The organism is Metabacillus hrfriensis (assembly GCF_030127205.1).
GTDB lineage: Bacteria > Bacillota > Bacilli > Bacillales > Bacillaceae > Bacillus_P > Bacillus_P dongyingensis.
In genome coordinates, this window is sequence record NZ_CP126116.1 from 4,880,869 (window position 1) to 4,996,211 (window position 115,343).

Consider the following 115,343-nt stretch of genomic DNA (forward strand, 5'->3'; position numbering starts at 1 on the left):
ATGTTTGACAGAACCGCATTTGCTTGTAAGGTTGCCGAAATAAATCACACTTTTCTTGTCAAGCAGACGGTCGTTTTCATCCAGCATCATTACAGATGCGTCACAATCCACATTGCTTCCGCCTCCGCCGCCGAATAAGCCGCCAAGCAGTCCGCCGCTTTTTTGCTGTACAGGGTCCCAGCCAAGGCCTACCATTAAATTCTTCAGGCCCGCATTGCCTTTTGTCAGATCAATCTTCTGACCCTTTTGTAATGTAATTGCCATTTCTTCACTCTCCCTCTTGGGTAATGTGGAAACTTGCAAGTCTGAAACCAAGACCAAAGTCACTCTTATAGAACAAATGGATCATTTGGTCTATCATCACGGTAACGTGACCACAAGTTTAATACTACCAATAAATTAACAAAATTTAAACTAAAAACCTTTTTAGCAGGTGTTAATCTTTCATACGATTTAATTTTAAAAAAGTTTCATATTAAATGCTTACAAAATGATTTCTTTTTCGAGGAATGTCGCTTTAATATCAAGCTTCATTTCTTGCTTATCCACTTTTTCCCCAAGAAGCAATTTGACAGCAAGATACGGGAAATTCACCCCGGATAAACAGCTGAAATAGAGTCCGCCTGACATTCTCGGATTAATTTCCAGTAATTTTGGCAAGCCGTGATTGAATTTCACTTGAATGTTAAAAATATAATCCAGCTTAAATTCCTTTGTGAAATCCTCGGCAAGTCTGATAAGCTCTTTGTTATTCTCTAAAATCCTGATTCTGCCCCCGCCTTTTTTCCGCGGAACCGCAGCAAGCAATTCCCCGTTAAAAGCCAGGCAGTCAATGCTGTATTCTTCGCCCTCTAAAAACTCCATCACCATCAGCTCAGGAAATTCCGGGACAGCTTTCAGGCCATCGTACACTCTTTGAAATGGAATGCGGTAGCTCGGCGCCATCACTTCTTTTAAAGGGTCGAGCCCATCATCAATAATCCGAAAACCATAGCCGCCTTCTCCTACAACCGGCTTATAGCAAACGCCAAGACCTTCGTTTTTCAGTTTTTCATAGGTTTCTTTAAATTCTTCAGCTGTGCTTGCCGTATAAAAAGAGGGGATTTCAAAGATGCCTTTTTCTTTGCATACATCATAAAATTCATCTTTATTTTCGATTGTTTCTAATAGATTTGCGTCTCTATTTACTAATACCTTTGTGCCGATTGCTTCAAACTCTTTTATAGCTTTGGCAATAGGCAGCATTTTATATCTTGGAACAAACAGTTCAATCCCATGTTTTTCACAAAAATTCAGACAATACCTGACGTACTCCCCGTCTGTTTCAAACTTTGGCTCTACTTCAGAATAATCGCAGTTGGCAAGCATAACGTGGTCAGGATCCGGGTGCGTACCGTACACTTCGAACTTTATGCCGTCTTCATTGGCCCGGATCATGTCGATGTAATGATAGGCAACTGAGAACCAGCGGTTAAACCATATTTTATATGTACTCATTTTTATGAAAACCCCTCTCTTCAGCGTGTGCCGAAGTTTTCTATGTTCTTTCATTTTATACTAAATATGGAATGAACTAAATGAAAAATTCAGGAAGGAGAATTGTTCTGTCATAAAGAGATTCAGATTAGTATTGGGCACCATTCTGATCCAAAGCATCCCGCTCGCAAAAACTGCACTTCTATTGCCAAAAATCCCCCTTCAACTCGTGAGAATCACAGCCCAACTCTCAGAATCTGGCGTCCAATTTGCAAGCCGGCATTTCCTATGGTAAAACCACTTTAAAATACCTATTTATAGCTGCCGTTGGCCATTTTATTGTTAATCCTGCTAAATTCAGGCTGGGTATTGAGAATCAACCTTGGATCTTTAACACTCAACTCTCATAAAACACCCTCCAATTAAAGAATTTCCCCCTCTAACTCACGGGAATTACTTCGCAGCACCCAGAAACGGGCATCCAACTTCCAAACCCCTTGTTCTGCGGAAATAAAAAACCCTCCCCGGAACTCCGGGGAGGCCATTCACTTACATATTGCGGCGATACTGCCCGCCTACTTCATATAATGCCTGCGTGATTTGACCTAAGCTTGCGAATTTTACCGTCTCCATCAATTCAGCGAAAATATTCTGATTGTGGATGGCCGCTTGCTTTAAGCGGTCAATTGCTTCGGCTGCGTATGCCTCATTGCGTTCCTGGAACGCTCTTAAGTTTTGGATCTGAGTTTCTTTTTCTTCTTTGGATGCGCGTGCGATTTCCATGTTATCGACTGATTCTTCTGACGGCTTATTTGGATTGATGTACGTATTTACACCTATGATCGGCAGCTGTCCTGAATGTTTTTGCATTTCATAATGCATGGACTCGTCTTGAATTTTTCCGCGCTGATACTGAGTTTCCATGGCACCCAGTACACCGCCGCGCTCATTGATGGAATCGAACTCCTTCAGAACCGCTTCCTCTACTAAATCTGTTAACTCTTCAATAATAAAGGATCCTTGAAGCGGATTTTCATTCTTCGTTAATCCGTGTTCTTTTGTAATAATCAGCTGAATGGCCATCGCTCTTCGGACGGATTCTTCCGTCGGTGTTGTGATTGCTTCATCATAAGCGTTCGTATGAAGCGAGTTGCAATTATCCTGCAAGGCCATTAATGCCTGCAGAGTGGTGCGGATATCGTTAAAGTCGATTTCCTGTGCATGCAGAGAGCGTCCTGATGTCTGCACATGATATTTCAGCTTTTGGCTTCGGTCGTTGGCGCCGTATTTTTCTCTCATAACCGTTGACCAGATGCGGCGTGCGACGCGTCCAATCACCGTATACTCCGGATCTAATCCATTGCTGAAGAAGAAAGAGAGATTCGGTGCGAAATCATCGATTTTCATGCCCCGGCTTAAATAATATTCAACGTAAGTGAAACCATTGGCAAGAGTAAAGGCCAGCTGGGAAATCGGATTAGCTCCGGCCTCAGCAATATGATAGCCCGAAATAGAAACAGAATAGTAGTTTCTCACTTTTTCATTGATAAAGTATTCCTGAATGTCACCCATCATTTTAAGTGCGAATTCAGTAGAGAAAATACACGTGTTTTGACCTTGATCTTCTTTTAATATATCTGCCTGAACCGTACCGCGGACTGTTTGCAGCGTTTTCTCCTTCACCGCTTTCAGCTCATCTGCAGTTAGTGCTCGGCCAAGCTCTTTTTCCTGTTTTTGAATCTGCTGTTCAATCGCTGTATTCATGAACATTGCAAGAATGATAGGTGCAGGACCGTTGATGGTCATTGAAACGGAAGTTGCAGGTGCACACAGATCAAATCCCGCATAAAGCTTTTTCATATCATCCAGTGTACAGATGCTTACACCGCTTTCCCCGATTTTCCCGTAAATATCAGGGCGGTAAGCAGGATCTTCCCCGTAAAGTGTAACAGAGTCAAATGCTGTGCTCAGGCGCTTCGCAGGATCGTCTTTGGACAAATAGTGAAAACGGCGATTCGTCCGTTCAGGTGTTCCTTCTCCGGCAAATTGGCGCTTCGGGTCTTCTTCTGCACGTTTGAATGGAAAAACGCCGGCCGTATATGGAAATGAACCCGGAACATTTTCTTTGTATACCCATTTCAAAATTTCACCGTAATCTTTGTATTTTGGCAAAGATACTTTAGGAATGGATAATCCTGAAAGAGAAACCGTTTTTAATTTTGTCACGATTTCTTTATCGCGGATTTTGGTCACAAATTGATCAGCTTCATATTTCTCTCTCAATTCCGCCCATGAATCTAAGATCCGTTTTGATTCTTGTGAAAGTTCTTCTTCTACACTCTTTTTAATAGCTTCCAATGATTCCAGCACTTCTGGTGCAGCGTCTCTTTCTTTCACACTTTCGATCGCGCCCTGCAGCTGAAATAACCTTCTCGCAATGTCAGCCTGATATTCAGCTTTTTGATGATAGGTGCGTACAGATTCGCTGATTTCTCTTAAATAGTAGCGGCGGTCTGTCGGGATAATGACGTTTTGCTTTTCTACATCCTTCACGACTGGAAGGGTTGAAGACCAGCTTTTGTCTGCCTTTTTATTAATTAGATCTAAAAGGGCCACAAACAGTGTATTTGTTCCTGGATCATTGAACTGGCTTGCAATTGTTCCATAAACCGGCAAGTCTTCGAATGGACTTTCAAACAGCAAGTGGCTGCGCTGATATTGCTTTTGCACCTGGCGCTTTGCATCCTGAGATCCTTTTCTTTCAAACTTGTTGATTACAATCAGATCTGCATAATCAATCATATCTATTTTTTCCAGCTGGGACGGGGCGCCGAATTCGCTTGTCATGACATATAAAGAGAGATCACAGATTTCAGTAATTGCTGCATCACCTTGGCCGATTCCGCTTGTTTCAACAATAATCAGGTCATAGCCTGCACCTTTGACAACGGCAATCGCATCATTGATCGCAAGAGACAATTCAGATCTAGATTGTCTTGTCGCAAGACTTCTCATGTAGACCCTTGGCGAAAAGATAGCGTTCATGCGGATACGGTCACCCAGGAGGGCGCCGCCTGTTTTTTGCTTTGTAGGATCGATGGAGATGACGGCAATTTTGATTTCAGGGACTTCATTTAAAAATCTGCGGATCAGTTCATCTGTAAGTGAACTTTTCCCGGCGCCGCCAGTACCTGTTATCCCAATAACAGGAGCGTCTGAAGTAAGCTGCTTCACTTCAGAAATCACCTTTTCGGCTGTTGCCGCTGCTTCGTTTTTGCTTCCGAGCTGTGATTCAGCAACCGTAATCAGCTTAGCAATCGCCCCAACATCACCCGTTTTCAGCTTTTCGATTTCGTCTTCAATTTTAGTAACTGTTTGAAAATCGCACTCTTTCATCATGAGCTCAATCATTCCCTGAAGACCAAGCTCCCTGCCGTCTTCAGGAGAAAAAATACGTGCAATGCCATATTCATGCAGTTCTTTTATTTCACGCGGAATGATGACACCGCCGCCTCCGCCGTACAGGCGGATATGCGAGGCTCCTCTTTCTTTTAAAAGGTCATACATGTATTTAAAAAATTCAACATGTCCGCCTTGATAAGAAGAGATTGCTATCCCCTGCGCATCCTCCTGAATAGCTGCATTTACGATTTCTTCAACCGAACGATTGTGTCCAAGATGAATGACCTCTGCTCCGCTGGCCTGCAGAATTCTCCGCATAATGTTAATCGAAGCATCGTGTCCGTCAAACAAACTTGAAGCCGTTACAAAACGAACGGCATATTTCGGTTTATAGGTCTCCTGTTTATGCATACGTCCCGCATCCCCTTTACTCTCGTTATTTCGTATGATTCCCGTTTTTTCCTACCCCTTGAAGAATCAGTTTTGTCTGAACTTCAATATACTCATCCAACGTGTAATTTCTTTGCAGAGCCCATCTTCTGAACCCCCACATTTGCCCCTGAACGAATATATTGTGCGCCAATAATTCCCGCTCCCTTAAGGAAAGCGAGATTTCTCCTTTATCCACGCAGCCTGCAATCACTTTTTCAAACATCCCGACCATTTCGATTTCTTTTTGCAGGACGTACGGGAGAGCATCACGCGACAGTGACTTTGCCTCCTGGTACATGACAAGCACCTCATCCTGCATTTCATCGACAACTTTGAAATAGTTTGCAATGGCAACCTTTAAGCTTTCAATTGTGCCCTGCTTAATATCAATGTCTTTCTCCAGTCTGTCGCGAACCTGGTCATAAATCGTGTCACAGACTAGATACAGCACATCTTCCTTTTGTCTGATGTATTCATACAGCGTGCCGATGCTGAATCCCGCAGCCTTTGCAATTTCTCTTGTGGTTGTGCGGTGGAATCCTTTTTGCTTAAAGAGATTTACCGCACCTTTAATCATTTGGTCACGGCGTTTTTGAACAAGCCGCTCATCTTTGACAGAAGCATGCACTTCACGTTTCGTCATCTTCCACCGCCTCCCTGTTTTAATTGTCCTCTTATTTTGTAATCATCCTAGAGATCACCAATCTTTGAATCTCCTGTGTTCCCTCATAGATTTGAGTGATTTTTGCATCCCTCATATACCGTTCTACTGGGTAATCTTTTGTATAGCCGTAGCCGCCGAAAACCTGAACAGCTTCTGTTGTCACCTTCATTGCCGTATCCCCTGCAAAAAGCTTTGACATGGCCGATTCTTTTCCATAAGGCAGCCCTTCTGATTCAAGCCATGCAGCCTGATAGGTTAAGAGACGGGATGCTTCAACCGTTGTAGCCATATCAGCCAATTTAAAGCCAATACCCTGCTGCATCGCAATCGGTTTTCCGAACTGCTGGCGTTCTTTCGCATAAGCAACAGAAGCATCAAGAGCGCCTTGGGCGATTCCGACAGCTTGAGCAGCAATTCCATTTCGACCGCCGTCAAGTGTCATCATGGCAATTTTAAAGCCTTCTCCTTCTTGACCAAGCAGGTTTTCTTTTGGCACGATGCAATCTTCAAAGATGATTTCTGTTGTCGGCGAGGAACGAATGCCAAGCTTGCTTTCTTTCTTGCCCACAGAGAAGCCCTTGAAGTCTTTTTCAACGATAAACGCGCTTGTGCCTTTATGCTTGCTTTCAGGATCTGTTACAGCAAACACGATATACGTATCGGCAATTCCTCCGTTTGTGATGAAGATCTTAGAACCATTAAGTACGTAATGGTCGCCGTTTAATTTAGCCGTCGTTCTCATGCCGCCTGCGTCAGAGCCTGAACCTGGCTCAGTTAATCCGTAAGCGCCGATCTTTTCGCCCTGTGCCATTGGCTTCAAATACTTCTGTTTTTGTTCTTCTGTTCCGAATTTGAAAACAGGCCAGCCCGCAAGTGATGTATGGGCAGATAAGGTAACTCCAATCGACGCGCACACTCGTGAAAGCTCTTCAATCGCAATGACATACGCTAAGTAGTCGCTGCCAATGCCGCCGTATTCTTCTGGCCAGGGAATGCCTGTTAAGCCAAGCTCCGCCATTTTGTCAAAAAGTGCACGGTCAAAACGCTCTTCCTCGTCGCGTTCTGCAGCTGTAGGCTCTACTTCATTTTTAGCGAAGTCTCTTACCATTTTGCGAATCATTTCATGCTCATCTGATAGTTTAAAAAACATCTATTTCATCCCCCGTATTGATTAATTTAAGATATGTTTACTGATGACGATTCTTTGAATCTCGCTGGTTCCTTCATAAATCTCGCACACTTTTGCGTCCCTGAAGTAACGTTCGACCGGATAATCTTTTGTATAGCCATAGCCGCCGTATACTTGAATCGCTTCTATGGCAACCTCCATCGCTGTTTTTGAGGCGAACAGCTTAGCCATTGACGCTTCTTTTCCGCAAGGAAGTCCGTTCTGCCTTAAGAAAGCGGCTCTGTATGTCAGAAGTTCAGAGGATTCAACACTTGTTGCCATGTCTGCAAGTTTAAAACCGATGCCTTGCTGAGCCGCGATCGGCTTGCCGAATTGAACACGCTCTTTTGCATAGTTGATGGAGTTCTCAAGCGCAGTCTGCGCGATGCCAAGTGATTGGGCAGCGATTCCGATTCTCCCCACATCCAGATTGGCCATGGCAATTTTAAACCCGTCTCCTTCTTCCCCAAGAAGGTTTTCAAACGGAACCTCAGCATCTTCGAAGGAAAGCTGGACAGTCCGTGACCCATAAAGCCCCATTTTGTGCTCATCTTTCCCAATCACAAGGCCCTTCGTATCCTTTTCAACAACAAATGCTGAAATCCCCTTTGTGCCCGCCGCGTGATTTGTTGACGCAAACACGATATACGTGTCTGCTTCTCCTCCATTTGTAATAAACACCTTAGATCCATTCAAAATGTATTTGTCGTCTTTTTTAACCGCTTTTGTTTTTAAACTGCCTGCGTCAGATCCTGATCCTGGCTCCGTTAAACAGAAAGCCCCTAAGTATTCGCCGCTTGCAAGCTTTGGAATATACTTCTTTTTCTGCTCTTCTGATCCAAAATAAAGAATCGGATTTGTGCCGACTGATGTATGAACGCTTAGAATGACCCCGACTGTCGCACTTACTTTTGATAGCTCGTGGATGGCAATAATGTAAGAGGTAAAATCCATACCTGCCCCGCCGTATTCCTCAGGTATTGGAATTCCCATTAGACCAAGTGAACCCATTTTACGGAGAATCTCTTTTGGAAATTCTCCCTGCTCCATTTTTTCAACAAACGGCTCGATTTCTGTTTGAGCAAAATCCCGAACCATCTTCCTCATCATTTCCTGCTCTTCTGTGAAGCGAATATTCATGTCCTGTCCCCCTGTGATGTCTGATTAACCCTCGTATGAATAAAAACCTCTGCCAGTTTTGCGGCCAAGCCATCCAGCTTTTACATATTTTCTAAGAAGCGGACATGGACGGTATTTATCATCGCCAAAGCCTTCGTGAAGTGTTTCCATAATATAAAGACATGTATCAAGACCGATAAAGTCAGCAAGTGTGAGCGGGCCCATCGGATGATTCATTCCGAGCTTCATCACTTCATCAATCGCTTCTTTCTCTGCAACCCCTTCGTACAGAGTGTAGATGGCTTCATTGATCATCGGCATCAGAATTCTGTTTGAGACGAAACCCGGAAAATCATTGACTTCAACCGGAACCTTTTTCAATGTTTTCGTCATATCTTCAATCGCCTGATAGACTTCTTCACTCGTTGCAAGACCGCGGATAATTTCAACCAGCTTCATCACAGGCACCGGATTCATAAAATGCATGCCGATTACTTTTTCAGGACGCTTTGTTGCGGCTGCGATCTCTGTAATTGGCAAAGAAGAAGTATTTGTCGCAAGAATGGTCTGCTCTGGTGTAATCTCATCAAGCTTCGCAAAAATATCTGATTTGATCTTCATATTTTCAACAGCTGCCTCAATCACTAAATCTGTTTGTGCTGCATCCTGAAGATCTATGGAAGCTGTCAATCTGCCTAAGATTTCGTGCTTTTGCTCCGCTGTCATTTTTTCTTTATCTACTTGTCTTTGAAGATTTTTATCAATCGCAGCAAATCCCTTTTGAACGAATTCTTCTTTTAAATCATTCAAGTAAACCTTGTATCCTGCCATTGCACAAACCTGCGCAATGCCTGCACCCATTTGACCTGCCCCGATAACCATTACATTTTGAATACTCATGTACATCCCCCTTGTTCGTTTTAACGCTTATACTTCTACCATAATTGCGTCGCCCTGGCCTCCGCCGCTGCAGATTGCCGCAATGCCGATTCCGCCGCCGCGTCTTTTCAGCTCATGAATTAATGTAATTATGATTCGTGCCCCGCTCGCTCCAATTGGATGCCCTAGAGCTACGGCTCCGCCGTTTACATTTACTTTTTCAGGATCGAGTCCCGCCAGCTGATTGCTTGCTAAAGCGACTGCTGAAAATGCCTCATTTATTTCAAACAAATCAATTTCTTCAAGCTTCTTGCCTGTTTTTTTCAGAAGCTCAAGAATGACAAGTCCTGGTGTTTTCGGAAAATCCTTCGCTTCAAGCGCAATGGATGTATGTCCGATAATCGCCGCAATCGGCTGCTTTCCTTCTTGCTTTGCACGTTCTTCGCTCATCAGTACAAGAGCTCCCGCGCCGTCATTGACTCCCGGTGCATTTCCTGCCGTAATGGTGCCGGCTTGATTAAAGACTGGTTTTAACTTAGACAATCTTTCAATCGATGTATCTTTTCTCGGAGCTTCATCGTGCTCTATTTTAAGGGGATCCCCTTTACGCTGCGGAATCTCTACACTCACGATTTCTTCGCCCAATTTCCCTGATTCGATCGCTGCAACTGTACGTTTGTGGCTTCTTAGTGCCCACTCATCCTGTGCTTCTCTTGAAATTTCCAAGTCTGATGCTGTTTCATTTCCGTACGTGCCCATGTGAACCCCAGTAAAGCTGCACGTAAGACCATCATGGACCATTAAATCCTGAACCTTGGCATCTCCCATACGCAGGCCCCATCTTGCTTTAGGCATGATGTACGGAGCATTGCTCATTGATTCCATTCCGCCTGCTACAATGACCTCTTCATCTCCTGCACGGATGATTTGATCAGCCAGCGTGACACTTCTCATTCCTGATGCACATACTTTGTTGATGGTTTCTGTTTTTACGTTCCAGGGAATGTCTGCATGTCTTGCAGCCTGACGGGAAGGAATTTGCCCCTGACCGCCTTGCAGAACAGATCCCATAATAACTTCATCCACCTCTTCCGCGTTTACATTTGCACGCTTCAAGGCTTCTTTAATGGCAATGCCTCCAAGCTCTGAGGCCGTAAGGGAACTGAGGCCTCCTCCAAATTTTCCAAATGGTGTTCTAACACCGCTTACGATCACTGTTCGATTCATCATTCTTCATCCCCTCAATTCTTTTATAAGAAAACGTTTACAAAATTCCGATTGAACGCTCGCTCAGCTTACCCCCAGGGAAGAAGGTGAAACGAAATCGCTCCACCTTCCTATATATCTATCTCTGTCATTCTCCATTTATGCTGAAATTCCTTTTAAGCAACGCTCTCTTTTTTCTCGCCGAGAACCGCTTTTTCAAGAAGTTCTGCTACATCATACGTGCTTACTGTTTCTTCAACTTCTTTTGCCTTCGTTCCGTCGCTCAGCATCGTTAAGCAATATGGACAGCCAGAGCTGATGACGGTCGGGTTCACTTCAAGCGCCTGATTTGTTCTTGCCACGTTTATACGTGAACCGGCATCCTCTTCCATCCACATAAGTCCGCCGCCTGCACCGCAGCACATTCCCGTTTCACGGTTTCGGGTCATTTCAACAAGCTTCACACCCGGTATGGACTTCAAAATTTCGCGAGGCGGCTCATATACTTCGTTGTAGCGTCCCAAATAGCAGGAATCATGGAAGGTAATCGTCTCATTCACTTCAAATTTAGGAACAAGTCTTCCTTCCTCTACAAGCTTGGCTAGAAGCTCTGTATGGTGGAACACTTCTGCCTCTAGTCCAAAATCAGGATACTCATTTTTGAAAATATTGTACGCATGCGGATCAATAGTGACAATTTTCCTGATCTCATTCTTCTGAAATTCATCAATATTTTTCGTCGCAAGCTCCTGGAATAAAAATTCGTTTCCAAGGCGGCGAGGCGTATCTCCCGAGTTCTTTTCCTTGTTTCCAAGAATCGCAAACTTCACTCCAGCTTCATTTAGAAGCTTCGCAAAAGATAATGCGATTTTCTGGCTGCGGTTATCGTAAGATCCCATGGATCCAACCCAAAACAGGTATTCAAACTCTTCGCCTGCTTTACTCATTTCTTTTACCGTTGGAACATGAACGTCGTCGCGCGCCTCGCGCCAATCTTCACGCTCTTTTCGGTTAAGGCCCCATGGATTGCCCTGACGTTCGATGTTTGTCATGGCGCGCTGAGCATCAGGATCCATTTTTCCTTCTGTCAAGACTAGATAACGGCGCATATCAATAATTTTGTCTACATGCTCATTCATAACAGGACACTGATCTTCACAGTTGCGGCATGTTGTACAAGCCCAGATTTCTTCTTCTGTGATGATTTCGCCAATGAGGCTTGGGTTATATTCAATCGTCGCTGCTGCTTCCTGAGAGCCCTGTCCTGATGCCATGGCTGCAAGCTGATTGCCCTTAGTGCCGGCAAAAGCATACGTTGGCACCCATGGTGACATTGACGTTACTGCTGCCCCTTTTTCCGTTAAATGATCACGCAGCCTTAAAATTAAATCCATCGGAGAAAGCATTTTGCCTGTTCCCGTTGCAGGACACATATTTGTACAGCGACCGCATTCGACACATGCATATAAATCAATCAGCTGTGTTTGTTTGAAATCTTCAATTTTCCCAACACCGAATGATTCCTGTGATTCATCCTCAAAATCAATCTTCTCAAGCTTTCCAGGGTTTGAAAGACGGCCGAAGTAAACATTCGCCGGACCCGCAAGCAAGTGAGCATGCTTTGATTGAGGCACATAAACTAAGAACGTTAAAAGAATCAGCAAATGCACCCACCATGAAATGTAGAAGATAACAGCAGCGCCTGTCTCGCCGACAAAGCTCAGCAAATAGGCAAAGCTTGAAGCAATTGGTTCTGTCCATGTTAATTCATGATTGTGCCAGATCAGGTTCATTCCGTTACCGAGCAGAACCGACAGCATTAAGCCGCCGATAAAGATTAAAACAAGACCTGCTTTAAAGTTTTTCTTTAACCGCACAAGCTTCTCAATGTACCTGCGGTAAAAAGCCCATACTACCGCAACCAGGATCATCAAAGTGACAAGTTCCTGAAAGAAAGTGAAGCCTGGATAAAGCGGTCCAAGGGGAAGGTGTTTGTCTGGCAATAAGCCTTTAATAATAAAGTCAAGCGCTCCAAACTGTACTAGAATAAACCCGTAAAAGAACATCACATGCATGATGCCGCTTTTTTTATCCTTGAGGAGCTTCTTTTGACCGAAAACATTGACCATAATGTTCTTCAGTCTTTCATTTAACTGCTGATCAAACTCTGTTTTCTTCCCGAGCTTGATGTATGCCATTCTTGAACGGATTAAGTAAATAAACAAACTCGCTCCGTAAGCGGTTACAAGTATGAATGCAGCAAAATTGATCCATAACAGTGCTTCCAATTTGTCTCCCCCGTTTCTGTGCTGAATACTCCCATTGCCCCATCATTCTAAAAACTTAAAATCCATGTAATTTTCTGAATCTTACCCTATATTTACATGATAATAATGAATGAGCATTCAGTCAATGATTTTATGCTGATAATTTTTCTGCAAGACGTAAAACATAATAGGTAGATGATAAAGCGATAAGGAGGGCTTACGTTGAACAGCATGTTACTAATAGGATTAATCGCATTGATATTTGTTGTTTGGCTGAGGCTCGACTATTACTTTGGAAGAAAAAAACATCTCCGCAGCTTAAATGAAATGAAGTATCCCCTGAGAAAAAGTGATATTGAATTATATATTGTGGGTGAACACTTTTATAAAAAATTGTTTGCGGACATCGAAAATAGCACACATTCGATCCATGTGTTATTTTATATTGTAAAAAATGACCCTGACAGCGACGACTTTCTTGCCCTTCTCATTAAAAAAGCAGAACAGGGCATCGAGGTCAGACTCCTTCTGGACTATGTTGGAAGCAAATCACTTAAAAAAGAGAAAATTGAAGAATTAAAAAAGAGCGGAATTTCATTTTCGTATACACATAACCCCGCTCCTCCTTACTTTTTTTATACTCTTCAGGCACGCAATCACCGTAAGATAACTGTTATTGACGGAAAAATCGGTTATTCTGGAGGATTCAATATTGGAAAAGAGTATTTAGGAAAGGATCCTAAGCTTGGTTTTTGGCGGGATTATCACCTGCGCGTAACAAGTGAAGGTGTGCAGGATCTCCAATCACAATTTTTACGTGATTGGCATGAAGCGACAGATGAAGATCTTAAGACTGTTCAAGCTTACTTTCCTCCCCTCTCACAAGGCACGCTTGAACATCAATTCCTTTCTACCTACGGTCAAAGTTTAGAAGGCCATTTTTTATCGTTCATCAAGCAGGCACAAAAAGAGCTTATGATTTGCACGCCTTATTTTATACCGGGCAAACAAATACAGGAAGAGCTGATAAAAGCAAGGAGGCGCGGAGTAGATATTAAAATACTTGTGCCAATGAGGGCGGACCATCCTTTTGTCAAAGAGGCCTCCTTTCCTTACTTTGGCCCCCTGATTCTTTCGGGCTGTGAGATTTATCAATATTATTATGGTTTTTATCACGCAAAAGTCATTGTTGTTGATGATAAGCTATGCGATATTGGAACAGCTAATTTTGATAAGCGCAGCCTTTATTTAAATGATGAGATGAACTGTCTTATTTATGACAAGGAATTTATTAAATATGTGAAGACTACGGTGAACGATGATATTAGAGGTTCTGTGCAGCTGACCTATGACAAATTTACTCAAAGACCTATTGCACAAAAAGGATTAGAAGCAGTTGCCACCATGATTTCTCATTTTTTATAGGCCATTTCATAAGGAAAGGGAGCAGTTATATGTTCATTCGATTCGGATATGTATCAAGTGCATTAAACTTGTGGGACTGCTCTCCTTCAAAATCACTGACGTTTGCCCGCTATTCCAAGCTTGATGAAGAGGCTGGGATAGAAGCGCTCCATTCGGTTACAAAGCAGAATTTGGAGCATACTCTGCGGATGATTCATTACAATATCGCACATCAAATCGAACTTTACCGTTTCTCATCATCCCTGGTTCCGCTTGCCACTCATCCAGATGTGAAATGGGATTTTCTCACCCCTTTTCGGGACATTTTAAAAGAAATCGGGGATCTTGTACGAAGAAACAGCCTGAGAACAAGTTTTCATCCGAATCAGTTTACATTATTCACAAGCGACAAGCCTCATATTACGGAGAATGCGGTTATCGATATGCAGTACCATTATGACCTGCTAAAAGGCATGGGACTTGAAAAAGAAGGTTATATCAATATTCACGTTGGCGGAGCCTATGGGGATAAAAAAACAGCAACAGAACGGTTTTACAGCAATATAAAGAAGCTTCCACAGGATATCAAGCAGCGGATGACTCTTGAAAATGACGACAAAACATATACTGCATCTGAAACGCTTGCCATTTGTGAAAATGAAGGAATTCCGCTTATGTTTGATTATCATCACTACTGCGCGAACAAATTAGATGAAGATGATTTGGAAGAGCTGCTGGTAAGATTTGAAAAAACGTGGAAAGGCAAAGGGGCCAAGCCAAAAATACATATATCCTCCCCTAAGACTGAAAAAGAATTCAGAAGCCACGCTGATTACGTAGATCTGGATTTTATCATGCCCCTTCTGAAAAAGCTGAAGGAGATGGAAATGGATTGTGATTTTATGATTGAGGCGAAGCAGAAGGACCGAGCTGTTTTGAAGCTTGTTGAAGAGATTTCAGCTATTCGCGGGGTAAAACGGCTAAGCGGCGGTTCAATCAATTGGTAACAGAATCACAGGGTTTTGCCCTGTGATTCTGTTTTTATGAAAAGCCAATACTTATTGTATTGGGTTTGAAACCCGGTCCTATAGAACCCAACTCGCAAAAAACGCCATTCTATTAGCAAAAACCCTTCTTCTACTCGCAGGAATCACGGTTCAACTCGCGAAAAAGATCATCCAACTCGCATACCTCAATTTCAAACGAAAAAACTACATAAAAATGCCTGTTTCTAGCTGCCGTTGGCTATTTTATCGTAGATGCAGCTGACTATATAAAGAAAAATTCAGCTGCATTGGGTTTTAGACCCGGTTCCAAAGCACTCAACTCGCAAAAAACGCCATTCTATTAGCAAAAACTCTTCTCCTACTCGCAGGAATCTCGGTTCAACTCGCGAAAAAGATCATCCAACTCGCAAACCTCGATTTCAAACGAAAAAACTACATAAAAATGCCTGTTTCTAGCTGCCGTTGGCCATTTTATCGTAGATGCAGCTGACTATATAAAGAAAAATTCAGCTGCATTGGGTCTCAGACCCGGTTCCAAAGCACTCAATTCGCAAAAAACGCCTTTCAATTAGCAAAAACCCTTCTCCAACTTGTAAGAATCACGGTTCAACTCGCGAAAAAGATCATCCAACCCGCAAACCTCGATTTCAAACGAAAAAACTACATAAAAATGCCTGTTTCTAGCTGCCGTTGGCTATTTTATCGTAGATGCAGATGACTATATAAAGAGAAATCCAGCTGCATTGGGTCTCAGACCCGGTTCCAAAGCACTCAACTCGCAAAAAACGCCTTTCAATTAGCAAAAACCCTTCTCCTACTCGCAGGAATCACGGTTCAACTCGCGAAAAATATCATCCAACTCGCAAACCTCGATTTCAAACGAAAAAACTACATAAAAATGCCTGTTTCTAGCTGCCGTTGGCCATTTTATCGTAGATGCAGCTGACTATATAAAGAGAAATTCAGCTGCATTGGGTTTCAGACCCGGTTCCAAAGCACTCAACTCGCAAAAAACGCCATTCTATTAGCAAAAACCCTTCTCCTACTCGCAAGAATCACGGTTCAACTCGCGAAAAAGATCATCCAACTCGCAAACCTCAATTTCAAACGAGAAAACTACATAAAAATGCCTATTTCTAGCTGCCGTTGGCCATTTTATCGTAGATGCAGCTGACTTTATAAAGAGAAATTCAGCTGCATTGGGTTTCAGACCCGGTTCAAAAGCACTCAACTCGCAAAAAACGCCATTCTATTAGCAAAAACCCTTCTCCTACTCGCAAGAATCACGGTTCAACTCGCGGAAACTTGCATCCAACTCACACAACCTAGAAAACAAAAAAAGAACGGCCAATGGCCGTTCCTACAAAATTACATCTTTTCTGGTGCAGAAACACCGATTAATGAAAGTGAATTTTTCAGCGTAATTTGCGTTGCTCTCATTAGAGCCAAGCGCGCTTTACTTTTCTCTTCATTTTCTGGATCCAGTACTTTTTCTGCATTATAGAAGCTGTGCAGAGCAGATGCCACATCATTCACGTAATTTGTGATGCGATGCGGAATGCGTTTTGTTGCTGCTTCTGCCACTGCCTGCGGGAATTCACCGAGTATTTTCAGCAGTTCAATTTCTTTTTCAGATGAAACATCTGTGAAATTCAAAACAGCGTCATAAGATAATCCTTGTTCTGCTCCTTGACGCAGCATGCTTTCAATCCGTGCATGTGCATACTGTGCATAGAAAACTGGATTTTCATTGGATTGTGATGCAGCAAGGTCCATATCAAAATCCATGTGTGTGTCTGCGCTTCTCATTGCGAAGAAATAACGAACAGCGTCAAGACCTACTTCTTCCATCAGGTCACGCATTGTAACAGCTTTGCCTGTACGTTTGCTCATTTTCATTTTCTCGCCGTTTTTGTAAAGGTGAACAAGCTGAATAATTTCAACCTCAAGAGTATCCTTTTCATAGCCAAGGGCTTCAATAGCAGCCTTCATGCGCGGGATGTAGCCATGATGATCTGCTCCCCAAATGTTGATCAGCTTAGTAAATCCACGGTCAAGCTTATCTTTGTGGTAAGCGATATCCGGGGTTAAATACGTGTAAGAGCCGTCATTTTTAATTAATACACGGTCTTTGTCGTCTCCGAACACAGTGGAACGGAACCATGTTGCGCCATCTTCTTCGAAAATGTGGCCTTTTTCACGGAGTACTTGAAGAGCCTGATCAATTTTTCCGTTATGGTAAAGGGAGGTTTCTGAATACCACACATCAAATGGCACACGGAATTCTTCCAGGTCCCTTTTCAATTTATCCATCTCGAATTTCAATCCGTATTCACGGAAAAATCCAAGACGCTCTTCTTTGCTTTCATTTGCAAAACGATCGCCGAATTCATCAGCAAGCTTTTTGCCGATTTCGATGATATCCTGACCATGATAGCCGTCCTCAGGCATTGCTGCATCCTGTCCGAGAGCCTGCAAATAACGGGCTTCAACTGAAAGCGCAAGGTTGTTAATCTGGTTTCCTGCATCATTGATGTAGTATTCACGTGAAACATCATAGCCCGCTTTTTCAAGGATATTGCAAAGAGAGTCGCCGACTGCTGCGCCGCGCGCATGTCCTAAATGCAAAGTTCCAGTCGGATTAGCAGATACAAATTCAACTTGAAGCTTCTCTTTATTGCCGATATTGACCTCTCCATAAGAGTCACCAGCTTCAAGAATGGATGGGATAAGATCTGTTAAGTATGAGTTGTTCATATAAAAATTGATAAATCCTGGTCCTGCGATTTCAATTTTTTCTATAGATGCTTTTCCTTTATCAAACGAAGCAACAATGTCTTCTGCAATTGCGCGAGGTGCTTTCTTAGCAACGCGTGCAAGCTGCATCGCCATATTTGTGGAATAGTCTCCATGGGCTTTATCCTTAGGCAGCTCAAGAATAGCATCCGGAATTTGACTTTCTTCTGCCAGGCCTGCCTTAAGCACTGACGCTTTAATTTCACCTTTTAACCGTTCTTTTACTTGATCAACGATGTTCATCCTTTTTCCTCCCTAAACATGATATGTAAAGTATGTAAATGCGAATCTTCTTCGCCAATCTGCAATTCATAATCAACTTTGATGATGCCGTTTGATTTCCCTTCCATCGTGCGGACGGAAATCGCTGCAGTAGTGGTTTCAAGCTGGAGCTGTCCGAATTGTGTCTGATAATTCGTGATCGTTTCGGATCCTACAATAAAGCGCTGCTTCATTGAGATGGATCCGGACCTCATAATAAAAACCTCGTCGTCTTTGAATTTAACGACGGTTTTTACTTTTCCGTACTCGTGTTCCTCGTGATAGCTTAAATAGGAGGCGTTATTTTTAACATAGTGTTCACCGTTCGTAAAAAGCTCCAGGTTCTCTGAATCATCACCCTGGCTGATCTCGGTTTTCACGATAATTTGAACTGGTTTACTGACCGTCATTTTGACACATCCTTTTAAAGTATCCGCTATTAACTTATCTAGTATAAAGATTTCATGGAAAAAGTTCAATAGGATGGCAGGTCGTATTCATGGTTGACGTTCTGACATTATTTATACGTTTCTAAGCAAATATTCCTATATAAGAAAAAAGCCCCAGTCACATCTGGAGCTTCTCCTCAAATTTAAGGACGCTTTTGCACCCAACCTAAAATCATTTCACGAATCAATTTGCTTGCCGTATTAGCCGTCTGCTCTGAGTTATCATAGATTGGAGCTACCTCTACAAGATCAGCGCCCACTACGTGAATATCCGAGTTTGCAATGGCATGGATGGATGCCAGCAATTCTCTTGATGTAATACCGCCAGCGTCTACCGTACCTGTACCGGGTGCGTGAGCCGGATCTAGTACATCAATATCAATTGTTACATAGACAGGGCGTCCTGCAAGCTTTGGCAGCACTTCTTTTAAAGGCTCAAGTACTTCAAACTTAGAGATGTGCATGCCGGCTTCCTTTGCCCATTGGAATTCTTCCCTCATGCCGGAACGAATACCAAATGAGTAAACGTTTGGTGGTCCAATCAGATTTGCGGCTTTGCGGATTGGCGTTGAATGAGAAAGAGGCTCTCCCTCATACTCTTCGCGCAAATCCGTATGTGCATCCATATGGATAATCGCAAGATCTGGGTATTTCTTGTACATCGCTTTGATAACAGGCCATGATACAAGATGCTCCCCGCCCATACCGAGCGGGAACTTGTCCTCTGCCAAAACTTTATCAATGAAATCTTCGATCATATCAAGGCTTCGCTGCGGATTTCCGAATGGAAGCGGAATATCCCCTGCATCAAAATACTTCACTTCTTCAAGCTCGCGGTCTAAATACGCGCTGTATTCCTCAAGACCGATTGAAACCTCGCGGATGCGGGTTGGACCGAATCTTGAACCCGGGCGATAGCTGACTGTCCAGTCCATCGGCATTCCATAAAGGACAGCTTCACTATCTTCAAATGTTGGATGACTTTTAATAAAAACATTGCCTGAATAGGCTTCATCAAAACGCATCGTATTTCCTCCCAATTATTTGATTAAGTCTGCTACAAATTTAGGCAGGACAAACGCTGCTTTATGAAGCTCTTTTGTATAATATTTTGTTTCAATTTCATGGAAACGCTCTTCGCTTACTTCTAATGGATCATATTTTTTTGAACCGATTGTAAATGTCCAAAGACCGCTTGGATATGTTGGGATGTTTGCTGTATATAAACGTGTAATCGGGAAAATTTCTCTTACATCACGCTGTACGTTTTGAATAAGCTCAGGCGTAAACCAAGGGTTATCCGATTGGGCAACAAAGATGCCATCTTCTTTTAACGCTTTTGAAATGCCTGCATAGAAGCCTTTTGAGAATAGGTTAACAGCAGGTCCAACTGGCTCTGTTGAGTCAACCATAATGACATCATACTCATTATCGCTCTTTGCAATATGCATGAACCCGTCGCCTACCTTCACTTCAACGCGCTCGTTTTCAAGCTCTCCTGCAATTTCAGGCAAGTACTTTTTAGAGTACTCGATTACTTTGCCGTCAATATCAACAAGTGTTGCTTTCTTAACGCTTGGGTGCTTCATAATTTCACGGATTACTCCGCCGTCTCCGCCTCCGACTACAAGTACGTTTTCAGGATTTGGATGTGTAAATAAAGGAACGTGCGCTACCATTTCATGATAAACAAATTCGTCTCTTTGTGAAGTCATAACCATGCCGTCTAAAAGCAGCATGTTGCCGAACTCCTCTGTTTCTACCATATCTAATTTTTGAAATTCAGTTTGCTCTGTATGTAAAGTGCGGTTAATTTTGATCGTGATGCCGAAATTCTCGGTTTGCTTTTCTGTAAACCAATGTCCTCCCATTTTAAAACTTCCTTTCTATATCAATTTTCTTAAAGCCCTAATTACGATTATACCCTAATCAACAAATACAATTCGCCAAAATTCGAGTTCAAAACCTCAGGAAAAAGTATAGATGAATCTAGCAAAATTGCAAGAAGAATTTTAATAGAGAAGGTTTAAAAAACCTTGGAAATCCTCATACTGGTAAGAAAAGCGAAAGCTCCTTGGCCAGCTCGTGAGGAAAATTGTCTTTTTCGCAGCTGGTTAGGCGCTCGAGCTGAACAAGAGTGCAGGACATGATCTACTGCACTTAAATTTTTAAAGAAACAGAACAGATGAGGAAACGAGGTGGAGAAATTGGAAATCATCACACCCAGACGATTGAAAATCACGATAAAAGCTGTGCGTGCGGCAATATTTATTGGCCTTATATTATTTTTCATAGCATCAATTGTCCTTGCGGCGATTCTGCTCACGGCGAAATGGCAGGGAGCTCCTTCCCTGTCTGTTCAGCAATCTTCTATTATGTATGCAAATGATGGATCTGAGATGGGAAAGACCCATCACGGCGGTAAAAGGTACTGGGTTGATCTAGATGAGATTTCTCCTTCCTTAATTGAAGCTACTGTTGCGATAGAAGACCGTCATTTTTATGATCACAACGGCTTTGACTACAAACGGATAGCAGGAGCTGCTCTTGCTGATTTAAAAGCAATGGCCAAGGTTCAGGGAGCGAGCACAATCAGCCAGCAATATGCGAGAAACCTGTTTTTGGTTCACGATAAAACATGGAAACGTAAGCTGACAGAAGCGTTCTACACTGTCAGACTTGAACTGAATTACAGCAAAGAGGAGATTCTAGAAGGCTATTTAAATACGATTTATTACGGTCATGGCGCTTACGGCGCAGAAGCTGCAGCCAATTATTATTTTGACAAATCCGCAAGTGAATTATCCATCAGTGAAGCAACTATGCTTGCAGGTATTCCAAAAGCGCCAAGCCTTTATTCGCCCTTTGAAAATGAAGAGCGGGCAAAAAGCAGGCAGGGTCTTATTTTGAAAACGATGGTGAATCAAAAAATAATCAGCCAAAAAGAAGCTGATCAGACGTATAATGAAGCGCTCAGCTACCGTTCTGTGAAAGATGTGAAAACAGCAGACATTGCTCCTTATTTTCAGGATGCGGTTATGAATGAGCTGTCAAAAAAGCTGAATCTAGATCAGACAACGATTGAAACGCGGGGTTTAAGAATTTTCACTACCTTAGATCCAGATATGCAGAAAATAGCTGAAGAAAAGATTGCAGATGTCATTAATGATGCATCTGACATCCAGGTCGGGTTCATGGCAATGGATCCAAAAACAGGCAGCGTGAAGGCTCTTGTTGGCGGCCGTGATTATGCAGAAAGTACGTTTAATCGCGCAACACAGGCAAAAAGACAGCCTGGTTCAACGATGAAACCGTTTCTGTATTATGCTGCCGTAAATAAAGGATTCACCCCTTCTACCCTTTTAAGGAGCGAACCTTACACATTTAAGTTTGAAGACGGCAAATCAAGCTATAAACCTGGCAATTACAACGGGTATTATGCAAACGGGGACATTACATTGGCTCAGGCAATAGCACTTTCGGATAATATATTCGCCGTTAAGACTCACCTTTATCTTGGAATGGATGAGCTGATTCAGACCTCTAAAAGCTTCGGAGTGACAAGCAAATTATCACATGTGCCATCCCTTGCTCTTGGAACCTCGCCAGTGCGATTGTCTGAAATGGTGAACGGTTATGGAATGCTCGCAAATGGCGGCAAGAGGATTGAACCTTCTTTTATTAAAAAGGTTGAGGATGCAGAAGGAAACGTGATTTATCAGAATGAAAAAGAGCAGGAACAAATCTTAAATAAAGAGGCGGCGTTCGTTACCTCGCATTTGATGACAGGCATGTTTGATGAACAATTGAATGATTATACGTCCGTAACAGGCCACACCATTATTCCGAAGCTCTCCCGCGAGTATGCAGGGAAATCCGGAACGACAAAAGCTGACAGCTGGATGATCGGCTTTGCTCCGCAGCTGGTGGCGGGCATCTGGACGGGCTATGATAAAGACAAAACGATTGATCTTGTTGCTGAAAGAGGGTACGCCAAACAAATATGGGCCGATTTTATGGAAGAAGCACTGGAAGATCAATCAGTTAAAGCATTTAATCCCCCTAAAGGCGTGATTGGCGTTTATATCAATCCTAAAACAGGCAAGCTTGCATCAGACGATTGTCCGGTTAAGCGATTTGCTTATTTTGTAAGGGGTACTGAGCCGACAGAGTACTGCACTGAGCATCTGGAGCATGGAAAACAGAGCGAGCCTCCTGCAAAAGCTCCTAAAAATCAGGATAAAACATGGTATAAGAAAGTCTTGAGATGGTGGGATTAACATTTATTTGCGAATATAAGTGATTTATTTTCGACATTCTGTCAATTTCTCGTCAGCCACATGAAAAACCCCGGACCTCATACGGTCCGGGGTTTTTCGTGTCCTAGCTTTATAAGCTATGTTCAGTTTACTAATAAGCGATTTAAAGCTCAAGAATTTGACAATTTGTTCACATAAACGTCACAGAATTGTCACGCTTCTCCGAGCCCTGCTTTTAGCTCCTGACTGGAATTTTTCCACATATCTGCATTATGGTTTTTCAGGAAGTTCACTAATATACCTTTTGACGCATCATCCATATGCTCAACCATAATGTGGCGCTTTAAGGATTTATCCATTTTGTTTACATGCTCAGGAAGTGATTTATACCCTCTTCTGATTTCACGGTCTACTGTCATTTCACATGCAGTAACACCTGCATAATAAGGTCCCTCAGGCTTGCGGTCGATGGTCACCCATACGAGCCAGAACGGCTTTCCGTTTGGTACCTCTTCTTTGTTCGGAAGAAACTTGATTCCTTTTTCAACAACACTTCTGGCATGCATCGCACCGATGTCCACAAACGCTTCCCCTTCGGTTACATCAACGAAAACCGGTGAAATGTTATCGAGGCTGAGTGCGCCGACTCCGTATCCGCCGTGACCGTCCGTCGGATCGCTTTTAATGATATTAAAACCAATCTTTTTTTTCTTTTTATCTTGTTCCAAAGAAATGACCTCCTAGAAAAACGGGTTAAGTATTGATTCAAAAACAGTCATAACAATATCAGTCCCATAAGAGAAAGCTGGCTGTATTGTGTATTTATCCAAAGGTGTTAACACTAAAATTAAAAAGACAACCATGCCGTAGCTTTCAAACTGCGTCATTTTTGCCCGAATTCCTGACGGGGCCAAATCTTCAATAATCCGGTATCCATCAAGCGGCGGAAACGGAAAAAGATTAAAAATGAACAGCGTGATATTCAGGAAAATTAAAATGTTGAAAAACTGATGCAGGCCTTCCGCCATCCCTGAAGACAAGGAAGATAAAGCACCTGTACTTAAAAGTATATACCAAACAGCAAGCCCAATAAAAGCGATGACCAAATTGCTTAATGGTCCTGCTACAGAGACGAGAACACCCGCAAGGCGCGGATTCTTGAAATAAAACCGGTTCACAGGCACTGGCTTCGCCCAGCCAAAACCGGCAATGAAGATCAGCAGTGTACCAATCGGATCAAGATGGGCAAACGGTGACAGGGTCAGTCTCCCCTGATTCTTCGCAGTCGGATCTCCAAATTTATATGCTACATATGCATGTGCAAATTCATGAACCGTAAACGCAAGCGCCAAAACAATCACCACATACGGAATAAGCTCTAAATCAAACGCCAAAAACTCCACCAATCATTCTCCTTTGCAAGCGGCTTCGCTAAACATTCTATCCTCCATCAAGTATACTATAGAAGAATCCAACTACGATAGAAAAAGGAGAGATCAACATGCCATACGTAACGGTAAAAATGCTTGAAGGCCGTACAGAGGAACAAAAAAAAGCTCTAGTCGAAAAAGTAACCGCTGCTGTATCTGAAACAACAGGTGCTCCTGCAGAAAAGATTGCGATTTTCATTGAGGAAATGAGCAAAAATCATTATGCTGTGAACGGTAAGCGTTTGAGTGACGAGGATTAAGTACATATAAGGAAGACCGGCCTCTTTGGAGAGGGCCGGTTTTTTATTTCTAAAGAGCAGAGAAATTCCATATTAAAAATTTTTGATTTGCTTCAGCAATTAAACTTTGTTTTCAGCCAGAAAGGGGCAAATATAGATACAAAACTTCAGTATTAGCGACATTCACAAATATGAATTCATCTGCTTGGCTAATTGATTCCGGATTTTAGCTAAATAATATAAGATTTACGCTATTAATCTTGGGAAATCAGCTAATAAAATGTCATTTTAGGCTATAAATAAGGAACAGGACTATTCAAATCTGCTCAGGTTCCAATTCGTTATCTCAACTGCAGCATCTTCTTCCAGCCGCTAACCCTCCCTGGGCATAATAAAAATCCCGGAGCCAAATATGACCGCGGGAACTCTTTTATTGAACAACCTTCGTGCGAATGGACTCTATGTACGCATACGCCTGTTCAATTTCTTCTTCTGTGTATTTTTGCTTGCTCTTCAGGGTAAATACCTTCTCTTTCACTTCTTCTTTTTCAAGAGTGTCAAAGAAAAGGACCGTAGATACGAGCTCCAGGAATCTTGCTGACTGGCTGTTTAAGTCCTCCATACATTCTTTAAGAGGAGGCATCTCGAGCTCATAATGAGTTAAAAATTCCTCGCCTGCTTCTGTCAGGGAGTAGCGGTATTGAAAATAGCCGCCTTTTTTCTCATGCATTTCGTTCAGAAAGCCCAAATTGCACAGCTCTTCAATTCTGAGAGTAAGCTCCTCCGAATAAGGTCCGTAAAAATGAAAGTCATACTTTTCATAAAAAGGAAGATTGATTTTTTTTGCGATATAGATCATTTTCTGAAGCTTTTTCCGTCCGGTGATTTCTCCTGATGAAGAGAACACCTTCATCAGTTTTGCGTGTTCGTTAAGCAAACCCCAACACTCCTAACCTTGTATTTTCACACTATCTCTCTTTTTTTATAAGTTTAACAATTCCAAAATCCGTTTCTTGGCCGTTCGTTTTGCTGACATATCTTGAATGAGATCTAATGGAAAATACAGCTTATGGTCTGTTCTGCGTTTTCCGGATATCGCGTCTACTATTTCAGACTGACGGGAAAGCTCACGCAGGTCCCCATTCGGCAGCTGCAAATGAATCGGCAGCCTCTCCTCTTCCTCTCCCGGGCGATAGAAGTCATACGGAAGATCTGAAGATGAATCAACAACTAAATAATAGTCAGGATCAATGCCTGCCTTTTTAAAGAGAGCCGTAAGCTCCATTAGCTTTTTCATTTCCATTGTGGCTGCCGGATTAAACTCGGCATATTGAAACAAATTCCGGTTCATAAATCTTGTGCAAAGATCTCTCAATATAGGATCTGTCTCTTCCTGCCACTGCTGAAAATAGTACAGAACAACTGATTCATCCAATTTCAGATAATCCTGAGTTGTCACTTCATCTTCAAAAATGGAGTAAAAGTGAATGGGATCCTGCTTAAATGAGTAATAGTCTTTGTGCAGCTGTTTTGCACGATGAAGGATTTTCGTCAAAATTACTTCTGCACTGCGGGTTACCGGGTGGAAGTACACCTGCCAATACATCTGGTAACGGCTCATAATGTAATCCTCGACTGCATGCATGCCGCTTTGCTTAATCACGACCTGATCCTCGCGAGGCCTCATGACCCTGAGAATCCTCTCCATATCAAAATGACCATAGCTGACGCCTGTAAAATAGGCATCCCGCTGCAGGTAATCCATGCGGTCAGCATCAATCTGGCTTGAAATAAGGCTTACAACCTGTTTATTTTCATACGTTTTGGCAATGACTTCCGATACCTTCTTCGGAAAATCATCTCCCATGCGGCTTAGCACCTCATTCACTTCTGTCTCTCCAACAAGAATGTCACGCGTGAACTTTTCATGATCCAAATGAAACACTTTTTCAAAAGAATGCGAGAACGGACCATGTCCGAGATCATGCAGCAGTGCTGCACAAAGCGAAAGCAGACGGTCATCCTCATTCCATTCAGGACGCCCTTTAAACACATCGTCTACAATTCTCCGTACAATTTCATAGACTCCTAAAGAATGATTAAAGCGGCTGTGCTCTGCTCCGTGAAAGACTAAATAGGTCGTCCCTAATTGACGGATCCTGCGGAGTCTTTGAAATTCTTTCGTTCCGATTAAATCCCAGATCAGCTTGTCCCGTACATGAATGTATCTGTGAACAGGATCTTTAAATACTTTTTCCTCAGATAACTTCCCGCTCCGATAGGCCATCGCTTTCCCTCTTCCATCTTGACTTGTTTCCATTATATCGATTCTTTTTTGATGCAAACAACCATTTTTTAAAGGAATCAGCCGGATAAAAAAATCACCACTGCATGATAAGCCAATGGTGATATTATTTACTGATTTTTGTTTCGATCTTAACCATTAATTCGTCCTCGTTTGGTGCTGAGAGCGGACGATTATTTACAAATGCAAACGATTTTTTTCTTCCCGGACCGCAGTAAGATTGGCACCCGATATCAATTTTCGCTTCGGGATCAACCTTTTTCAGGCGGGGGAGCAACGTCTTAATATTGGTTGCCTGGCAATCGTCGCATATTCTGAATTCATTTGCCACCTTATTTACAACCCTTTCCTTCTATTGAATCACGTTCAAACACTATTTGGTATTTTACCGTTAATCGACCCTCATTGCAAGCCGGGGGAAATAACTTCTCATTATAGACAAATGTAAAAATAAAGAAAATCTAGTATCCTTGTAAAGTTTTTGTATAAAGCCCAGAGTTTCTGGTCAAAATGATAACAAGAAAATACACAACTATCTATCTAAGAAAAGCGCAAGCGCAAAGCCCCGCTCCGGCAGGCAGATAAAGGTCCGGCAGAAAAGTCCGGGTTTGACTTTTTTGGCAGAGCCGTTCCGGCCAAGGACTTGAAGGCGCTGAAGCTAGACATCAAAACGCAATATTTTATAGTTTCTAAAACTTAAAAAAGGGAGTTGAGACCATGAAGCAAAGACAAGATGCCTGGTCAGAAGAAGATGATTTATTATTGGCTGAAACCGTGCTCCGCCACGTTCGCGAAGGAAGCACACAGCTAAACGCATTTGAAGAAGTTGGAGACAAACTCAATCGCACATCAGCTGCCTGCGGTTTCCGCTGGAATGCAGTAGTCAGACATAACTATGAAAAAGCGCTTCAGCTTGCAAAAAAACAGCGCAAACAAAAGATGAGAGCAACCGGCAAGGGTCAGCCTGCCAAAAAACAATTGCTTTATTCTCCGCAGGAATCAGAAGCAGCACCGGAAATGACAGAAGCTGAATCTTTTGAGATTGATAATGAGGAACTGCCTGCAGTGACTCATCCTGTCTACAAAGAAGAGGTTTATAAAGAAGAATCTTATGAAATTCCATATACAGCTCGGAGAACACCTGCCGCATCTGCAGATCTTACAATGAACCAGGTTGTCGCATTTTTAGAATCTTATTCTTCAAACAATGAACATGTAAATGCCTTAAAACTTGAGAATGAGAGATTGAAACGTGAAAACTATGAGCTATCCAGACGCAATCAGGATCTGGCTGTAAAGGTTTCTCAGCTTGAACAGGATACTGTTATGGTTCAAGAAGATTATGAAACATTAATGAAGATTATGAATCGTGCAAGAAAACTAGTTTTATTTGAGGAAGAAGAGCGTCCGGCTACGAAGTTTAAAATGGACCGCAACGGCAATCTTGAAAAGCTTGCCGAATAGTACGAAAAATGGAAGCAGCAAGTCAGCTTCGACAGACAGAACAAAATCCCCCGAAAAAGTCCGATTCGACTTTTTGGGGGATTTTGTTCTGGCCTAGGAGTTAGGTGATGGAGCTAGACATAGAAGCGCAAAACTTTATACTGCTAAGCTCATAAGAAAACACATCAGAAACAAACCTGATGCGTTCGTTTTTCTATTGCACAGTTCCAAACACTTTTTCATTCCGGTCATACATGCGAAGCAGATTTTTTTCAAACAGCACCTGTTCATCGACAGACAGTGCAGCAGCGTAAATTCTGCCGCTCAGGTCCTTTAAGGTTTTCAGAAACGACAGCATAAGAGTTTGAACAGTAATTTCATCATGAAGCAGTTCGCTTAAGGATGCCATTGTTTCAGGAACAATTTGAGGATATACAAATTTCGTCGGTTCACCTTTTTTCGCAAGCTCATAAAATCTGCGTATCAATTCCGCCCTCCAAGCTCCGCTGCCGTTGGCACAAAGATAAATTTGAACAGCGATGCCCCCGCGCAGTCTTCGCTGTGAAATTCCGGCGAATTTTTTCCCGCCTATGCTTAAGTCATAGCTGCCTGGGCAATAAGATCCCGTTATTTCTCTTGCTTCTATCTCAGTACCATAGTCCGCAAGCATCCGCTTAATCAGGTCCCACATCGTGTCATAGCCGCGATTGATATCGATCCCCTTTTCAGTTTCAGGGAAAATCAGTGATATATTAAGAACCCCTTCATCTAAAACAACAGCAAGGCCGCCTGAATTTCGTACGATCACGCGATACCCCTGTTCTTTTAAATAAGAGATTCCATCCTGTAAATAAGGAAGCTTTGTATCTTGAATGCCAAGCACAATCGTTTTGTGGTGAACCCATGTCCGGGCCGTTGCAGGTGAAGTGCCGTTCCCGACCGCTGCACATAACGTATCATCCATCGCAAAGGACTGTCTCGCATCAAAATGAGGTCCGAGACTGGACTGATCGACAATCTTCCATTCATTTTGTTTTAATAAGGTTTCAAATGACATGTTGATGAAATCCTCCCGAGTTTATAAGCATGTATATTATAGCATGAACAATCGGAAATATTGATGCATAAAAAGAGACAGCCTGCTCTCAGGCTGTCTCTCATTTCTCACTATTAAACCGCTTGTCCAGCAGTAATCAGTGCAAGCTTATAAACATCTTCTGCATTACATCCGCGTGAAAGATCGTTCACAGGTGCATTCAAGCCTTGCAGAATCGGTCCGACTGCTTCAAAGTTTCCTAAGCGCTGTGCAATTTTGTATCCGATGTTCCCTGCTTCTAGGCTTGGGAAAACAAATACGTTTGCATCGCCTTTGATGACAGAGTCCGGTGCCTTTGATTTTGCTACAGAAGGTACAAATGCAGCGTCAAATTGGAACTCACCGTCTAACACAAGGTTAGGCTCCATTTCTTTTGCTATTTTTACCGCTTCAGCAACGCGCTCTGTTTCAGGTGATTTTGCAGATCCTTTTGTTGAGAAGCTGAGCATAGCAACTCTAGGTTCGATATCAAACATATCGGCTGTTTTTGCACTTTCGATTGCAATCTCAGCAAGATCTTGGCTATTAGGCGAAATGTTGATTGCACAGTCAGCAAATACATATTTCTCGTCGCCGCGAACCATGATGAAGACACCTGATGTTTTCTTGACTCCCTCTTTTGTTTTAATGATTTGAAGCGCCGGGCGAACTGTGTCTGCCGTTGAATGAGCAGCACCGCTTACTAAGCCGTGAGCTTGTCCAGTGTACACAAGCATTGTTCCAAAGTAGTTTTCATCAAGCAGGATTTTTTGCGCCTGCTCTTCTGTAGCTTTGCCTTTTCGGCGTTCTACGAAAGATTGAACAAGCTCGTTCATGCCTTCAAATGTATTAGGGTCATAAATTTCGACACCATCTAACGTAAGATTCAGTTCATCTGCTTTTTTCGTAATCTCCTCATTGCTGCCGACAAGAATCGGTTTTAGAATTCCTTCTCCAGCCAAACGGTTTGCAGCAGTAAGAATACGCTCATCCATTCCTTCAGGAAAAACGATTTTAAGCTCTTTTCCAGTTACTTTTTCTTTTAAAAGAGTAAATAAATCAGACATTACAAAACCTCCTAATTAGTATAAATCCATTGATCCAAGATTAAGGATACTCCACTTACAGACAAATTCAAACAGCCGCGGGCAAATAGAGCGCTTACACCTTAAATTCTTTATTTTCACAATTAACTAACATTTAAACTTATGTACTTCCTTTATAATATGGACAATGAAGGCTGTTTCCATTATGGAATGGACAAACTATGGTATAGTTAATAGGTAATTAAGAATGATGAAACGGAGTGAACTTATATGAGTGAAGCTGCACAAACGTTAGATGGCTGGTATTGTTTACATGATTTCCGCGCAATGAACTGGGCGCTTTGGAAAACAGTAAGCAGTGACGAGCGTCAAGCAGCAATTTATGAGTTTCAGGGTTTGCTTGAAAAATGGGGAATTGCTGATGATCAAAAGCAAGGCAGTCAGGCATTATATTCGATTGTCGGACAAAAAGCTGACTTTATGCTGATGATTTTGCGCCCTACTATGGAAGAGTTAAATGTTATTGAAACAGAGTTTAATAAATCGAAGCTTGCTGATTATACTCTGCCTGCATATTCATATGTATCTGTTGTAGAGCTCAGCAACTATTTGCCTGCTGGTGAAGATCCATACCAAAATCCTCAAGTGCTTGCCCGTCTTTATCCATCTCTTCCTGAAGCAAAGCATGTCTGCTTCTATCCGATGGATAAACGCCGCAATGGCCAGGATAACTGGTACATGCTTCCGATGGATGAGCGCAAAAGCCTGATGCGCAGCCATGGCATGATCGGCCGCCAATACGCTGGAAAAGTAAAGCAGATTATTACAGGCTCTGTCGGTTTTGATGATTTTGAATGGGGTGTCACGTTATTCTCAGATGATGTTCTTCAGTTCAAAAAACTTATTTACGAAATGCGTTTTGACGAGGTCAGCGCACGTTACGGCGAATTTGGCACATTCTTTGTAGGAAACATTCTTCCTGCCGATAAATTGTACGGATATTTTCATATCTAAGGAACGATAGTATAAGCCCTTGCCTAAGCCGGCAAGGGCTTTTTATATATAATAAAAACAGCACCGTCGGCAATCCTCAGCGCCTAACTCCCCAGTCAGGACGGCTCCGCCAAAAAAAGCAAACTAGGGCCTTTTTCAGAAGATCCTTCTCTGCCTGTCGGAGCTGACCAAGGCATTTCCGCTTTTCTTAGTGTCATAACACTGCCTTTCCCATCATACCTATTAATGAGTGAGACCTAATTTTTTTCATCTAATCACCTTATACAACCAGATGTTTTTTCATAAGGCAGGTGATGACATGGGAGTGATTTCCTATACATCAAGGAAGTTATGCTGCCTGCATGATTGATCCGTGCAGAGAGCGAAGGAGATGGCAAGCTCGGCATGTTCATGGCTGGAAATGTTGGAGTAAGTCTGGTTCGTGCTGAATGTCTCGATTTTAGGGATCTAACATCGCTTACCAGATGATCTTCCAAAAGCCGGGCGGATTTGAGGCTGCAGAAAAGGGTTATTATTATCAGGATGCAAGGCAAAGCAGGATTGATTTGGCCAAAAAAGGCACCAGCGGTCAAAGATTTCATCCGGCAGCCAATTCCCTTTGGTTTTCGGATCTTTCGGAAAATGTCCGGGAACCTGGTATAACCAGCCGAATACAGGAAGGTTCAAATCGCCCTTTTTCTTTTCGCCTACTCGAGCAAATTGTCCTGACGTTTTTTAATTTTTTCTATCTAAGGAGGTACAACATGAATTCAGCGTACAATCAGTTTGGAGCAGGCTTCAATCCATATGGAGCCGGGTATGATTACCGTCAGCAGCAGCCGCAGTATGGCTATCCCCAACAGCAGCAACAGCAGGGCGGCCAGCAGCAAACACCCACTCAGGCTCAAGGCGGAATGCTGCCGCTAGAGGAATCGTACATTGAGAATATACTTCGTTTAAATCGCGGGAAAGTAGCTACAGTCTATATGACGTTTGAAGCCAGCAAAGAGTGGAACTCTAAAATTTTTAAAGGTGTCATCGAAGCCGCAGGACGAGATCATATTATTTTAAGCGATCAAAAAACAGCAAAAAGATACCTGCTGTTAATGGTTTACTTAGACTATATTACGTTTGATGAGGAAATTGCTTATTATTATCCGTATGATATGACTTCATATCCTCCAAGATAATCGTACAGGGCATACATGAAAGATGTATGCTCTTTTTGTGCAAAAAATGGTCCGCATTAACCCTTCCAATAATAGCGCTCATCTTTCTCCTGATCTTCGCTGGTTTCTTCAAGGTCACGCTCATTTCTGCTTTGAAACAGGGTAAGCGTCTGTTTTTCGATGTCAGATGGATTTACAGCGGCTGCATGTTCTGCCTCTCCATCTTTTCCTTTAACTGCATCTATTAATTGTTCCATCAGAACGTTGCGCTTTTCTTGCTGTTTTAAAAGAGCTGCCAGACCGAGCAAGAGGCTCCCGGCTGCAAGTAATGTAACATAGACGGAGAAGGACGGAATGTACTGCCATATCATTAAAGACGCGGGGCTTCCATATTCACCAAGTTCTTCTTCCAGCGACTTAAAAATAAGTGATATATGATTTAATGCACCTGATACACCTGATAAAATCATCAAACTGCCTATAATCAAAAGCACCTTCTTCACGTTTTAAACCACCCTTTTTTTTCTTATTTTACCATGTATTGTGTGATAGGGATAATAGATTTGCAGGTTAATTATCGATTCCTGAGGTTTATGATCAAATTGATACCCCTTCCCTTTTTCAAAAAAAAAGAGTCCCGCAAAGGACTCCTCCAATTCTATAAAAACTTCACAACTGCAATGATCATCATTACCCAGGCAATTAAAAATGAAAGGCCTCCGAGCGGTGTGATGGCACCAAGAACACTAATTTGAGTAACGGTTAAGACGTACAGGCTTCCGGAAAATAAGAGAATTCCGATAAACATGAGCCAGCCCGCCCATGTCAGCATGCCTGCCTGCGGAAGTTTATCGATTAAAAAAGCGATAACGAATAAACCGCCGGCATGAAACATTTGATAAGTGACGCCTGTCTGCCAGATTTTCAAGTATTTCTCAGGTACCTTTCCTTCAAGCCCATGAGCTCCGAATGCGCCTAATGCGACGGCCAGAAAAGCGTTTGCTGCAGCAAGTATTAAAAATAGTTTCAAGATTATCTTCTCCTCGATTTTGAAATCAGCCTCTAGTTTTCATCTTACCCTATCATTTCTTTAAATCAAGACAGACAGCCGATTCGTCAACAGATGTTCAAATCTTTGGATTCTTGTTTTTATTTTTATCATCACCTTGTCCATCCTCATCCTCCTGCATATATTTTTCCTCGTGAAAGGCGACGGGTGCCTGGCCGGTTATTTCATCAAAAGGAGTATAATACGTTGTTACAGTCTGCTTTTTGACAATAATTTTATATAATCCTATGAAAACCAGGATGATGATGATGATTGGAAATGAAATGACGGCTAGATTTACAAAATCACTCGGACTCATAAAACCGCCTCCTGTTTAAAAATCAAATATAGAATCCCCGTTCACGCCGCCCTCTTCTTTTTTCTTGTTGTTAAAATTAGATGCTCCCATCATTTTTTGAAGCTGAAGGGAATCCACTTGATTCGGAGAAGGCTGCTTCGTTTCATAGCGCTCTTCCGCCTGCTCTTCAAGCACCAGATCACATAGTGTTTTCACTGCAAGCAGTCTTTCTCTTACTTCTGAATCACTTGATCCGTGCATGGCACCGTGAATTTCTTTTTCCATTTTTGCAAGCAGCTTTGAAATATGTATATCCATCCTGCCGTTCCTCCATTTCTTTGGTATTTCTATATCGCATGAAACATTATCTTTTTGAAGTGTATTTCATACAGGCTTCACCTGATGATTTCATCACGGTTACAGAAGGTCTTACAGCAGATTTAAAACCGTAAGCCCTGCAGCCGTTTGGAAAATCCCTGTCCCAAGTGACATAGTAATACGTGCATTTTAAGCAGTTGATCGGTTGATTCTTCATATCCTATATCCTGCCTTTATTCTTATCCTTGTAACCTATTATACCAATAGACGCTCTACATCGCCTGAAAAAAAGGGGTTTAACTTTTACCGGTTAGTGCTATTTAAACACTAAGTAACCTAAAAGGAGAGTGAATGAAAATGAAACCAGCTGTAAAAGAATACACAAATGACGAACTATTAAAAAATGACGTAATGGAACTGAAAAGTAAAGGTGTCGACAAGCACGACATTTATATTCTCTCACATGATGATGAACGCACAAACCGTATAGCAAACAATGCAGAAGCGAATACCATCGGCATCTCTGAATTAGGTCTTGGAAGTGCGGTGGGCAACATTTTCAGCAAAAAAGGCGATGAGCTTCGCACAAAATTAGAAGAAGTCGGATTCAGCTCTGCAGAAGCAGAACGCTATGAAGAAAAGCTTGATGAAGGTAAAATCTTATTGCTTGTTACAGATCATGAGCGTGTAACAGGCTGGGTATAATCAGTTAAGAGGAGGTGCGGACAGCACCTCCTCTTTTTTATCTGTTTCTTATTTCCCAGTCAATTTCATTCCGTCCCATTTTCTTCAGTGCCTCATTCGCTCTTGAAAACGGCTTGCTTCCGAAGAATCCTTTTCTGGCGGAAAAAGGACTGGGGTGCGGCGATTCAATCACTATATGTTTAACTGTATCAATCAGCGCTTTCTTTTCTGCTGCATGCTTTCCCCATAAAATAAACACGACTGGCTGTTCGCGCTCATTCAAAAGCTCAATGATGCGATTTGTGAACGTTTCCCAGCCTTGCCCTTTGTGTGAGGCTGCCTGACCTTTTCTTACTGTCAAAACAGTATTCAATAACAGCACACCTTGCTTAGCCCATTTTTCAAGGGAACCATGATTTGGAGGATCATATCCAAGATCATCCTTCAATTCCAGAAAAATATTACGGAGCGAAGGCGGCTGCTTGACACCTTCCTGAACAGAGAAGCTAAGGCCGTGAGCCTGATTTGGCCCATGATAAGGATCCTGGCCAAGGATCACTACTTTTACCTCTTCATAAGAAGTGAATTGCAGAGCGTTAAACAAATCGTCCATGTCTGGATAGATGGTCTCTGTCTCATATTCTGTTTTCAGAAATTCTCTCAGCCTCTGATAATATGGTTTTTCAAATTCCGGTTTTAGCCACGTCCACCAGCCGTCATGAAGCTGCTGTTTCATCTGTTTTCATCCTTTCTTAAGGTTAAATACAGGTTTCTTCTACCAAGGTAATTAATTTTTTCAGAAGGGTAACTGAATCTTCAAGTGCTAATGAATAGAACCTCTTCGTACCCTGCTGTTCAATGGTCACCAATCCCTGATCCTTCAATATTTTCAGATGATGGGAAATTGCTGGTCTTGAAAGCCGGGATTGATCGGCAATTTCATTCACAGTCAGCCTTTCCGTTTCTGCTAATAAAAGAATAATGTCCTGTCTCGCGGGATCGCCGAGAGCATGGAATAATGGGATGCATGAACGAAATGTATCAATGGCTTGGTCTCCCATTTGATTCACACCTTTCTTAAGCGCGCTCTTGCGTCTTCCGCACAATGCCTGTTACCGTTTTTCGCGGCATGAATCGTACAGCTGCTGCAAGAATTGTATTTTTAAAGCCTGGAATAATCAGAGTCTTACCTTTTTTCATCCCTTCATATGCCGCATCAGCAACGGGTTTCACTTCCATTACTCCACTTTTAAAGAGCTTGGATTGTCCAAGATTGGCGCGTTCGCTGAAGCTTGTTTTAGTAGGGCCGGGACATAAAACAAATACTGATACACCAGTGCCTTTCAGTTCATTTTCAATTGCTTCACTAAATGATAACACATAAGCTTTTGCCGCGTAATAGACCGCCATCAATGGACCGGGCTGAAAAGCGGCAGTGGAGGCAACATTTAAAACCTGGCCTGATTTTTTTGAAATCATATCAGGTAAAAATAATTTGGTTAACAGCGTGATTGATTTGATATTCAAATCAATCATATTCAGTTCCTCTTCCGCAGACGTGTTTATAAAATCCCCATATAAACCAAAACCGGCATTGTTCACTAAAACATCCACATGAATCTTCTCCTGCTGCAATTCCTGAAACAATTCATGAATTTGATTCATATTACTTAAGTCCTTAGCTTTGACGATTGCTGTCGTATTTTTAAGTTCGTCAGCCAGTTTCATTAGTTTCATTTCGTTTCTTGCTGTCAAGATTAGACGGAAGTTATCCTCTGCATACTTATAAGCAAGCTCTCTTCCGATTCCATCTGAAGCTCCTGTAATTAATACGGTTTTCAACTATATAAACTCCTTTTAGTCTATTTGTTTAAACATTTAAACTTATAATACCATCGAGATTATAACTTTGCAATCATTAAACAAAAACTCCTGCCGCAGCAGGAGTCAGATTAATCTCGATATCATTGGCTTCCCGTCCCAGACAAGCAGGCTTAGCGCCTCTCTTGCCTTTAATTCGGGTTCTTCTAATAGAACAAAGAAGTTTTTTTGAGGAAGCTCTCCCAATTGATGCTTTTCACTGAGCTTTTCAAGGTAAGATTGTCTTCTTTCATTAAGAGCTGCAGATTGATGATTGCCTGTATCAGAAAAAGCATAAATAACGCTAGCTACCGGCACCCGCTTCACTTGAAATTTTCCTGAAACTCTTAAAAAGAAGTCCCAGTCCCAATAATTGTGAACCTCTGGATCAAAATATCCGATCGACTGATGGACATTTTTTAAATATAAGCTTCCTGACGGCACAAACGTTGAGAAGCGCCTCATTTCTTTTGAATCATATGTATAGGCAAATAATCTGCGGCTGATAGGAACTCGTACGTGGTTCTGTTCCTCAAACCCGACAATCTCAACATCTGAATAGACAAGATGCGCATCTGTCAGTTCATGAACCATTCTTTCAATATGCTCAGGGGTGAAATAGTCATCATCATCACTCAGCATAATAGCATCGCCTTCTGCCTGGAAAGCTCCGGCGTTGCGGGCATGAACATGTCCTGCATTTTCTTCTAGATCAATGATGCGTATTGGAAGATCATGATAGGCATCTTTTAAAGAGTCTACCGGTTCCCCTCCATCATTCACAACAATAATTTCATATGGGCGGTATGTTTGACGGGCAATAGATTCTAGCAGCTCTGCAAGAGTGTAAAGACGGTTATATGTCACAATAATGACTGAAACACGCAATCCTGATCTCCTCTTTTCCTATTTATTTCTACTGCTCATTAAATCATAAAAAGGAAAAGATTGCTCTAGGCTGATACTTTAGACTCATTTATTAACCAGCTTGTTTTTAAAACTTGTACATTGGGTATTTATTAACTATCAGCAGAAAAAGGAGAGAGATTAAAATGAAAACATTTGTAGTTGAAAATGGTGTTCAAGCAACTGAAAAAATCAATCACCTTGAAGTTGAAGGGTTTGTAAAAGACGATATTTATCTTTTCGCACATGACCCGAACCGCTCAAAACATCTCACTTCCGGAACAGATACTGAAAGTGTCGGCGTTTCCGAGCAAGGCGTCTTTTCATCAATGAAAAACGTTTTCCGTTCACGCGGAGATGAGCTTCGCTCGAAAATGGTATCTCTGGGATTAACAGAGAACGAAGCAGCTCATATGGAAGAAGAGCTTGATAAGGGCAAGGTAGTAATTGTAGCACACCAATAATTCATACAATCTATATTTCCCCCTACTAATATAGATGTATAGGCGGGTCTCATATCTCATGAGACCCGCCTTTTTTATATTTAATTGGAACAATTTAACCAAAACCCCCGTCTTATGCTACGAATAGAGTAAAAGGAGAGATGACTTTAATTATCAGCATTTCGACAAGAAGATTCTACATGTTCCTCATTCGTTGTCTGGTAATCTTTTCTTGTACTTTTTTAACTAAAAGGGGACTAGAGAGAAATGAAAAAATGGTTTATGCTGTTTGCCGCTCTTTTCTTATTTGCATCTTTTATTGTGCCAGTTAAAGCAGACGCTGTACCTCAGCTTATCATCATTAACAAAAGCACGAATAAACTTGCATTTTTTGACGGCGGCAAGCTTCTTAATGTATTTAATGTCGCAACAGGGAGAGATAATTCGTTTACCCCGGAAGGAGCGTTTCCAATTGTAAACAAGATCAAAAATCGTCCTTATTACAAAGACAATATTCCAGGAGGCGACAGCCGAAATCCGCTCGGAGACAGATGGCTCGGTCTTCATGCTCTTGGCACCAATGGAACGACCTATGCCATCCATGGCAATAACAATCCTAATTCCATCGGAACTTATGCCAGCGCAGGCTGTATTCGTATGCATAATGAAGAAATCCGCTATCTATTCGACCAGGTACACACAGGCACCTCAGTTATCATTCTTCACTCAAACCAATCCTTTGAAGCAATAGCTGCCGCAAACAACTATCCAAATACTGTACCCGCAGATTCAGCACCTGTTCAGGAAGAAAAGAAACCGCAGCCTCCTGCTAAAGAAAAACCTGCTCCCGCACCTATGGAAGAGCCAAAACCTGAGGCACCGAACCCCGAAGAAGAAGATCCTTTATCGTGTATCAAGAGCAAAATTCAAGGCAGAATCTATTTTCCAGATATTCATGTAAAAACGGATGTTACGTGTCCTGCAAAAACCAGCTGACCTTAATTAAGGGGCCTATAAAAATAATTATGAAAGCAAATTCCGATACATTCCGTATATAAAACATCGAGTAAAAAAAGAAATTTACCGATAATATGTATTTGTAAAGGAGGGAAATGAATGTTACAAGAATTCAATCATTTAATGGACTACATTGAAACACATTTGACGGAAGAAATCTCTGGAAAAGATATATCAAAAATTGTAGGACTATCTGATTATCATTTTAAAAGAATGTTTTCGTATATGGCTGGCATGTCATTGAATGAGTATATCAAAAATAGGAGATTATCAGTTGCAAATGTTGAATTAATTAACGGAGCAAAAGTGACAGATATTGCCTATAAATATGGTTATCAATCTATAGAAGGATTTTCAAGAGCCTTTCGTGAATGGAGTGGTTTTTTACCTTCAGTAGTAACTAAAAACAAAATTCAAAAATCATTTCCCAAATTTTCATTCTTTATAGATATAAGAGGAGGAATATCCATGGAATTCAAAATTGAAAAGAAAGAGAAGTTTAATATAGTAGGTGTATCGAAAAGAGTGCCAATTCAATTCGAAGGTGAAAATCATGCTATCTTAGAACTAGCCCAGTCAATTACCGAACAACAAAGAAATGAAATGCATCAATTAGCTGATTTATATCCTCATCAAGTCTTGAATGTATCTTATGATTTTGATGATGGTTTCTTGGAAGAAAAAGGCTACTTAACTCATATGATTGGTTTTGCAACTACAAAAGAAAATACATTCGATGATTTAGAACAACTTTTTATTGAAGAAAGTTTATGGGCAATTTTCCCTAATCAAGGACCATTTCCTGCTACGCTTCAAGAAACTACCGCAAAAATTTATTCTGAATGGTTGCCTTCTTCAGATTATGAATTAGCAGATATACCTGGAATTTCTTTTACAAAGCATAATGGTACATCGGAAAATGTATATAGCGAAATTTGGATGCCAGTAAAGAAAAAAGTTAGCGATAAACTTGGATGATTATTATATTTACAGAAGTGTTATTCCGTTAAATCTACATTTACAATACTAGACCAGTTAGGAAATATCTTACTGGTCTTTTTGAAATTGATAAAATCAACACTTATCGCTAACAGAGCATTCTCTTATTATGTTTTATTCCATTAAATGGCCCGATTGCGGAACAAAAGGAATCCTGCATATCAATACAGGATTTTTGATCAAACTTTTTTCAACAGCCACAGTAGTCTTTTTATTCTGTTACTCTTTCTCCTTTTGGCCAAAAAACAGAATACGGATTAAAAGGCTCATGGAGTGAGAAAGAGAAAGAGCATAAGGAAAAACTGATATCACCAAGGGTGATATACCAGGCAAAGCCTAGTGTTTTAATGATATCAATGAGAATGATGATATATCCCCTTCGCGTCCCCTTATTTTGAGGTTATAATGTCCCTTTTGTGTCCCTTGGCTGACCGTTGCAGACGTCTCTGAGAAAATCGGGATACCGGTCGAAACTATCAGGAGATACATAAGGAATCACAGCCACCATTTAAAGGTCCGAAAACTTCATAAGAAGTACCAACTTCATGATGAATGTGTGACCGTCATCGAACAGATTAGAGAATTATATTCAGATGGAAAAAGAATTGATGAGGTAGCACTAAAAATAGCAGGCTAATTCCATATGGATTAGACCTGTTATTTTTGTTGATATTACAAGGTTTTCAACGTTTAAGAGCAGAAATAGTTACCTATTTAGCAATAGGATAATAACTATTGTCCATCATAAAATTAGTGTGCTAATTGGCTTTGAGAATTCCCAAATTATTTTATTGCCTGATGTCTACTGACAGACCACATTTAAATGGGATTTATATGATATTATTATAAATAATGGATATTCCATTAAATGGATGTTTAACGAAGGAAGAAATTAAGAAGATTTTGGTGTAATTTTGAATTCGATAAAAACAAGGTGAAAGGATGATCAAAGATTAATAAAAAAATAGTAGGCGGGTTAATTGCATTTACTGCTTTATTAATTGGCATTCCCTTAATAATTCTTTTTTCATATGAGGAATCAGCAAAATTCGAGGGGTTTCCAGTACCCAAAACTGCTGAGATGACAGCTAATAAAAGTAAACTAGAAGCTTATAATTGGGGCCCAGCTTCAGAAGAAAATGGTCTGCCTTTAAGGTACCGAGCAATCATTAAACAATGGGGTTGGGAGAAAAAAGAGCAAGAAGGTAGTTTAACCGTTTACGAAAAAGATGGACAAGAAGTAGATGTTATTTCACAGACAGATTATTTATCTCTTAGCACTTCTGGAAATTGAAAGTTTTTAATTATCTTTTAACCTTGTTTATTTGATTTTTTTATTCCACAATCAGGGGCTATAATTGAATTACTTATTAACTCAGTTCTACAATGAACTGAGTTTTTGTATGCAAGAAAACACCGCTAAAAGCGGTGCGATTTAGTGTACTAAACCTAATGCTATTCACGGTCCTAAATAGGGTGTGATTTTTGGTTTTCCCTCCAAAAACGGAACCCCTTTGACCTTAATGGCTGGTTTTTTGCATGGAGGAAATGACTGCTCTTATCCCCAAGTCAAATGGAGTTCTAGGAAGCGGACCAATTTCTTTTTCATATTTGGCTCCTGATAAAAGCACCGGTTTTTCAGTTAAATACATCATTTCAACCGATTCCCTCATCATTTTGTCGAAAAGACCGATGAAGGAAATCATGCCCTTTTTAACAGTAATCACTTTTTTGCTGTAGCCAGTTGCATCACGCACCACTTTAACGAACTCTTTTCCAGTCAGTGTCCCTGCACCTGGAATATTCCAATTCTGCTGATAGGCATGAGGAGTGAGGGCGAGCTCTACCGCGGCTTTCGCTCCATCAGGAGTATAAATATACTCTCTTTCAAGATTCAATGAGCCTACAAATTGGGAAGTGCGATTTTGCAGCATTTGGTTGAGCGTAAAATGTATATAGGTGTTTTCAGCTTTTGGACCATAATAATCCGGAAAATGAATAATGAGATAAGGAATTTCTGCTGACTTCACCATCTGTTCAAGCTGAAGTCTGATTTTCCCCTTTTTCGTATGCGGTTTTTTTGAGGCTGCCTCTGTGACCGGCTCTGTTTGTCTTCCATAGGCGTATATATTGTCAGCGAGTATGAATCTTGAGTTTTCCTGTTTAACAGCCTGGAGCAAGTTTTGCATAATAAGCGGGTGTCCATCCGTCCACTCAGGATAAGGAATATTAATACTGTGAAAGATAAAATCTTTCTTCCTGCATGCCTCTGCTACTTCCTCTTGATTCATTGCATCGCCTGAATGAATATTCACCTCTTTTAAATGACCAAAAAGTTCTTTTAACTTTTGTTCATTTCTTGCAAAAGCTGTAACCTCAAACCCTCTGCTTATAAGTTCCATGACAAGCGCATACCCCATCCCGCCGGATGCTCCAAAAACAATTGCGTGCTTCATTTTCATTCTCCTCCCTTTTATTAACCGCTGTTCAATTAAAGACAAAAAAATTAGGTTAAACCTTTCATTAGAAAAATAACATGTGACTTCATCAAGGGCTCCACCTCATTAAATGTCATCCCCGTCTTACAGTAATGCGTTACAAACCCATGAAGAGATAAAAAGACAGACCATATTACAGTTGCTGAAACCTGCTGTTCTGATAACACATAAATAGCCTGAGCAAATTTTTCGTAGCTCACGTTAGGCTCATGAATCATATAGCTTATAACCTCTTCATCTTTTGTTAAAAACATAAGTTCATATTGACTTTGGTTTTTTAATCCGAATTCAATATATCCCTCGAGTATCTTTTTAATTTTCACTTCGTTATCTAGTCCTTCTTGGTCTAATACACCCTTCAGTTTTTCATCAAGAAGTTTGAAATCTGCTTTAACAAGCGCGTAAAAAAGCTCAGCTTTATTTTTAAAATGATAGTAGATGGCTCCGTGACTATAATTCAGTTCTTTTGCGATTTGCCTCATTGAAACGTTCTGATAGCCTTTTTCATGAAATAATTGATGTGCAGCTTGCATGATGGATTCTCGCGTAAGCTCTTGATCGACTGCTCTTCTTGCTGCCAAATGGACCACCTCACTTTATTTAACCACTGTTCAATAATAGTATATGGGTATCTTATCCAATTTGCAACCTATTTCTCATCAATGGCTAACCTTTTTCGAAATTGATATAATAGCTATGAAAGATTTGATTTCAAACACCTGGATGGAGGTACACATACTTATGACAATGAAAAAAGCCTTAACATTTGCTGGATCAGACAGCAGCGGCGGTGCTGGTATTCAGGCAGATTTAAAAACATTTCAAGAGCGCGGAGTATATGGGATGACGGCTTTAACAGTCGTAGTAGCGATGGATCCGAATAATGAGTGGCATCATCAAGTATTTCCTGTGGAATTAGATACCATTAAAGCACAGGCAGCAACCATCGTTGAAGGAATCGGCGTGGATGCAATGAAAACAGGCATGCTTCCAACTGTAGATATCATTAAACTTGCTGCTGAAACAATAAAAAAGAATAATCTTGAAAATGTAGTAGTTGACCCTGTTATGGTGTGCAAAGGAGCGGACGAAGTTCTGTACCCTGACCTTGCGGATGCATTGCGCGAAATCCTTACACCGCTTGCAACAGTTGTTACTCCAAACTTATTTGAAGCTGGCCAGTTAAGCGGCATCGGGACAATTACAACGGTTGACCAAATGAAGGAAGCTGCGGTGAAAATCTTTGATTTGGGTGCTAAATACGTGCTTGTCAAAGGCGGCGGCAAGCTTCAGCATGAAAAAGCAGTGGATGTTCTTTATGATGGAACTGAATTTCAGATTCTTGAAGGCGAGCGCATCGATACTTCTTATACACATGGTGCAGGCTGCACGTATTCAGCTGCCATCACTGCAGAGCTTGCAAAAGGCGCATCTGTTAAAGAAGCCATCTATACAGCTAAACAATTTATTACAGCAGCCATCCGCCATTCCTTCCCTCTTAATGAGTACGTTGGACCAACGAACCATGCTGCATTGCGATTATACGAGAATAAATAAAAGGAACCGGCCTCTGGCCGGTTTTTTGATTTTTTCTGGATCTCCCAGTTGGACCTGACTCAAAATCTTTGCACAGAACATAAGCGCAGGCGCCAAGGCACCTCCGACAGGCAGATAAGAATCCGGCAGAAGTCCGGGTCCGCTTTGACGCACTTATTTCTTCAGCGAGGGGCTTTTTCTGATCCATTCACCGCTTAGTTTTCGAACAATTATCTACAAAGCGGTTATATTTTAGATTCCTAAACAACAAAAAAAGCTGCCATTAAATAGGCAGCCCTCCATTCTATTACAAATCCCACTTCTTCAAATGAAATACCGTTTCTCCTTCAGAAGAAAACACGGAACTTTTCTCCTCAGCATCCGGGAACATCCTCGCCGTAAACACTTCTTCACCGTCATTTATAAATACTTCAATTGAAGATGTATCTACAAACACTTGAAGCTTGGTCAGCTCTGCCAAATGACATTTTCTTGATTCAGGATGGCCGTCAGCATAACTGATTCTAGTTAGCGTAAACAGCTGATCCCTGCGAGAGTAATGTAGCTCGGCATTCTTTTTAATTGAGAGCTTAAAAGAGTCTTCTACTTTTATCTGATCAAGGATCATCTCATAAACAGCACCCTCTGTTTCCCGCTTCTGAACTTCCTCATTTGTGATCTTCACCATTTCAAGCACCTGTTCATTTTTTCTTAAAGCTTTTAACTCCTCGACAGGCTCCTGCAGCAAGTTTTCACCTTTTATCGACAATTTCCTCGGAAATGTCATTGTGTGAATCCACTTGTTTGCTATGGTCGGATGCTTGTCCTCGTCCTGAACAGGCACACTCATCCAGGCAATTAATAAGCGTCTGCCTTTTTCATCAACTGTCGTTTGCGGAGCATAAAAATCAAAGCCTCTGTCAAGCTCTGTAAATTCACCATGATTTAATTTTGCCGTCTTGTAATCTAGCTCTCCAACAAAGTAGCCGGATTGATAGACGTTCTGATAAAGATTCCCTTCCGGTTCCAACCCTTGAGGAGACACAATCAGTACATCCTTGCCGTTCAGGCGGAACAGATCAGGGCACTCCCACATATAGCCAAACTCATCAAGCTGTTCTGTATTTGAACCTGCCGCATCGCCCAGGAGCTCCCAATTATACAGATTTTCAGAGACAAGAAGCGCAGCACGTCCGGCCATTTCCTTTGTTTGAGCTCCTGCAACCATGTACCACTTTCCTTCATGCTCCCAAACCTTCGGATCCCGAAAATGGGCAGTATAGCCGTCCGGAAGTTCAGCTACAACGCCTTTTTTATCAAAATGGATTCCGTCCTCTGAAACGGCAAGGCATTGATACGTCTCCCTTTCTCCATTTTCGTCCTTCACATTTCCAGTATAGAACAGATGTAGTTTATCAAAAGCTTCAATGGCACTGCCTGAGTAGCACCCATTCTTTTCATACCACTCGCTTGGGGCAAGAGCGATCGGTTCATGCTCCCAATTGACAAGGTCCCTTGAGGTATAATGGCCCCAGAATTTTGCTCCATGTCCTGTTTTAAATGGCATCCACTGATAGAAAAGGTGGTAAATCCCCTTCCACTGAATAAAGCCGTTCGGATCGTTAAGGAGTCCGACTGGAGGCATAATATGGTGCTTCAGCCGATATGGATCTTTTTCAACCGTATTCCGGCTGGCTTCAACCTCTTGATATGCTGCTTCTTTTAGCTCTGAATCGAGGTTTATCACATTCATCGCTCCTTTACGCGTTTTTTAGAATGCCTTGAACTTCTTCCAGTGTAGGCAATGCGGTCATTGCCCCTTTAACCGATGCAGCAAGTCCGCCTGATACACTTGCAAACCGGCCGATGTCCTGTAATTCATTTTCCGAAAGCGAGCTTAAATTTCCATCATACTCATTTAATTTATATAAAACACCTGAAACAAACGCATCTCCTGCGCCTGTTGTGTCAACTGCATTTACTTTCATTGCATGAATTCTTGCAGTCACGTTCTGTGTAAACGCATAGCTTCCTTCACTTCCGAGTGTTACAAGCAGCAAAGGAATGTTATAGTCAGAAAGCTTCTTTACTCCTTTTTCAATCGTTGCTTCTCCCGTTAAAAATTCAAGTTCCTCTTCAGAAATTTTGATCAGATCGGCATAATCAAACATAGAAAGAATCGTTTCACGTGCAGTATCCTCGTTTTCCCATAAGCTCAATCTTAAATTGGGATCATACGAAATAATCATTCCGTTCTTTCTGGCAAGCTCAACCGCCTTGATCGTTGCGGTCCTAGAAGGTTCGCTGATCATAGAAATTGAACCATAATGAAGGATTTTACTGCTTTCAAATAGCGATTCGTTTAATTCTTCACTTTTTATAAACCGGTCTGCACTTGGATCGATATAAAAATCAAAAGAACGCTCTCCATTTTCGACCAATGTAATAAACACGGCGCCTGTTTTCGCTTCATCTGTCAGCAGCATATGATCTGTATGAACTCCGTAGGACGCTAAAGTATCTTTTAAAAAAGTCCCGAGTACGTCATTTCCCACTTTTCCAAGAAAAGCAGAATCAGCTCCAAGTCTTGCTAAGCCAACTGCAACGTTTGCAGGCGCTCCTCCTGGGCTCTTTTGATAGATCAAATTATCTGAATCAACTGGTATAAAATCAATTAATGCCTCTCCTAAACTGATAATCCCGTTTTTCATGGATGCAGCTCCCCTCTCTAGTAAAAGAAAATCAGGCATATGACTGCCTGATTTTTAGTTATAGCTTACTTAATTCTTGTTTTAGATAGCAAGTCCTACTTAGTCTCGTCTTCTTTTAATCCGAGAAGAAGCGTCGCAATAAACGCTCCTGCTACGGCAATCACGAATCCGATCAGATAATTCATGATGGCAGATGTTCCAAATGGAGCAACAATCGCAATCATCGGAATACCCGTTAATCCATAAGCATTTGCCGTTACGTTCGTAAAGACTACATATGCGCCCCCAAGTGCTCCGCCGATCATTCCTCCAATAAATGGCTTGCGGTAGCGCAAGTTAACTCCAAAAATAACCGGCTCAGTAATTCCTAAGAAGGCTGAGAAAGCACCAGGCAATGCAATTTCTTTTGTTTTGGCGCGCTTTGTCATAAAGAAAACGGCAAGACCCGCTCCGCCCTGAGCAACGTTTGCCATTGACCAGATTGGAAGGAGATAGTTCTTCCCAAGATCGGCAAGAAGACCTGCTTCAATGGCATGGAAGCTGTGATGAACACCTGTCAGTACGATTAAAGAATAGGTTCCGCCAAAGATAAGACCCGCCATAAAACCGGCTGTATCATAAACGTAAGTTAACGTAGTTGTAATCAAAGTACCTAACCCGCGGCCAAGAGGGCCAATGGCAATTAAAGCGATAAAGCCTGTTGAGATAATGGTCAAAAACGGTGTGACAAGCAAATCAATCGAGTTAGGTACAATCTTGCGGAGCCCTTTCTCAATTTTGCTCATGACATAAACCGCAAGAAGAATTGGAATTACGGTTCCCTGATAGCCAAGCATCGCGATATCCATTCCTGCAAAATTCAAATACTCAGGCTTCGCCTCAGCCAGTCCCCACGGATTTTGCAGGACAGGGTGAGTAAGAATCCCCCCTATGACGGCTCCTAAATAGGGATTTGCTCCGAACTCGCGGGATGCGCTGACACCAATTAGAATCGGCAGAATAATAAAGGCTGCGCTTGAGAACATATCCAGCAAAACAATGAATGGACTGTCCGTGCTGACCCATTCAAATGCTTTCATCATTCCAAGCAGACCCATTAATAAACCGCTCGCTACGATAGCAGGAATGATTGGAACGAAGATATTCGACAGTGTTTTTGCAAATCTGGCAAAAGGATTCATTTTTTGCTTTACAGCTTCAGCATGCGATACGGAATCTACATCCATTTTTCCGATCATTGGCTGCAGCTGTTCATAGACTTTATTCACATTCCCGGTACCAAAAATAATTTGAAATTGACCAGAGCTTGCAAATGCGCCTTTAACCCCTTCAACTTCTTCTATTTCCGCCTTATCTGCTTTGCTTTCATCCTGCAAAACTAAACGGAGTCTTGTCGCACAGTGTGTGGCACTGATGATATTTTCTTTTCCGCCGAGCAGCGGTACAATTTTTTCTGCAATGTCTTTATAATTCATGTTTATCCTCCTTTTTAAATAGAAAAAGACCTAAAACTTATAAAGATATCATAGACAGAGTTTCTCCAATGATCTCTTTACAAATTTTAGGTCTTGCCTGCATAACCAGTCACAATCCCGGATATGAACTTTTAATACGCTTTCATTGTATGAGATGAAAGCGTGTTCGTCAAGATTTTTTTACTCGCTTAATCTCTGGATGTGAAGGGTAATATATCCAATCTCAGATTCTGGAAAATGCAGGATGTATTCCTCACTTAAATAATCCGCAATCTTCTTTGAACATTGATAGGCAAATGCGTATTTTTCCTGAATGAGTCTAAGCATTTCGATATCCATAACATGAAATTCCTCATCCTGCTCAAGGCGATTTAAAGCGAATCTAAGATGGGTCAGCAGCCTCTGATAGGAGATGGAATTTTTACTCAGCTTTAGACCGAAGTGATGTTCTATTATGCTGATTGATTCTTGAATGATGGTCGCATGCTTTAATGTAACCGTCATATCAGAAGAATCTAATTTCGCCGTATGAATGTGGAGGGCAATATGTCCCGCTTCATCTTCCGGAAGAGAAACCCCAAGCTTTTCCTGTACTTTTTGGATCGCCCAAATCCCGATCTCAAACTCCTTTTTGTAGAGCACCTTAATTTCATTCAGCAATTTATTTTGAATTTGATAGCCTTGCTGAATTCTTTCAATTGCAAATGACAGATGATCTGTTAATGCTATGTGAATGTGATTGCTAAGAGGTGACATCAATTGGCCTTCCGCATAGCTGATGACTTCTTCGGCAAGCTCAACGTGTTTCTCGGGAACCATTTGCAGCAGCTGCTGAAATTTCTCGCTTTCTTCTCTCATCACAAATATTTTTTCAATTTTACTGGCCGGTATAATATCATTTTTGCTTTTTTGAAAAGCAATCCCCGGGCCCATTACAATTTTCTCCTGCTGTTCATCAAGAACGACTGCAGCATTATTGTTTAAGATTTTATAGATTCTCAAAGGTCCATTCCTTCCTGCCGAGCGTGATTGTATCACCATCATGCCAAAAATGCTGAAAAAGCACAAATACATGTTTTTTTTGTAAATTCATGTAAACGTTTTTAAAGTTTTTGTTAAATTATTAGATATTCACACGTTATTCCACAATTCGACAACAGTTATCAACAGAAGTTATCAACATATCCACAATTTCTATCCACATTTTGTGTGGGTACAATTGTTCGCCACTATATATGCAGAGGAAATATATTTATTCACAGGGCTGTTGATAAGTCTAAAACTATTGTGATTATCTCAAATTTAACACAGAAAAGCGGACCGCCAGTTTAGTTCAGGGATGGCAGATAAGATACCGGCGAAAAGTCCGGGTTTGACTTTTTAGCCTGATTTGTTCTTGGCGAAGGAGCTAGACATCGAACTGCATAATTTTTTTCTTTGCTAAAAAAGACCCTCTTCCATTTTTGAAGAGGGACAAACAGAATAGAACCAGACTATGAAAGAAAAACCCCTCCATAAAGCAGAGCTCCGGCTATGACATAGGCAGGATGAACTTTCATTTTTTCAAGCAGGACGAAACTAAGGATAAACAGCAGCAGAGTATGCCAAATTCCAAAACCAAGAACTGCATTATCCAGGAATTGATAGGTCATGACTCCAAGCATAACCGCGATGACAGGCCTTACCACTATGGAAAGCCTTTTTACCTGAGGCGATTCCTTATATTTGATTAAAACCTTTAAAAGAATCAGCATTAAGATCAATGAGGGAGCAATAGTTGCAAACAGCCCAACTGCTGCCCCAAGCAGGCCTCCCTGCTGATAGCCGATAAATCCGGCCATTTTTGTTGCAATCGGGCCAGGGAGTGCGTTTCCAAGAGCCAGTGTCTCACTGAATTCACTGACGGTCTGCCATTCATAGCGGTCAACGACTTCTTTTTCAATAAGGGGTATGGAAGCTGGACCTCCACCATAACCGAGGATGCCCGGAAGGAAGAAAGCCAAAAAAATGTGCCAGTAAATCATGAATGCATCCCCTTCTCTTTCTTCTTCCTGCCGCTTTTCTCCCTATAAAAAATAGCCCACATCAGCAGAATGCCAATTAAAATACCCGGATGAACGTGCAGAGCTTCCATTAAGACAAAGGATGCTCCCATAAGGATAACCGTTTTAACCAATCCAAAGGACTGCGACGATTTCTTCGCGAAATCCCATGTAAGGGTTAGCAGCATAACTGCAACGACCGGCAGAACGGCTTGAGACATTCCTTTGACCCACGCCTCATCTTTATAAGCATTTAAGGTTGTCAGCAGTAAAATCATCAAGAATACTGTTGGAAGCGCTGTTGCGATTACAGCATTCAGCATGCCTGCATAGCCTCCGATCCGATATCCGATGTAACCGGCCATTTTCGTTGCTATTGGACCCGGAAGTGTATTCCCTAGTGCCAGTACGTCTGAAAATTCATCATCATTCATCCATTTAAATCTCTCAACCACTTCTTTATGCACAAGCGGAATGGTCGAAGGACCTCCCCCAAATCCAAGCATGCCTGACCTGAAAAATGCAATGAAAATATTCCACTGTTTCACAGAAAGGTCACCTCATTCTCTTCACTTACCAAGACGCAATTGATCCATCTGCTCTTGGCTCTGTACCGCCAGTTAGCACACCTGTATCAGGATCCCTCCAAATAATCTGCCCGCGTCCAAATTGGCCTGTATCCACTGTCATTTGGATTTGATGCCCTTTCCGGACTAAAGCCTGTGCGAGATGGGAAGGAAAATGTGGTTCAACAAGGACCTTTTTTCCCTCAATCCACTGCCATCGCGGTGCATCAAGAGCTGCCTGCGGATGCAGGTGAAAATCAATGGTATTCATGACTACCTGCAGATGTCCCTGCGGCTGCATATACCCGCCCATTACTCCAAAAGGACCGACAGCTTGATTATCCTTTGTCAAAAAACCCGGAATAATGGTGTGATAGGTTTTCTTCCCTGGCTTTAAGGCATTGGGATGTGTTTCATCAAGAGAAAAATCATGCCCTCGGTTTTGCATCGAGATCCCCGTTCCCGGAATCACAACGCCCGAACCAAATCCCATGTAGTTGCTCTGTATGAAAGAAACCATATTGCCTTCCCCATCCGCTGCCGCCAAATAAACCGTGCCACCTCTTGCCGGCTCATAAGCTTCAGGTAAAATCGCCTCATCTTTTATTTCGGCCCTTCTCTTTTCTCCATATTGTTCTGACAGCAGTTCTTCCGTTGTGATCTTCATCTCTTTTGGATCTGTGACGTATGCTTTCCCGTCAGTAAAAGCGAGCTTCATCGCTTCAATTTGTTTATGGTATGTATCTGCATTGTCCTTCTCGGCTACCAAATAGCCTTTTAAGATATTGAGGCCAAGCAAAGCGACAATCCCCTGGCCATTAGGCGGGATTTCCCATACGTCATATCCTTTGTAATGCACTGAGATCGGATCAACCCATTCAGCTTCATAAGAAGCAAGGTCTTCTTTTGATAGAAAACCTCCATGCTTTTCGACAAAGGAGCTGATTTTCTCTGCTAATCGTCCGCGGTAGAAGCTTTCCCCGCTCGTTTCTGCTATCTCCCTTAATGTAGCTGCATGATCCGGAGAACGCCAGATTTCACCGATTTTAGGGGATCGCTGATTTGGTGCAAATGTAGTAAACCACGCTTCAAACTCAGAACCTGTTAGAGTGGTTTTGAATTTTTCATAAGCAAGAGACCAGTATTTCCCCAAAATTGGAGTCAAAGGATATCCTTCTTCAGCATATGCAATTGCAGGTGAGAGCACTTCTTGAAGAGGAAGGCGTCCAAACCGTTTTGATAGCTGTACCCAAGCAGCAGGAGCACCTGGAACTGTTATAGGAGTTACTCCATGTACAGGCATTTTTGTGTATCCCTTAGCCTTTACAGCCTCAATGGAGAGCGCTGATGGGGCAGGTCCGCTTGCATTTAGACCATACAGGTTCCCATTTGTCCAAACCAGAGCAAATGCGTCTCCTCCAATTCCATTAGAAGTTGGCTCTAGAACTGTCAAGGCTGCGGCAGCTGCAATCGCCGCATCGACAGCATTGCCGCCTTTTTTCAGGATATCCAAACCAGCCTGTGCCGCAAGAGGCTGTGATGTTGCGACCATTCCATTTTTCGCAAAAACAGTCTGCCGCTCTGAAGGATATGGGTGATATAAATAATCAAAGTTCATATTGTTGATCCCCTTGTAGTCATAGTGTTTTAAAAACCTATCCGCAAGCAAACAATTGTTAAGCATATTTCTTTTTATTGTTAACTTTTGTAATATCCATCTCCCATTTTATTATATCTGAATATGTTAAATATTCAATCTATTCTAGGTGCAAAAAGCTTCTTGATCTATAATTTCAGTCCATTCCTGCTCTTAAATCTGCGGAGTAAGATGTGACTCTCAACTCGCGTTATCCCTTCTAAAGCATAAAGCTCATGATTAATGAATTTTTCAAGAGCCGTGAAATTCTCAACAAGCACGTGCATATGAAGGGTACTCGGACCTGTCATTTGATAGCAGCTAGCGACCTTAGGATTGTCTGCAAGTGTTTCAGCAACCTCTATTAAAAAGGCTGGCTCACAATCCACTTCAAAGAATGCCGATACAGACCTGCCAACCTTCTCTGAATTGACGACTACTGTAAACCTTTCGATTACACCCTCATTTATTAATTGATTGACTCTTTCTCTTACGGCAACTCGGGAAAGCTCTAACTCTTTTCCAATATCCACATAGGACATGCGGCCATTATCCGTCAGCAATTTTATGATTTTTCGGTCAGTCTCATCTATTTTCAATCTTCCCACCACTTTCTTTACAAGCCCTATCGAATCCTCCAAATAATAATTTCATTATACTCACAGCAACTTTTTAAGAAAAGGTGTTCAATTAAATGTTTCTCAAGGGAAACGTTCCACGTGAAACAAAAACCAACAAAAAAAGACCATTTAAGGTCTTTTTCAGCAGCTTATTTTGATAAAACTCTGACAAATTCTTTTGCCGCATTTATACTTGATTGCGGATTTTGACCAGTAACCAGCTTACCGTCTACTTCTACATGCTCAGTAAATTTTGGAGTGGTCACAAATTCTGCACCAAGTTCTGTAAGCTTTGTTTCTAAAAGAAAAGGCATGTATTGATCCAATTTGGTGTCCGCTTCTTCTTCATTTGTAAATCCAGTTAATCGTTTGCCTTCCACTAATGGTTTTCCATTTGAAAGGACAGGGCCAACGAAACCAGCAGGACCGTGGCAGACAGCGCCAATGACTTTATCAGATTCTGCAAAATGCACGAGCAGCTCCTGCAGTTTTTTATTAGAAGGGAAATCAAACATGGTTCCATGACCGCCAGGAAGGAATATAGCTGCATACTCATCTGCTTGAATGTCATCCAGCATCTGAGTTTCTTTCAGCCTGCTGATGGGCTCTGACCATTTATCTTGTTCCACGCCTTCTAAGCTGCCGGGATCGAGAGGAACATCTCCTCCTTTAGGACTTGCTACAGTTACCTCATAACCATGCCCGGTAAATTCCTCATACGGTTCAGCAAATTCTGACAGCCAAAGGCCTGTTTTATGTTCATCTGTAATTTTATCTGCAGTGGTCACAACGACTAAAATTTTTTCTGCCATTCATACCGCTCCTTCATGAGTAAAATCAAATTTATTCATACGAAGTAAGTTTTCCCGGCTTATCTTTTATTAAACCCTTTTGATTCAACAAACTCTTTCATATACATTCTCGTCGGCTTAGAAAGCATGGCTGCCATTTGACTTGTCCAAGTATCCGTTCTCATTCCATCAGTCCGTTCATGGTAATAGGAAGAGATGACGCGATTATAGTCTTCTAATTGCCTGATATATTTTCCGCTGTCAGATTCGTAAGCTTCTTCGTGGTATATATGTTCCGTCTGGATTCTTGGCTTTTTATCCGGATTTTGGGCCGGATACCCAACAGCAAGTCCAAAAAGAGGCACGACTCTGTTTGGTGTTTTAAGCAGCTCTGAGACCTCGTTTAAACTGTTTCGCAATCCTCCGATATAAACGGCGCCAAGTCCCATCGATTCAGCTGCAATGACTGCATTTTGTGCTGCAAGCGAGGCATCTATTGCAGCCACCATGAATTTCTCTGTGCTCTCGAGCGTTTCATCTAAGTTCACGCCTTCCATCTCAGCCAATACTTCGTGGCGATGCAAATCTGCGCAAAAAATAAAGAAGTGTCCGTTCCGAGCGACATAAGACTGATTGCCTGCAAGCTCTGCCAATCTCTGTTTAGCTGCTGGATTCTTCACGCCAATTATGGAGTACGCTTGTATAAAACTAGAAGTCGAAGCCGCCTGGGCGCATTCAATGATTGTTTTGATTTGTTCATCGCTGAGCGGTTTTTCTTCAAATTTTCGAATAGAGCGATGGGATAAAATCGTGTCAATTATTTGGTTCATCATTCAGGTCTCCTTTGTTATTTGTTTTAACTATCTTACCTAAGTTCCGGTCATTTTGCAGTTAATAGGATTAAGTAACTTTTGTACCGGGTATTGTATTTGTGAAAATACAGGAAATTTGCTTAAAAGCATTGGCGTTTTCGCCAAGCTGTATTAAAATAACACACGTTACATAAATATGTACTAGAAGTAAGGAGCACACACATTGACATCACAGACTAATAGCACAATGAAATTTATCATCCCATCTATGCTTGGAATTCTATTATTTATGGTTCCAATTAAATATAATGATGAGGTTACCATTCCAATTGCCATCCTTTCTGGGATCCTCCAGAAGGCACTTGGTGATTTTTTGCCTGCCATTATGACAGTTATCATTATCTTAACTTTAATTGGTACTCTTTTTGCAAAAACAGCTAAACCTGGTTTTGTTAAAAGAAGCCCTTTCTTTACAGCTTTGTTCGATGTTCCTGTAATATGGGTTTTCGCCCGATTGATGGGAGCTATCTTTGCCGTTCTGACTTTATTTAAAATAGGCCCTGAATGGATTTGGTCTGAAAATACCGGCGGACTTCTCTTAAATGATCTTCTTCCGATTTTATTTTCAGTATTCTTTTTTGCAGGATTATTACTGCCTCTATTGCTGAATTTCGGTTTGCTTGAGCTTTTTGGCTCATTGCTTGCCAAGTTTATGAGACCTGTATTTAAATTGCCGGGCAGATCCTCTGTTGATTGCGTCGCATCCTGGCTTGGTGATGGAACAATTGGCGTATTGCTGACAAGTAAGCAGTACGAAGAAGGCTTCTATACAAAACGTGAGGCTGCCATTATTGGCACAAGTTTCTCTGTAGTTTCGATTACCTTCAGTATAGTTGTCATCTCTCAAGTAAACCTTGGATACATGTTTGTTCCCTTTTATTTAACTGTTACGTTTGCAGGAATTATTGCAGCTTTAGTTCTGCCTAGAATTCCTCCACTGTCCACTAAACCTGATACTTACTACCACGGTCAGGATGAAAAGATCACAGAAGCTGTGCCAAAAGGATTTACTCCATTTAGCTGGGGCTATAAACAGGCACTTGTTCAGGCAGATAAAAATAAGAGTGTCATTTCTTTCTTTCAAGATGGAACAAAGAATGTCCTTGATATGTGGATGGGTGTTGCCCCGATTGTGATGTCACTTGGAACACTTGCATTAATAGCAGCGGAGTTCACACCAGTATTTGATTGGCTAGGGATGCCATTCATTCCCCTGCTTGAATTGATGCAAATACCAGAAGCAAAAGAGGCATCCAAAACACTTGCTGTCGGATTTGCAGATATGTTCCTGCCTACTGTATTAGCGAGTGAAATCGCGAGTGAAATGACCAGATTTATTATAGCTTGTGTCTCTGTTACCCAGCTTATTTATATGTCCGAAGTCGGCGGGCTGCTTCTGGGTTCGAAAATCCCAGTTTCATTTAAAGATTTAGTGATTATTTTTCTGCTTCGAACATTCATTACACTTCCAGTTATTGTCGGAATTGCACATATGTTGTTTTAAAATTTCAAAAAACGCATGGACCAAAAAGGTCCATGCGTTTTGATTTTCTATGAATTTTGCAGTTTTTATCATTTATGGATGATTCAGCATTCTTAGAACTTAAGCTGTCACTGCTGTCTTTTCCAATTCAGTCTTAAGCAGCTTGGCAATCTCAAGCATGCCATACTTCTCTGCTGCTGCCTCTGCGTCACCATTATAGTTAGTATTTGTATTGATATCGTACGTATAAATGGTTCCGGTTTCATCACGGATGAATTCGATTCCAGCTACCTTTATATTGTTTGCTTCCAGCATGCTTTCATATTTAGAGATGATCGGATCATCAAAACCTTCTACAATTTGAAACTTCGGTTTTTCCGGCACTTCTTCTCCAACAGGGCAGAACAAATCTCCAATTTGGCATGCATCAGCAGGACAGAGTTCAAAGCCTTCTGAAGTATCCACACGCACTGCATAAAGGAACTTGCCGTTTACAAACTCACAGCGGGTGATATATGGCTCTGGAGCTTGAATGTATTGCTGAATTAACGTAATACCATCCACAGGCTCTTCAAAATTTGGACCTGAAACATATTGCTTCAACGCCTCAACTGAATGGAACAGCTGAACTCCAAGACCTTTCCCCGCCCGGTTATGCTTTGTGATAAACGGCTGGCCCTCAAATTCTTTTGATGCGCTCAAAATTGCTTCTTTACCAACAGCAGCAATTGTTTTTGGCGTTTCGATCCCGTGTTCATTTAATGTCATATATTGAGCAACCTTGCTTACTTCTAATTGAATCGCGCGGCTGCCATTTAATACTTTCCGATTATGTCTTTCAAGCCAGGACAATACAGATGCCGTAAGTTCGGGAGCAAACCGGTGACCCCGAGTGTGAGAGGATGCACTCATCCGGTTATAAAAAACCCCTTCTGGAGGCGCTTCAGATAAATTAATCATGCCTTGATCCAAATGCCATTCTTCATAAGGCACATCAAGCTCGTCCAGCCTTTTTGTCAGGTGAACCGTCCACTCTTCGTTTTCATGAATGATGTAAACTTTACTCAATTTAATATCCCCCATCCACTATTCGTTATAAATTAGTGTAATCCTACTATATCGATCAATTACCTGTCAATTAGCTGACGTCTTAAGTATGGATTTGGCTGATCCCGGTGCAATGAACAAGTAATGTAGAAAAGAGTATCCAAAGTGAAAGTGATCATAAAATGTGGATAACTTGGAAGAGCATAGGGAGGTAATATGTTTATAAATATTTATAAAAATTACTAGTTAAGCCTATTTTTCAGTATTTTCAAAATTTATTTGCAAGAAATAGTTAGAAGTACTGGAATTTTAATACTGGTATGATATACTAATTGTAACAAAACGTTCACAAAGTGTTTATCGGTTTGTCACAATTAAAATAATGTAAGCGTTGACAAGAACTATTTAAAAGGGAGTTGTTTTAAATGGATGTATTTTTCGTATATTTACTTATTGTAAGTGCCACTCCGCTATTCTTGTGGGATCAGCGCAAAAATCTGGCACTCCTTCACATACCGTTTATTTTATTGCTTTGGGTGTACTTCGGCATGTATGCAACAATGGATCTGAATATGGCCATGCACGTATTTGGAGGTTCTCTATTCATTATTAATCTAGTTTTTGCACATGTTGCAGCCTATCTCATTTATGCAAAACCAATCATCAAACGCAAAACAGATTCTAAAAGCAATCTGGATCTCATTAAATAAACAAACAAAAACACCCTGACCATAATAGGTCAGGGTGTTTTTGTTTGTATTTTAATGATCGTTCATAACCCAAACAGATCCAAGAACTGTTACAACCGCAACAAATATCGCGAATGCTGTATTTACGACCTGAACGTTTCCGCTTTCTGATTCCGTCATATGCATGAACATAAATAGCTGGATGCCAGCCTGCAGGAATGCTAGTGTGAAAACAACAGCGATTTTTACTGATAATGCAAAATCAGTATATAATCCAAGCCATAAAGCTACAAGTGTCAATACAATCGAAGAGATAAAACCAATTACGTGACTCCAAGGAAAATGGTTGTGACCCTCTGCTGTTTTTTGCTGATTAGTGGCCATGTGGACTTAATCCTCCCATCATAAGGAGCAGGTACACTCCAGTAAAGATGAAAATCCAGACAACGTCTAGGAAATGCCAGTAAAGACTTGAGATAAACAGCTTCGCAGATGTTTGAGGTGTTAACCCGCGTTTCTTTACTTGCATTAAGATAAAGCTAATCCAGAATATCCCGATAGTGACGTGAAGTCCATGGGTTCCTGCCAAAACAAAGAATCCAGACCACATTGCGCTAGCCTGCAATGTAGCACCATGGTGAACATATTCTACAAACTCATATACTTCATAGCCGACAAATCCTAAACCTAGTGCCAATGTGATAATGGTCCACAAAATAACGCCTTTTTGATTATGACGACGCAATTCGTGAATAGCAAGACCACATGTGAAACTGCTTGTTAACAGCAGGAACGTCATAATCAATACGCCTTCGATCTTGAAAAGATCAGTTGGCAGCGGTCCGTCTGCTGTCATAGGTGCTAATACAAAGTAGGTGGCAAAGAGCGTTGCAAACAGCGCAATTTCAGCACCTAAGAAGATCCAGAAGCCCAGAATATTCAATCGGCCAATTTCCGATTGATATTCAAGAGGCAAATTTGGATCATGTTCTTCATGATGATGTGCATGTTCCATAATTCACGCCTCCTTTACACAGATATTTTTTGTTCTGTTTCTTTTATTTCGTCAACACTTACATAGAAACCATGATCCTGTTCAAACGAGCGAAGAATCATGCAAGCGAAAATTCCAATTAAACCTGCAATTGCCGGAATCCACCAGTGGAAAACTAGTGCGAAACCGCTGATGCCGAAGAACACAGACATGATAAATGGTCTGCCCGAGTAGTTAGGCATGTGAATCGGTTTGTATTCTACTTCTTTTTTCTTGCCCGTTTCTTTTTCTTCCATTTTCATATGCCAGAATGCATCAAGACCCTTAACCTCAGGTGTAACCGCAAAGTTATAGTGAGGCGGAATCATTGTTGTTGTAGCCCATTCAAGCGTACGTCCATCCCATGCATCTCCTGTTTGCTCACGCGGTGAGTAACGGAAGCTGTAGTAGATGTTATAAACAAGAACAACGAATCCTAATGCCATTCCTGCTGCACCAATAGATGCAACAACATTCAGCCCAGTCCAGCCGTCTGCTGCACCGTACGTTGAGATACGGCGAGGCATACCTGCTAAACCTAGGAAATACATTGGGAAGAAGCAAATATTAAAACCGATTGTAAAGAGCCAGAAGCTTACTTTACCGATTCTTTCGTTCAATTTATGACCAAACATTTTTGGATACCAGAAAATTAATCCGGCAAAACATGCAAATACAGTACCAGCAATTAATACGTAATGGAAATGTGCAATTAGGAAGTACGTATTATGATACTGATAATCTGCTGCAGCCATCGCAAGCATAACCCCTGTTACCCCGCCGATTACGAAGTTTGGAATAAACGCAAGTGACCAAAGCATTGGTACAGTAAATCTGATTCTTCCTTTATAAAGCGTGAAGAGCCAGTTAAAGATTTTAACACCTGTCGGTATGGCAATCGCCATTGTCGTAATCGAGAAGAATGAGTTAACAAGCGCTCCTGAACCCATTGTAAAGAAGTGATGGACCCAAACGACAAAGCTCAACCCAGAGATCGCTACGATGGAGATAACCATTGCTTTGTAGCCGAACAAGGTTTTTCTTGCAAACGTCGAAATAATTTCTGAGAAAATACCGAATGCCGGCAAGATAACAATGTAAACTTCTGGATGTCCCCAAATCCAGAACAAGTTTGCCCATAGCATTGGCATACCGCCATTCTCAAGGGTGAAGAACGCTGTTCCGAATAATCGGTCAAACGACATCAATGCAAGTGCAACCGTTAATACTGGGAAAGCGAACACGATAATCAAACAAGTGATTAAAGATGTCCAAGTAAACATCGGCATGCGCATAAGCGTCATACCCGGTGCACGCATCTTCAAGATCGTGACCATAAAGTTAATACCTGTCAAAAGTGTACCGATCCCGGCAATCTGAAGACCGAGGAGGTAATAGTTCTGTCCAGGTCCGGGACTTGCTTCTGCTCCAGCGAGAGGCGTGTAGCTCGTCCAGCCTGCATCAGGTGATCCGCCAATAACAAATGAGATGTTAAACAGCATGGCACCAACAAAGAATGTCCAGAAACTTAATGAGTTAAGATATGGGTATGCCACATCGCGAGCTCCAATTTGCAGAGGAACAACAACGTTCATTAATCCAATCAGGAACGGCATCGCCATAAAGATAATCATAATCGTTCCGTGTGTTGTAAAAATTTCATTATAATGCTGTGCATTTAAAAACTCTGATTCCGGAAGCGTAAGCTGAACACGCATAAGCAGCGCATCAACCCCTCCGCGGAACAGCATCAGAATTGCAGCAATGATGTACATAATTCCAAGCTTCTTATGGTCGACAGTTGTAATCCATTCTGTCCAGAGCCATTTCCACTTTTTAAAATAAGTGAGTACGAAAACAACGGCAATCGAAGTTAGTAAAATTGAGATTTGCGCTCCTAAAATCAACGGATCGCCGGTTACAATAAATTCATCCCATTTCATAGTTGGTGTTTCCTCCCTTCTCAGTGAGAATCGTGTGCTGAATGATCTTCAGTCTGTTCTTCTGATTCGTGTTCTGAATGATCTGTTTCCTGTTCGGAGTGGTCTTCTCCATGTTCTGAATGACCTTCTGATTTAATAGAATGATCGATGTTCATTTCTTTATTTGGATCTAATTTCTCTAAATGATCCACTTCATCATGCTTGTGCAATTCATAGCCGGATTGCTCGCGGACTCTTACTGCATACTCTGAGTCTTTTGAGTGATCCACCCATCCAAGATGCGTGTTAGAGAATGTCATTTTTCCAGTTGTTCCCGGAAGCATTAGCTGATCATATTGATCCTGTGTTAATTCAGGAGCAGAGTCTTTTGTTTTCTCTACCCAGTCTTCAAATTTATCTTCAGGCATAGCTTCTACATTGAATGTATGTCTTTCAAAGCCTTTACCTGTAAAGTTTGCATTTCGTCCTGCATATGTTCCAGGCTCATCTGCCTGAAGGAAAAGCTTTGTCTGCATTCCTGACATCGCATATTTCTGTCCGCCTAATTGAGGAATCCAGAATGCTGTCATCGTATCAGCAGAAGATAGTTTAAATTCAACTGCACGATCTTCAGGAATGTTTAAGTAGTTAACCGTTTCAATTCCCTCTTCTTCATAAGAGAAAATCCATTTCCAGTCAACAGATGTAGCATGTATGACTAAAGGTGCCTTGTCTTTTGAAGACTCAGGAGCCTCTTCTAGTGCATAGATGGTTTGCACTGTAGGAATTGAAAGTGCAATAACGATAATGATTGGAATAACCGTCCATACAATTTCAAGGAATTTGCTTCCTTCCATTTCAGGCGGTTCATATTCCATGTTGTCTTTGCGCTCACGATACTTCACAACAATGAGAGTAAACAGAACAAAAACAACAGCAAGAATGAATAGCATAAAACCTATCGACAAGAGAATAAGGTCACTTTGTGCAGCTGCAACTGGCCCTTTCGGATCTAGGATGACGAGTTCACTGCATCCGCCGAGTAAAAAAACAGAGAGTAATAGACCTAACGCTAAAAATGGTTTAAACAGCTTGAACACCAGGTTCACCTTCCTTCCTAATTAATAACTGATTCACTATAATCTGGATGCTAAAAGTGCATGCCTATAAATTATTTCAGAAAAACGATGATTTCGTTTTCTTTTTCCTCTATATGCTAGCAGAGCTAGCTTCCATATGTGATGCCATTTCTTAAATGTCACGAGAATTTCATCAGTCGTTCAAACAAATGTCACATTTTTATCATACTTTAGTCATATTTATGTAATTCCTTTCATTTATTGGAATTGAAAGTGCTTTAATGAAAATATTTCTTTTTAAGGATAAGTTAGACAGTAGATTCGTCAAACCTTTTTTACCCAATTCTATATGTGATCAAACTCACAAGAGTCTTTCAAACTCTCAGCTTAGAAGGCTTGCTGTAAATTTCTGTAAAAACATGAAAAGGCAGTCTCAGCTTAAAGCCAAGACTGCTTTCCATTAATCAAATTTTAATTTTGACAGAGCGTCTGCTAAAGCCGGATTTGAAAGCTCATCATTTTGTTTTTTCATGTAATTCGCGACTTCTTTTTTTGATACTTTGCTGTTTTGGGTTTTTTTCTTCCTTTCTGTAAACGCAGAAAGTTTTTCCCTGTGACCGCATCCGCAGACAAAGATCTGCCCTTCGCCCTCGCCTCTCAGTTCAAGCTTTTTGTGGCAGACAGGACATCTTGCGTTTGTTGTCCGTGACACTCCTTTGCGATACCCGCATTCTCTGTCTTGACAGACAAACATCTTGCCTTTTTTACCGTTCACTTCAAGCAGCAGCTTTCCGCACTCAGGACATTTTCGTCCTGTGATGTTATCATGCTTGAATTTCTTATCGCTATTTTTCACTTCTTGTACGACAGTCTTCGCATACCCCTTCATCTCCTGGATGAAAGCCTGCTTTGACAGCTTTCCTTTTGCGATTTGCGTCAGTTTCTGCTCCCATTCAGCTGTAAGCGCAGGTGATTTTAAATCCTGCGGCACAAGGTCCAGCAGCTGTTTTCCTTTTGAAGTGACGAATAGCTCTTTGCCTTTCTTTTCAACTAGGAAGCTGTTAAATAATTTCTCGATAATATCAGCACGGGTTGCTACCGTTCCAAGGCCCCCAGTTTCACCAATGACCTTCTTTAAATCAGCATTGCCGGACATATACTTCGCCGGATTTTCCATAGCAGACAACAGAGTTGCCTCGTTAAAGCGTGCAGGCGGTTTTGTTTCTCCTTTTGTCTGAGTAATGGACTGTATTTTTAAAAGGTCCCCTTTATTCAGTACAGGAAGTTTCTGCTCAGCGAGGCCTTCCTTCTCTTCATCCGTTTCAAACTCATAAACTTCCTTCCATCCTTGGGAAAGAACCACTTTCCCTTTTGCAAGAAACGTTTCCTGTCCAATTTTGCAAGTAATGGTCGTTTGTTCGTACTCAAAAGGGGGAGATAAAACAGCAAGGAACCGTTTGACAACCAGATCATATATTTTTCTTTCCTTATCACTGAAGGCAGACGCAATCACCGTTTCCTCTGTCGGAATGATGGCATGGTGATCAGATACCTTGCTGTCATCTACAAATGAAGGATTGCCCTTTATTGGTTTTTGAAGAATTTTCATCGCTGCTTTTGCATATGGCTTTACGCCGCACGCTTTTACTCTTTCGCTGAGCGTTTCGACAATATCTGAGCTGAGGTATCGGGAGTCTGTTCTCGGATATGTCAGAACTTTATGCTGTTCATACAGCTTTTGCATAATGGAAAGAGTCTCTTTAGCAGAATAGCCAAACCGTTTATTTGCATCACGCTGCAGCTCTGTTAAATCGTAAAGGCCCGGTGAAAAAGTCTTCTTATAAGCTTTGTCAGCAGAGATAATCACTGCGTCCTTGTCAGCAAGCTGTTTATTCAATGAATCGATTTTCTCTTTATCAAACGTCTTAATATCCTTCGTTTTTGCATCCTGCCATACTAGATGCAGGCCTGCGCTTGTATTTGCTTTTAAACCGTAATAGGCCTTCGGTTTAAATTGCTTAATTTCAATTTCCCGCTCTGCAATAATGGCAAGTGTAGGTGTTTGAACTCTGCCTGATGAAAGCTGGGCATTGTGTTTTGTTGTCAAAGCACGGGTAGCATTCATGCCGACAATCCAGTCAGCCTCTGCTCTCGCGACTGCAGAATGAAATAAATTTTCATATTCTTTGCCGTTTTTCAGCTTTTTAAATCCCTCTTTAATGGCTTTATCCGTTACAGATGAAATCCAAAGACGCTTAATCGGTTTATGAATATGAGCCTTTTCAATAATCCACCTTGCAACAAGCTCGCCTTCCCGCCCTGCGTCTGTTGCAATGACAATTTCCGTTACATCTTTCCGGTTTAATAAAGCTTTAACCGCGTGAAATTGTTTGCTTGTTTTTTTAATAACGACAAGCTTCAGTTCCTGCGGCAGCATTGGCAGGTCTTCCATTTTCCACGTTTTATAAGAATCACTGTAAGCCTCAGGATCTGCATGCGTCACAAGATGCCCAAGCGCCCAGGTAACAATGTACGTACTGCCTTCAAAGTATCCGTTGCCTTTTTTTCCGCATTGTAAAACTCTTGCCAAATCCCTTCCTACAGAGGGTTTTTCTGCAAGTACGACGATTTTTCCCATAGTCACATTCCTCACTTTCATTCGATATTATATGGTATCACAAAATGCAGCCGTAATATTTGAACCAATCATGATAGGGATCATCAAAATCTATGCAGCTTGCACCTCTCCATTTCTGACTATAAAATTGGCAGGATGGAAATCATCGTGCAAAAGAATAAAGGGACGATCTTTCATGATTGCCTCAGTTTTCATCGATGAACCTTATTGTTTTCTCGCCATATTCTAAATGAATACCGCTTTCTTTGTTAGAAAGCGCTTTTGCAAACAGCTAATAATTTCAAGTCGCTTGAAAAACCTTTATCTAATTTTTCTATATGTGTAAATCTGTCAAAATACATGGCTAAATTAGTTTCTCTCATCGGATTCCCCTTATGGCTTAAACCAAGTTTCCCCTTTTATGTTACCATAATTAGAAGAGATTCGTGATTTTGACAAGCAGAAAGTGAGGTACCTTGATGCACTCCGAAGTACAGCTTTATTTCCGCAAAGCAAAAGAAGAACATCTGGAGGATATGCACATGCTCCGGACTAAGATTCTTTCAGCCCTGCCTGGGGCAAAAGAAGGATTTGAATACGGATTTCCCGTTTATTACATGAACGGTGAGCCCCTCGTCGGCTATGCCGGAAGACAAGAAGGTCTCATGTTTTATGTAATGAATCCGAACATCGTAGCAGCCTATCATGAAGACCTTGCAACCCGTATTACAGGGAAAACCTGTATTATTATAAAAGAAAATTCTCAAACTTCTAAGCAAACTATTTTAAGATGCATAGATAATATGCTAACAGATTTAATGAATAAGCATGTCATGTAGCAGCGGAATCGCTGCTTTTTTTTGTAAATATACTTTATGCAGAATAAGAGGCAGTGCCATAATGTTCCGGCTTTCCGGTATAGCTTAAAACATAAGGATTTAGTATGATGGTAGAATGAATATTTTAGAATGCAGCGGAGGGTTAAATAGAATATGAGTTTACTTACAATTGAGAAGTTAAGCCACAGCTTTGGCGACCGGATCTTATTTAAAGACGTTTCCTTCAGACTTTTGCCTGGAGAACATGTTGGTCTTGTCGGCGCAAATGGTGTTGGAAAATCGACCATGATGAACATTATTACGAAAGAGCTGATCCATGATTCAGGCAAAGTGGAATGGACACCCGGCGTTCATTACGGATACCTTGACCAGCATACTGTGTTATCAAAAGGGAAAACAATTAGAGACGTTTTAAGAGACGCTTTCTTGCCTTTATATAAAAAAGAAGAAGAATTGAACGAAGTCATTGGACTTATGGGCAGTGCGAGTCCAGAAGAACTGGAAGAGCTGCTTGAGAAAATGGGGGAAATTCAGGATCACCTTGATGCCGGCGGATTCTATTCCCTGGATATTAAGGTAGAGGAAGCAGCACGCGGTCTTGGCCTTGATGCAATCGGACTTGACCGTGACGTATCTGCACTGAGCGGAGGACAGCGGACAAAGGTGCTTTTGGCAAAGCTTCTGCTTGAACAGCCTGAGGTTCTCCTTCTGGATGAGCCTACCAACTATTTAGATGTTGAGCATATCCAATGGCTGAGCCATTATCTGAAAGAATACCCAAACGCATTTTTGCTGATCTCCCATGATACTGAATTTATGAATGGTGTCGTTGATGTTATTTTCCACTTAGAATTTTCCAAGCTGACACGCTATACGGCTACTTATGAAAAATTCCTGGAGCTTGCGGAAATCAATAAAAACCAGCATCTTCATGCTTATGAAAAGCAGAAGGAATTCATTAAAAAGCAGGAAGATTTCATTGCAAAAAATAAAGCGCGCTACTCAACTACCGGACGTGCAAAAAGCCGTCAAAAACAGCTTGACCGCATCGACCGGATTGACCGTCCTGAAACAGCGATGAAGCCGACCTTTGAATTTAAAGAGTCACGAGGAAGCAGCCGATTTGTGTTTGAAGGTAAAGACGTTGAAATTGGATATACACACCCGCTTCTTCCAAAGCTCACTATGACCATTGAACGAGGAGAGAAAATTGCGATTGTCGGGTGCAATGGAGTAGGTAAATCTACTCTGCTCAAAACGATCTTAGGGAAAATAAATCCATTAGGCGGTAAGATCCAGCTAGGTGATTTCCTTTTCCCTTCATACTTTGAGCAGGAAGTTAAAGCAGAGAATATCACGCCAATTGATGACGTCTGGAATGCATTCCCCGGCCTTGATCAGCATCAGGTTCGTGCGATGCTTGCACGAGTTGGCTTGAAGAATGAGCATATATCCCGTCCATTAAATCAGCTTAGCGGCGGAGAGCAGGCAAAAGTCCGCTTATGCAAATTGCTCCAGTATGAAAGCAACTGGCTCCTTTTCGATGAGCCGACAAATCACTTGGATGTAACAGCCAAAGAAGAATTAAAGCGCGCATTAAAAGCATACAAAGGCACAGTCATTCTCGTATGCCATGAGCCTGACTTCTACGAAGACTGGATTACAAAGGTCTGGAACGTGGAAGAATGGGCAGAAGCAGGCAAGTGAGCCGACTGGATGGCTTCAGAATGAAGCACAATAGATAAACAAAGCATCCCCGCAAGGAATCTGCGGGGATGTTTTGTTTATTTTATTAGATTCTTGAACAGATGCCTTTGGATGCACTTCAAGCGTTCCGGTATATTCTATCATTCCTATTTCACAATTTTCACCGATCGTTATGTGATTTCCTCTAACTAACTTAGCTTTAGTAAAATCAAGCTGTATGTTGTCTCCTTCAATAACCTCCGAGTGAAGACAAGGGTCAGATTTTAAAAATTGAAACAGCCGCCTAAATAGATTAAATGACTTGTCATTGCTGGCCGTAATCTTCTCGCCGCCAATTTCCTTCATCTTAGAAACTCAGTCTTCCTCGCCACACCGTATCCTTCACTCATCTTGAAGTTCAATCAATTCCATAGTTTAAAAGTGGAAAAAACAGCAAAGTATACGAAAAGAGCCAACATAAAAACGGACCTCTCAATTAAAAAGAAGTCCATTTTTGTGAATCAATCTTTATCACTCAAACCCTACACTCATCGTATCAGGATGTGAACCGGCACGGCTGTCCTGATTTAGACCATCGATTTCTGCAATTTCTTCTGAGGTGAGTTCGAAATCAAATATATCAGCATTTTCAACAATCCGCTGTTCTTTAACGGATTTAGGGATCGTGATGACTTCATGATGGAGATCCCAGCGTAAAATCACTTGAGCAATCGATTTATTATATTTTTTAGCGATTTTTTCAATAACAGGTTCATTTAGCAGCTGGCCCTGCTTTAAGGGGGACCATGCTTCGAGTCTGATTTCTTCTTTTGTGCAGTAAGCCATAAGGTCTTTTTGAGTGAGATGAGGGTGAAACTCTACCTGATTGACCATCGGTTTTATTTCAGCGGCAGCAATGAGATCCTCAAGGTGATGAATCTGAAAATTGCTGACGCCGATTGCACGTACACGTCCTTCTTTGTAAAGTTTCTCGAATGCTTTCCATGTTTCTTTATATTTGTCTTTTCCAGGCCAGTGGATTAAATAAAGATCAAGATAATCAAGTCCAAGTTTGTTCATACTTGTCTCAAATGCATTCAATGTGGATTCATATCCCTGCTCACTGTTCCAGAGCTTCGTTGTAATAAACAATTCTTCCCTTGGAACTCCGCACTCCTTGATCGCCTGGCCGACGCTTTCTTCATTTTGATATATCGCAGCTGTATCCACGCTTCTGTATCCGTTTTTGATGGCAGCTTTAACGGACTGAACGGCTTCTTCTCCATTTTTTACTTTAAAAACACCCAGTCCCATCCATGGCATTTTCACTCCATTGCTTAGTATAACGCTGTCTTTTAAATTAGCTGGTTTCATTTCTTCGTCCTCCCTTTTTTAATCACTTACTATATACCCTAAGTGGAACTCAAATCCTCTTACTTACTGAACATTCTCCACCATATTAGGCTTCTGAATTTTAACTGCCTCTGCCTTTTCATCCGCTCCTGCGACCAATGCATCAGGCATCCAGCCGCTCTTCTAAATGCATTTATCATGTTAATAACCGTGGTCTTCCCTCCAATTAGGTGTCAATGTTACATCCAAATAAGATTTCCTAATTTAAATTTACAAAGTTATTACTATACCGTATCATAAAGGACAACAGCGCTTACATCCTGCATACTACCAAATCACAAAACAAAAGAGGTCGTAAAAAATGGCGAATGTTCAATCACTCGAACGGGCTCTCACATTATTAAACAAGCTCTCCGAATATCCAGAAGGCATCCAAATCTCGCGTTTAGCAGAGCAAGTTGGGCTAACTAAAAGTACAGTTCATAGATTGCTTGCCACTTTAACGAACATGAACTATACGATTAAAGATGAAGAAACTGACAAATACAAAATTGGGCTTCAAGTTCTTTTTCTTTCAAGGAACTTAATCAACAACATAAATGTTGTCACCATAGCAAAGCCTTTTCTGGAAAAACTATGCCAGGAAGTGAACGAAACGATTCATTTGTGCATAGAGGACCGCGGGGAAGTGATATACATTGATAAAATAGAAAGCAATCAGACCATCCGGATGTATTCCCGAATCGGCAGCCGCGCACCAATCTATTGTACCGCGGTAGGTAAAGTGCTGTTATCCGGTATGGATAAGGATAAAAAGAATGAAACAATTTCAAAAATGAAGTTTATTCCTAAAACTCCTACTACCATTACATCTAAGGAAGAATTCCTGGAAGAAATCGAAAAGGTAGATTCTCAAGGCTATGCCCTGGACAACTCAGAAAATGAAGCTTCGCTCATGTGCATCGCCTTCCCAATCTTTGACCATAATGGCAAAATCATTGCCAGCTTCAGTGTTTCCGGACCAAACAACCGTGTAACCCCTGAACTCATCGAAACTTCACTGATTGGAAAAATGAAGCAGTGCAGCATTGAAATTTCAAGGAACCTTGGCTATAGCGGCTAGAAAGTAAGTCGTAATCCGTATGTCGGGATTGCGGCTTTTTTGATAATGAGTTTGAAGAGATTACAGATAACTTTTGGTTCAGATTTTCTTCATTTTCCCATTCCCTCATTAATGAAAAGAAAGAAAGACATCCAATATGTCTTCCTTTCTCCGTCTATAACACGGAAGCTTTCTTATCTCCCTGCAGAATTATTTTATTGCGGTTATTTTTCTTATTCATAAACTGAGCCCAGTAGGCCGTAAGAATCGGCACTAATATAGAAGTCACAATTACAGAGGCTGCTACCAACGCCGTAGCCGCTTCTGCTACTGGCAAGAATTCCGGCTTAATATTAGCGATAATCATTGGATTGGCTACCGCGGCACCCGCCGTACTTGATGCAGCAAGACCTGCTGTTCCATTTCCGCCGCCAAGGAATTTATCTGCAAGCATTAATGGGATGCCTGTTACCACAATGACTAAAATTCCCAGAATGATTCCAGCAAGACCCGTTTTTGCTATAACCGTTAAATCAATCGAACTCCCTAACGCAAAGCCAAAGAACGGAATCATTACATGCACCGCTCTGCTGAAGAATTCACGCAGATCGGTATCGAGATTTCCAAGAATGAACCCAATCAGGAATGGCAGAACAGCCCCGACAAACGCCTGCGGTTCAAAAGCAGCGAGGCCCGTTGTCCCTAGAATCAGCATCGTAACAAGCGGTCCGGATTCAAGCGACATTAAAACAAATGCTCCCGCTTCTTCCTTCGTTCCATACTGCTGCATGATGGAAGCATACAAGCCGCCATTCGTCATATCCATCATCGCAACTAGTGCCAGAACGGATAGACCGGCGAAGAGCCCCGATTGAATGCCTCCATCCGGAATAAAAGCAGATGCCACAATTGCCACGACCCAGGCAACGGCAATTTTGGTTACTACAAGTGTCCCAGATTTCCGCAGCACAACACCCGTCGCTTTAATATTAATGCTCGCACCCATACAGAAGAACCAAACCGCCAAAATTGGCACCGTTCCTGTCATCAGGCCGTTGGTAAAGGAACCGAAATACTCTCCAGATCCAGGTGCCAGAGTATGGATAATGGCACCAAGGAATAACGGGACAAGCATTAAACCGCCTGGAATTCGTTCAATCGTTTTCATAATTTTCATATCTCTCTACCCTTCCAATAAGTTAATGTCATAAGCAAATCTTTTCGGTAGATTCATGATGTTTTAATATTCTTACTATTCTCTGGAGAACTGGACACATTTATTGCCCGTTTCGCCTCTTACCGTGCGAGCCAGCCGCCATCAACTGCCAGAACATGCCCATTCATGTAGTCAGAAGCCCTGCTTGCTAAAAAGACGACAGCCCCCATCAAATCCGAGGTTGATGCCCATCTTCCTGCCGGGATACGAGAAATAATTTCTGCATTCCGCTGCTCATCAGCACGAATTGGGGCAGTATTCGCCGTCTCGACATACCCAGGAGCAATGGCGTTGATTTGGATATTATGTGCCCCTAATTCATTCGCAAACGCTTTCGTAAGACCCGCTACTCCATGCTTGCTCGCCGTGTAAGGCGGAATAAACTTGCCGCCCTGGAAGGAGAGCATTGAGCCGATATTAATGATCTTGCCCCGCTTCTGCCCGGCCATGACCTTTGCCGCTTCCTGGCTCAAAAAGTACACCGAGTTCAAGTTGACATCCATCACGGCATTCCAATCCTCTTCCGTATATTCAAGCAGCGGAGCTCGTCGGATCGTTCCGGCATTGTTGACAAGAATATCAATCTTCCCGTATACCTTCATACACCCATCCACTATTTGCTTCACGCTCTTTCTTTCAGACAGATCTGCCTGAAAGAAATGAACCTTCCTGCCTGTTTCTTCAATTAATGATCTTGTCTCTCCCCAATTCGCACCTCGGGCAGCAATGAATAAATCTGCCCCCGCTTTAGCAAGTGCCACCGCATAGGCCTGCCCAAGTCCTGAATTTCCACCTGTCACAATCGCTGTCTGGCCTGTCAGATTAAAATAATCCAATGAAAAATCCTTCATACTCATCTTGCCTGCACCTCCCCCGAAAACTTTTGTTTATCGCAGTTCATTCATACTTACAGCATCCATATCCCGATACGTCTTGTTCTCTCCGGCCATCGCCCAGATGAACGTGTAGCTGCCCGTTGCCACACCGCAATGAATGGACCATGGAGGAGAAATGACCGCCTCCTCATTCTTCATGACAATATGACGAGTCTGATCGGGCTCCCCCATCATATGGAACATTCTGTCCTGCTCATCCAAATCAAAATACAGATATACTTCCATTCGGCGGTTATGCGTATGAGTCGGCATCGAATTCCACACACTTCCCGCATGAAGCTTCGTCATTCCCATCGCAATCTGGCAGCTCTGAATGCCCTCCTCGTGAATCATCCGCTTGATCACCCGGTCATTCGCATTCACATTCGAGCCCATCCGATCTCCTTCAATGTTATTAAAAGCGACCTGTTGAGTCGGATACTCTTTATGCGCCGGCGCAGAAAACAAATAAAACTTCGCTGGATTTGCGGCGGAATCGCTTTCAAATAGCAGTTCCTTCTTCCCCATTCCTACATACAAACAATCCTTTGTTTTCATTTCATATGTATCACCATCAACTTTAATTTTTCCAGATCCGCCTACATTGAATATCCCCACTTCTCGGCGCTCCAGGAAATAATCTGCCTTAATCTCGTCATAGCCCTTTAAAGCAATCACATCTTCCAAAGGAGATATTCCGCCGACAATAGCCCGGTCCTCCATGGAGTAAACAAGCTTAATTTCTCCTGCTTCAAATAACGCCTCAATCAGGTAATGTTCTCGAATCTGTTCCGTTGTGAAAGTTTTTGCGTGCTCCGGATGTGTAGAATATCTAATTTCCACCGTTTCTCTCTCCTTTTATGCTGCAAATAATTTTTAAAGCGCTTTCAAATAACAGCTAATTCATGTACTGATCTTTACTGCTTGTCCTTGATGATGTCATCCCTTTTACGAGGGAAATTATTACAAACGTTATATTAGATTTACACTGTTCCACATCGTGGTACAACGTTCCATAATTTAATTATAGCGCTTTCATTTTTAGAAAGCTAGAGGGATTTTCAAAAAATTCAAAGGTTTTAATAAACAAGTTAGACTATTGTTTTACGGACTTGCACCTTTTAGCTTATGAACATACCCGGCACAAAAAAAGACCAAGCCCATTTTACGGGCTTAGCCTTCAACTCATCGCATGCTTTAATGCTTTATCAATAATTCTTGTCAGCTGCCAGTCCTCCAGATCGATGCCATAAATAAGGAGAACGGCAAGGGTATAAACAGCTTTAAATCGTGCTAATTCAGACGCTTCTTCACTTATTTGCCCGTATTCTTCAAAAAAAGAGGACCTTGCTTCTAAAGGAAGAAGGCTGTAAGCAGCTGACAAATCAATGGCAGAATCCCCAATATGAGTATCTCCCCAGTCAATGATGCCAGTCAGTGAACCCTTTTCGTTCACTAAGATATTTCTAAGATGCAAGTCTCCATGCACTAGACACTTTTCAGATGCTTCACCAATTGGGACAAGCATCTCTGCATATTTATGCAGCTGTTTGATAGTATCACTTTCCGGACGAAGACTGTACAGCTTTTCTGCAGTTTTATTTAGCATCGGAATTCGTTTGTTCATATCAAGTCTTCCGAGGCAATCATACTTAACTCCCGCCATCAGTGCTTTATCCACAGGAATTGCATGAAGGGTTTTTAAAAACTTTGCCAATGGAATGGCCATGCTGGCGCGCTGCTTTTCCGTTAATTCAGCTGGAGGCTGGCCTGGCAGAAAAGAATAGCCAAGATATGGCCATTTATAGTCAAATCCAGGGGAACCGCTGAAAATAGGCACTGGTATCGCTATTCCCATGTCAGGCAGCATGGGCAGAAGCCGCTCTTCTGTTTGCAGTAAATCGACAGCAATCTGCCTGCGGGGGAACCTGAAAACATAACATCCGTTGACTTGGAATACCGTATTGTCAAATCCTTTTCCGAGCAGTTTCGCATGAACAGGGTGAAGCTCGGGAAAATCTTTTGTGATTAGCTTTTCCGCCAGGGACTCTGATACCGTTTGTTCTGGAGACCAAGGATTTCCCACAGCATTTACCTTGGCCTTCTTGGTACTTTTCCGCGATTGGATTGTGATCCTCTTTTTGCTTTTTCAGGACGGTAAACCTGATCTTTGTTTTTGGGCTGAGATGTGTATTCGGAAGAGGGAATTTCAATCTTTTGTCTCGGAAGCTTTAGCGCAATCCCCTTTTCAATGGTATGGAGGTCGTCCATATCTTTTGGCGCGGCAAATGTTACAGCCACTCCTTCATCACCGGCTCTTCCCGTTCTTCCAATCCGGTGAATATATGTTTCTGCATCGAGAGGCATATCATAGTTATAGACATGGGTCACCCCTTCTACATCTAGTCCTCGTGCTGCTACGTCTGTGGCAATCAAATATTGAATTTTGGCTTCGCGAAATAGTTTCATTACCTTTTCTCTTTTTGCCTGTGATAAATCGCCGTGGAGCTCTTCTGCTGCATACTTCCGAGCCTTCATTGCATCAAACAGTCTGCCTGCCCTTATTTTTGTCCTGCAAAAGATAATCGCAAGGAAGGGACGCTGCTCGTCTAAAAAGCGAAAAAGAGCCGCCTGCTTAGCCCTGTCGTTCGTTTCAACTACAAGCTGTGTAATTTTTTCAACAGTAATCTGCTTTTCCTGAACTGTAATATCTTTGGGATTTGTCATATATTGCCTGGACAAGTCTCTGACTTTATTTGTGATTGTTGCTGAAAACAGCAGTGTCTGTCTGGAATCGAAGGTTTGGGCTATAATTTCTTCAATATCTTTCTGGAAGCCTGCCTGAAGCATTTGATCAGCTTCATCAAGGACAAGAGTGGATACTTTTGAAAGATCAATTGTCTCCCTCCTTATGTGATCCAGGATGCGTCCCGGTGTCCCTACAGCAATGTGAATGCCGCGACCCAGTTTTTTAATCTGACGCTCCACATCCTGGCCTCCATAAATGGCAAGAACTCCTGCCTCATTCAGTCTGTCTGTAATCTTCTTTATTTCTGCCGTGATTTGGATGGCAAGCTCTCTGGTCGGAGTAATAATCAGCGCCTGGACTTCTTTATCCTCCGTGTTGATTTTTTCAAGAATCGGCAAAACAAATGCAAGCGTCTTTCCCGTTCCTGTCTGGGCTTTCGCTATAATATCCTCACCTTTAAGGACAGCAGGAATTGCTTTCTCCTGAATTTGAGTAGGGCTTGAAATACCTTGGTGCTTTAGTGCTTTATTTAATCTATCGGAAATTCCTAATGCTGAAAACGTCATTCTTCTCATATATCCTCTCTATTATCCGTCGTTGCTTAGATTCTTATTGTACACTGTATTTCATGAAAAAACTCAGACAAGTGAACCTCTATTTCCCAGAAAATATCACTATCTTTTTACTGCAGTCATATGAATCCCGTTTTTGATGCGGAGAGAGACAAGCGGTTCTGGCATCAGAGCTCGCTTCTCATCCGCAAACTCTAACCGAAAATGCTTTAGGACTGCTGCAGAGATCAGCACAGCTTCCATCATGGCAAATTGGCTTCCTATGCATCCCCTTGACCCTGCTCCAAACGGAAAATATCCGTATATCGGAATCTGATCTTTCTTTTCTTTTGAAAAACGATCAGGCATAAATTCTTCCGGAGAAGTGAAATAAGCTGGATTTCTGTGCAGGACGTAAGGGCTGATCAGGAAGATGGAGCCTTTCTTAAATGTCTCATTTAAGATTTCAGCATCCGCCTTTGCCTCCCTGAGCATAATCCACGCAGAAGGATAAAGTCTTAGTACTTCCTGTATAACTTGATTGGTATAAGGCAATTTTTTTAGATTTTCAAACTTTAAGCCGTTGCCAAAAAAGTCCAGTTCACTAAGCACTCTTTCCTCAGCAGCGGGATGTTTGGCAAGAAGGGCAAAGACCCACGTTAATAAATTTGCAGTCGTTTCATGTCCTGCAATTAATATCGTGACAATTTGATCTCTTATTTCTTTTTTCGATAATGATTGACCGTTCTCATATTTTGTTTCAAGCAGCAAAGACATAAGGTGATCTCCTGAAGACTTCTTCATTCCTTCTTCCATTAGATAATCAGCCAGTTCATTCAGTGTTTTGACTCCTCTTTTGTAGTTTCTATTTTGAGCAGTAGGCAAAAAATCAGGGAAAGGAAAGGGTGTCAGCAAGGATTTTGCCGTTTTTTCAATGATTTCGCTTACTGCTTTAGTAATATGAGTCGTATTTGGAGAAAGATCAACTCCAAACATTGTTTTGACGATGATCCGAAGCGTCAGATTCATCATATCTTCATGAATTGGCCTGGTTTCTCCGGATTCCCATGAGCTGATCATTTCCTGAGTCATTGAGGTTACAGTTTCTGCATAACCGGCGATTTTTCGTTTATGAAAGGCAGGCTGCATCATTTTCCTCTGCTGCCTATGCTCCTCGCCCTCGCTTGTTAAAACACCGCTTCCAAGTGTTTTCCCAAGTGTCCGTGCAGAAGAACCTTTTTCAAAATACTCTTCTTTTACAGTTAATATCTGCTTAACAGCTTCTCTGGAATGGATTATGTAAGATGTATTCTTTGAATGAGGATTTATGGCAACGATGTCCCCTTGTGTATGGGTTTTTAAAAGAAAAAGAAGAGGGTCTTTTCGAAATTCTATATAGTTCCGCAGCTGGCTTCCGCCTAAAGGTACAATCATATCAATTCTCCTAAACAGATTCGTTACTAATAGTATACAGCAGCCCTGTAAATTAATCAGATTCAGGGAATGCTTTTAGAGAGAGTTCTATTTTTATTTTGGGAATGATAGTATAATGACTGTACATCTAAATCTAAAAGGGAGGTTTGTCCTATGTCAGAAAAGAAAATGACACTTGAAGAGGCGATTAAACAAAAGCTTGCCAGCAAAAAACAGGCACAAGCAAACGGAAATGCCAGTATGAAAGGCTCTAATCAGACGAAGAACATGAAGAGTCAGGTTTCTAAGAAAACAAATAATCAGCGCAGAAGAATGGGTGTTTAAATGAACGGTCAAAACCGCGAACATATTAAACCTGGTACGCCTGTTCAGATTGTCCTGAAGCAGGATCAGCGATCAGGAAAGCTTACGGGCGGTGTTGTAAAAGATATTCTGACAAAATCTGCTTTTCACCCTCACGGAATAAAAGTGCGACTTCAGGATGGTCAAGTAGGCCGAGTAAAATCAATTGATGCTCCTTAAGATTATTCAGTATAAATGATTTGCTGATAGGGATCATAAACGAGGATATAAACGGTCAATTGCCCTTTTATCACCTCTATACTCTGTGATAACCGGAAACCAAAGTTCGCAGATTAAGACATTTTCCAGTGTTTCCGTCTCCAGAACGCAGAATGTCCTCCTGAAATCAGCCTCTCTAATGATTTGACTCATAAACTTCTGGCCTCTATATTTCTTATCAACTGCGACCATGTCTACTATTAGATGTGGTTTTTGTCTTTTAAAAAGCCATTCGTTGGTTTTCTCGCTTTTTTAATAATAGATACTATTTACAATATTGCTTTGCATATACACTTTAACCAAGACAAAAAAGCTAACATCTGCTGTTAGCTTTTTTATCATTTATTCATTTTAGAAAGAAACCCGCCGATCAAATCATCCGCTGTTTCTTCTTTTACTTCTTTTTCTGCCGATGAAGCTGACTCCTGCAAAGCTTTTTCCCAATCGAAATCATCAAGGCCTGCATTTTCATCAAAATCCTCGTCAGGCTCAGGTTCCTGCATAGCCGGACGGCTGCCAGACGGAAAAGGTGTTTCCTGCAAGTAAAGGGCCTCATCAATATCAAGGGCCCTGCTGTTAAATGAAGCAAGAAGAGAAGCTGCTCTAATTGGATCAGCGAGAATCTGGTACACGATGCTCCCAAGCAGCGCTTCAGAGTGCTCGTGTTTAATCCAGTCTCTCTGCGCTTTGCTGAGTTTTTGCGGAAGCGGAATTGTGATGCTTTCCTTCTCTTTAACAAAAGAATCGCTGACACCCTGTGCTACAAATTCAGCAATTTTGCTTGAGAAGTTCCTTTTTTCCGTTTCTTTCAGCTTCTGCAGCTGTTTTATTATGTGCTCAGGAGTATCTGAGGGGATGCGAAACGTAATCGCCTGTCCCCTTTGAATTCCTAATGAAGCGCCTTTATTCATAAAACCACCCTATTATTTGGTAGTAGCTGCTTTTTTATCTTCACTGCTTTTTTCTTTGTTTGACTTGCGGTAAAAGTCAAAAACGAGCTTATAATAAGCATTTGCCATCATCCAGATGCTTTCATTCTCATCTTCAAAGAAGTCAATATTGTAGCCGTCAAGATTGTTATTAAGCGTTTTAAGGTAATCTTTCAGAACAACGGCTCCTCCGCCGACAAAATAGCAGATTTCAGTTTGTGAGTTCTTTTGCCAAACGTTGCGCAGGTGGCGATATTGCTTCTTCGCAAGATCTAAGAGAATGCGATCCGTAATATCATGAACGCTTGTGCGGCTACCTCTTACATAGATATGATTGCGGTCAGTCTTCTTGGTGATGATTTCCACTACATCACGGCGGCTGTCAAGTTCAACACCATGCTTAGTACGGATCTCTTCACGGATTGCTTCAAGTGATTCTACAACGCCAAGGTTAAAGCCCTGTGCTTTATCGTCATCTACATTGCGGTTTTTAATTACTGCGATATCAGTAGAAAGGCCGCCGATATCCTGGATGATGATGCGCTTATCAATCAAGTCTTTATTGATGATGTTTAAATCCTTGTCCATCACTAAGTTGATATAAGCTGCAAATCCCTCAGGATATACTTTCACTTCGTCAAATTTGATATTTACTTTTAATCCCTGATATTTAGGAGTAATCAAAAATTCAACTTGATGTACATTTCCAAGAAGCTTAGAACGGTAACCGACATCCTTGCCTTCTTTTGCTTCTCTTAATGGGAGTCCAGTTCCAAGAGTATATGTTGCATCAATAACTTTGTTATTTCTGCGGAACACCTTTTCATTTTCAGGTTTTACTGCATCAAGTGCAATTGAAGCAAACAGCATAACTAGCGTTTGATCTTCTTCTGATTTGCTGCTGCCAGGATCAAGCTCAGAAGCATTGTCGCTTTTTGTAGCTAAGTGCCCAACACGGTAAATAGCATTATTTTCTTTTAAAGCAGGGGAGTGAACTTTAATATGGATTCCATCAAGCGGATCCTTGCTGTCTAATTCTTCGATTCCAATGACTGGGCGATCTTCAATGTCTCTTGCAATGACATTCGGTATGTATAGTTGAGAGTCGTATTTTCCGAAAATTGCTTTTACTGCATCATTTCCAACATCGATTGCTGCGATTCTAGAATTACTCATGAACACCATTCCTTTCACTTCATGAATTAGTATAAAAATCCATTCTATTAAAGAGTATTAGAGATTGATAGTTTCGTCAATAGAGTTATAATGATTACACTTTTGTATACTTGTTTACAAAAGTGTTTACAACGCATACAAGGATGTATACAACGTAGACATTTTGTATACATCCTTTAATACCGGGATGCGTACACGTTTGTATACATGTATACATTATTGAAAACATTTTATTACATTTTGTTTACATGTACACATAACTTGTATACATGTAAACACCAACCCTATATATGGAAACTGATGGACAGCCGCAACTGCTAATTCATTTTGTTAATCTTGAAATTAAGAAAAAATAGCGGCAGGTAAAGAGGCGGTACTTGTCGAAATAAATCATTTTAAAGGAGAAAAAGGAGAACAAAAATGACATCATTTCCACAATTAGAAACGAACCGTTTACGGCTAAGAAGTATTGAGAGTTCTGACGCTGTGAAATTGTATGATTATTTCTCAAACAAAGAGGTAACAAGGTATTATGGAATGAATTCTTTTAAAACATTAGAGGAAGCAGAGTCCCTGATTAATACGTTTCAAATCGGCTATCAATCAAATAAACTCATACGCTGGGGCATTGAGCTCAAAGAAACAAATGAACTGATTGGAACATGCGGATTTCACGCAGTGTCAAAGAAGTACAAACGAGCTGAAATAGGCTATGAAATCTCTCATCTGCATTGGCACAAAGGCTATGCATCAGAGGCCATTAAGGCCGTACTTGCTTTTGGATTTAAGGAGATGGAGCTAATCCGAATCGGAGCGGTGGTTATGCTTGAGAATTCCCCTTCTAGAAGCGTTCTTCTGCGTTTAGGCTTTAAAGAGGAAGGAAGGCTAAGGAATTATATTATCCAGGATCATATGCCATGCGATGTTATCATGCATTCTCTCCTTGAGGAAGAATGGAAAAAAAGCAGCTTCAGTTGAATGCTGCTTTCTTTATTGGTTAGATTTTAGGCTGAGGCAGTCTTTCAAGCCATCCATCCTCAACATAACAGCATTCATTATAAACAGGCAATGTGCTGCGCCCGCTTTTTCATTGAGAGGGATAAAGATATGTCTTAGAGTAGGTTATGGCTTGTTTTATTTATTTCTTCTGCACAATCTTTGATTGAGTCAATCACTACAGCTGGTTCTGATAATTGCGGAAAATGTCCACTTTTTTCAGCGACAATGTGTTTGCTGTTTCTTGACAATGAAAGTAATTCCAATTGATTCTCAAGTCGTTTTTTTCGAACTTCCTCTGGCATCATTCGATGTTTTTGTCCACCTGTAATTACAAATACAGGTATTTCGGGAAAAGTATTGATTTGGTGAATTTGATTCACAGTTTTTTTCACAAAGTTAACTTCATTAAATTGTTTATGTGAAGATAAAGTATCAAACATCGTGAACATCTTATTAATAGTTTTTACTGCCTTACCTTGATATTCATTAAGGTTTATATCTTTCGGGTGGCTGGATTCTAAAAAAACAATTCCTGCTACTTCATTTGGGTAAAGTCGGGCATATAAATTAGCATATAAGCCGCCTAGTGAATGTCCAACCAGTAAGAATGGAGGTTCAAATTCCACTATTGTTAATGCTTCACGCAGAGTGTTAACAATAGTTATCCCGTCTTGGATTTCTTTCGGTTTATCGCTGCCGCCAACACCAAAACGATTATAGGAAAAGACTGATGATGATTCCGAAATTGCCGGCAGGATTTTCATCCAACCCTCTATCGGTCCCGATCCGCCGTTAATCAAAACTATATTTGGTTTGCCGTTTCCACTAATATTATATTGTAACGTCCCTTTAGGTGTTTCCACTTTATATTTCTCTATTTTCAATGTCTGCACACCTCACTTTGTTTACATTACTTTACGTGTACAACAAGCTTTTGGTTTCATCTATTGAAGTTCTAGCCAATGCTAATGGGAGTCTTTGAGAAAAACAATTTTTGCGAAAGTTATAGGGAAACTAAGACATTCGTATCATTCAACGAGTTTTTAATTTATATATTTTATAAACCAACCTTTACCATTGCCTTCAAATATTATTCATAACTAACTAGTACCATAAGAAAATCCAGTCATTATTTGACTGGATTCAGCTTTTCTATAAACACCACTTTTAAATAATTTCCCTCTTGGAATTCCTTTATCGTTTTAAAGTCATCCGGCAGAGAAAACTCTTCTTTTATCTTGTATTTTCCGCCCGTTTCTTTAAAGGCGGTATCGATAAAAGCTTTAAATTTCTTCATTGAGAACGTGCTGCAGTTTGTTGATGCGACAATGACCCCATGTTCTTCCGTTAAAGCAATAGTTTCTTTAAGCAGGTCTTTATAGTCCTTTGCAGCACTGAAGGTATATTTTTTAGATCTTGCAAAGCTTGGCGGATCAAGAATGACAAGGTCAAACTTTAGATTTTTTTTCAGTGCATATTTAAAGTAATGAAAAACATCTTCAACAATAATATCCTGTGCTTCATAATCAATCTCATTAATGCTGAATTGCTCAATGGTTTTGCTCAGACTCCGGTTTGCCAGGTCAACACTGGTTGTTTTTACAGCTCCGCCGAGTGCAGCAAACACAGAAAACGCCCCCGTATAGGAAAATAAATTTAGAACTGTTTTTCCTTGTGCATAACGGTCTCTAATGGTCTTTCTTACATCCCTTTGATCAAGAAAAACACCAACCATTGCGCCATCGTTTAAATATACAGCAAATTTCACGCCATTTTCCTTTACGATTAACGGGAATTCAGGTCTATTCCCTTCTACAAACCCATCTTCCTCAACAAACTTCCCTTGGGAATCAAACCGTTTTTTCTGATAGATCCCGCGGATCTCAGCACTTTTCTTTAAGGCCTCAAGAATATAGAGATTAAATTGGTAAATCCCCTTACTGTACCATGTCACCAAATAGTAGCCGTCAAAATAATCGATTGTTAATCCGCCAATGCCGTCCCCTTCACCGTTGAAAACCCGGAAGGCTGTCGTGGCTTCGCTTTGGAAAAGGTTCTTCCGGAACTGGATGGCAGCTTGGATTTTCTGATCAAAGAAGGCTTGATTCATTTCTTCCCTTTCACTTGATGTGAGAATCCATCCGATTCCTTTATTTTGCTTTCCATAATATCCTCTGCCAATAAACCGCTGCTGATCATCAACAAGTCTGATAAGCTCGCCTTCATGCTTTAAGTTAGAAAGATTAACTACCGAATCCTTTTGAATCAAGGGGCTGCCATTTTTCATTTCCTTAACATATTTAGATTTAATCGTGAGTGTGGTCTCTTTTTTCATAGTTCCGTCCCATCTTAAAAAATTATGCTTATCTTATTGTTACCATACTACATGAAACAACTTGCACTTTCTAGGAAAGTCCTTGTTAAAAAAAGAAGTATTTTCTTCATTTTTTCTGGAAATTATTAAATAAATTTCAGCAAGATGTTTCTTTTCTAAAAGGCAGGGGAATAACAACCATAGAAACAAAAACCAACCACTATCTTAAGAAAGGCGGAATTTAAAATGGGCTTTATTTTATATCTTATCGTTGGCGGTTTAATCGGATGGTTAGCTGGAGTTATTTTAGGCAAAAACGTACCTGGAGGCATTATAGGGAACATCATTGCCGGTATCATTGGTGCTTGGATCGGCGGAGAGCTTCTTGGCACATTTGGACCAACTTTAGCAGACATCGCCATTATCCCTGCATTGCTTGGAGCTATCATCTTTGTTTTCTTATTAAGCCTTGTATTGCGTTCAATGCGCAAAAGAACTTAATGAATTGGAACGGAACACCTGCTGAAGAATCAGCAGGTGTTTTTTATTTTTAAAAAAAAGCATAAAAAAACCACTGCTTTTTTCAGCAGCGGTTTAACGTTTATTAGTAAGTTGTACGTCCGCTATTTTTACGCTTGTTAAGCATTTTCTTTACAATAGGATAGACGATTGGAGCATATTTTATCGCTTTTCTAATCAGTTTTTTCAATGTAAACTCCTCCTCTTTTCTTTTTATTTTCCCAAAAAGCATACATAGTAAACGCTTAAGAACCAAAGTACAAGTGGTAATGTGTTTGACAGCCCGGATTAAAGGCAGACTCGCAATTGGGACAGGTATTGCCGCTGTTCATATATTCTTGTATCGTCAGCACTTGACGGCAAGAGCCGCAAAGCACAGCAGGCATATCCCGTTCTGTTTTACCCCATACCTCTGGATTGTGGTCTGCCAGCTCCTCGTGGCATTCAAAACATGCATAGTAGGTCCCGCAGCATTTAAATTTGATGGCAATAATATCTTTGTCAGTCGCATAGTGTCGGCATCTTGTATTTGCATCAAGTGCAACTCCTTTAACGCTCATTAAACGCACACTCCATTCTAAAAAAAAATTAATTGAAAGGATAAGGATCCATTCGGCCTTAAATTTCACTTATTCGAATAATTAATAGGGTAATTTATCAGAATGAGCCAGAAACAGGGCTATATGCACCGATTTAAGTTTAATAAGGTATACTATAATTCACACGAAATGAAAGCTAACAGCGGCATCAGATCGTCAAATAACAGCATCTAAAGCTGCGGGAATGGAACGGAAAAGATTAACTCAAACATGGCAGATAAAATCCTGCAGAAAAGTCCGGGTAAAAAAGCAGCCTCCCCTTTATGGAATTAGAACAATTTTCCCCGTACTTTTTCTGCTCTCAAGATAACGGTGCGCTTCCGCTCCATTTTCCAGAGCAAAGCGGGCGGGTTCAGCAATGCGAAGGGAACCTTCTGCAATCCACTTGAACAGAGTTTTCGACCTTGAAATGCGCTCTTCTCTGGACGTAAGCACATTCCAAAGATCACCGCCTGTCAGCGTTTTAGAAGTATCCATCAGCATTCTCGGGTCAATATGAACAGGATCTCCCCCTGCCATGCCGTAAAACACGACGGTTCCGCCAATGCGGGTCGCATCAAAGCTGTCCATAAGCGTAGAACCTACTGATTCATAAACAACATCAGCCCCATTTCCATCTGTCGCCTCAAGGACTTTCTGCTTCCAGTCATCGTTATAAACAAATGCCAGCTCTGCACCTGCTGATTTTGCGATACTTGCTTTCTCATTAGTAGATACAAGCGCGATGACTTTCCCGCCCAATAAACGAATGATCTGAACGAGCAGCTGCCCTACACCGCCCGCTGCAGCGTGAACAAGTGCCGTATCACCCTCTTTAATCTTATAGCTGTCAGACGTCAGATAGTGGGCTGTGAGCCCTTGAAGAAGCACGGATGCTGCTGTTTCAAATGAAATCTCATCAGGCAGCGGAATCACCTTTTCAGCCGGTGCTGCCGTATATTCTGCATTTGAATGCGGAACATCTGCAAAGCCGACCCGGTCACCTGCTTTAATGCCCTGTACACCGCTGCCGACTTCTGCTGCAATTCCTGCTCCCTCATAACCTAATATGTATGGCGGCTCTCCTTCTAAGTGGTAGTTTCCTTTTCGGCGGTATACATCCGCAAAATTCAGCCCGACTGCTTTCATGTTAATTAAAACTTCGTCCGGTCCCGGAACAGGCTTTGCAAGCTCTGCTGAAGTCAATACTTCAGGCGCTCCGAATTTATTGAAGACAAGTGCTTTCATTTCAACATTCCTCTCCTGCTGTTTGATGAATTTAGTTTATCAGAAATGGCTGCCTTTTATTGTTTTAATTCAACGATTGCCTTGACCTCAATAAGTTCTTACGTTTAATCTTGAGAACTCAAAGAGCACTCACAGACCGTGATTGAGTACTCAACCTCGAGTCCCCCCTAGTTTTTGAGCACTCAAAGAGCACAGTTGGGTACTCTAAATGAACAAATTCGGGATTTTGTGCACTCACAGACCGTGATTGAGTACTCAACCTGACTCCCCCCTAGTTTTTGAGAACTCAAAGAGCACTGTTGAGTACTCTAAATGAACGAATTCGGGATTTTGTGCACTCACAGACCGTGATTGAGTACTCAACCTGACTCCCCCCTAGTTTTTGAGCACTCAAAGAGTGCAGTTGAGTACTCTAAATGAACAAATTCGGGATTTTGTGCACTCACAGACCGTGATTGAGTACTCAACCTGACTCCCCCCTAGTTTTTGAGAACTCAAAGAGTGCAGTTGAGTACTCTAAATGAACAAATTCGGGATTTTGTGCACTCACAGACCGTGATTGAGTACTCAACCTGACTCCCCCCTAGTTTTTGAGAACTCAAAGAGTGCAGTTGAGTACTCTAAATGAACAAATTCGGGATTTTGTGCACTCACAGAGCGTGATTGAGTACTCAACCTGGAGTCCCCCCTAGTTTTTGAGCACTCAAAGAGCACAGTTGGGTACTCTAAATGAACGAACTCATTTGAACATGCAGGATCGTTTTCGTTCCCAGTCAAATAAATGATTATCGGCTCCTTGTGATATAATAAACAAATTGAATCGATTATCGGAGGATATGTATGCTTACTTTTGAACAAAAGCTTGCTGTTATTGAATCATTTAAAGAATTGCAAAGAAAGAACGTTTCTCTTGGAAGAATCAACTTTCATTTTGAAGAAAGTATTTACGATAAGAAAAATGTTGTTTATCATCTTCATCCAAACGGAAATGGTTTCGTTTATGCTGAATATGTAAAAGGATACGCTGCGAATGATAAAGGCATGGTTAATATTCGTGATTTTTCTGAAGAAGAATTGCGCAGCATCATCAAAAAATCCATTCATTCGCTTTCTGTGCATGAAGACGAGCAAATAGAAGAATTTGAAGAAGAAAAATGGACAAATGAGGATGGACAGACTCTTGTTTTAATTCTGGAAGATGGTATGTGGAATGTCTACGCTGGATTGAACCTTGACGGCACGTTTACCACTTATAAAGAGGCTGCAAATTACTTGCATGAAGAAGGATTTTCAGCTTAAAAAAGAAACCGCGGGCATGTGATGTGTCCCGCGGTTTTTTCTTTAAGCAAGCCTGTTCATCAGCTCTTCAACCTCATATACAGTCAACTCGCGCCACTCCCCGCTGCTTAAGCCTTCAACAGACAGGTTCATGATCCGCTTTCTTTCAAGCCTCTCTACCTTATAGCCAAATACCTTGCACATTCTGCGAATTTGACGATTAAGTCCTTGGGTAAGAATGATGCGGAATTCGCAATCACTGATCCTCTCCACAGTACACGATTTAGTTGTCACGCCGAGTATTTCTACTCCCCCTGACATTCCAAGAATAAAGTCATCGTCAAATGGCTTATCTACTTTAACAAGATATTCTTTTTCATGGCCATGTTCAGAACGCATGATTTTGTTTACGATCGCTCCATCATTTGTGAGCAAAATTAATCCTTCTGACGCTTTATCCAGCCTGCCAACAGGAAAGATCCGTTCCGGGAAATCCATAAAGTCAATAATATTCCCCTTTACATCTTTTGCTGCTGTACAGGTAATACCCACTGGTTTATTTAAAGCCAGATAGACGGGTATGGCTTTAGGCGGGATAGGACTGCCGTCAATCAATACAATATCCCCTTCAGCTACCGTGTCGCCGGCCTCACACGTGACTCCATTAATGGTTATCCGGCTATCCGCAATAAGACGATCGGTTTCACGCCTTGAGCAGCAGCCTGTTTCACTTATATATTTATTTATTCTCATTGGATTGTTTCTCTTTCATGTTCATAGATTCCTATCATCATAGCACGAAGGATGTTTTTTGCTCTACATCCAAAATAAGTAAAGTATTTCTTAATCCGGTGAGCAGTGAAAGGATCTTTTAGCGAAAATCGCCCATTTATTTGCGAAAGTTGTACCTATATTAGCGATTTACTTCCCATTTATAGTGAATTAATCAACTTTATTAGCGATTTGAATTTTTGATTTATCCTTATTGTTTCCAATTAGCTGATAATAGCCTTTTATTAGCGAAAATCATTCCTTACTAGCGCATGCCGCAGGCGCGCTGGACCTGGACATCGCAGCACGAAAAAAAGACAGCTTATAAAAAGCTGCCTCAATCTCTTATTCTGTTTTTTTGCCTTGTGTCATCTTTGGAATCAAAAGACCAATCATTAGGATGACGCCAATGGCAATCAGGAGAATATACGTCATCATTAAGCCGGAATTTTGACTAGTATCTTTATTTTCCGTTTCGCTCATACTCATCGATGGTTCTGCAGTGCCTGAGAATAAATCCATTTGTTCAGCTTTGGATTTAATTGTGTTTTTCTCTTTCGTGTAATTTGTGAAGAGCTGTTCCTGCAGATCATCCCTTTCATCTCTTGATGGCTTTTCAAAGGTTAGATCTTTTTGCTCCTCCGGTATTGAGTTTCTTTTTTCATAAAGTGATTCTTCATGCAGGTAATCCGTGTTTTCCTTGAGCTCTTTTTCCTCATAGATATTAGGATCAAGTTCCTCAAGGTTTGATTCTGTCTCTGCTTTTACTGTTACCCCGCTGCTCAAACTAATGATAACCAGCAATAGGGTTATCAAAATGATTGAATTACGCTTCATGGGCATGTTCCTGATTAGCCTTTTCGTTTGTGTTTTTAAGAGTATTCACAACAAACGGAAGGATGGTCAGAACAAGGATGATGCCGATCAGCACAATCACTCCCTGAGTAAATAAGTTATTTACGTCATATTGGATCGAGATGTACACCTTAGACATCGGATCTTCATACGTAAAGTTTGGCGCTGCTAAAGCAAGCAAAGGACTGATAAAGAACGCAACAAGCCCTACACTTGCAAGCCAGCCTGTAAAATTGCCGAGCAAGAACGCTACCCGTACAATTGTTGATGCTGCAAATAACAGGAGGACTGTAAAGATTGACCATTGAATTGCACGTTCATCTGTAAGTGTGTATATATTTAAACCGAATACGCTTATGATGAGCCCCACAATTAAGTTTAATAGGCCAAACATGGATCCTCTAACTAATAACGGTGCTGCTTTAAAATAATGACTGAAGAATCCGATCAGCAAGCTGCTGATTAGGATGATAACAAGAATAACGACCGGCGGCACCGCTTTTGCCTGAGCAGCCGGTGCTTCTCCGCTTATTTGCAGCGGATTGGCAAGATGCTCATAAACGTAGCCGTTGTTCTGTCCGTCTACAAACGTATTGCCGAGAATACTGAAAACGTCATCTCTGACAAGCTGTGTTGAAGCTACATTCGTTGCCCATTTATCATTTAAGAGATCTGCTTCAGATTGCACTTCATTCACTTTTTGCTGAAGGACATCCGTACTGCTTACAACTGTCTCCTGTCTGTCTCCAAGAGAGTTTATCAAGTCCGTAATCATAACCAATTCCTGACTGATATTTTGCTGATTGACAACAAGTGTTGTACCGTCTGAATTTTCCAGCGGCATTCTAGAAGCAGTATTTTCTGATTCCTGTACTTGGCTGAGTACGCTATTTGCGCTCTCTTCCATAGAAGCAAGATCTTCTAATATAGCTGTCTGCTGAGCATCAAGCTCCTTGCTGTATTCATCCATGAATGCCAGAGCGGAAGCCTGGACTTCTTTCATTTCTTCTTCAGTAGCCGGCAGTTCCTGATTCAGCTTGTCCCATGCGCCTTGTTCTTCTTCATTGATTGATAGAATGGCAGCTACTTTCGTTTTTTGCATTTCATCTGCAAGGACAGCATCTTTGGCCGGATCTGATGAGTTATTCATACGCTTGGCGGCTGCCTCATACTGAGACAAAATCGTATGGTATTTCAGTACATCGTTCATTGATGCATTTCCGATAGGCTCGCTGAATACACTCTCAAGTCTTTGCTTTCTTTCAGGACTGAGCGAGTTAAGAATGGTTTGTTCTTGTTCCATGATGGCAGCTGAACCTGAGTTCATATTTTCTGTCAGATGTTTGATCTTTTCTGCCAGTTTGCTGTTTTCATCTTTTAGAAGCTGATTTTCTTCTAATAGTTTTGCATTGTCTTCTGTCAGCTTTTCATAAAGAGCAAGTAATTTATCATACTCATCTTTCCATGAGTTCTGATCTTCTTTTAACTTAATCGATTCTTCGATTGCAACAAGCTGTGCTGACATATTCTCTAATTCTGTTATCGCTTGTGTTACTTGATCCGGTTTAGGGTCCGGAATGGTTTCCAGAATTGTCTTCAGATTTTTCATCTGTTCTGAAACAGCAAGAATGTCAGCCCGCTCCTCTTCCATGTTGGCAGGACTTTCATTTTCGCCGGGAGTTTCTGGTTCAGCAACCTCTCCATCATCTTCAGGAGGCCCTTCCTCTCCATTACCTGGTTCCTCCCCGGGACTTCCTTGCTTAAGGCTTTCCCTAAGAGGAATGAGCTCCCCTTCAAGGCGGTTCAGTGTATCCTGGTTATCCTTCATAATATACATGTCCACATAATTACGGTGAACAGTCTCAAGCTCTCTTGCCTGGCGTTCTGTTTGGCTGAGCCTTACACTGCCAAGGTTTTCTGCTGTTTTTTGATTCTGATCAAGCTGCTGCTGAATGTCAGTCATTCTTGATGCAAGCTTGCTTCCTTGTTCATTAAATTCCTGCTGCGTTTCATTCTGTACTTGATCCACTTCCATTGTGCCGCCCTGAATAGCCGTTAAACTTTCCTGCTGGGCTAACGTCAGAAGCTGCTGCTGATCTTCCTGATATGTCTGATATTCTTCAACATACTCTACGAATGAAGCAAGGCTTTTCTCAAATTGCTCGACTGTGTTTTTCTGTTCAGGCGTTTCTTGTTCAGCCTGTTTCATTGTCGTTTGCAATTGCTCAAGCATCTGCTTTTGCTGATCTAATTCCCCTGCCAGATCTTTAGAGCTTGGTTTATAAAAATTAAGCATGGCATTTTGAAAGGTAATTTCCTTTTCAAGAATACGGTCAAACTCTTCTCTTACATTCTCCATGTCCTGTGCGACATAGCTCCAGTACAGCGAAGACATTTGCTTATTTACGCGGCCTGTAGCGTCTTCCAGTGCGCGAAGCACTCTTTGTCTGTTTTCAGCATTCAGCTGATTTTGGACCACATATTCAAATTCTGCTTTTGAAGGCTGCTGCTCATCATAAGTTAAAATGTTGGCAGAAAAATTGGAAGGAATATAAATGACAGCGTCGTACGACCCGTTTTTCAGCCCGTTAACTGCGGCACTTCTGCTTAAGATTGTCCAGTCGTACTGCGAATCCTCGTCAAGGATCGCTGCAACTTCCTTTCCAAATTGAACAGGTTCAGCTTCTGTATTTTCCCCTTCAGCCTTTTCTGTTCCGATGTCCTCATTAACGACAGCGATGTTTCTCGTAGCTTTCTCCTTTATTTCAAGCGGGTTGTCCCCGATGAATTGGAAGAAGAGAGCTGGCACTGCTAAGATAAGCAGCACCGCAGCGATCATTTTAATCGTATGTTTTCTTTGATCTGTCATGTGTAGATCTTCCTTTCAATGACACAAAGAGGAATTTGTATTTTCGTTTCTTTGCCATTTTCCACATAGTATCCGAAGCCTGGGTGAATATCGCTTTCTTTCCGGCTGTAAGGCAAGGTATATAGGGTTTGCTCTGATTTTTTCATTAAAATGAGCGCCTGGCGGATCTGTTTGATTTCACTTGTGAACGCATCAAATCCTTTTGTCAGCTCGTTGTTATTACCTGAAACAATGACATTAAAGCCGAGATGGCTGTAGTTTTTCATAAATCGTGTCAAACGGTCTTGAAGCATACTGTCAAGAGATTGCTGGAATCTTGAATAGCCATCAATGACAAGCATAACCGGCGAGAAGGCTAAATTATTTACAACACCCTGCTGGATAGCTGTAAGGTAGGTTTGTTCTCTGTCTTTAAGAAGTTCTTCTGTTCGATCAAGCCACAACGATATTTGTTCTTTCGTGTCAAGATAAGCAACCTTTTCTTCAGAAGCATAGCTTGCCAGTCCCCGGTCAATCGAATCGAATATACCGATAGATTCGGTCGGCTGAAGCAGGGCTGTGTTCAAGATGACTTTAAGAACGTTTGTCTTCCCTTTTTGAGTCTGGCCGAGTATGATGCAGTGCTTTGTTTTCGCCAGATTCACGCTGACAGGCTGAACATGCTCTTCATCAAGTCCGATTGGGATCACGCCTGTTTTCTGAGCATCAGCTGTGAACTGTGTAAAGTTGATCATGGTCAGTTCTGCAGGAAGCATTGGGACAGGACGTGGAAGCTTGGCATTCTTGTACTTCTCCTTCAGCATACCAATATCTTCTTTAATGGAATCAAGGAGCTCATAATCATCCTCTCCATCAGCAGGCAGGAAAATTTGAGAGAAATAGGCATGATCCTTCTTGATAATGGCGCGTCCCGGAATTGGTTCAGGCGCAAAAGGGACTTTTCCAATGGCCATGTATGTTTCCGTCGTATCCATAAGGTAATGAAGGATTTTTGTTTTCATGCTGTTCATCAATGATTGTCGGACAGACTGTACCCTTGTGGCTGTAAAAATCATATAGATGCCTAGAGACTGGCCATCACGGGCAAATTGAATCAGCTGCGTTTCAAGTTCCTGCATTTCCTCTTTCACGAGATCAAAATTATCAATGGCAATATACATAAGAGGGAGCTTGTTATTACATAATGAATTGTACATTTTGATGCTGCTGACCTCTTGCTGCTGAAACAATAGCTTCCTGCGCGAAATCTCATCTTTTACGATTCTCATAAACTTTTCAATTTTCAGCTCTTGATCGAGCTGGAAATAATCCGCTGTATGCGGAAGCTGTCTAAGCGGCAGCAATGTTCCATTGCCATAATCTATGACGTAATAGTGGGCTTCCTCAGGGCTGAGCCTTGCTGCGATGCTTAAAAGCAGAAGCATCACAGTATGTGATTTCCCATAGCCGGAAGAACCGAAGATGGCGATATTGCCGTCATCCATCAGCTGATACGAGTATGGGGTCTGGCTTTGCTTTTCAGGCTCATCAATCAGACCAAGATATATTTCCTCATGCTGATGGGAAGCATATTGATGGCGCGAAATTCTGTTTTCAAGCGGCGGGAGCCATGGGCTGTTCAGCTTGCGAATACCCATTTTCGCCTGCAATTCTTCAATTCTATCGACAATCACTTCAATCTGTGATTCCGTATCTTTTTTATGCTGTTTAGAAGATGCGACATTTGATAATGGCTGCAAACCAAGGTCTGTCACGATCGCTACCTCATCTTCCGACTCTGATGTTTCTTCTAGATAAGGCGCTCCGCTCCATGCTGATTGAAACAGATCGTAAACCTCATTATTGCCTACCTGCAGGTAGCCTCGTCCTGTAACGGTAATAGAGGCGGCATCTGCATTTTTCAAGATCTCTTTACTGTCGCTTGCATCCTGAACCTTAAGGGCCACTCTGAATCTGGCATTACTCCAGATTTGGTCATCGATGACTCCTCCAGGCTTTTGTGTGGCCAGGATGAGATGCACGCCTAAGCTTCGGCCGATGCGCGCTGTGCTGACTAGCTCCCTGATAAAATCAGGCTCTTCGCTTTTTAATTCTGCAAATTCATCAGATATTAAAAATAAATGAGGCAGAGGTTCTTCGGCCTGATTGCGTTTATAAAGACTTGTATAATCATTAATGTGATTGACCTGATACTGATCGAAAAGACGCTGGCGTCTTTTTAATTCACTTTTGATTGATGCAAGGGCACGGGCACTGAAGTTTTTGCTGCCTTCAATGTTTGTGATCGTGCCAAGCAAATGCGGCATATTTTTAAACGGCTGCGCCATTCCGCCGCCCTTGTAATCAATCAGCAGGAAAGCTACCTCATGAGGGTGGAAATGAACAGCCAATGACAGAATATAGGTTTGAAGGAATTCACTTTTCCCTGAACCGGTAGTACCCGCTAATAGACCGTGAGGCCCATGAGCTTTTTCGTGCAGGTTTAATTCCACCACATCTTCCTTGCCCTTTAGTCCTACTGGAACAGCAAGAGATTTTGCCGATTCCCGCGTCTGCCAGTTTTGCTCAATCGGGAGATCATCAACTTCTTTTACATTGACCATCTCTAAAAAGGAAACGCTTTTTGGAATCGAATTTGTCATTCCCACTTGGTGATCAAGTGTACGAAGCATCCGGGCGAACGACTCATTTCCATCATGCTTATGTAAATCCAGCTTAAAAGGAATCGAAACCGCTTTTTTCTCCTGAATGAGAATGTCCCCTTCTTGATCGTTGACATACCTAACAAGCGTGTGGATGTTATCAGACAGGCTCTCTTTCGCTTCGGCAGCAAAAATAACGGAAATGCCTAAATGTGAAAACTCGCCTTCTAAATATTCCAAAATCACATGATCAGAAATAAGCTGCTGATTAGTAATAACAAAAATAATGTGAGGTGCAAACCTTGTGTTTTCTTTCTTTTCTTCCAGATCACGCTCACGCAGCATTTCATAGATCGAAGTAAGCAGCTGATCTCTTGTCTGCTCGTTATAAATCATGCCTTTTGCAAATGCGTGCGGAAGCTGAAAATGCGGAAGCCATTTCAGCCATTCCCAGCTCTTGTATTCTTTTTCATTAAAAATAAACACAAAGCGGACATCATGATAGCTGTGTGAAAATGCAAGCTGTCCAATTAATTGATGAAGTTCATTTTTCATGATTGCTTCTTTCCCGATCAGTCCCATAGCACCCCGAGAAAGGTTTACACTGATTGGCACTGAACCAATTTCCCTGTATACCTTTTCCATTTGCTGTGACTGTTCAAGCAGATTATCCACTTCTCTGTTCGCCAAATCGTTTGAGTTAAGTGAAATTTGATAGCTTGATTTAACTTTTCCCGTTCCGATTCGAAGTTCCAGAAAGTCATTGCTTTCAGGCGTTCTTTCCCAAATTCGGTCTGATATTTGCTGCGTCATATACTTCATTTGTTCAAAAGAAGGAAAGTGGTAAGAAAGAACCTGGCGCTGTTTTTCAGCTACCTCCTGAAGCTCATGGCGTTTGTTTTCAAGGTATTGTGTGTATACGCGGAGTCTGCGTTCTTGGCGTTTCTTGTAATTTCCTTTTTCTCTGAAATATTGCGCCGTTGACGTGATCAGCGTCATCACAAACATAACCATGGAGACGATGATAAAAATGCCTCGCGGAGCAATAAGAGCGACAATTCCCATCGCAAGCATCATGACAAGCGGCGGCAGAATAATCAGCCACAGGCTCCGTGATTGATCGTCCCCTTCCTGCGCCGGGAAAGTGAGCGAAATTTTATCTTTTGGCAGCTCATAGATCATCCGCGGCGTGCGGCGGTAGGTCGGATACTTTTTGCTCATTTCAGATCTTGGTTTTTCCGTATGGGGCAGGCTTGAATGAAACTCATTTATGCTCAAAACCTGTATCAAATCGTCTTCTATCAGCCGGACCGTCATAAACGGCCAGAAGAGAATGTCCCCAATTTGTAATTGCGTGAGACCCTCTATCTTCCTTCCATTCAAGTAGACCTTCTCACCCTCTGGGGATACCTTCCAATGACTTCCTGTTTTTAACAAGGTGAGAGATCCTTTTTCGAGAACAGGAAAAGGACCCTTATCTTTATAAATGTGAGCCTCTTTAATGGCCGTTGAAAAAGAAATTTCTTTTTGAAATCCAATATAGTAGGATTCTTCTTTTTCAGGCGCCGGTGTTAAATAAATTATCAGCTGTTCTGAATGATCCTCAAAACGGAATGGCTCTTTTACAGCAGCCTTTCCAATAGGTTTGTCATTCTGAATAATGACAAACCCATCTATTTCCTCTGTTTTTGCAACGGTCAAAGCTCCTTCAGAAAAAGGAAAATTCCTGACTGTCAGCGTGTGCTGAATTTCTGAACCGATGGAAATCGGGCGGAACGCTTCTTCGTTCACCTCATATTGCTGATAGGCTTCACCGTGAAAAACCCATAAAATACTCATGAAATCACCTCCTGTTGCCTATAATCGTCAGTTGGAACCCGATTTTGCAGGAGCCGCTGGCTTTTTCTCTGCTTTCGCCTGCTCAGCTGCCTTTTTTGCCTCTTCTTCTGCTTTCTGCTGTTCTTCCACTTGCTCTTTCGCTTTCTGTTCTTCCTCTAACTTCTGTTCTTCTTCTTTCTTCTGGGCTTCTCGTTCTTCTTCAAATTGTTTTATTTCTGCATCAATTTTTTGAAGTTCTTGCTGCTTTTCTTCACTGTTCATTTCGGTATCTGCTTTTATTTGGTTCTGGTATTGAATCAGTCCAAATACAATCAGATCCCGGTCCTCAAGATTTCTTGCAAGATCGAGTGCCTCTTTAGCCTCGCCTCTTCCTATATGAATCCAATATTCAAGGTACTGCGGATCGGATTGAAGGGTCAGCGTGTTTTGCAGGCTTTCCTTTTGGTCTTCTGTCAAAGATTCATTGACTATGTAAGACGATGCTAATTGAAATTTAACAACGTTAGGCATTTCTTCTATGCTGTAGCCTGCAAGGGTGCTGACTACTTCACTGTAATCGTTGCCCAAATAGTATTCATTGCTCTCTACAAACGCTTCTTGTTTAGGATGAAGGGAAAAAAGGGAATAAGCTGTATAAATAAGTGCAGGAACAAGCAAAACAAGAAATCCCAGAGCTATGTACCGTGTAAGCTTCCATTTCTTTTCAGGAATGGATACCAGAGCGGCATTCTTCTTGTCGATTTCCCTCATGTTCTTTTCTATCAGGGTTAACAATTCAGGATAATCTGCCGCTGAAAGCAATTCCCTGGATACTGGTGAAATGTCCAAAGTTTCATTGAATTTCAGATATTGTTCAAAGGTATATTTGGAATCAACAGCAGCTGCAGCACAGGCTTTCAATTCCTGCCATAGCCTGTCCCCGGCCTGTTCATATGGAGGAATACTTTCCATTACACCGTAATGAAGAAAATAGGGCGTAAAGCTTTGGTCAAATAAAATGTTTTCAGGACATATAATCAAATGAAGCCGTGATAACGAGTGATTTTTCACCTTTTTTACCAGCTGATAGGAAAAATTCCACTTGCTTCGCTCTTCTTTTTTATTTAAACTGGAAAAACCTAAATAAGTCTCCGGAGGCTGAACATGAACTCTTAATTCATCTTCAGTCAGAACGATTTCCCGCTTAATGGATGGATCCATTTCTTTCAGCATATCGATTTCTGCTGCTTGATCCAGTTTTACTTTTTCTGTTTGAAAGATGAAAGTATAGCCATCTTCCTTCGTTATGACGGCCTCAAGCTGCTGCTCTAAATAAGTCTGTTTTTTTTCTGACATTGAGAATGACTCCTTCATAGGATTTCAAAACGATCTCCTGTTGTAATTCCGCATTCTACAAGCTTATGGTTGCCTGATAGGACAATCTGCTTATTGGGAACGCGCACCCAATACCCTTCTCGAGGTGGGTCAGAAATGCATCTTGTCTGCCATACTATATCCACTACTTTTTTGACAGAGTGATAATTTGATAGACGCAAATCAAATGTTTCTCCTGTGTAATGCTTCAAATCGATTGTCACTTCAATATACATGCCTTTTCACCTCAAAAATGAAGAAGCGCCATCATCTGATTTAGAATGGGCGCTCCTTTCTGCACTTCATTAGATTGTCAGATCCTATTAACCGCGGATTTGGCCTGCAATGTTTGCATCAGCCTCTTGAAGAGCGTGTGCTGTCTTCTCTAATTGTCTTGAAATATCTTCAACTAAATGCTGCATATCTACGAAAGAAGGCTTAAGCTGTTCATATTGATCTCTGAAAGCGTTGCTTGCTTCCCCTTCCCACATAGCCTGTAATTGACCAATCATGCTGTCTAGACGTCCAATAAGAAGACCAAGCTCTCCACCTTCATTGTTATAACGTTTTGACATATCGACAAGTTCTGCAGGGGTAACGCGAATAATTCCTGACATTTTCATCTCTCCTTTTACACGAATTTACATTAATTGTATAAACAAAGACCATGAAGGTCAATTGTTACTTCTAGAATACTAGTAAAATGGTACATTCTATCTACTATTATGTAATAGAGGAAGAATATTACTGGTTTCCTCAATTCTGTTATTAATTACCCATATATTTTACCGATAAAACCTATTTTAAGGTAATTTTTATAAAATTTTTCCATACTCTTAATGAAATAGTCCCGTTCTTGATTCCGGGATTTCTTGAAAATATATAACGGGGTGCGTGATTTTATCCAACCGGTTCTTTCTTATCATATCGAATGGTCATGTATTGAGCATTCGTATCATTCACCAAGTTGGAATATTGAATCGCGAGCATATGATTGCTGTTAATCTGCTGGCTGATGACTGCTTCATTTTCAGAACGAAGCTTGGTCAGTTCAATGGATATTTGGGCAATAAACTCTGCCGTACTCCCTGCAAGCTCAGCTCTTATCAGATTGGAAAGCTCAACCCCTGCAGAAGCCAGCGTTTCAAGCTGGAAATTAAGAGGATCCGCTTTGTATCTTAAATCCTTAGCAGAATCAAACACGTGCTCTTTATAAAGCTGGTTCACACATATTCCTCCTTATCTGAGATCAAAAATAGAAGCAATGTCCTTTTCTTCTTGAAACATCTTCTCAATGGAGGTCTTAATGGAAGAGATGAGTTTTCTCCCTTTATCGAATTGATCCTGAAAATGAAGGACCGTTACATCTAAACGGTCTGAGAAGACTGCAGGCAGCGCTTTAATTTGTTCATGAACATGAATGCTTTTCACTTCATATTCGCTTCCTATGGCAAGCAGCTTGCGATAAGAACGCGGATTAGATTCCATATCATGAATCTTGCTTAGAAGATCTCCTTTTCTTCTCTCGTAATCCTCAAAGAAGACAGCCTCAAAAGCACGCTGGTATCTTCTCAGAGCAGCCTCCTGATCATCATAGGAATCCATTCCTGATTGATAAATCCTCACAGCTGAAGAGAGATTCACTTCGATTTTCTGTCCATTCCCGCCAACCTTAAAGATAAAGAGACTTCCGCCTTCATAACGTCTGCCTTTCTTAGCAAGTGCATTGGAAACCTGCTGAAGGCTGTGGCCCTCTGCTGCCTCGCCAAATTCCACCTTTGCCTCCTTGATGATGGCTTTAATGGTATCGAAACGTCCGAAAAGCTGATCGATTTTCGCATCAATTGCTTCAAAAAGATCTTTAATAGTAAACATTTTTTGAACAAATTCTATGGGATTAAGAGTTAGAAGCCCATCCATCGCCGTCAAATCTGCAAGACTTGCAATCAAGCTCTGGATTTCCTTTACATCCTTCTCCATTCCTTTAAGTTCATCCACAATAAGGTCAATTTCCCCGCTCGTCAGATTAGTAAAAATGCTCAACAGGACCGGAAGATTTTTAATCAATTGCGGCAGCTGCAGCGCAAAATCCTTGAGATTAACTGTAATCTCGTCAAAATTTTTGACCGTCTCCCAGACCGAATCAAGTGTATCCACCGGGTTATCCGTAATACTAAAATCGCTCCATGTACTTTTTAGATCCTGCAAAAGAACCAGATCAATACCTGTCATCGCCTTGATTAAGCCGTTATAGCCTCCAACACGGTAAGCTGGTGCATACTTTACAAGAAACTTCTGCATCTCATGAAGATCTTCGTCAGAAAGATTGCCGATTCTGTCGCGGATACTCACAAAATCAGGATCAGAATCCAAGATTGTCCGGCTCCCCAAATTAAGAAATCCACGCAGATCAAATGCTGCAAACAGCATGTCTTCTTCGTTGGTGAGGTGGTGAATGTTCTTTCCTTTTTCTTTGTAGTAGTTTTCGGCGAATGCTTTTAGTTCCACTGGGGGGATGGTGTAGATTTTGTTAAAATCGGATTCCTTTATATTATACTTTGTATATAAACTACCTCTGAATTCCGAATCTATTGTTGCCAATTGGTATGCACTTGGGGGAGCGTCATTAATTGCATAAACATTCTCAAAGTCACCGTTAATTATGGACAACATTTGAATAAGGTTTCCACCTAATGAATGCCCAACTCCAATCTTTTTCAATGGTATTTCTTTATTTGGTAAATCGACGCCTTTTGCATTTAATAATTTGTATTCATATTCAAGATTTTTATCAATTTCATCACTTACCAGTATTTCAAATTGTAATGCTGAATCAAACTGACTCTCGTTTACGCCTGAAAAAATCCCCATAGCATTATATATCCAATCTAAAGGTTTATCTTCATAGCTATTACCTTCTTTATGTTCACTACCTCTGGTAATTGTATAAGACTGATTTATTCCTTTTTCAGAATCAAAAAAATGTATAATTGTTCCATCAAAACCCGAATCCGCACTTTTACTTCCCTTATAATCATCAGAGTGATAGACTTTTATTTTTGCAGGAGGTTTATTTCCAGTTTCTTCAATATAAATTTTTCTAATGTCTTCCTCGGTAATCGGAACCTGTTTCTTTCCCCCGTATTCTCGTTCAGCGATTCTAGCCCTAATTATATCAGTACCCAACACTTCTTTACTGTTCATAAAATCACCTAAATTACTTGAATTTAATAGAATCTGTAATTTTTTTAATTTTTCCTCTTATATTAGAAGGGGATAGCTCACATGATTGATCTCTGTCTAAGCATCTACCATTATAAATAAAACGGATACCTTTATCTGTATTATTAGATTTTATATAGGCAATATAAGAATAAAAGCCTTTATCATTATTCTGTTTTTCTCCGAAATATATTGTCTTATCGTTAAGTTCATACTTTGAGTATTCACCATCATAGCCTGACACCCTTGACAATATTTTCGTGTTCAAAGAGATATTCCCTGCATGTGAGCTTTCTTCAAAATTAGTCGAAATAAAGTATGTAATATTTTCTTCATTTAAATTTTCACTAAAACTTAGTGCCTCGTATGTATTTTCAATTTGTTCATAATCGCCGCTGGAGATCTTTGCGTTTTCAGGAAACAACATCGTATATCCCTTTGTCTTTGATTGGAATGTATAATACCCTTCTTCAACCTCTTCATTTGAAGTCAAAAATTCACGTGTAAACTCATCTTTAAATGCTTCCGTATCAGCCATTGACGAAGCATCTATTTTACCGTTTTCTTTTTCTTTGCTCATTCCGCAACCCCCAGTAAAGATCAGCATTAAAACCAGACTAAGCTGTATTATTTTTTTCAATGGATGGGCTCCTTTCGGATATCTCGTATGTACTCCATCTTATTACTACCACATTTTCCCACTAACGTTCAATATGAAACTTGAATAATGAAAAAATTACTACTTAATACATGTGAGTTATTGCTTATTAAATTCCATATACCCCCCTTATTTTCCGGCAATTATATGACTATGTTTCTATGAGATTTAAACTTATCTTTTCAAAAAAACCTCTCCCAAATACGGAAGAGGTTTTTTTACTTAATCATTTCATTGACTCCTCACCTAGCTATTTGCAAGCCTGGCAAGTGATTCTTTCAGCACCTGTACACCTCTGATGCAGTCAGGGAGTGAGGTCCACTCCTCTGGTGAATGGCTTTTCCCGTTTAAGCTCGGCACAAAAATCATGCCTGAAGGCACATATTTTCCCAGTGTCATTGCGTCATGCCCTGCTCCGCTGGGAAGAAAGAGCGAGGTCATTCCACTCGCTTCAGCAGATGATTGGATAACTTCCTGTATATGATCTGGTACGATCACAGGCGATATATTGATGCCGTCGTTTATGTCAACAGTCACTCCTCTTACCTTTGAGAGATTCATTGCTTCATCTTTTAATGCGGAAATCATGGCATCTCTGGCAGCCAAATCAATATCCCTTGCATCCACAATGACCTCTGTTTTGCCGGAAATAACGTTCGTCCCGTTTGGAAAGACGTTTATTTTTCCGACCGTTGCAACAGCCGTTTGGCTGAACCTTCCCGGCGCCTGTTCAACTTTTAAAATAAATTCTGCTGCTGCCGCCAGTGTATCCCGGCGAAAGTTCATCGGCGTATTACCCGCGTGATCTGTGTTGCCTATAAACGTAAAGCATGTCCAGGATGGACCGGCAATGCCGCTCACGATGCCGATGTTTTTGTTTGCTGACTCGAGGCGTTTTCCCTGTTCAATATGAAGTTCAAGAAAAGCATGAATATCCTCTGGATTTCTGTACGAATCCTGCACTCGTTCCGGATCATGCCCGCATCTTACCATTTCATCGTATAGAACGTTACCTTTATCATCTTTAAATGATTTGAAATCTGCTGCGTCAACTTCACCCATCATGACTCGGCTTCCAAAAATTCCATTTTTAAACCGTGCTCCTTCCTCGTCTACAAAGACAGCAAGCTCAATTGAACGCTTTGGCTTCTCTTGTTTAGAAGCGATGGCCTTGATCGCAAGCAAACTGCTCAAGCATCCCAGCGGCCCGTCAAATGCCCCGCCATTTGGCACACTGTCCAAATGAGAGCCTGTCATCACGACTGGAAGATCAGGCGAGCTCCCATGAAGCGTGCCGAATAAATTTCCGATCGCATCTTCCCGGACGTCTAAGCCAATTTCCGACATCCATTCTTTAAAAACGGACTTTGCCTGTTTCTCTTCATTCGTATAAGGAAATCTTGTAATGCCTCCATCTGGAGTTTTTCCGATATCAGCAAGGATTGATAGTTTATCCGCCAATTCTTCTGAATTGATTCCCTCGAACTCTGGGCACTGATCAAGCTCCTCCAGAAATCTTTCTTTGGAAAATATGGCAGCCATTTATAATTCCTCTCTTTCTATGGTAAATGTATATTTGCACCCGGACAGGGTGAATTACCAGTTGAATTCCATAGACAGCTCTTCTTACAGAATTTTTTAATATTTCTTATTATAAGGAATTCTATTTATTTCGCAAACCGTAATTCTTTTGTGAACCCTTAATTGAATGCGATAAAAGGCAGAAGAAAATTTTTAAAAGATTCTGCTTCATTTCCTACTATTAAGGGTAGAAAGTAGGATAGCAGAAAGAACACAATGAAAAGGGGAATTCTGGATGGAACAAAATCACACAATGATGCAGTTTTTTGAGTGGCATGTACGACCTACTGGAACACATTGGAACAGGCTGAAGAAGTTAGCGCCGGAGCTAAAGGAAAGAGGCATTGATTCCGTTTGGATTCCTCCCGTTACAAAAGCCCAATCTGGAGATGATGTCGGGTATGGTGTGTATGACTTATATGATCTGGGAGAGTTCAATCAAAAGGGGTCTGTCCGAACGAAATATGGATTAAAGAAGGAATTAATTGCTGCCATTAAAGCCTGTCACGATAACGGCATTGCCGTTTATGTGGATTTGGTTATGAATCATAAAGCAGGTGCTGATGAGACGGAACTATTTAAAGTGATTGAAGTGGATCAGGAGGACCGCACTGAAGAATTATCGAAGCCGGTTAATATTGAAGGCTGGACAAAATTCAACTTCCCCGGAAGAAAAGGAAGGTATTCGTCTTTTGAATGGAATTTTGAGCATTTTAATGGAACGGATTACGATGCGAAAAACGATAAAATCGGCATTTTTAAAATTGTCGGTGACAATAAAGACTGGAATGAAAATGTTGATGGGGAATTCGGCAATTATGATTACTTAATGTTTGCCAACATTGACTATAATAATGAAGAAGTTCAGGATGAAATGATTTCATGGGGCAAGTGGCTTGCAGATACGCTTCAGTGTGATGGGTACCGCCTTGATGCCATTAAACATATCAATCATGAGTTTGTTCAGCGGTTTGCTGAAGAGCTTTATGAAGACCGCGGAGAAGATTTTTATTTTGTAGGCGAGTTTTGGAAATCAGACTTAAAGGCATGCCAGGATTTCCTTGATAAGATTGACTACAAAATGAGTTTATTTGATGTATCTCTTCACTACAAGCTTCATGAAGCATCCATGAAAGGAAATGAATTTGATCTCTCAACCATTTTTGAGGATACACTTGTGGGCTCCCACCCGGAACATGCCGTCACATTTGTTGATAATCATGATTCCCAGCCTGAGGAAGCGCTTGAATCATGGGTTGAGGATTGGTTTAAGCAAAGCGCTTATGCTCTGATTCTCCTCAGAGAACAAGGATATCCTTGTGTATTCTATGGTGATTACTACGGAATTGACGGAGACAACCCAATTGATGGCAAAAGAGAAGCGATTGATCCCCTCCTTTATGCCAGACAGACAAGAGCCTATGGTGAGCAGGAGGATTACTTCGACCATCCAAATACAATCGGATGGGTAAGACGCGGCGCAGATGAATTCGACCGTTCAGGCTGTGCAGTAGTCATTTCAAATGGAGATGAAGGGGAAAAAAGGATGTGTGTCGGCGAGCACCATGCAGGTGAAGTATGGGTGGACATAACTGGCACCCGTGAAGAGCATATCACTATTGATGAAGATGGCTTTGCGACGTTCCCGGTTAACGGAAAAAGTGTTTCTGTCTGGGCTCGTCCAGATGAAGATGTTGAATAGATGAAAGTGAACAGCCGGTATCCTGGATAAGGAAACCGGCTGTTCTTTTTGTTTTTTAATTAGCGTCCAATAGAATGGCTACTTTAAATAAATCTCCATCCACTTCAATCTCCAATCGGCCTCCATGAAGTTCAACAATTGATTTGGCAATTGTCAGGCCCAGTCCAGAGCCTTCGGTATGACGTGATGAGTCTCCGCGTTTAAACCGTTCAAATAACTCATCAGTGTTTTCACTGAGCTCATACTTCGTTACATTCTTAAAAGAGATGAGGACTTGATCCCTGTTTTTTTTAACGGAAAGGTACACTCTAGTATTCTCTAAGGAATACTTAAGGATGTTGCCAATCAAATTTTCAAACACTCTCCACATTTTTTGCCCATCTACGACTGCATAAACAGGTTCATCCGAATGAGTCACCCTGAATTGCAGGGAAGACTGGCTGATTGCTTCATTATATTCAGCAAGCGCCTGCTGCAGAAGCTGTGCAATATCTACTTTTTGTTTTACTAGATCAATATTGCCGCTCGCCATTTTTGACGCCTCAAACAAATCATCAATCAGGATTTTCAGGCGCTGTGATTTACGGTCGACAATTTGCACATAGGAATCTCGTTCCTCTTCTGACAGGTTCGGATTTTTCAATAATTCCGTATAGCTGATGATCGAAGTAAGCGGTGTCCGCAAATCGTGGCTGACATTTGTAATCAGCTCCGTTTTAAGCCGTTCACTCTTTACCTGCTTCTGATGTGAAGTTTTTACGCCATGCTTCAGAGCATTCATATTCGAAGCAAGTGTCGCAAGGGCCGTTTTCCCCTTAACCGGCAGGTCCATTTCAAGGTTGCCCAGCATAATGTCATTTGAGTTCGCCACAATTTTATTAAAATAGCCAATTCGTTTAAACATAAACAGCACAACCGGAAGGCCAATAACCAGAAAAGCAGGAATGTAGATAAGCAGGAATGCGGCCTCTACAATCACTGCTGCCGCTCCCATCCCAAAGCAGAAAACAATGCCTAGCAAAATCAAAAGCTGAATGCCTACCTTCTGAATCAGAAACGCGTCTGCCACCGCCTTCGCAAGCTTGTAAAGAATCGTTGTTTTCCATTCAGTCTTGAAATGGCCTTCTGTTTTAAAGCAGTGAATGAGAAGGACTGCCTGAACGATGAGTGCTGAGATAAACAGCGTTCCAATAACCAAAAAGATAAAAGCGTAGAGCCATTCGTATCCATAGCGGAACGGATAATAATCGATCACTCCGAACATACAGATGATGCTTCCGATAAGCGCAATGGCTGTGAAGAGAATTTTCACATCCAGAGGCAGGCGGAGGTACACCTGTGCCCAATTGCTTTTGAGAATGGGTTCAAACAGCGGACGTTTTCTTAGAAGAAATACACTGATGAAAAGGGCTGCAAGTCCGCTGATGGAATGTCCGTAATAGAGAGCCTGTGATTTATTAAAATCCCGGAATTCAATCATGGTTTCGCTGTCTGCCGGTGCATTTTTTGACAAGGCAATTTGTCCGGTGAATCTTGTTTCCTCTCCTCTGGTTAGATCCTCCGTAATATCACTGCTTCCAAAATAATGAAACCCATCTGTTGAATAGATATAGCCTCTTGATCCCGAAAATTTTTCAATATAGTACATGTCTTTTTGATTGATAAACTCCTTTGGATCATCTTTCTCAGACATTTGCAAGTTTGTGTGAACTTCTTCTGAATCGATGCTTTTCAAGTAATAAACAAACTGATTTTTATTTGCTTCATATTCAGACTTAGGATACTTATAGTTTTCTTCAAAGAATTGATCGATTTTCTGTTCTTTTTCTGCGATAAGCTTTTTTCGGACATGCTCATCATCTTTAAAATTCATTGTGATGTCTGCTATTTTTTTATTCTTTTCTTCCGTCAGCACTTTTTCAACTTCACTGTTTCCGTTTTCCTTAGCAGCAAAAATTTCTTCTTCGTACTGACTTTCTATGTTCGTAATCTGGTCGGTTAAACTTCCGTATCTGTAGCGGTGTTCTTCGATTTCTTCTGCAGATACGCTTATCTTTTCCTTAGCTTCTTCTTTTGTCGTGCCGTTCAATTCATATAAGCTTAAAAGATTCGTAAAGTAGTTTAGCCGTTCTTGAAATTCGTTAGACTGAAAATAGTTTTTAAATAAGTACCTGTCACCGTTTGCAGCACCTGAAAACAGACCGCTGATTCCGTAAGTCAGCAGCATCATGATCAGAAAGAACGTCAGACTATTTTTCCATTTTGTACCCAATTCCCCATACCACCTTTAAATATCTCGGATTTTTAGGATCAATCTCTATTTTTTCTCTGATTTTTCGGATATGGACGGCAACGGTTTTTTCGGCGTTGTAGCCAGGCTCATTCCAAACCCGCTCATAGATTTCGCTGATGGAAAACACGCGTCCGGCGTTCAGCATCAGCAGCTCTACAATGCTGTATTCAATGCGGGTAAGTTTTACGTTCTCGCCGTGCACCGTCACTTCTTTAGCTGTTTGATCAAGGGTAAGACCATTCAGATCTACCGTCTTTTTCACACCTTCGTATGTACCAAGCGTCACATACCGTCTTAGCTGTGATTTCACTCTGGCAATCAGCTCCATGGGGTTGAACGGTTTAGTCACATAGTCATCTGCCCCGACCTGCAGACCGAGTATCTTATCGGTGTCTTCACTTTTAGCACTCAGAATAATAATCGGAATGTTTTTTTTCTCACGGATTTTAAATGTTGTTGAAATGCCGTCAAGGCGCGGCATCATAATATCCAGTAGAATCAAATGTACAGAGTGCTCATTCAGTTTTTCAAGAGCTTCTATTCCGTCTTTTGCTTTTATCACAGTTATGTTTTCATTCTTTAAATAGATTTCAATCGCATCGCGAATTTCTTTATCATCATCCACTACTAAAACGTTATAATTTGTCATTTTCTCACGCTCCTTTCAAAAGTATATCTGTTTTCATGTTATTATCTACATTCTAATGGGAAATTCTTAACACTCTGTCTGTGGAATGTTTAAGAATTTCTTAAGAAAACAGCCTATATTAGCTAAGAAAGAATCGCCTATGCTTTTCTTTAACAATACGGGATAATGTAAAAAAAGATTTGGGGTGAATGTTTCTTTGGAAACTTATAAGAATTGTCAGAGCTGCGGTATGCCATTATCCAGAGATGAACATGGAGGCGGTACAGAAGCAAACGGTACTAAAAGCAATAAATATTGCAGTCATTGTTACCAGAATGGAGCCTTTACAATGCCAGACATCACTTCAGATGAGATGAAAGAAAAAGTAAAGGGTAAAATCAAGGAGTTTGGTTTTCCTGGATTTCTTGCTGGTTTATTTACACGCAATATCCATAAGCTTGAACGCTGGAAATAAAGATGCTTTTTATTGACCGAGGTATTTGCGGCGGTGATTGAAGCCATTTACTATTTTCATCTCATAATAATAAAAAGCTGCCTCCTTAGAGACAGCTTTTTTAACTGAAATTGTTCCTCTTTGTACCCGATACAAACAGGTTTCCGCTCACCCAGAATCTCCATGGATATTCTCTTGCCTCTCCGCTGTTGTCGATTCCTATTCGCGGTCCCGCAGATGTAAGCTCAGGTTCTCTGCCTTCGGCGATATACAGTGGCGACTCCCATAAAGGACGCCCATAATCTTCTTTTACAATCCCCAATGCTTTCGTCAGTTTCCCGGGCCCATTTGTGAGATCTTGCTCCCTTTTTACCGGACCTCGCCGTTCATACATCAATCTCAGCCCTTCAACCGGCTCTACACCTCTAATTAAAATTGCTTCAGGAGAATCAATCACTCCGCTTACAACATTTACAAGGCAGTGTGTGTGCATGACATATGTATAAGTATAGCCAGCAGGTCCAAACATGACTTCAGTTCTTGCCGTCCGCCGGTTATTGAAGCTGTGTGCAGCCTGATCCCCTGGTCCGATATAGGCTTCCGTTTCAACAATTATTCCTGCAGCAATGCCTTCTGCTGTTTCTTTTACCAGAATTTTTCCGAGAAGAGCCTGGGCCAATTCCAGTGTAGGCTTATTAAAAAAGGACGAATGAATAGGCTGATGAATCATGTTTCCACCTCTTTAAAGATTTCTCTTTAAATCATATCAAATGGAATTAATTCAAGCTAAACTTTATACTCCATAATTATCAGCATACCAGATAAAACGGATTTTCACTCTTTCTCTTTTTTCGAATGGATACTATGAATACATCAAATTTCTTAATATAATTAATTATCAGTTTTATTTTCAGAAAGGCGGACGTCAAATGATCAGGGCAGCCATTATCGGATTAGGTGCAATCGGACAGCGATTAATAAAGAACTTTACAGACCATCCGGATATCATAATTTCAGCTATATGTGACCGGAATGCTGAAGTTACACGTGAAACATCTGAAAGACTTGGAAATGTGTCTTCATTTACTGACCATAAAAAAATGCTTGAAGAAGCAGAAATCGATCTTGTGTATGCAGCAGTTCCACCCAAATTTCATCATCGGATTGTGACGGATGTGATTGCAAAGGGCAAGCATGTCTTATGTGAAAAACCTTTGGCAAACTCCTTGGAAGAAGCAGAAAGTCTTTACATACAAGCAAAAGAAAAAGGAAAAGGAATCGTCCACGCAATGAACTTTCCGTTGAACTATAGTGCAGGAAGCAAAACGTTTGCTTCCCTCATAAAAGATGGCTATGTTGGAAAGCTGAGACGGCTTGAGCTAAAGATGCATTTCCCGGAATGGCCCCGTCCGTGGCAGCAAAATGACTGGGTAGCAAGCCGTGAACAAGGCGGTTTTGTCCTCGAAGTCGGCGTACACTTCATTCAGCAAATTCAAAAAATCTTTGGCCCTGTTCATGTTCTGAATAAATCGGTTCAGTATCCCGAAGATCCAACTGCTTCTGAAATTGGCATTCTGGCTCAAATGGAGCTTCAAGACGGTACGCCTGTCTTTATCGATGGCATGAGTCAGATTGCGGGAACCGAAGAAATCCGATTTACAGCTTATGGGACAGAAGGAACTCTATCCTTGCTGAACTGGTCGGCACTTGAAGGCGGCAAGCTTGGCGAACCTATTCAAAGGATTGATGCCGACAGTTCACTTGCCAATTCTTTAATTGATGAGCTTGTAAAAGCCCTTAAAGGCGAAAAAGCTGAGATTATTGATTTTGAGGCAGGCTATCAGGCACAGAATATTTTAGAAAAATTAAGAGGCTAAGAAGGGTTGATGAAAAATGAAAAATGAAATCATTGAACGATTTACTTCCTATGTAATAATTGACACACAATCTAATGACGGCAGCGAAACATGTCCTTCCACTGAAGGACAGCTGACACTCGCACGAACACTTGCAGAAGAACTGAAAGCAATTGGCTTAGAGGACGTAAGCATGGACGAATTTGGATATGTGATGGCCACTCTTCCATCCAATACAGATAAGCAGGTTCCAACGATCGGCTTTTTGGCACACATTGATACCGCAACTGATTTTACAGGGAAAAATGTGAATCCGCAGGTTCATGAAAACTATGACGGACAGGACATCCTGCTGAATGAAGCAGAACAAGTGACTCTGTCTCCAAAAGACTTTCCCAATTTACTAAACTATCAAGGTCATACCCTTATAACTACAGACGGCACCACTCTGTTAGGAGCTGATAATAAAGCGGGTATTGCTGAGATTATGACAGCGATGGATTATTTGATCAGGCATCCTGAGATCAAACACGGCAAAATCAGAGTGGCTTTTACTCCTGATGAGGAAATCGGACGCGGACCACATAAATTTGATGTGGCTGCCTTTGGTGCGAAATACGCCTACACAGTGGACGGCGGTCCTCTCGGAGAGCTCCAGTACGAAAGCTTCAGCGCGGCAGGGGCTTCCATTACAATTAAAGGCACCAACATCCACCCTGGAACGGCTAAAGGAAAAATGGTGAATTCCATTAAGATCGCAATGGAGCTGCAAAGCAAGCTGCCGGCTGAACAAGCTCCTGAATTAACAGAAGGCTATGAAGGCTTCTTCCATCTTCTTTCTATAAGCGGGGATGTTGAGCAAACGAAGCTAAGCTACATTATCAGAGATTTTGATAAGGAAGAGTTCCAGCAGAAAAAACAAATGATGGCCGGTGCTGTTGATGAATTGAAGGAGAAATACGGAAGCGAACGCATCGTCCTTGAGATGCATGATCAGTATTACAATATGCGTGAAAAAATCGAGCCTGTTAAACAGATCGTCGACATTGCATTCAAAGCGATGGAAAACCTGGACATTCAGCCAATTGTTGAACCAATCCGCGGCGGCACTGATGGATCCCAGCTCTCCTATATGGGCCTTCCTACCCCGAATATTTTTACAGGCGGAGAGAATTTCCACGGCAAGTTCGAATATATTTCCGTTGATAATATGCTGAAAGCAACACAGGTTATTGTAGAGATTGCCAGACTGTTTGAAGAAAAACACAGTTGACTGATTTGATAAATAGGAAACGCTTTGGATGAAAATCCAAAGCGTTTTGGCATTCAATAAGGTAGGGAATTAATTTTTGCCGTTTTCTTTCCCGTCTTCTATTTCTTTTCCTTCACCTTTTTCTTGATCCTTCTCATCTTCTATCTTTTTCTCTTCACCTTTTTCCAGATCCTTCTCATTTTCTATCTTTTTCTCTTCGCCTTTTTCCTGATCCTTCTTATCTTCTATCTTTTTCTCTTCGCCTTTTTCCTGATCCTTCTTATCTTCTATCTTTTTCTCTTCGCCTTTTTCCTGATCCTTCTCATCTTCTATCTCTTTCTCTTCACCTTGTTCTTCAGCCTCGTCCCCTTCTTCTATTTCTTTTTCTTCACCCTGGCCTGCTCCTTCACCCTGGTCTCCGCCTTCACCTGCTCCTTCACCCTGGCCTCCGCCTTCACCTGCTCCTTCACCCTGGCCTCCGCCTTCACCTGCTCCTTCACCTTGGCCTCCGCCTTGACCTGCTCCTTCACCCTGGCCTCCGCCTTCACCTGCTCCTTCACCCTGGCCTCCGCCTTGACCTGCTCCTTCACCCTGGCCTCCGCCTTCACCTGCTCCGCCACCTTGGCCTGCTCCTTTACCGCCGCCGTTTGAGAGATTTTTTACCTTGGCATAAGCATAAAGAATAGACTGAAACGTTCTTTCATCAACAGAACCTGTAACAGGAAGACCATGTTTTTTCTGAAAATACCTCACTCCCTGTACGGTTAGATTGTCATATTTTCCTGTGATTTTCCCGGAATAGCTGCCGACTGATTTCAGCATTCCCTGAATGACTGATACATCTGAACCATTTGCTCCTTTTCCAACGGCAGAACCTGCTAATGGCATACCAAATAAAAGGACCATAGCCAAAATAATAGTGCTGATTGCTTTTCTAACATGCGAATTTTTCTTGAACATAACTAAACACCTTCCTTTATATAAATTGTGACGATCTTTACTATTCCCAATATCATTTTTCTACACATGAAAATGAAGAATTTTATTCAAACCACTATTAAAAATATCTCTTGGATCTCTTATTAATCCGAACATAATGACATAAGAACCATTGATATTTTTTTCGTATTTCAGCATTCTTTCATGTATAATTATTCATGATAAATATGGCAAAATTGGCCGTTTTCTGTAAATATTTCTTTGTTCAAATCCGAGCAAACTAAGAGGGAGAATGATATGACAAACACAATTATTCAGTTTAAGCAGGTTACAAAACAATATGACAATGATCCTGCTGTCCTCAATCATGTCAGTTTTGAAATCGAGCGCGGCAAATTTTATACACTTCTTGGTCCTTCAGGCTGCGGCAAGACAACTATTCTTCGGCTGATTGCCGGATTTACTGAAGCTTCTGAGGGAGAAATTCTTTTTAACGAAAAAAAAATAAACGATGTTCCTGCTAACAAACGCCAAGTAAATACGGTGTTTCAGGATTATGCACTGTTTCCTCACTTGAATGTTTTTGAAAATGTTGCATTTGGACTGCGCATTAAAAAAATGAATAATCGGGATATTGAATCGAAAGTAAAAGAAGCCTTAAGCTTTGTAAACCTTGATGGATATGAAAAAAGGGAAATTCGGGAAATGTCCGGAGGCCAGCGCCAGCGGGTCGCAATTGCACGTGCGATTGTCAATGAGCCGGAAGTGATTCTTCTTGATGAACCATTGTCAGCCCTGGACTTAAAGCTTCGCACTGAAATGCAGTACGAACTGCGCGAACTCCAGCAGCGTCTGGGCATTACCTTTATCTTTGTTACCCACGACCAGGAAGAAGCACTCGCGATGTCAGATGAAATTTTCGTTCTGGACAAAGGAAAAATACAGCAAAGCGGGACTCCGACAGATATATATGATGAGCCTATTAACCGCTTTGTTGCTGACTTTATTGGCGAATCCAATATTGTAAAAGGGACCATGCTTGAGGATTACCTTGTAGAATTCACCGGCAGACAATTTGAGTGTGTTGATCAGGGTCTGAACCCAAATGAACCTATAGAGATCGTCATTCGTCCTGAAGATTTGGAAATCACTTCTTTGGAACGGGGAAAACTCCAAGTACGCGTTGATTCCCAATTGTTCCGCGGTGTTCATTATGAAATCAGCAGCTATGACAAGGATGGAAACGAATGGCTCGTGCATTCCACAAAGAAAGCCACTGTCGGAGATGAGATCGGCCTTTATTTTGACCCGGAAGCGATACATGTTATGAGATTCGGTGAGACCGAAGAGGAATTTGACAGACGTTTAGAAGCCTATGCAGATGGAGAAGAGCATGGAAAATAAGCTGACCCGAAATTTGTATATGATTCCCTATGCTCTTTGGATTGCTCTCTTTGTTATTGCACCGATTGTTCTAGTTCTCTATTATTCTTTTATTGATATTGAAGGAAACTTCTCGCTTGCCAATTATCAGAACTTCTTCACACCGGTCTACATGAAAATGACCTTGAGTTCATTTTGGTATGCTTTTTTGATTACAGCTCTTTCCCTGCTTATTGCATACCCAACTGCTTATTTGCTGACTTATACAAAGCATAAGCACCTTTGGCTGCTGCTGATTATTGTCCCTTCCTGGATTAATTTATTGTTAAAAGCCTATGCTTTTCTTGGCATTTTTGGTACGTACGGTGTTGCTAACAGCTTTTTAGAAGCAATCGGCATTGGCTCGCAGCAGTTATTGTTCACCGATTTCAGTTTCATTTTTGTATCGGTTTATATCTTTATTCCATTTATGATTTTGCCTATATTCAATTCACTGAATGAATTAAATCCAACCCTGCTGGATGCAGCGCGTGATTTGGGCGCATCAAGCTGGACCGCCTTCCGCAGAGTCATTTTCCCGCTTACGATTGATGGCGTTAAAGCTGGCTGCCAGCTGGTCTTTATACCCGCTCTTTCCCTGTTCATGCTGACAAGACTGATTGCGGGAAACAGAGTGATCACACTCGGCACTGCGATTGAACAGCATTTCCTTGTGACTCAGGACTGGGGTATGGGGTCGACCATTGCTGTCTTTTTGATTATTTTTATGTTTCTGATTATCTTCCTTACCGGAAATCGAAAGCGGGGTATGTAAGTTGGATAAGAAAATATCCCCTCTATCCAGGATCTTTTTAATTTTGATCTTTCTCATCCTATATACGCCAATTTTTTTCCTTGTGTTTTATTCGTTCAACAGCGGCGGTACGATGTACAACTTTGAAGGATTTACGCTTGATTGGTATAAGGAGCTTTTCACAGATGCGAGGCTGCTGATCATCGTGCTGAACACACTCGTTATCGCCTTGCTGTCAGCACTTATTTCCACCATTATCGGTGTTCTTGGAGCACTTGCCATTCATTCTTTTAAAAGCAGGCAAACCAAAAACACATTGCTTTCATTAAATAATGTGCTGATTGTCAGCCCTGATGTTATTATTGGCGCTTCGTTTCTAATCCTGTTTACGATGGCAGGAATCAAGCTTGGATTTTATTCAGTCCTCTTATCTCATATTGCATTCAGCGTTCCGATTGTTGTCTTAATGGTTCTGCCGAAACTGATGGAGATGAGTCCAACCTTGCTTGATGCAGCAAGAGATCTTGGCGCAAGCAGCTGGAATGTCCTGACTAAAGTGACCTTGCCATTTATCACACCGGGTATTTTTGCAGGATTCTTTATGGCTCTTACGTTCTCTCTTGATGATTTCGCTGTTACCTTTTTCGTAACCGGCAATGGATTCACTACGCTGTCCGTTGAAATCTATTCACTTGCGCGCCGGGGAATCTCATTAAATATTAACGCCTTATCGACCCTGCTTTTCCTTTTCACAGTCCTGCTTGTGATTGTTTACTACTTCATCACGCAGCGAAATAAGCAAAGCGGATTGGGGGTAAGAAAATGAAGAAGCTGATCCGCGTTTTCTTCGCGATTATTCTCGTGTCGGGCATCCTTTTGTATGCTGTTTCAGAGCTGAACTCTTCACAGGGCTACTCAAGCGGCAACACGCTTACGATCTTTAACTGGGGAGACTACATCAATTCCGATCTGGTTGACCGCTTTGAAAAAGAAACAGGCATTAAAGTCATCTATGAGACGTTTGATTCTAATGAGGCGATGATGACAAAGATTGAACAGGGCGGAACGACTTATGATATTGCCGTTCCTTCTGAATATATGATTGATAAAATGAGACAGGAAGATTTGCTTATCCCTTTGGATCATTCAAAGCTTCCGAACTTGAAAAATATTGATGACCGGTTTATGGATTTGCCATTCGACCCTGAAAATAAATATTCCGTTCCATATTTCTGGGGAACTGTCGGCATTGTCTATAATCCAACGATGATAGATGGAAAAAAAATCACGAGCTGGAATGACCTTTGGGATCCTGATCTGCGAAATGAAATCCTGCTGATTGACGGGGCAAGAGAAGTGATAGGAATGGGCCTGAACAGCCTCGGCTACTCTCTAAACGATACAAATAAGGATCATTTAGAGGAAGCAAAACGAAAGCTTGATTCCCTCACTCCAAATGTCAAAGCAGTTGTTGGAGATGAGAGCCGGATGCTGCTTGAAAATCAGGAAGCAGCAATCGGGCTTGTATGGTCTGGGGTTGCATCAGAGATCATGTATGAAAATGAAGATCTGGAGTATGTCGTTCCTGAGGAAGGCTCAAACTTATGGTTCGATAACATGGTTATCCCGAAAACAGCCAAAAATGCGGAAGCTGCCCATCAGTTCATCAACTTCATGCTGGATGCTGAGGTGGCCGCTGAAAACACCGAATATGTCAGCTACTCCACACCTAACAAAGAAGCCTTAAAATACATGCCTGAAGAAATGGTAAACGATGAGCGCTTCTATCCTCCGCCTGAGCTGACGGAAAAACTGGAAGTGTATGAGAACCTTGGCAAAAAGAATTTGGCTTATTATAATGAGCTGTTTTTGAAATTTAAGATGCATCCGAAATAAGAGAAAGGGAGTCCTGGTTTTCAGGACTCCCTTTTCTACTTTTTTGCGCTATTAAGCATTGTTTCTTTTTAAACCATTATTTTGCAGATATCATTCGTAAACTCTACCGGATCTTCAATCGGCAATCCTTCGATCAGGAGCGCCTGATTAAATAACAGGTTTGTATAAAGCGCTAATTTTTCTTTATCCTTTTCAAAGGAATCTTTTAAAGAAGTAAATACTTCATGATTTCGGTTAATTTCAAGGATTTTTTCAGCCTGGATATTCTGGC

The 115,343-nt window shown here is 41.4% G+C and carries 109 protein-coding genes and 1 pseudogene (2 of these 110 only partly in view); 33 read left to right on the plus strand and 77 right to left on the minus strand.

Translation table 11 applies throughout. From position 1 onward, the window contains the following. From QLQ22_RS24155 to QLQ22_RS24195, 9 genes are all read right to left on the minus strand, one after another. Positions 1–264, minus strand: partial view of a TerD family protein gene (locus QLQ22_RS24155; RefSeq protein WP_223438676.1) — the beginning only. It extends 345 nt beyond the left edge of the window; 264 of the gene's 609 nt are visible here — the first part of the coding sequence; it begins with the start codon at positions 262–264; its stop codon lies beyond the left edge, outside the window. A 219-nt stretch (positions 265–483) separates the two neighbouring features. After that, complete coding sequence (locus QLQ22_RS24160; protein ID WP_284015749.1) at positions 484–1,497, minus strand: ATP-grasp domain-containing protein; 1,014 nt, start codon at positions 1,495–1,497, stop codon at positions 484–486. Between the two features lie 528 nt (positions 1,498–2,025). Beyond that, on the minus strand, positions 2,026–5,289 hold the full coding sequence (icmF, locus tag QLQ22_RS24165) for a fused isobutyryl-CoA mutase/GTPase IcmF (protein WP_252207725.1): 3,264 nt from the start codon (positions 5,287–5,289) through the stop codon (positions 2,026–2,028). Between the two features lie 25 nt (positions 5,290–5,314). Then, positions 5,315–5,953 carry a TetR/AcrR family transcriptional regulator gene (locus tag QLQ22_RS24170; RefSeq protein WP_223438679.1) on the minus strand — a complete coding sequence of 213 codons (639 nt, stop codon included), beginning with the start codon at positions 5,951–5,953 and terminating at the stop codon, positions 5,315–5,317. 31 nt (positions 5,954–5,984) lie between these two features. Further along, positions 5,985–7,124, minus strand: a complete 1,140-nt coding sequence (locus QLQ22_RS24175; protein WP_223438680.1) for an acyl-CoA dehydrogenase — start codon at positions 7,122–7,124, stop codon at positions 5,985–5,987. A gap of 21 nt (positions 7,125–7,145) precedes the next feature. Next, entirely contained in the window at positions 7,146–8,282 is a 1,137-nt protein-coding gene (locus QLQ22_RS24180) for an acyl-CoA dehydrogenase (RefSeq protein WP_284015750.1), read from the minus strand. Between the two features lie 24 nt (positions 8,283–8,306). Then, a complete protein-coding gene (locus QLQ22_RS24185; RefSeq protein WP_252207728.1) occupies positions 8,307–9,161 on the minus strand; it encodes a 3-hydroxybutyryl-CoA dehydrogenase in 855 nt (284 codons plus the stop codon). Positions 9,162–9,188: 27 nt separating this feature from the next. After that, positions 9,189–10,367, minus strand: coding sequence for an acetyl-CoA C-acetyltransferase (locus tag QLQ22_RS24190; protein ID WP_223443744.1), 1,179 nt, complete (start codon positions 10,365–10,367; stop codon positions 9,189–9,191). 155 nt (positions 10,368–10,522) lie between these two features. Next, on the minus strand, positions 10,523–12,634 hold the full coding sequence (locus tag QLQ22_RS24195; RefSeq protein ID WP_223438683.1) for a (Fe-S)-binding protein: 2,112 nt from the start codon (positions 12,632–12,634) through the stop codon (positions 10,523–10,525). Between the two features lie 210 nt (positions 12,635–12,844). Between QLQ22_RS24195 and cls the strand changes: the two genes are divergently transcribed. Both cls and uvsE read left to right on the plus strand, forming a co-directional pair. Further along, entirely contained in the window at positions 12,845–14,038 is a 1,194-nt protein-coding gene (gene cls / locus QLQ22_RS24200; RefSeq protein ID WP_223443747.1) for a cardiolipin synthase, read from the plus strand. A gap of 29 nt (positions 14,039–14,067) precedes the next feature. Next, positions 14,068–15,024 carry a UV DNA damage repair endonuclease UvsE gene (gene uvsE, locus QLQ22_RS24205; protein WP_223438684.1) on the plus strand — a complete coding sequence of 319 codons (957 nt, stop codon included), beginning with the start codon at positions 14,068–14,070 and terminating at the stop codon, positions 15,022–15,024. A 1,368-nt stretch (positions 15,025–16,392) separates the two neighbouring features. On the opposite strand, the gene argS is transcribed toward uvsE, so the two are convergent. The 4 genes from argS to speE all read right to left on the minus strand — a co-directional run bounded on the left by argS (position 16,393) and on the right by speE (position 20,401). Continuing rightward, positions 16,393–18,063: an arginine--tRNA ligase gene (gene argS / locus QLQ22_RS24210; RefSeq protein WP_223438685.1), complete on the minus strand. Its 1,671-nt coding sequence runs from the start codon at positions 18,061–18,063 to the stop codon at positions 16,393–16,395. Continuing rightward, positions 18,060–18,491, minus strand: a complete 432-nt coding sequence (locus QLQ22_RS24215; protein ID WP_284015752.1) for a YwiB family protein — start codon at positions 18,489–18,491, stop codon at positions 18,060–18,062. The genes argS and QLQ22_RS24215 overlap by 4 nt, the downstream gene beginning before the upstream one ends. A gap of 182 nt (positions 18,492–18,673) precedes the next feature. Beyond that, positions 18,674–19,555: an agmatinase gene (gene speB / locus QLQ22_RS24220; protein WP_223438687.1), complete on the minus strand. Its 882-nt coding sequence runs from the start codon at positions 19,553–19,555 to the stop codon at positions 18,674–18,676. Positions 19,556–19,570: 15 nt separating this feature from the next. Beyond that, complete coding sequence (speE, locus tag QLQ22_RS24225) at positions 19,571–20,401, minus strand: spermidine synthase (RefSeq protein WP_223438688.1); 831 nt, start codon at positions 20,399–20,401, stop codon at positions 19,571–19,573. A 336-nt stretch (positions 20,402–20,737) separates the two neighbouring features. Between speE and QLQ22_RS24230 the strand changes: the two genes are divergently transcribed. Then, a complete protein-coding gene (locus tag QLQ22_RS24230; protein ID WP_284016943.1) occupies positions 20,738–22,810 on the plus strand; it encodes a transglycosylase domain-containing protein in 2,073 nt (690 codons plus the stop codon). 191 nt (positions 22,811–23,001) lie between these two features. On the opposite strand, the gene QLQ22_RS24235 is transcribed toward QLQ22_RS24230, so the two are convergent. Together QLQ22_RS24235 and QLQ22_RS24240 are read right to left on the minus strand one after the other, a co-directional pair. Continuing rightward, on the minus strand, positions 23,002–23,517 hold the full coding sequence (locus tag QLQ22_RS24235; RefSeq protein ID WP_223438689.1) for a YwhD family protein: 516 nt from the start codon (positions 23,515–23,517) through the stop codon (positions 23,002–23,004). Positions 23,518–23,529: 12 nt separating this feature from the next. Continuing rightward, positions 23,530–24,195, minus strand: a complete 666-nt coding sequence (locus QLQ22_RS24240; protein ID WP_223438690.1) for a site-2 protease family protein — start codon at positions 24,193–24,195, stop codon at positions 23,530–23,532. 95 nt (positions 24,196–24,290) lie between these two features. On the opposite strand from QLQ22_RS24240, the gene QLQ22_RS24245 reads away from it, so the two are divergent. Further along, positions 24,291–24,479 carry a 2-hydroxymuconate tautomerase gene (locus QLQ22_RS24245; protein WP_101567289.1) on the plus strand — a complete coding sequence of 63 codons (189 nt, stop codon included), beginning with the start codon at positions 24,291–24,293 and terminating at the stop codon, positions 24,477–24,479. Positions 24,480–24,888: 409 nt separating this feature from the next. Here the strand turns inward: QLQ22_RS24245 and QLQ22_RS24250 are convergent, their stop codons facing one another. From QLQ22_RS24250 to QLQ22_RS24260, 3 genes are all read right to left on the minus strand, one after another. Beyond that, the gene (locus QLQ22_RS24250; RefSeq protein ID WP_223438691.1) at positions 24,889–25,395 is read right to left on the minus strand and encodes a YwgA family protein; all 507 of its coding nucleotides are present in this window, start codon (positions 25,393–25,395) and stop codon (positions 24,889–24,891) included. Positions 25,396–25,440: 45 nt separating this feature from the next. Then, a complete protein-coding gene (locus QLQ22_RS24255; protein WP_223443751.1) occupies positions 25,441–26,745 on the minus strand; it encodes an HD domain-containing protein in 1,305 nt (434 codons plus the stop codon). Positions 26,746–26,869: 124 nt separating this feature from the next. Continuing rightward, the gene (locus QLQ22_RS24260; protein WP_223438692.1) at positions 26,870–27,094 is read right to left on the minus strand and encodes a YuzB family protein; all 225 of its coding nucleotides are present in this window, start codon (positions 27,092–27,094) and stop codon (positions 26,870–26,872) included. 386 nt (positions 27,095–27,480) lie between these two features. On the opposite strand from QLQ22_RS24260, the gene QLQ22_RS24265 reads away from it, so the two are divergent. Further along, on the plus strand, positions 27,481–28,227 hold the full coding sequence (locus QLQ22_RS24265) for an RsfA family transcriptional regulator (RefSeq protein WP_223438693.1): 747 nt from the start codon (positions 27,481–27,483) through the stop codon (positions 28,225–28,227). A 193-nt stretch (positions 28,228–28,420) separates the two neighbouring features. On the opposite strand, the gene lipL is transcribed toward QLQ22_RS24265, so the two are convergent. Both lipL and pta read right to left on the minus strand, forming a co-directional pair. Next, positions 28,421–29,263, minus strand: a complete 843-nt coding sequence (lipL, locus tag QLQ22_RS24270) for an octanoyl-[GcvH]:protein N-octanoyltransferase (protein WP_223438694.1) — start codon at positions 29,261–29,263, stop codon at positions 28,421–28,423. Between the two features lie 113 nt (positions 29,264–29,376). Continuing rightward, a complete protein-coding gene (pta, locus tag QLQ22_RS24275; RefSeq protein WP_223438695.1) occupies positions 29,377–30,348 on the minus strand; it encodes a phosphate acetyltransferase in 972 nt (323 codons plus the stop codon). Positions 30,349–30,597: 249 nt separating this feature from the next. Here pta and hemQ point away from each other — a divergent pair, with 249 nt between their 5' ends. From hemQ to gerQ, 3 genes and pseudogenes are all read left to right on the plus strand, one after another. After that, positions 30,598–31,341: a hydrogen peroxide-dependent heme synthase gene (gene hemQ, locus QLQ22_RS24280; RefSeq protein ID WP_223438696.1), complete on the plus strand. Its 744-nt coding sequence runs from the start codon at positions 30,598–30,600 to the stop codon at positions 31,339–31,341. A gap of 345 nt (positions 31,342–31,686) precedes the next feature. Then, positions 31,687–32,059, plus strand: a pseudogene (locus QLQ22_RS24285) (cell wall hydrolase). 25 nt (positions 32,060–32,084) lie between these two features. Next, positions 32,085–32,510 (plus strand): spore coat protein GerQ, encoded by a 426-nt coding sequence (gerQ, locus tag QLQ22_RS24290; RefSeq protein ID WP_223438697.1) that lies wholly within the window; start codon positions 32,085–32,087, stop codon positions 32,508–32,510. A 56-nt stretch (positions 32,511–32,566) separates the two neighbouring features. On the opposite strand, the gene QLQ22_RS24295 is transcribed toward gerQ, so the two are convergent. From QLQ22_RS24295 to QLQ22_RS24315, 5 genes are all read right to left on the minus strand, one after another. After that, complete coding sequence (locus QLQ22_RS24295; protein WP_223438698.1) at positions 32,567–32,992, minus strand: hypothetical protein; 426 nt, start codon at positions 32,990–32,992, stop codon at positions 32,567–32,569. Positions 32,993–33,147: 155 nt separating this feature from the next. Further along, on the minus strand, positions 33,148–33,519 hold the full coding sequence (locus QLQ22_RS24300; RefSeq protein ID WP_070878805.1) for a DUF423 domain-containing protein: 372 nt from the start codon (positions 33,517–33,519) through the stop codon (positions 33,148–33,150). A gap of 97 nt (positions 33,520–33,616) precedes the next feature. Next, the gene (locus tag QLQ22_RS24305) at positions 33,617–33,856 is read right to left on the minus strand and encodes a DUF3951 domain-containing protein (protein ID WP_252207733.1); all 240 of its coding nucleotides are present in this window, start codon (positions 33,854–33,856) and stop codon (positions 33,617–33,619) included. 15 nt (positions 33,857–33,871) lie between these two features. Next, entirely contained in the window at positions 33,872–34,153 is a 282-nt protein-coding gene (locus QLQ22_RS24310) for a YwdI family protein (RefSeq protein ID WP_252207735.1), read from the minus strand. A 46-nt stretch (positions 34,154–34,199) separates the two neighbouring features. Next, complete coding sequence (locus tag QLQ22_RS24315; RefSeq protein WP_223438701.1) at positions 34,200–34,370, minus strand: uracil-DNA glycosylase; 171 nt, start codon at positions 34,368–34,370, stop codon at positions 34,200–34,202. Positions 34,371–34,510: 140 nt separating this feature from the next. Here QLQ22_RS24315 and QLQ22_RS24320 point away from each other — a divergent pair, with 140 nt between their 5' ends. Continuing rightward, complete coding sequence (locus tag QLQ22_RS24320; protein ID WP_223443752.1) at positions 34,511–34,858, plus strand: YflT domain-containing protein; 348 nt, start codon at positions 34,511–34,513, stop codon at positions 34,856–34,858. A 37-nt stretch (positions 34,859–34,895) separates the two neighbouring features. Here QLQ22_RS24320 and QLQ22_RS24325 read toward each other — a convergent pair whose 3' ends face one another. The 4 genes from QLQ22_RS24325 to QLQ22_RS24340 all read right to left on the minus strand — a co-directional run bounded on the left by QLQ22_RS24325 (position 34,896) and on the right by QLQ22_RS24340 (position 37,585). Continuing rightward, positions 34,896–35,573, minus strand: a complete 678-nt coding sequence (locus QLQ22_RS24325; RefSeq protein ID WP_223438702.1) for a uracil-DNA glycosylase — start codon at positions 35,571–35,573, stop codon at positions 34,896–34,898. Between the two features lie 22 nt (positions 35,574–35,595). Continuing rightward, entirely contained in the window at positions 35,596–35,898 is a 303-nt protein-coding gene (locus QLQ22_RS24330; RefSeq protein ID WP_223438703.1) for an ArsR/SmtB family transcription factor, read from the minus strand. 16 nt (positions 35,899–35,914) lie between these two features. Continuing rightward, on the minus strand, positions 35,915–36,679 hold the full coding sequence (locus tag QLQ22_RS24335) for an SDR family NAD(P)-dependent oxidoreductase (protein ID WP_223438704.1): 765 nt from the start codon (positions 36,677–36,679) through the stop codon (positions 35,915–35,917). Between the two features lie 105 nt (positions 36,680–36,784). Further along, on the minus strand, positions 36,785–37,585 hold the full coding sequence (locus tag QLQ22_RS24340; protein ID WP_223438705.1) for a glycosyltransferase family 2 protein: 801 nt from the start codon (positions 37,583–37,585) through the stop codon (positions 36,785–36,787). Between the two features lie 164 nt (positions 37,586–37,749). Here QLQ22_RS24340 and QLQ22_RS24345 point away from each other — a divergent pair, with 164 nt between their 5' ends. The 5 genes from QLQ22_RS24345 (at position 37,750) to QLQ22_RS24360 (ending at position 41,356) form a co-directional block, all read left to right on the plus strand. Beyond that, positions 37,750–38,067 carry a YflT domain-containing protein gene (locus tag QLQ22_RS24345; RefSeq protein ID WP_070878811.1) on the plus strand — a complete coding sequence of 106 codons (318 nt, stop codon included), beginning with the start codon at positions 37,750–37,752 and terminating at the stop codon, positions 38,065–38,067. Between the two features lie 246 nt (positions 38,068–38,313). Beyond that, positions 38,314–39,042 (plus strand): L,D-transpeptidase family protein, encoded by a 729-nt coding sequence (locus QLQ22_RS24350; RefSeq protein ID WP_284015753.1) that lies wholly within the window; start codon positions 38,314–38,316, stop codon positions 39,040–39,042. A 120-nt stretch (positions 39,043–39,162) separates the two neighbouring features. Beyond that, on the plus strand, positions 39,163–40,041 hold the full coding sequence (locus tag QLQ22_RS24355; RefSeq protein ID WP_284015754.1) for an AraC family transcriptional regulator: 879 nt from the start codon (positions 39,163–39,165) through the stop codon (positions 40,039–40,041). A 448-nt stretch (positions 40,042–40,489) separates the two neighbouring features. Then, the gene (locus QLQ22_RS25225) at positions 40,490–40,699 is read left to right on the plus strand and encodes a MerR family transcriptional regulator (RefSeq protein ID WP_223443753.1); all 210 of its coding nucleotides are present in this window, start codon (positions 40,490–40,492) and stop codon (positions 40,697–40,699) included. A gap of 444 nt (positions 40,700–41,143) precedes the next feature. After that, positions 41,144–41,356 (plus strand): hypothetical protein, encoded by a 213-nt coding sequence (locus tag QLQ22_RS24360; protein WP_284015755.1) that lies wholly within the window; start codon positions 41,144–41,146, stop codon positions 41,354–41,356. A gap of 226 nt (positions 41,357–41,582) precedes the next feature. Here the strand turns inward: QLQ22_RS24360 and QLQ22_RS24365 are convergent, their stop codons facing one another. Continuing rightward, a complete protein-coding gene (locus QLQ22_RS24365; RefSeq protein WP_223438708.1) occupies positions 41,583–42,518 on the minus strand; it encodes an SDR family NAD(P)-dependent oxidoreductase in 936 nt (311 codons plus the stop codon). A gap of 50 nt (positions 42,519–42,568) precedes the next feature. Then, positions 42,569–43,141, minus strand: a complete 573-nt coding sequence (locus QLQ22_RS24370) for a TetR/AcrR family transcriptional regulator (protein WP_284015756.1) — start codon at positions 43,139–43,141, stop codon at positions 42,569–42,571. 160 nt (positions 43,142–43,301) lie between these two features. On the opposite strand from QLQ22_RS24370, the gene QLQ22_RS24375 reads away from it, so the two are divergent. Further along, positions 43,302–44,117 carry a bifunctional hydroxymethylpyrimidine kinase/phosphomethylpyrimidine kinase gene (locus tag QLQ22_RS24375; protein WP_223438710.1) on the plus strand — a complete coding sequence of 272 codons (816 nt, stop codon included), beginning with the start codon at positions 43,302–43,304 and terminating at the stop codon, positions 44,115–44,117. A 286-nt stretch (positions 44,118–44,403) separates the two neighbouring features. Here the strand turns inward: QLQ22_RS24375 and QLQ22_RS24380 are convergent, their stop codons facing one another. The 10 genes from QLQ22_RS24380 to nfsA all read right to left on the minus strand — a co-directional run bounded on the left by QLQ22_RS24380 (position 44,404) and on the right by nfsA (position 54,767). Next, positions 44,404–45,849, minus strand: a complete 1,446-nt coding sequence (locus QLQ22_RS24380; protein ID WP_284015757.1) for a glycoside hydrolase family 32 protein — start codon at positions 45,847–45,849, stop codon at positions 44,404–44,406. 7 nt (positions 45,850–45,856) lie between these two features. Then, entirely contained in the window at positions 45,857–46,807 is a 951-nt protein-coding gene (locus QLQ22_RS24385; RefSeq protein WP_252207743.1) for a carbohydrate kinase family protein, read from the minus strand. A gap of 95 nt (positions 46,808–46,902) precedes the next feature. After that, positions 46,903–48,282 (minus strand): sucrose-specific PTS transporter subunit IIBC, encoded by a 1,380-nt coding sequence (locus QLQ22_RS24390; RefSeq protein WP_223438713.1) that lies wholly within the window; start codon positions 48,280–48,282, stop codon positions 46,903–46,905. A 180-nt stretch (positions 48,283–48,462) separates the two neighbouring features. Next, on the minus strand, positions 48,463–49,284 hold the full coding sequence (locus tag QLQ22_RS24395; RefSeq protein ID WP_223438714.1) for a PRD domain-containing protein: 822 nt from the start codon (positions 49,282–49,284) through the stop codon (positions 48,463–48,465). Positions 49,285–49,775: 491 nt separating this feature from the next. Beyond that, positions 49,776–50,306 carry a chromate transporter gene (locus QLQ22_RS24400; protein ID WP_223438715.1) on the minus strand — a complete coding sequence of 177 codons (531 nt, stop codon included), beginning with the start codon at positions 50,304–50,306 and terminating at the stop codon, positions 49,776–49,778. Continuing rightward, on the minus strand, positions 50,303–50,872 hold the full coding sequence (locus tag QLQ22_RS24405) for a chromate transporter (protein WP_223438716.1): 570 nt from the start codon (positions 50,870–50,872) through the stop codon (positions 50,303–50,305). Before QLQ22_RS24405 ends, QLQ22_RS24400 begins: the two co-directional genes overlap by 4 nt. A 25-nt stretch (positions 50,873–50,897) precedes the next feature. After that, positions 50,898–52,508 (minus strand): gamma-glutamyltransferase family protein, encoded by a 1,611-nt coding sequence (locus QLQ22_RS24410; RefSeq protein WP_284015758.1) that lies wholly within the window; start codon positions 52,506–52,508, stop codon positions 50,898–50,900. Positions 52,509–52,675: 167 nt separating this feature from the next. After that, positions 52,676–53,125, minus strand: a complete 450-nt coding sequence (locus QLQ22_RS24415) for an Lrp/AsnC family transcriptional regulator (RefSeq protein WP_223438718.1) — start codon at positions 53,123–53,125, stop codon at positions 52,676–52,678. Between the two features lie 170 nt (positions 53,126–53,295). Further along, positions 53,296–53,958 carry a type 1 glutamine amidotransferase domain-containing protein gene (locus QLQ22_RS24420; RefSeq protein WP_223438719.1) on the minus strand — a complete coding sequence of 221 codons (663 nt, stop codon included), beginning with the start codon at positions 53,956–53,958 and terminating at the stop codon, positions 53,296–53,298. Positions 53,959–54,017: 59 nt separating this feature from the next. Next, positions 54,018–54,767 (minus strand): oxygen-insensitive NADPH nitroreductase, encoded by a 750-nt coding sequence (gene nfsA, locus QLQ22_RS24425; RefSeq protein WP_223438720.1) that lies wholly within the window; start codon positions 54,765–54,767, stop codon positions 54,018–54,020. A gap of 229 nt (positions 54,768–54,996) precedes the next feature. Between nfsA and QLQ22_RS24430 the strand changes: the two genes are divergently transcribed. Then, positions 54,997–56,313 (plus strand): YjiH family protein, encoded by a 1,317-nt coding sequence (locus tag QLQ22_RS24430; RefSeq protein WP_252208824.1) that lies wholly within the window; start codon positions 54,997–54,999, stop codon positions 56,311–56,313. Between the two features lie 99 nt (positions 56,314–56,412). Here the strand turns inward: QLQ22_RS24430 and QLQ22_RS24435 are convergent, their stop codons facing one another. Then, positions 56,413–57,360, minus strand: coding sequence for an ATP-grasp domain-containing protein (locus QLQ22_RS24435; protein WP_284015759.1), 948 nt, complete (start codon positions 57,358–57,360; stop codon positions 56,413–56,415). Positions 57,361–57,764: 404 nt separating this feature from the next. Here QLQ22_RS24435 and QLQ22_RS24440 point away from each other — a divergent pair, with 404 nt between their 5' ends. Then, positions 57,765–58,049 carry a spore morphogenesis/germination protein YwcE gene (locus QLQ22_RS24440; RefSeq protein WP_223438722.1) on the plus strand — a complete coding sequence of 95 codons (285 nt, stop codon included), beginning with the start codon at positions 57,765–57,767 and terminating at the stop codon, positions 58,047–58,049. Positions 58,050–58,100: 51 nt separating this feature from the next. Here QLQ22_RS24440 and qoxD read toward each other — a convergent pair whose 3' ends face one another. The 5 genes from qoxD to QLQ22_RS24465 all read right to left on the minus strand — a co-directional run bounded on the left by qoxD (position 58,101) and on the right by QLQ22_RS24465 (position 64,700). Next, the gene (gene qoxD, locus QLQ22_RS24445) at positions 58,101–58,412 is read right to left on the minus strand and encodes a cytochrome aa3 quinol oxidase subunit IV (protein WP_223438723.1); all 312 of its coding nucleotides are present in this window, start codon (positions 58,410–58,412) and stop codon (positions 58,101–58,103) included. Then, positions 58,402–59,043 carry a cytochrome aa3 quinol oxidase subunit III gene (gene qoxC / locus QLQ22_RS24450; protein ID WP_223438724.1) on the minus strand — a complete coding sequence of 214 codons (642 nt, stop codon included), beginning with the start codon at positions 59,041–59,043 and terminating at the stop codon, positions 58,402–58,404. Before qoxC ends, qoxD begins: the two co-directional genes overlap by 11 nt. A gap of 14 nt (positions 59,044–59,057) precedes the next feature. Beyond that, positions 59,058–61,004, minus strand: a complete 1,947-nt coding sequence (qoxB, locus tag QLQ22_RS24455; protein WP_223438725.1) for a cytochrome aa3 quinol oxidase subunit I — start codon at positions 61,002–61,004, stop codon at positions 59,058–59,060. 20 nt (positions 61,005–61,024) lie between these two features. Beyond that, a complete protein-coding gene (qoxA, locus tag QLQ22_RS24460; protein WP_223438726.1) occupies positions 61,025–62,083 on the minus strand; it encodes a cytochrome aa3 quinol oxidase subunit II in 1,059 nt (352 codons plus the stop codon). Positions 62,084–62,522: 439 nt separating this feature from the next. Further along, positions 62,523–64,700: a DNA topoisomerase III gene (locus QLQ22_RS24465; protein WP_223438727.1), complete on the minus strand. Its 2,178-nt coding sequence runs from the start codon at positions 64,698–64,700 to the stop codon at positions 62,523–62,525. Between the two features lie 458 nt (positions 64,701–65,158). Between QLQ22_RS24465 and QLQ22_RS24470 the strand changes: the two genes are divergently transcribed. Next, the gene (locus QLQ22_RS24470) at positions 65,159–65,518 is read left to right on the plus strand and encodes a DUF1801 domain-containing protein (protein ID WP_223438728.1); all 360 of its coding nucleotides are present in this window, start codon (positions 65,159–65,161) and stop codon (positions 65,516–65,518) included. Between the two features lie 153 nt (positions 65,519–65,671). Then, positions 65,672–67,225, plus strand: coding sequence for an ABC-F family ATP-binding cassette domain-containing protein (locus QLQ22_RS24475; protein WP_223438729.1), 1,554 nt, complete (start codon positions 65,672–65,674; stop codon positions 67,223–67,225). A gap of 15 nt (positions 67,226–67,240) precedes the next feature. Here the strand turns inward: QLQ22_RS24475 and QLQ22_RS24480 are convergent, their stop codons facing one another. Next, positions 67,241–67,570 carry a hypothetical protein gene (locus QLQ22_RS24480; protein ID WP_223438730.1) on the minus strand — a complete coding sequence of 110 codons (330 nt, stop codon included), beginning with the start codon at positions 67,568–67,570 and terminating at the stop codon, positions 67,241–67,243. Positions 67,571–67,735: 165 nt separating this feature from the next. Beyond that, on the minus strand, positions 67,736–68,578 hold the full coding sequence (locus QLQ22_RS24485; protein ID WP_284015760.1) for an aldo/keto reductase: 843 nt from the start codon (positions 68,576–68,578) through the stop codon (positions 67,736–67,738). A gap of 340 nt (positions 68,579–68,918) precedes the next feature. Here QLQ22_RS24485 and QLQ22_RS24490 point away from each other — a divergent pair, with 340 nt between their 5' ends. Further along, positions 68,919–69,680 (plus strand): IclR family transcriptional regulator, encoded by a 762-nt coding sequence (locus tag QLQ22_RS24490; protein ID WP_284015761.1) that lies wholly within the window; start codon positions 68,919–68,921, stop codon positions 69,678–69,680. Positions 69,681–69,834: 154 nt separating this feature from the next. Here QLQ22_RS24490 and kdgT read toward each other — a convergent pair whose 3' ends face one another. From kdgT to QLQ22_RS24520, 6 genes are all read right to left on the minus strand, one after another. Continuing rightward, positions 69,835–70,836, minus strand: a complete 1,002-nt coding sequence (gene kdgT, locus QLQ22_RS24495; protein ID WP_223438733.1) for a 2-keto-3-deoxygluconate transporter — start codon at positions 70,834–70,836, stop codon at positions 69,835–69,837. Positions 70,837–70,955: 119 nt separating this feature from the next. Continuing rightward, positions 70,956–71,732: a 2-dehydro-3-deoxy-D-gluconate 5-dehydrogenase KduD gene (gene kduD, locus QLQ22_RS24500; RefSeq protein ID WP_284015762.1), complete on the minus strand. Its 777-nt coding sequence runs from the start codon at positions 71,730–71,732 to the stop codon at positions 70,956–70,958. Positions 71,733–71,762: 30 nt separating this feature from the next. After that, positions 71,763–72,593 (minus strand): 5-dehydro-4-deoxy-D-glucuronate isomerase, encoded by an 831-nt coding sequence (kduI, locus tag QLQ22_RS24505; protein ID WP_284015763.1) that lies wholly within the window; start codon positions 72,591–72,593, stop codon positions 71,763–71,765. A 337-nt stretch (positions 72,594–72,930) separates the two neighbouring features. After that, positions 72,931–73,836, minus strand: coding sequence for a phosphotransferase (locus QLQ22_RS24510; RefSeq protein WP_223438736.1), 906 nt, complete (start codon positions 73,834–73,836; stop codon positions 72,931–72,933). Positions 73,837–73,841: 5 nt separating this feature from the next. Further along, complete coding sequence (locus QLQ22_RS24515; protein WP_223438737.1) at positions 73,842–75,074, minus strand: DEAD/DEAH box helicase; 1,233 nt, start codon at positions 75,072–75,074, stop codon at positions 73,842–73,844. 99 nt (positions 75,075–75,173) lie between these two features. Then, positions 75,174–76,484: a cytochrome P450 gene (locus QLQ22_RS24520; RefSeq protein WP_223438738.1), complete on the minus strand. Its 1,311-nt coding sequence runs from the start codon at positions 76,482–76,484 to the stop codon at positions 75,174–75,176. Between the two features lie 153 nt (positions 76,485–76,637). Here QLQ22_RS24520 and QLQ22_RS24525 point away from each other — a divergent pair, with 153 nt between their 5' ends. Both QLQ22_RS24525 and QLQ22_RS24530 read left to right on the plus strand, forming a co-directional pair. Beyond that, entirely contained in the window at positions 76,638–76,808 is a 171-nt protein-coding gene (locus tag QLQ22_RS24525; protein ID WP_223438739.1) for a hypothetical protein, read from the plus strand. Continuing rightward, the gene (locus QLQ22_RS24530) at positions 76,809–77,006 is read left to right on the plus strand and encodes a YwbE family protein (protein WP_070878839.1); all 198 of its coding nucleotides are present in this window, start codon (positions 76,809–76,811) and stop codon (positions 77,004–77,006) included. It begins immediately after the preceding gene. A gap of 377 nt (positions 77,007–77,383) precedes the next feature. Here the strand turns inward: QLQ22_RS24530 and QLQ22_RS24535 are convergent, their stop codons facing one another. Then, on the minus strand, positions 77,384–77,956 hold the full coding sequence (locus tag QLQ22_RS24535) for a hypothetical protein (protein ID WP_284015764.1): 573 nt from the start codon (positions 77,954–77,956) through the stop codon (positions 77,384–77,386). Between the two features lie 12 nt (positions 77,957–77,968). Further along, on the minus strand, positions 77,969–79,150 hold the full coding sequence (locus QLQ22_RS24540; protein ID WP_223438741.1) for a ParM/StbA family protein: 1,182 nt from the start codon (positions 79,148–79,150) through the stop codon (positions 77,969–77,971). 420 nt (positions 79,151–79,570) lie between these two features. Here QLQ22_RS24540 and QLQ22_RS24545 point away from each other — a divergent pair, with 420 nt between their 5' ends. Continuing rightward, on the plus strand, positions 79,571–80,128 hold the full coding sequence (locus tag QLQ22_RS24545; RefSeq protein WP_223438742.1) for a GNAT family N-acetyltransferase: 558 nt from the start codon (positions 79,571–79,573) through the stop codon (positions 80,126–80,128). 134 nt (positions 80,129–80,262) lie between these two features. Here QLQ22_RS24545 and QLQ22_RS24550 read toward each other — a convergent pair whose 3' ends face one another. Beyond that, a complete protein-coding gene (locus QLQ22_RS24550) occupies positions 80,263–81,033 on the minus strand; it encodes an alpha/beta fold hydrolase (RefSeq protein WP_223438743.1) in 771 nt (256 codons plus the stop codon). Positions 81,034–81,278: 245 nt separating this feature from the next. Beyond that, positions 81,279–82,484 carry a class I SAM-dependent rRNA methyltransferase gene (locus QLQ22_RS24555; protein WP_223438744.1) on the minus strand — a complete coding sequence of 402 codons (1,206 nt, stop codon included), beginning with the start codon at positions 82,482–82,484 and terminating at the stop codon, positions 81,279–81,281. A gap of 225 nt (positions 82,485–82,709) precedes the next feature. Between QLQ22_RS24555 and QLQ22_RS24560 the strand changes: the two genes are divergently transcribed. Continuing rightward, positions 82,710–82,964 (plus strand): GlsB/YeaQ/YmgE family stress response membrane protein, encoded by a 255-nt coding sequence (locus QLQ22_RS24560; RefSeq protein ID WP_223438745.1) that lies wholly within the window; start codon positions 82,710–82,712, stop codon positions 82,962–82,964. A 263-nt stretch (positions 82,965–83,227) separates the two neighbouring features. Here the strand turns inward: QLQ22_RS24560 and QLQ22_RS24565 are convergent, their stop codons facing one another. Then, positions 83,228–83,542 carry a CHY zinc finger protein gene (locus QLQ22_RS24565; protein ID WP_284015765.1) on the minus strand — a complete coding sequence of 105 codons (315 nt, stop codon included), beginning with the start codon at positions 83,540–83,542 and terminating at the stop codon, positions 83,228–83,230. 300 nt (positions 83,543–83,842) lie between these two features. Then, positions 83,843–84,808 carry a quinone oxidoreductase family protein gene (locus QLQ22_RS24570; RefSeq protein ID WP_223438747.1) on the minus strand — a complete coding sequence of 322 codons (966 nt, stop codon included), beginning with the start codon at positions 84,806–84,808 and terminating at the stop codon, positions 83,843–83,845. A gap of 840 nt (positions 84,809–85,648) precedes the next feature. On the opposite strand from QLQ22_RS24570, the gene QLQ22_RS24575 reads away from it, so the two are divergent. Continuing rightward, positions 85,649–86,107: a hypothetical protein gene (locus tag QLQ22_RS24575; RefSeq protein ID WP_223438748.1), complete on the plus strand. Its 459-nt coding sequence runs from the start codon at positions 85,649–85,651 to the stop codon at positions 86,105–86,107. A 42-nt stretch (positions 86,108–86,149) separates the two neighbouring features. Here the strand turns inward: QLQ22_RS24575 and QLQ22_RS24580 are convergent, their stop codons facing one another. The 11 genes from QLQ22_RS24580 to QLQ22_RS24630 form a co-directional block, all read right to left on the minus strand. Continuing rightward, positions 86,150–86,839: a pseudouridine synthase gene (locus tag QLQ22_RS24580; protein ID WP_284015766.1), complete on the minus strand. Its 690-nt coding sequence runs from the start codon at positions 86,837–86,839 to the stop codon at positions 86,150–86,152. Between the two features lie 363 nt (positions 86,840–87,202). Next, the gene (gene essA, locus QLQ22_RS24585) at positions 87,203–87,694 is read right to left on the minus strand and encodes a type VII secretion protein EssA (protein WP_223438750.1); all 492 of its coding nucleotides are present in this window, start codon (positions 87,692–87,694) and stop codon (positions 87,203–87,205) included. After that, entirely contained in the window at positions 87,684–90,581 is a 2,898-nt protein-coding gene (esaA, locus tag QLQ22_RS24590; RefSeq protein ID WP_223438751.1) for a type VII secretion protein EsaA, read from the minus strand. The genes essA and esaA overlap by 11 nt, the downstream gene beginning before the upstream one ends. Beyond that, entirely contained in the window at positions 90,578–95,062 is a 4,485-nt protein-coding gene (gene essC / locus QLQ22_RS24595; RefSeq protein ID WP_284015767.1) for a type VII secretion protein EssC, read from the minus strand. The genes esaA and essC overlap by 4 nt, the downstream gene beginning before the upstream one ends. A 27-nt stretch (positions 95,063–95,089) precedes the next feature. Further along, complete coding sequence (essB, locus tag QLQ22_RS24600) at positions 95,090–96,397, minus strand: type VII secretion protein EssB (RefSeq protein WP_223438753.1); 1,308 nt, start codon at positions 96,395–96,397, stop codon at positions 95,090–95,092. 14 nt (positions 96,398–96,411) lie between these two features. Continuing rightward, positions 96,412–96,651, minus strand: coding sequence for an ESX secretion system protein YukD (gene yukD / locus QLQ22_RS24605; RefSeq protein WP_223438754.1), 240 nt, complete (start codon positions 96,649–96,651; stop codon positions 96,412–96,414). A gap of 87 nt (positions 96,652–96,738) precedes the next feature. Continuing rightward, positions 96,739–97,032: a WXG100 family type VII secretion target gene (locus QLQ22_RS24610; protein WP_223438755.1), complete on the minus strand. Its 294-nt coding sequence runs from the start codon at positions 97,030–97,032 to the stop codon at positions 96,739–96,741. Positions 97,033–97,315: 283 nt separating this feature from the next. After that, entirely contained in the window at positions 97,316–97,642 is a 327-nt protein-coding gene (locus QLQ22_RS24615; RefSeq protein WP_223438756.1) for a hypothetical protein, read from the minus strand. 12 nt (positions 97,643–97,654) lie between these two features. Further along, on the minus strand, positions 97,655–99,619 hold the full coding sequence (locus QLQ22_RS24620) for a DUF6792 domain-containing protein (RefSeq protein ID WP_252207765.1): 1,965 nt from the start codon (positions 99,617–99,619) through the stop codon (positions 97,655–97,657). Positions 99,620–99,632: 13 nt separating this feature from the next. Next, positions 99,633–100,277 carry a hypothetical protein gene (locus QLQ22_RS24625; protein WP_284015768.1) on the minus strand — a complete coding sequence of 215 codons (645 nt, stop codon included), beginning with the start codon at positions 100,275–100,277 and terminating at the stop codon, positions 99,633–99,635. 264 nt (positions 100,278–100,541) lie between these two features. After that, positions 100,542–101,837, minus strand: coding sequence for a Zn-dependent hydrolase (locus tag QLQ22_RS24630; RefSeq protein ID WP_252207768.1), 1,296 nt, complete (start codon positions 101,835–101,837; stop codon positions 100,542–100,544). 274 nt (positions 101,838–102,111) lie between these two features. On the opposite strand from QLQ22_RS24630, the gene QLQ22_RS24635 reads away from it, so the two are divergent. Beyond that, entirely contained in the window at positions 102,112–103,578 is a 1,467-nt protein-coding gene (locus QLQ22_RS24635; protein ID WP_252207770.1) for an alpha-amylase, read from the plus strand. A gap of 55 nt (positions 103,579–103,633) precedes the next feature. Here the strand turns inward: QLQ22_RS24635 and QLQ22_RS24640 are convergent, their stop codons facing one another. Together QLQ22_RS24640 and QLQ22_RS24645 are read right to left on the minus strand one after the other, a co-directional pair. Continuing rightward, a complete protein-coding gene (locus tag QLQ22_RS24640; protein ID WP_284015769.1) occupies positions 103,634–105,850 on the minus strand; it encodes a sensor histidine kinase in 2,217 nt (738 codons plus the stop codon). Next, entirely contained in the window at positions 105,828–106,520 is a 693-nt protein-coding gene (locus tag QLQ22_RS24645; protein ID WP_223438762.1) for a response regulator transcription factor, read from the minus strand. Before QLQ22_RS24645 ends, QLQ22_RS24640 begins: the two co-directional genes overlap by 23 nt. Before the next feature lie 196 nt (positions 106,521–106,716). Between QLQ22_RS24645 and QLQ22_RS24650 the strand changes: the two genes are divergently transcribed. Continuing rightward, a complete protein-coding gene (locus QLQ22_RS24650) occupies positions 106,717–106,974 on the plus strand; it encodes a zinc ribbon domain-containing protein (RefSeq protein ID WP_223438763.1) in 258 nt (85 codons plus the stop codon). Between the two features lie 100 nt (positions 106,975–107,074). Here QLQ22_RS24650 and QLQ22_RS24655 read toward each other — a convergent pair whose 3' ends face one another. After that, positions 107,075–107,683 carry a DNA-3-methyladenine glycosylase gene (locus tag QLQ22_RS24655; protein ID WP_223438764.1) on the minus strand — a complete coding sequence of 203 codons (609 nt, stop codon included), beginning with the start codon at positions 107,681–107,683 and terminating at the stop codon, positions 107,075–107,077. 199 nt (positions 107,684–107,882) lie between these two features. Between QLQ22_RS24655 and QLQ22_RS24660 the strand changes: the two genes are divergently transcribed. After that, positions 107,883–108,830, plus strand: a complete 948-nt coding sequence (locus QLQ22_RS24660; protein ID WP_223438765.1) for a Gfo/Idh/MocA family protein — start codon at positions 107,883–107,885, stop codon at positions 108,828–108,830. Positions 108,831–108,846: 16 nt separating this feature from the next. Continuing rightward, positions 108,847–110,082 carry a peptidase T gene (gene pepT, locus QLQ22_RS24665; RefSeq protein ID WP_223438766.1) on the plus strand — a complete coding sequence of 412 codons (1,236 nt, stop codon included), beginning with the start codon at positions 108,847–108,849 and terminating at the stop codon, positions 110,080–110,082. Between the two features lie 69 nt (positions 110,083–110,151). Here the strand turns inward: pepT and QLQ22_RS24670 are convergent, their stop codons facing one another. Next, entirely contained in the window at positions 110,152–111,021 is an 870-nt protein-coding gene (locus QLQ22_RS24670) for a peptidoglycan-binding domain-containing protein (RefSeq protein WP_284015770.1), read from the minus strand. Positions 111,022–111,297: 276 nt separating this feature from the next. On the opposite strand from QLQ22_RS24670, the gene QLQ22_RS24675 reads away from it, so the two are divergent. Genes QLQ22_RS24675 through QLQ22_RS24690 form a run of 4 tightly spaced genes read left to right on the plus strand, consistent with a single transcriptional unit; the run spans position 111,298 to position 115,072 of the window. Next, a complete protein-coding gene (locus QLQ22_RS24675) occupies positions 111,298–112,404 on the plus strand; it encodes an ABC transporter ATP-binding protein (RefSeq protein WP_252207775.1) in 1,107 nt (368 codons plus the stop codon). Then, positions 112,394–113,197, plus strand: a complete 804-nt coding sequence (locus QLQ22_RS24680) for an ABC transporter permease (RefSeq protein WP_223438769.1) — start codon at positions 112,394–112,396, stop codon at positions 113,195–113,197. The genes QLQ22_RS24675 and QLQ22_RS24680 overlap by 11 nt, the downstream gene beginning before the upstream one ends. 1 nt (position 113,198) lies before the next feature. Further along, positions 113,199–114,002 (plus strand): ABC transporter permease, encoded by an 804-nt coding sequence (locus QLQ22_RS24685; RefSeq protein WP_223438770.1) that lies wholly within the window; start codon positions 113,199–113,201, stop codon positions 114,000–114,002. Beyond that, positions 113,999–115,072, plus strand: coding sequence for an ABC transporter substrate-binding protein (locus QLQ22_RS24690; RefSeq protein ID WP_252207776.1), 1,074 nt, complete (start codon positions 113,999–114,001; stop codon positions 115,070–115,072). Before QLQ22_RS24685 ends, QLQ22_RS24690 begins: the two co-directional genes overlap by 4 nt. 68 nt (positions 115,073–115,140) lie before the next feature. On the opposite strand, the gene htpG is transcribed toward QLQ22_RS24690, so the two are convergent. Then, positions 115,141–115,343, minus strand: partial view of a molecular chaperone HtpG gene (gene htpG / locus QLQ22_RS24695; RefSeq protein WP_284015771.1) — the end only. It continues 1,678 nt past the right edge of the window; only the last 203 of its 1,881 coding nucleotides appear in the window; its start codon lies beyond the right edge, outside the window; the stop codon is at positions 115,141–115,143.

Coding starts and splice junctions, on each gene's coding strand:
- QLQ22_RS24160 (WP_284015749.1), bottom strand. CDS start 1,497: ATGAGTACATATAAAATATGGTTTAACCGCTGGTTCTCAGTTGCCTAT.
- icmF (WP_252207725.1), bottom strand. CDS start 5,289: ATGCATAAACAGGAGACCTATAAACCGAAATATGCCGTTCGTTTTGTA.
- QLQ22_RS24170 (WP_223438679.1), bottom strand. CDS start 5,953: ATGACGAAACGTGAAGTGCATGCTTCTGTCAAAGATGAGCGGCTTGTT.
- QLQ22_RS24175 (WP_223438680.1), bottom strand. CDS start 7,124: ATGTTTTTTAAACTATCAGATGAGCATGAAATGATTCGCAAAATGGTA.
- QLQ22_RS24180 (WP_284015750.1), bottom strand. CDS start 8,282: ATGAATATTCGCTTCACAGAAGAGCAGGAAATGATGAGGAAGATGGTT.
- QLQ22_RS24185 (WP_252207728.1), bottom strand. CDS start 9,161: ATGAGTATTCAAAATGTAATGGTTATCGGGGCAGGTCAAATGGGTGCA.
- QLQ22_RS24190 (WP_223443744.1), bottom strand. CDS start 10,367: ATGAATCGAACAGTGATCGTAAGCGGTGTTAGAACACCATTTGGAAAA.
- cls (WP_223443747.1), top strand. CDS start 12,845: ATGTTACTAATAGGATTAATCGCATTGATATTTGTTGTTTGGCTGAGG.
- uvsE (WP_223438684.1), top strand. CDS start 14,068: ATGTTCATTCGATTCGGATATGTATCAAGTGCATTAAACTTGTGGGAC.
- argS (WP_223438685.1), bottom strand. CDS start 18,063: ATGAACATCGTTGATCAAGTAAAAGAACGGTTAAAAGGTGAAATTAAA.
- QLQ22_RS24215 (WP_284015752.1), bottom strand. CDS start 18,491: ATGACGGTCAGTAAACCAGTTCAAATTATCGTGAAAACCGAGATCAGC.
- speB (WP_223438687.1), bottom strand. CDS start 19,555: ATGCGTTTTGATGAAGCCTATTCAGGCAATGTTTTTATTAAAAGTCAT.
- speE (WP_223438688.1), bottom strand. CDS start 20,401: ATGGGAGGACATTGGTTTACAGAAAAGCAAACCGAGAATTTCGGCATC.
- QLQ22_RS24245 (WP_101567289.1), top strand. CDS start 24,291: ATGCCATACGTAACGGTAAAAATGCTTGAAGGCCGTACAGAGGAACAA.
- QLQ22_RS24255 (WP_223443751.1), bottom strand. CDS start 26,745: ATGGCCTATCGGAGCGGGAAGTTATCTGAGGAAAAAGTATTTAAAGAT.
- QLQ22_RS24265 (WP_223438693.1), top strand. CDS start 27,481: ATGAAGCAAAGACAAGATGCCTGGTCAGAAGAAGATGATTTATTATTG.
- lipL (WP_223438694.1), bottom strand. CDS start 29,263: ATGTCATTTGAAACCTTATTAAAACAAAATGAATGGAAGATTGTCGAT.
- pta (WP_223438695.1), bottom strand. CDS start 30,348: ATGTCTGATTTATTTACTCTTTTAAAAGAAAAAGTAACTGGAAAAGAG.
- hemQ (WP_223438696.1), top strand. CDS start 30,598: ATGAGTGAAGCTGCACAAACGTTAGATGGCTGGTATTGTTTACATGAT.
- gerQ (WP_223438697.1), top strand. CDS start 32,085: ATGAATTCAGCGTACAATCAGTTTGGAGCAGGCTTCAATCCATATGGA.
- QLQ22_RS24305 (WP_252207733.1), bottom strand. CDS start 33,856: ATGAGTCCGAGTGATTTTGTAAATCTAGCCGTCATTTCATTTCCAATC.
- QLQ22_RS24310 (WP_252207735.1), bottom strand. CDS start 34,153: ATGGATATACATATTTCAAAGCTGCTTGCAAAAATGGAAAAAGAAATT.
- QLQ22_RS24315 (WP_223438701.1), bottom strand. CDS start 34,370: ATGAAGAATCAACCGATCAACTGCTTAAAATGCACGTATTACTATGTC.
- QLQ22_RS24320 (WP_223443752.1), top strand. CDS start 34,511: ATGAAACCAGCTGTAAAAGAATACACAAATGACGAACTATTAAAAAAT.
- QLQ22_RS24325 (WP_223438702.1), bottom strand. CDS start 35,573: ATGAAACAGCAGCTTCATGACGGCTGGTGGACGTGGCTAAAACCGGAA.
- QLQ22_RS24330 (WP_223438703.1), bottom strand. CDS start 35,898: ATGGGAGACCAAGCCATTGATACATTTCGTTCATGCATCCCATTATTC.
- QLQ22_RS24345 (WP_070878811.1), top strand. CDS start 37,750: ATGAAAACATTTGTAGTTGAAAATGGTGTTCAAGCAACTGAAAAAATC.
- QLQ22_RS24350 (WP_284015753.1), top strand. CDS start 38,314: ATGAAAAAATGGTTTATGCTGTTTGCCGCTCTTTTCTTATTTGCATCT.
- QLQ22_RS24355 (WP_284015754.1), top strand. CDS start 39,163: ATGTTACAAGAATTCAATCATTTAATGGACTACATTGAAACACATTTG.
- QLQ22_RS24360 (WP_284015755.1), top strand. CDS start 41,144: ATGACAGCTAATAAAAGTAAACTAGAAGCTTATAATTGGGGCCCAGCT.
- QLQ22_RS24365 (WP_223438708.1), bottom strand. CDS start 42,518: ATGAAGCACGCAATTGTTTTTGGAGCATCCGGCGGGATGGGGTATGCG.
- QLQ22_RS24375 (WP_223438710.1), top strand. CDS start 43,302: ATGACAATGAAAAAAGCCTTAACATTTGCTGGATCAGACAGCAGCGGC.
- QLQ22_RS24380 (WP_284015757.1), bottom strand. CDS start 45,849: ATGAATGTGATAAACCTCGATTCAGAGCTAAAAGAAGCAGCATATCAA.
- QLQ22_RS24385 (WP_252207743.1), bottom strand. CDS start 46,807: ATGAAAAACGGGATTATCAGTTTAGGAGAGGCATTAATTGATTTTATA.
- QLQ22_RS24390 (WP_223438713.1), bottom strand. CDS start 48,282: ATGAATTATAAAGACATTGCAGAAAAAATTGTACCGCTGCTCGGCGGA.
- QLQ22_RS24400 (WP_223438715.1), bottom strand. CDS start 50,306: ATGATTTACTGGCACATTTTTTTGGCTTTCTTCCTTCCGGGCATCCTC.
- QLQ22_RS24410 (WP_284015758.1), bottom strand. CDS start 52,508: ATGAACTTTGATTATTTATATCACCCATATCCTTCAGAGCGGCAGACT.
- QLQ22_RS24420 (WP_223438719.1), bottom strand. CDS start 53,958: ATGGCAGAAAAAATTTTAGTCGTTGTGACCACTGCAGATAAAATTACA.
- nfsA (WP_223438720.1), bottom strand. CDS start 54,767: ATGAACCAAATAATTGACACGATTTTATCCCATCGCTCTATTCGAAAA.
- QLQ22_RS24430 (WP_252208824.1), top strand. CDS start 54,997: ATGAAATTTATCATCCCATCTATGCTTGGAATTCTATTATTTATGGTT.
- QLQ22_RS24440 (WP_223438722.1), top strand. CDS start 57,765: ATGGATGTATTTTTCGTATATTTACTTATTGTAAGTGCCACTCCGCTA.
- qoxD (WP_223438723.1), bottom strand. CDS start 58,412: ATGGCCACTAATCAGCAAAAAACAGCAGAGGGTCACAACCATTTTCCT.
- qoxC (WP_223438724.1), bottom strand. CDS start 59,043: ATGGAACATGCACATCATCATGAAGAACATGATCCAAATTTGCCTCTT.
- qoxB (WP_223438725.1), bottom strand. CDS start 61,004: ATGAAATGGGATGAATTTATTGTAACCGGCGATCCGTTGATTTTAGGA.
- QLQ22_RS24465 (WP_223438727.1), bottom strand. CDS start 64,700: ATGGGAAAAATCGTCGTACTTGCAGAAAAACCCTCTGTAGGAAGGGAT.
- QLQ22_RS24470 (WP_223438728.1), top strand. CDS start 65,159: ATGCACTCCGAAGTACAGCTTTATTTCCGCAAAGCAAAAGAAGAACAT.
- QLQ22_RS24475 (WP_223438729.1), top strand. CDS start 65,672: ATGAGTTTACTTACAATTGAGAAGTTAAGCCACAGCTTTGGCGACCGG.
- QLQ22_RS24480 (WP_223438730.1), bottom strand. CDS start 67,570: ATGAAGGAAATTGGCGGCGAGAAGATTACGGCCAGCAATGACAAGTCA.
- QLQ22_RS24485 (WP_284015760.1), bottom strand. CDS start 68,578: ATGAAACCAGCTAATTTAAAAGACAGCGTTATACTAAGCAATGGAGTG.
- QLQ22_RS24490 (WP_284015761.1), top strand. CDS start 68,919: ATGGCGAATGTTCAATCACTCGAACGGGCTCTCACATTATTAAACAAG.
- kdgT (WP_223438733.1), bottom strand. CDS start 70,836: ATGAAAATTATGAAAACGATTGAACGAATTCCAGGCGGTTTAATGCTT.
- kduD (WP_284015762.1), bottom strand. CDS start 71,732: ATGAGTATGAAGGATTTTTCATTGGATTATTTTAATCTGACAGGCCAG.
- QLQ22_RS24515 (WP_223438737.1), bottom strand. CDS start 75,074: ATGAGAAGAATGACGTTTTCAGCATTAGGAATTTCCGATAGATTAAAT.
- QLQ22_RS24520 (WP_223438738.1), bottom strand. CDS start 76,484: ATGATTGTACCTTTAGGCGGAAGCCAGCTGCGGAACTATATAGAATTT.
- QLQ22_RS24525 (WP_223438739.1), top strand. CDS start 76,638: ATGTCAGAAAAGAAAATGACACTTGAAGAGGCGATTAAACAAAAGCTT.
- QLQ22_RS24530 (WP_070878839.1), top strand. CDS start 76,809: ATGAACGGTCAAAACCGCGAACATATTAAACCTGGTACGCCTGTTCAG.
- QLQ22_RS24535 (WP_284015764.1), bottom strand. CDS start 77,956: ATGAATAAAGGCGCTTCATTAGGAATTCAAAGGGGACAGGCGATTACG.
- QLQ22_RS24540 (WP_223438741.1), bottom strand. CDS start 79,150: ATGAGTAATTCTAGAATCGCAGCAATCGATGTTGGAAATGATGCAGTA.
- QLQ22_RS24545 (WP_223438742.1), top strand. CDS start 79,571: ATGACATCATTTCCACAATTAGAAACGAACCGTTTACGGCTAAGAAGT.
- QLQ22_RS24555 (WP_223438744.1), bottom strand. CDS start 82,484: ATGAAAAAAGAGACCACACTCACGATTAAATCTAAATATGTTAAGGAA.
- QLQ22_RS24560 (WP_223438745.1), top strand. CDS start 82,710: ATGGGCTTTATTTTATATCTTATCGTTGGCGGTTTAATCGGATGGTTA.
- QLQ22_RS24565 (WP_284015765.1), bottom strand. CDS start 83,542: ATGAGCGTTAAAGGAGTTGCACTTGATGCAAATACAAGATGCCGACAC.
- QLQ22_RS24570 (WP_223438747.1), bottom strand. CDS start 84,808: ATGAAAGCACTTGTCTTCAATAAATTCGGAGCGCCTGAAGTATTGACT.
- QLQ22_RS24575 (WP_223438748.1), top strand. CDS start 85,649: ATGCTTACTTTTGAACAAAAGCTTGCTGTTATTGAATCATTTAAAGAA.
- QLQ22_RS24580 (WP_284015766.1), bottom strand. CDS start 86,839: ATGAGAATAAATAAATATATAAGTGAAACAGGCTGCTGCTCAAGGCGT.
- essA (WP_223438750.1), bottom strand. CDS start 87,694: ATGAAGCGTAATTCAATCATTTTGATAACCCTATTGCTGGTTATCATT.
- esaA (WP_223438751.1), bottom strand. CDS start 90,581: ATGACAGATCAAAGAAAACATACGATTAAAATGATCGCTGCGGTGCTG.
- essC (WP_284015767.1), bottom strand. CDS start 95,062: ATGAGTATTTTATGGGTTTTTCACGGTGAAGCCTATCAGCAATATGAG.
- essB (WP_223438753.1), bottom strand. CDS start 96,397: ATGTCAGAAAAAAAACAGACTTATTTAGAGCAGCAGCTTGAGGCCGTC.
- yukD (WP_223438754.1), bottom strand. CDS start 96,651: ATGTATATTGAAGTGACAATCGATTTGAAGCATTACACAGGAGAAACA.
- QLQ22_RS24610 (WP_223438755.1), bottom strand. CDS start 97,032: ATGTCAGGAATTATTCGCGTTACCCCTGCAGAACTTGTCGATATGTCA.
- QLQ22_RS24620 (WP_252207765.1), bottom strand. CDS start 99,619: ATGAACAGTAAAGAAGTGTTGGGTACTGATATAATTAGGGCTAGAATC.
- QLQ22_RS24630 (WP_252207768.1), bottom strand. CDS start 101,837: ATGGCTGCCATATTTTCCAAAGAAAGATTTCTGGAGGAGCTTGATCAG.
- QLQ22_RS24635 (WP_252207770.1), top strand. CDS start 102,112: ATGGAACAAAATCACACAATGATGCAGTTTTTTGAGTGGCATGTACGA.
- QLQ22_RS24645 (WP_223438762.1), bottom strand. CDS start 106,520: ATGACAAATTATAACGTTTTAGTAGTGGATGATGATAAAGAAATTCGC.
- QLQ22_RS24655 (WP_223438764.1), bottom strand. CDS start 107,683: ATGATTCATCAGCCTATTCATTCGTCCTTTTTTAATAAGCCTACACTG.
- QLQ22_RS24660 (WP_223438765.1), top strand. CDS start 107,883: ATGATCAGGGCAGCCATTATCGGATTAGGTGCAATCGGACAGCGATTA.
- pepT (WP_223438766.1), top strand. CDS start 108,847: ATGAAAAATGAAATCATTGAACGATTTACTTCCTATGTAATAATTGAC.
- QLQ22_RS24670 (WP_284015770.1), bottom strand. CDS start 111,021: ATGTTCAAGAAAAATTCGCATGTTAGAAAAGCAATCAGCACTATTATT.
- QLQ22_RS24675 (WP_252207775.1), top strand. CDS start 111,298: ATGACAAACACAATTATTCAGTTTAAGCAGGTTACAAAACAATATGAC.
- QLQ22_RS24680 (WP_223438769.1), top strand. CDS start 112,394: ATGGAAAATAAGCTGACCCGAAATTTGTATATGATTCCCTATGCTCTT.
- QLQ22_RS24690 (WP_252207776.1), top strand. CDS start 113,999: ATGAAGAAGCTGATCCGCGTTTTCTTCGCGATTATTCTCGTGTCGGGC.